Genomic DNA, 101322 nt, shown 5'->3' on the forward strand with positions numbered 1-101322 from the left:
TAATCTTTATAAGTACCAGCAATAGCGGTTGCGTAAACAGTATTGCCTTCTACGAGTTCAACTGTTAAAGCTTCCCCATTGGGATAATTCTTGTCCCAGGCCCAACCACTGACAGTATTACAGTCTGCAGATTCAAATGAACCTAAATAGCGATGCACATCACAGGTAGAAGCTTTGGGAGATCCTGCCAAAATAACTGTACTCCCCTGAACGCGTATGCCTAATTGGTGCGGCTTGCCATCCCTTAAAGAAGCAGGCATACCAAAACTAAAACCGTAATTCCCACTACCAATTCCTCCGATTTTTAAGGACTCCTTGTAAATATTAGCCGTGCTCGTTGCATAGACTGTACTGCCCTCTACAAGCTCTACAACAACTGCAGAATTAGGGTAATTACTATCCCATGCCCAACCAGTGATTACATCGCAGTCAATCGAATTAAAGCTACCGGAATATTGAGAAACCTTACATGTAACTGATTTAGAAGAACCAGATAAATTGTAAATAGTACCTTTCACCCTAGCACTTAATTGATGCATATTCCCGTCTTTTAATGCTTTTGGAAATGGTATATTAAAACCATAATTACCAGTACCGTAACCAGCAGTTTTTACATAATCTTTATAAGTACTAGCAATAGCGGTTGCGTAAACCGTATTGCCTTCTACAAGTTCAACTGTTAAAGCTTCTCCATTGGGATAATTCTTGTCCCAGGCCCAACCACTGACCGTATTACAGTCTGCAGATTCGAGGACACCCCCAAATCCACAACTTAAACTTTTAGGTGAGCCCGTCAAAATAATGGTGCTATTTTTAAGCCGAATGCTGATCTGGCGTGAACTTCCATCCATCAATATTGAGGGTGTTGCGATACTAAAGCCATAACGACCTGTTCCTACTCCACTATCAACCAGATCTTTCCTATATTCACTTGCATTCACAGTAGTTAAAACTGTATTCCCCTCAACCAATTCAATTGTAAGTACTCTTTCAGGATAGTTTTCATCCCACATCCAACCCCTAATTTCCGAGCAAGATGCTACTTCCAGTTTGCCTGACACATTCGGAGTTGGAATCGCAGCAATCAGCCCAGCCAACGAATAAGCTGTGTAATTGTCAGGAAGGATAGGTTGAAGAGTCGTTACCGAACCGGATGCAAGGGAACTAGCGTCTCCGAGTATGCTAATTTCGTCAACAATCGATGGGATTTTTTCCCACCTAGCGTTCGACAGACTCCAGCCAACTATACTTAACTGGCTTAGATTACCTGCTGTAAGTTCTGAGATATTACTTGTAATATTCCACGTTAAAGACAATTTTGTAGCCGCATTACCATTAATGTCCCAAAATTCTCGTGTGCTAACCTTTGCAATAGAACTTTCTTTCGTGTTTACCCTAAAAGGCGCCCCCAACGGCAATGTTGCGAAGTCCGGGTTCTCCATAAAATAAGCGCCATTAACTCCATCTTCATCGGTTGCGAATGGTCTATATGAACCCTTGTTACCAACCGGAAATATCTGTAGCCCTTTACCGGCCCTTTCCACATAACCATCGACATGTTTGGTATCACCCATGCCAGCCAGCTTTGATTCCGCAGAAAAACTAACAATACCAAAAGGTGCGTTCCTGGCGGTTTTTACAATTCCTTTTTGTTGTCCATAGCTGATGATTGATGTGAAGCAGATCAACAGTAATGTAAATTTCCTGGTAAAATTGGATGCCATAGCAGTACCTCTAAACTTGGTAAATGTAAAAATCTGACTTGCTTGAATAACCAGGTGCTGATCAGCCGGTAATGTTCACACTGTAATCTCCCAAAAACTGCAACTTTCCTCCTGCCTCAACCTTAACATCCTTTGCATAAATGTTTTGGCCTACCGAGATGACATGACCTGTATTAATTTTAATTATTGATGAGGAAACAGGCACACGCCCGTTGGACCATACCTCTGGGTTAATCCATGAACCTGAGGCAATACTTTGTATTGTATCTGAAAAGAGTGATGTCGTTTTGAAATTTTTGAAAAGCAACTGATTCGTTTTTCCCGCATCTGCACCAAACCATTCATTAAGAACATCTGCGTATACTCTTCGAAAGTCAATTTGCATTTTTATATCTCGGTTTGTTTCCCAAGATTGAGGTGAAGCGGGAAGTAAACCAGTGATAAGATTCGGACTGGTCCCCACCAATTGCCGCTTTATTCCCTTACCAAAAACAAACATAGGAGCGCCTATACCATGGTCAGTCCCTTTCGAAGCATTAGAATTAGCGCGTCTGCCAAAATCAGAAAACGTCATTCCTAATACATTGTCCTCCTTACCAAGTAGTTTTAAATCGTTCTGAAAAGCGGCAATTCCATCAGATAACTTTTTTAGAAGTTGTGCATGTAGTCCTTCGGTACTATTGGCTCCGACCTGTCCTGCATGCGTATCAAATCCTCCTAATTCAACATAATATATTTTGGAACGTAGCCCGCCATGAATTAATCTGGCAACGATTTTTAGCTGTTCTGCAAGTTCATTTTTTAGAGCTGACTCTGGATAAATTGCCAAATTGGTCCCCGAATCAGCTGCTGCTTTGATTTCCGATGCAAATCCGACCGTTAACACCTGTTGCTGTCTAATGAAAGAGATTAGATTGCCCGCATAACAACATGGGGTGCTGGCATCTACTGATGAATTAGGCTCCCCAATAAGTTGATAAAAACTATTTGGATCTTGAAGAGTTATCCCCATAGACTGTTCGTTGCCCAGTAAGGTTGTTGTACTAATTTGACCAATTTGAACAGCCAATGGATCCTCCATTTCGGAGTTCGGATAATTCTGGGGATAATTTGGAAATTGATCATTCAAATATCGGCCCGCCCAGCCCGACCTTGCATATTGCGTGGCTTCTACACCAGTCATCCAAATGTCCGTCGACCGATAGTGCGACAAATCCGGATTTGGATAGGATACAGAATTAATAATGGCGAGCTTACCCTCATCATAAAGACTTCTCATCCCGGACATCACCGGATGCAAACCCAGTTCTGAAGTTCCTGATAGACGTAATACTTGTGCCTCAGGAATGGCGATGTTCACTCGTAACGCTTGGTATTGGGAATAATGATCAATAGGAATAACAGTGTTCAATCCATCGTTACCTCCCCCCAAGTAAATGATTACTAATATACGGTCACCATTAACCGCTGCTGTTTGTTTCAGTGAACTCACTAATGCAGAACTACCTGCTATTGACTTAACTCCAAAACCATTCAACATAACAGGCAACATAGTTGCGGAGGCGGCTAAAAAATCTCTTCTTTTCATCAGAATGTAAAACTTAAAATATTTGATACTCAGCCATCCTCAACATATGCCTTAACATAGCTCTACATCGCCATAAAACCGTGCTCTGCTTAGTAGTATCTGATGTGGCTAAACGATATGCATCCCATTCCCTTACCCAGGTAGTACGCGGGCTGCTATTCATCATCATAATCTTATCTATTAAAAAGTCTTTTTGAATTTGAGACAGTTCAGTAGCAAACAGATTTTTCGAAAATTCCTGTAAAACCTGTTCACATGATATGCCAGATGTTCCCGACACGTCTGAGAAATTAGGTTGTATCGAAGTCAATCTTGCCAGAATATCTATTCCAAGTTTATAACCGGGTTTTATTTCAACGGAGGGATATATCAGCGTATCCATACGGGAGCCTCTAAGGCCAAGAGTAGTACCGTTGATCCAGTTTTTTGAAAACCCTGTTTGATAGTAGGGAAGAGAACCAAAGACAGAGGGCTGATTAAGAAAGTTTAACTGTAAAACTGCCATACTGTAACTTATATAGCTCATCATGTTCCTAAAAGCTGTATACTCGGTAGTAATATCTGGCACAGGCTGATCAAAAATTCTTATAGTTCCGATCATGAGCTCCGCAGGCGATTTCACAATTCCGCCAATATGTACAGGATCAAAAAAAACATTGCTCGTTAAAAGCTTCTTTAGAACAGGAGTAATCGCATAATTGTTGGCAGTGCTACAAAAAAACGATGCAAGTGGGCTTATTACCTGATCCTCGATTTCCTGAGTAACCTCTGGGTTTACATACCAGCGATATAATTTTCTGCAAATAAATCTAGAAGTCTCCGGATGACCAAGGAGCATACTAACCAGATCGTTCAGTTCGGCATCACCGGCCTCAGGACCAATCCTGCCCTGAATAATGCTATTGCTATATTTTGCAGAAAAACTTTTACTATTAGTATCGTGTCGATCCGGATTAAAAACTGTTCCAAATGACGTTGTGCCATCCTTCCCGTGATTCGTTGCTTGCCAACCAGTAAGCACTTGTGCCGCTGCTTTAACGTCCTGCTCCGTATAATTATAATTTCCAGCAAAGTCCTTCTGTCCTACCGTAAACAACTCCTGCAATTCCCTACCATAATTTTCATTAGGAAGTTCTTTGGTGTTTTCGTTACCATTTTGGAAAATAAGCATGCCCGGATCTTTTGTAATCCCTATTACTAAGTCTCTAAAATTTCCCATTGCGTTGGACCTCAAAAAGCGAAGATATCGATCCATATAACGATAGTCATCCACCGAAGCGTGAACAACTACAAAATGATTTTGCCAAAACGCGGTGAGTTTTTCAAGTATAGCTGGATGTCCATTTTGCTCTGTCATTAAACCAATCCACCAATATTGAATGTAATTATAGTAAGATGAACGCCTACCGCTATCAAATGGCTTGCTCAAAAATGATTGCCCCGCGTCTGTTCGTGATTCATCCATCTCAACTGGCGGGGGTGGTGAAGCGCGGTAAGAAGAATTACTTATCAATAAGTCTACTGCCTGGGTAGCTGTTTTGCCAGCAAAATTAGCAATCTCAAGTTCTGTTGGACCAAATGTTGCTCTGCGTAACAGATGAGCAGCGGTCTGAGCATTCAAAGGAGTGGAGTAACTATCTAAAAGAGCCATGGCACTTATCTAACCGGAGTGACTGTGATAACAATAAACATTCTATTTTAAGATATTAAGGCAGCTGCAAATCCTAATAAACGTTGGGCTTTAACAAGCATTCACAAATATAAAAAAGTATTTAAATAAAAGTATTTCTACAAAATATTAATTTTTTTTACATTTGCCTCCAATTATTTAAGCAAGACATTTCCATATTATTCTACATGCGAATATCAGAGGAAGAAACATTGTTGATTTGTTCAGAACAAGGTCTCAGTGCCTGTTTTATTTGTACCATTTTGTTGAAATATAATTGGGTTTGTAAAATCACAAAACTGGATCAAAAAACCCAATGAGACTTTGTTACCAAGTACAAGGTGTGACATCTCAACAGAGTGTGTGACAAAAGATGTGAATTGTATTGGCACTGTCACAAATGTCACACAACCGCTCTGTGAAATATAGGACCTCTGCGGAATCACTGTGACCAAATGATATCAAAAATTGACCACAATCTATTTATCCTCTCACAGTTAACCGAAATTATAATTGATTTCCCACCTAGCCCTAATCAGCATAACTGTCCAGCGACCACTAATAATGTGCAATTAAATCCTACATTCGTTTTTGAGTATTCCTAGTATAATACAAAGAATCTTTATGATATTCTGAATCGTTTCTACATAATTTGCTTATAATCAGAACCTAATAAAAATACACGATGTTAGAGATTTGTATTATTCAAATTTATGTCGTAAAATTGTTGTAGAACTTAATCATAGCAATAGTTCAATTTAGTGTCTGAACTGTCGAATATTTTTAGATGGCAAACGGGCAGAATGGCAAAATTTGAAGGTCAGGTTTTAAAATGATGTATTACTGAATCGTTGCCTCCTTGGGCGAATACGACGAAATGCATTTACTCAACGTTATCTTATAAATCATGAAGCATCACTATTCAGGGCTCCTACCTAAAATTCACCTATGGGCAGATGTATTTTTCTTTAATCTGTCTTTTATTCTCGCCTATTTTTTACGGTTCCAACAAGATGGAAATTTTAGTGAAAGCCAGTATATTAACCTTATGTTGGTTGCTAATCTTGTTTGGATATTTGTTATACACGTCCTGAAGACCTACTCTTTCACTAGGTTATCCTATCACTTTTATGTTCAGCTAGGCAATTTTTTCAAGGCATTGTTTATTCATGGTGCCATTATGACTACGTTTTTATACCTAAGCAAGCAGGGTGAGGAATTTTCAAGGGTACAATTTCTGATGAGTTACGTCGTATTTATTGTACTTTCTACTGCTGCGCGTGGATTGTCGGTTATGTCACTCAAAGCGTATCGGAAAGCTGGCTACAATTATAACCGATATGCAATTGTAGGAAGAGGTGACCTGGCATCCCTGATCCGGGAATTTTACGGAGAACGCCAGGAACTTGGATACCGGTATTACGGAATGTTTCAGATCGATCAGGAAGAAAGCCAGATCGGCACTTTGGAAAGTATGATTAAAGACAAAAAGCTGGATTATCTTTATTGCTGTCTCTCTGAAATGAATGACGAACAGGTTAAAGAGGTAATAAGAATTGGTGAACGCCAAAAAACACAAATCAGGCTTGTACCGGATTTCAGAGGCTTTATGACCAACATGGCAACAATCGAGTACCACGACATGTATCCGATTATTCAGGTTAATACCAAACCATTTTCAAGTGTAAACGAACAAACGGTGAAACGAGTGTTTGATCTTGCTTTCTCTGCAATGGTCATGATCCTCGGAGCACCGGTATTTTTTCTCGTTTGGGCAGCCATAAAAATTACTTCCCCGGGACCTGTGTTTTTCAAACAAAAACGGTCAGGTCAGTGGGGTGAAATTTTTGAAATTTACAAGTTCCGCAGCATGCGTGTGGATGCAGACAAGATGGGTCTTCAGCATTCTCAGGGTGATAATGATCCGAGAATAACGCCAATTGGACGTATTTTACGAAAGTCACGACTAGATGAACTTCCTCAGTTCCTAAACGTTATGAAAGGAGAAATGTCCGTTGTGGGTCCGCGTCCGTTGTTTAAATATGACGTGGATATGTTAATGGAAGCTGCACCTCATGACTTTCAAAGGTTACTTACCGTTAAGCCTGGCATCACATCTATTGGACAGATTAATGTAGGATATGCTGATACTGTCGCCAAAAATGTCGAGCGTCTGCGTTATGATCTGCAATACCTGAAATCGTATAGCTTGCTGAATGACGTACAACTTATTTTCAGGACTGTTCAGGTAATGGTTCTCGGAAGAGGACAATGAAATAGAACTTCGCAAGACTGATATTCAGTTTTACCTTACCCGATAAGATATTTTTACTCAGCGGGATTACATTGTGGCCTGATAAACTCCTCAATCAAGAGGAGACTTATCAGGTCGTTGATGATGTTTATTGTTTCTCCCTGATCGAATATTTACTTCGATGTGAAGTAAAGGCCTTCCAGAGGCTGATCATTTAAATAGCCAGACCTGGCTATGATTTCTCCATGCAAGAACTTCACACATGGTAATCTTAATATTAGACCCCTATCCTACGTTACGTCTTGGGTTAAAAATCCTCCTAGAGGAGTATTTAGGATATTTTCAGCTTAATGAAAATTCAAGCGTTTTTGAGCATTTCCGAAATAACCCCAAGCCGAAGGCAGATGTAATATTTGTTGGTGTTTTTGGAGAGGTTTTTACCGAGAATAATAATCATGAAATCGATCTACTTAGGATGTCGTATCCGGCAAGCAAAATTATCTTGCTAATGGAAAAAGTTAATGATTCGATAATCCTTGCGGGAACCAGGGCAGGCGCGAATGGTTATGTTTCAAGACAAAGCGACCCGCTTGAAATTATCAAGCATCTTGGAGTATGTTAATGACGTGACAGAACAACATTGTAATCAAGCTATAATACTGTCTTTTAAGTTCAGTTAGGTCTGTGAATACCGTGTAGTATTGCGATTGTTCTTAACCCAAACTGTGTAAATTATTGATTGAAGTTGCGTAAATACTGCATATAACTTCAAAACATTATATAATACCAAATCCCTTTTATTAGGTGACAGTTAAAGCAGGTTTTCATTAACGATTACAGATTTTCCAGGATCATATTGGCTGGTTACTAATTTGTTTGACTCATCGATGTTAACGGTCCTAAAACCTTTGTAAGATAACCCCCAGTTACCACCAAAATGCCCGTCGAAAATATAGTGTTTTCCATTGTTTGATATCAAAGTGTCCATATTGTGATCATGCCCATGAAAAACGGCGCCAATATTGCTATGGCTTTCTATCATTTGCATTGCCTCTGAAACTACCACAGGGCTGGCATTCAGGTCGATTTGGGGGACGTGTAAAAATATGAAGATCTTCTGTTTCTCCTTATATTTAGCAAGCTGCTCTGCGAGCCATTTTATGTCAACGTTTACGATTTCGCCTTTTTCATTTGATGTATCTCCAAGAATAAACCCGTAGGCACTTTTTTCGAAACTGTGATTAGGAAAATATCCCCAGGTTTCTTTCCAGGTATCTGCACTCACCATATCATGGTTACCACGGGTTACAAAATATGGCATCGACAAGTTGTCAAAAATGCCTTTAACCTGTGCTAAAAACTCTGCTTTATCGTGTATGATGTCACCATTGAAAACGACAAAATCCAAAGGCTCCCCAACATGTTTCTGATTTATCCATCGCACTATATTTTGATGGTCGGCTATATAATCGGTACCTGGCTGCCCAAAGTGGCCATCAGAACACACTATAAAACGTAAAGAAAGGTCGTCCTTTGATTCAGCTGGTTTCTCGATATCCTTATCTTTACAGGATAGTAAGAAACCTGATAACCCAATAAATTTCCACAGAAAGCTACGTCTTGTAAACATATATGTTTTAATTATCACTAAAATAGTAAATTATTCGAACGGTTTACGAATAATTTACTATTCGTAATCGAATTATTTTTAATGTTTGACCAAAGCTCAATGTTACAACAAACACGATCTCCTAATAAAGATCATCATCTTATGAGAAGCCGACCTGACCCGTAGCAGCGAGAGTTAAGCCTGAAGGTTCTTAAAATAAAATTCCTCCAAAAACCTATGAAAGACTCGCCGCATAGCGCTCTATAACTCCGCGTTTTGGCCTATATTTGTCAAAAAAACTACCACAACTATGAAGATCGTCGTTCTCGGGGCATCCGGACAATTGGGCAGCTGCCTTAATAAAGTGGCTGAAGAAAGAAACATCTCAGACATATCATTTCCTTCCGAGCAGGATGGTAATATTCTGGACACGAAATTGCTGGATAAACTTTTCGAAGCAGAAAAACCAGAATTCGTTATCAACTGTGCGGCGTATACGGCGGTAGATAAAGCAGAAGATGAGCAAGATATTTGCCGTAAAGTAAACCGGGAAGGCGCAGCCAACATTGCCCAGGCTTGTGTAAAATACAATGCTACGCTGATACATATTTCTACCGATTTTGTCTTCAAAGGTGATGTGCCTATGCTGCTTTCAGAAACTGATCCTGCCGAGCCTGAAAATATATACGGTCTTACCAAACTGGAAGGCGAACAGGATATTACCCGCATCCTGCAAAAACATTTTACAATCCGAACCAGCTGGCTGTATTCGGAATATGGAAACAACTTTGTCAAAACTATGTTGCGCCTGGGAAAAGAACGTGATTCATTGGGAGTGATCGTAGACCAGGTGGGCTCCCCTACCTACGCCATCGACCTGGCCGGCGCGGTCCTTGATGTTATTGAATCCGGCAGCAAGGCTTATGGCATTTATCATTATAGCAACGAAGGTGTTACTTCCTGGTACGACTTTGCGAAAACAATCTTTGACCTCAGCGGAACTAAGGTAATCCTCAATCCGGTAAAAACGTCGGAATACATCACCAAAGCAGTTCGTCCGGCTTACTCGGTCATGGACAAATCCAAAATCAAAACCACATTGGGCATCAAAATTCCCTACTGGAGGGATAGTTTGATTGTTTGTATTAGCCGAATTTAATACAATGGCATATACTTTTATTTTGAGACCACACATTGGTTCGCGTCGCCTAACTTGGTATACTGGTAAAATGGAAAATATTTGATTAAACTTTAAAAAGATATTTTTGCCTTTTGTGTGAATCTTGAATTTCGTTCTTAAATCGACAACTAAGGCTAATTTCTAGCTAAAAGGTTCAAACAAACGAAAAGATCAAACTCCCCGCTGTTAATTAAACAGCCGGGAGTTCTCGTATAAAGGAATGCATTTAAAGTCACTTCGGCATTAGGCGTAGGAATTATCCTATTAAAAGGTTTAAGAAAGTACCATAAACCGAGATGGTTGAAGAAAACGTTTCACTTTGCTGAATTCCATCCACACGCGGTTTGGTTCTTACACATTTATTGTAAAAGGCATGTGTAAGTTCTGCTTGACCCTTTAGTCATACGCCGTTACCGCAATTTACCAGCGCGGTTTGCGCGAAAATCAGCATTTCGAGACTAGGATTTACCAAATATATTCCGGCTAGACAGACAGCAGCAACAAGGCCCACATCTTCTTGATAACTTTTAGATTCTCACTTGGCATTTCGAGCCTAGTTGTGAGCCAAATTCGCAGTGCTTTCAGTCGATCGAAAAAATTCATTCCTGTAAATAAGACTATTCCAAAGCTTTCTATAAACTATTCTACAAATCCACACAAGTATTTTAATCCTTCAATATATTAGCATTGTATTGATTCCAAAAGGATTACGGTAAGTGAAATAGTACTGTAAATGTAGAATCGGAGATTCATTATCAACTTTTTTGTTCTGATTACCCTACTAAAATGACACCTATGGAGGCATTATTTGAAAAAACAAAATCTGAGATATTATTGAAATGGCCGAATCATGAGCTAAAAGAAATATACCATACCGACGATCAAAATGGTCAGACAATGAGTCTTATAATTAATTGCGAACCCCCTAAGGGCGTTCAAATGAGTTACTATAAAAATTCTACTTTTGAACTTCTAATACTTCCTCAGATCATCACCGATAATTACCAAAATATCAGAAAACATTACTCTCTTTCCAGCCGTGGAAGACACTTTCATTTGAAAGGTGGAAAATGCTATGTTTTTTACCAGGGGTATGAATATAATGAAATCTTTGGGAGAAATATTCTTAATAGAAACAGTGCTTACCATAGGTTCAAGTCGATTGATAAAGCAGTCGACCTGCTCATTCATGAGCTGGAAAATGGTTAAAGATTCGTATTGAAACGTAGTAATGTTTTCTTATTATCAAAAGCATAGTCAATTACTTGCTTCATAAAGGGACCATGATATGATTGCTACATTAAAGTTAGTGAAGAAAAAACTAAATGAATGTCTTGTGTTAGCTGATTAATTTGTAAGAAACATTACCTAACGTTATAACTTACTTCCACATGAGATCTATCTTTGACAAAGTTACATCCGAAATTTTCGCTGAATATCCGGACTATGATCTTAAACCTTCCGACGAATCCTACTACATGAATGGAGCTGTTGTAAGTTTTGTCATTAATTCTGAGCCTCCTAAGGGATTACAGATCAGCTACTATTTGGATCTCATATTAGAGATTTACATTCTACCTGAACTTATTTTGGACAGAACAAATCAGTGGGCACAATACAAGCGCTTTGCCAACCGGGGGCGCCATTTTGGACAAACCGGCGGAAATGCTTTTAAGTTCCAGCACAATGCACAAACTGGCACACTGCAGGGACAAGATATCCTGAACATTCACGACAACTCTATTAAAGTATTTACCGAATTCGGTCTTCTACAAACCGTTCTTGATGCGCTTGGTAAGTAGTTGGGGTAAAGCGCATCTTATTGAAGCGTGCTAACTATTTTGAACAAAGTAAAGAAACGGCACAGCTACCGTTATACGCAGTCTCTTTTTACAACGTATCCGGCCTACCAACTACATATTTGTTAGTTGCTGAACTTTGTTAAAGTTTTGCGGATATAGGTCGGTAATGTTTTTATGATTGATTGTGGAGATGTTTAGCAGAGTGTTTTTAGCCAATTGTAGGGATTGACATTATGTTTTTAGCAGATCGCGAAGAAAGAGTAAAGTAAAATCAGGACGACACATTTTTTTGTATTTCTTCTCAGACCGCTAGTAGACATAACACATGAAAACCTGCCAATTGTTGAGCACTAAACAAAGTTTGCCAATAATTTCCAGTGCTCTCCACGTCTATTGTCGTGATTCTAGGCTCTGTGAGCCAATGAATCATTGCTTCATAGTCAGAAGTATAGACTCCAAACTTTTTTACATCACAAGGATTTTGATTAATAGCCACCATGTGAAAACAGGAGCCAACGTCAATACCAGCGGCATGGGTATTAACAATGTCCATTGAAAGTTTTTCGATCTCAGTAAACTTTAAATTGAAAAGTCTTTCAGAGAATGTGCTTTTAGGTCTGTTTATTATTCTGTACGGGATTCTCAATTTGAAGATGAGATCACCACTAAAATCAGCAAATGCCTTGCGTCAACAAGGCATTTGTACATTCCAGCGGCGGCGGCCGACCGCCAGAATTCGTGAAGGGCTTTAAAGCCAATAGCACGATGGGCTTCTGCTAAAAGTTATTCAAAGCTAAAAGTTGTTTTCCTATATCAAAGAGAAGCTTCAATGGAATTCTTGGCATACAACTTCGCGTTCTCTGCGTCGTTTCCTTTTCTGCCCGAGGTGAAAGAAACATTATTTACAATCTGGATTACTTGTAATAGTACATTTCAAAGTAGCTATTCCCATTAATACCCTTGAAAAACATAAGCTTGTTGTCCTCGGAAAACGTCACGGTATAGTTTTGTGCAACAGAGCCCAAACCACTGATTTTAATGCCGGTAGCACTTGTGCTAAAATAATTCTGCCCGCCCGTACGGGAAAATGAAGTGGATGTGTAGGAGCCGTCATCTAAAAATTTGAAATACTCATTTTTATAAGAAAGTGTCCGTGGTGTGCCCCCGGGCCAGGTTTCGTATATTACTATTTTCTCAAGCATCCAGTCTCCCAGCAACCGGCTGCGAATTTCACCCGGATCCAATGTAAATTTAAGCGGTGAACCATCGAGTTGTGAATAGTTTTTCTTTTGTCCATACACCTCTACATCCTGTGTTCCTTCCATACCCAATTTCCACTTCGCTTCTGCAAGTCCGAGTGCATTTGTTTTAATGTCTGCCGTGGTAAGCGAACCACCCGATCCGCCCCTCACGCGCCATTCGATTGCCACGCCTTCCACCGGATCTCCGTTGGCATCGGTAACTTTTACAACTAATGGTTTAGCAAGTTCTTTCCCCGGTGTATTAAGCTGCTGGTCCCCGCTAAGGATCTGAATACGCTGCGGGTCCTTGCCTTCTTCGGGCTTTACCAGAGCGAATGTCAGCTGATTGGACTCAAAACCATTCCTGGCTTTTAGATAAATTGTTATCGGCGCGCTTTTTGAAGTGCTTCCAAAATTCATGCAGCCCTTGTAACTAATTGTGCCGTTTGCGGAGGCAGGAACCGAAAAAGTCACAGGATTCTGGGTTCCTATTTTCTCGACAAGCTGCCATCCTATATTCTTTTCCAGGTCGAAAACATCACTAACATTGAAGGAGACCATCAGGGAATAGGTACGGTTTGGGCTTTGAACAGGGCCGCAGTCACCGTTAAAAGTTACAACGGGAGATTCTATTTTTAGAAAATCTGCTTCTATGAGCCGCTTGCTCACCACATTACCGGTAATACTGTACGTAGAAGGCTTGGAAAACCAGAAATCCGTTTTGATACCACCTGCAACATCCAGTTTATAGTCCAGGGTGACATTCGGAGACTTTTGCTGCATAACAAAATCAAGACCGCTGGGCACTTCAAAAAAACCTTTCATCGCCGACATGCCGTAGGGAGCAATTTCATAGATAGGTTTAAAAATAGTACCGCTGGCATTGATCTTAAAATCCTTGCTAAAATCGGACAGCAGCATATTTACAAGTGAATTGTTGACCTGGTAGGAGCTGATATTTGTCCACTGCTCATTTTCATACTTGCTGCCGACTATGGCCGTCATCAATGGAGAAACCTTCCATTTTGCTTTTCCTGAAACAATAATCGGGAGCACATTTAATTTCACAACCTGCGTTAAAGAAACGACGATGGGTGTTCCCGGTATGGGCACATAAAGAATAGGCAGCGGAATTCTTTTTAAAGTTTTTTCTTTCTCAACAGTTATAGCGACTTCAGATTCATTTGCAATTTGAAACGAACTTCCATCCGAATTCATAACTACCCTGATAAGCATTTTGTCCGGCAGAAAAAATCCTTCATTTTTCTCGTATTCAATATCGAAACGTTTGATATTAATTTTTAGCTGTCCACCGTACTTAAGTCCGCCGGTTTGCCCAATCCCGTCTTCAAAAGACCAGTTTACCAACGAACCTGTTCTCAGATTTCCATCAATAACGGAAGAATCTGTGTAGGACGTATTGAGATAAAGCTGCTCAAAGGCTTCGTTTAAACCAGCAGGTACCGTGTTATAAGTCGTTTGGGACCCGCCGGGAGTTATGCTGACAACCTTTGACATAAAACCATATTTGTTTTCCGACGAAGGATTGGCAATAACGATGTCATCAATCTGTGGTTTGTAACCGGGAGCATTGTTGTTCATTACAAAATGGGCACTGTCTGAGCTCACTATGGAACTGGTTTCCAGCACATGCGTTTTCTTGCCCAATATTGTGCTTTTGTCATCATCCGGCTGCTTGTCTATGGAAATATTTCTTTTACACGCCCCGGAAATAAAGACGATAAATGCCAGCAGGATTAAAAGTTTTTTCATTTTGTTTTGATAGAGGAATTACGAAGGTTGAGTAAAATTTAAAATCGTTTTCGGAGTTTGTTTTGCCGGAAGCTCAGTTACGGTGTGTTTCAGACATTTTTATACAAGCACGATCCTATAAACAAAGATCCTCCAAGCATCAGAGGAAAACAATACTGAATGATCAGTATTCACTTGCTTTGGATTGCGATTACCACTGGTAATTTTGGGGGGAGATCTGTTTCCTTCTCTTTCGGGACGTCATCAGATCCAAATTATTAAATGCCCTGCACAATATTAAAAATAGGAATTACTTAACTATTAGCATTAGTACTGATGCGTTAAGTTTTACTCATCAAATAAGTCCCATTGTTCATTGACATTTTGATTGATTTGACATTCAGTAAGTAACTCTTTTAAAGAGGTCTTGTCAAAAGCAGATATGCCCAGTATTTGCATGATCTCATATATGGAGAGATTGCTTTTCAAAGTATGTTTGAGATAGGCTACTATTAAATAAGTGCTTATAGCAATCCACACATGGATATTAACTGCATTTTCAGAATGTCCCCAGAGCGTTTTGATGGTCAGATTCTGCCGCGTCGGCGGTCCGATTGACCCACTTGAAAAAAATCTCTATTTGCCACCTTTTCTGGTAAAGTTTGGCTATCTCAAGCGCAGAAAGCATGTCGTTGTTTGACAGGAAAGAAAGAAGAATATCTTTTTCTTCATCATAGTATTCCACAAGCCTCAATGGTTCTGGATAAAGTTTTTTAGACTTGTATCCGTTGAATATGATGGTTTTATCACTTCTGAGCCCTGAGGTAGGATCAATGTTGAAGTTGCTTTCGATGACTTTATAATTCATTGTGGTTTTTGCTCTTGAGATAAAAAAGGCTCCGGACTCATTCATATTATATAAGGCGGCGAAATCGATGTAAGCTTTATCCATGATATAGATCGCTCCCGGTGATACCAACAGCTCGTCAAGTATATTGCTATCATGGTATTTACCGTCGGTAACATGGATGAAGGATGGAATATTCCCTCTCAGATCTAAAAGAGTATGTATTTTTATTGCCCCACGTGAATACTTTCCTGGCGCCCAGCTGAATAGTTTCAGGCTTAGGGAAATCGTTGTTGAATCCAGTGCAAACACCTCATTGCGAACATTGACATTAGGAACTGGATTTGTTGCATACAAGGGTCTGACCAAGTCTATAAGATACTGTCCGAAGTCGGCATATATTCTCCAGTCTCTACTCTCATTTGCACGTGAAAGCGTGGACTGGTTAACGTGGCTTCTGATTCCAAGGTGATAAAGTTTGTTTTTATGCGCTTTCAGGCAAGTGCAGATATCACGCAAGGAATTACGAGAGGTTAGTTGACCGAAGAGTAGTTGAATAAACTGGTTCCAACAATTAAATTCTCGTGTCCGGAAATCGCCATTGTACTTTGATACACATTTTTCAAACTCATAACGGTCAATAAAATGCAAAAGCTGAGCAAAAACGTACTTACCTGAATTCATAGCATCGTGTAAAAGCCACAAAGCTAAATGTCAAATCAAATCAAAAAATCAAAGAACGTCCGCAACTAATTTATTTACAACCTGTTATAAGCATTTTTAAAAAGTTAACGCATCACTAGTATATTAGCATCATTAACAACTAGCTCAGCAAGTGGGACGAATTATCCCTATCCACTATTTCAACCCGTGAAAAACGGTATTGAGCCCTAGAGTTTTCATTCCCAAGTTGATGTCAGCATTTTGGTTTTCATAAATCAAAATCAGCAACTCAGATAATGCAAATTAAAACCCATGGATTCGCCTTGATAAGACGGCCGATTCTCTCTTTAAACAAACTATATGAATTTCATCAGGCGATAGACAACGACCCGACCAGCTTTGAAAGACAGCTGATTCAAATTTATCAGCAGCCGCCAATGCTTAAAGCGCTCTACCTTGCATCCAAGCCGGCCTATGCTATGACAAAGCGGCTTCTGGATGGAAATCTAGACAGCGGAAAACAGAAACTGCTTAAAACGCTTTATAAATACTTTGTCCGTATGAGCAGCCGATGCACGCCTTTCGGTCTTTTTGCAGGTTGCTTTATGGTGGATTTAAGTGAGAACACAAATATTGAATTTGATCATTCCATGCCCCTAATAAGAGATCACAGACTGGATATATCGCTGCTCGATCAAATGTTCCATAGCCTCTTAAAGAATGATAAGGTCAAAAAACAATTACTATTCTATACCAACAATTCACTTTACAGAGCCGGAAATAAATACAGATACATCAGGAGGTCTGCGGCTGACAATCAAGTCAACTTTCAACTTACAGAAGTTCTTGCCCAACCAATTCTTAATGATATACTAACCCATGCAAAATCCGGCAAAACACTCAGTCAGCTAGCTGATTTGGTTTGTGAATTTGACATCAGTACCAAACAAGCGAAAAAATATATCGAGCAGCTCTTTCATTCACAGATTATTGTTAGCGAGCTGGAAGCAAACATAACCGGCGATCACTATGCCGTAGTACTTAACAGCAAAATACAACAAATTGGCTACGAGGGTAAGGTGGCTCAATTGCTCGAATTCGCAACAAAAATCCTTTCAGACAATTTCGTTTCAAACAAAGATCTGGATTATATCAAAGACCAATCGGCTCAAATTATAAATCAAAGGCCAGCATCACCGGTTTTACAGACGAACATATTCTTTCCGACAAAAACAGCTCAGATTAGCAAAAGTCTGATAAATACGATTCTGAGCGAATTTGATAAGATACAACCTCTTTGCAATAGACGGACAAATCCTGATTTGGAGCAATTCGCAAAATCATTTTACAGCAGATATCAGCAAAAAAGCATCCCATTACTAACAGCACTCGACTCCGACTTTGGCATCGGTTATGGCAATCTGCATACGACCACGCAGTGTAACGTGCCGTTATTAGCTGACATTGATCTTTATGGTAAAAAGCAAAATTCCCAAAAATTCGATCAGCTTTCATCCCTTCGCCTGATTTTATACCAAAGAGCAACAGAACAAAATCTTACAACCGTGCACCTGACGGGTCAGGATTTGCAAATTCTGAAAGAACGTGCACCGGTGAGAACAGCTGAAGGTTTTTATATTTTTGGTAGCGTCCGCTCAGATTCAGCTTCGGAAGCTGATAGCGGTAATTTTCAGTTTGAAATAAAAACTGCAAGTGGTCCAAGTTGCGCCAGTCTGATTGGCCGGTTTTGCAGGGGAGTCAATGATGATCTAACTCAAAAATTACGGGCAGCAATACGACTTGAAGAAAACCTTAGCCCTGATGCAATCTTTGCCGAAATATGCCATATGCCTGAACCGGGCATAGCCAACATTCTTTTCAGGCCACATCTTCGAAAATATGAGATCCCTTATTTGACAACCAGTATACTTTCCGAGCAGCATCGTTTGGAGCTGGACGATATACTGGTCTCTGTGCCTGATGGCAAAACCATCTTACTGACCAGCAAACAGCTCAAAAAACAGATTATCCCAAGACTCTCCAACGCGCACAATTTCTCAACGGCTCTGCCCGTCTACAAGTTTCTATGTGATCATGCTTTGCAGGATAGCACTTATTTTAGCTGGGATTGGGGTGATCTTTCAGAAGAGTTCTTTTTACCTGCTGTACACTTCGGTCACCTTGTCCTTTCCAAAGCCATCTGGAATCTTGATGATCGTGTTCTGAGAAAACTGAATGAAGCTAGCGGCTCATTGAAAGAAAGATGGGCGCTTATCAACAGTAAGCTCGGTATACCCAGATACGTTCAAATAGGCAGCGATGATCGACTCCTTTTGATCGACACAACTAATGAGGTTTCGCTGTCTTTGTTAACAGACAGCTTACGGAAAAATGGAAAAGTTAAAATGACAGAATTTTTGGAAAAGCCGGGCGCTGGTCTGCTTTCTGATCAAGACGGACATTACTCAAATGAGATTATCATTCCCTTTTTAAGAGAAGGCGAGCCGACTGTAATTGGCCAAATACCTAATCTGATTTTCCAGCAGCAAAGACAGTTTTACACAGGTAGCGAATGGTTATACATCAAGATTTACACACCTAACGTGATGATGGACTATCTACTTACCGAAATTATCAAACCGATTTCTGATCAGCTTTTAAGAAAAAAGATCATTGAAAAATGGTTTTTTATCCGCTACTACGATCCTGAACCACATATCCGGATCCGCTTTTACAATCGGATTCCAGACAACTTTTGGAAAGTTGTTTTAGAAAAATTAACGCAAGCACTTCTGCCACTTACAAAACAGGAGACCATTTTTAATATCCAGATAGATTCCTATGTCAGGGAATTAGAACGTTACGGCATGATCGAATACGATCAACTCGAATCGATCTTTTGCGCTGACAGTATTTCGGTAGCAAGTGCTCTGTCCAATTTTAAAGGACTTGAACACAAGCAAGAGCGGTGGCTTCTGGCACTTTTGGGCGCTGATGAGATCTTGAAGTCGATAGGGATGAATAGCGAAGGAAAATCCAGAGTTATTGAAGGGTTGCATCGTCAATTTCAAAAGGAATTTAGTGCGTCTGATTCGCTAATAGAAATGGACAGACAATACCGTAAACACGCTTCCGATATCAAAAATTACCTGGCACAAGGTCAGCAGCAGCAGTCCCCAATCCGATTTTTTAAAAAGAGATCCATTGCAATTACCCGAATTATCTCATCATGCGGGCAGATCAACCAACCGCAGCTTGAAAGTCTGGCGGGTGATTTGGTGCACTTATTTTTAAACCGCTGGTTTAACTGCGATCAGCGAAGCCAGGAGTTTGTCATTTATCACTATTTGAAAAAATATTATTGTTTCCTTAGGAAAACTACCTCAGAGCCATAGAAATTAATCGAAAAATTTTTTATGTATCCAGGGATATACTTAAATTAATTGTGACAAAACAGTTATCAGCATCACTATGAGCTGTTTTAGCCAAGTGACAATTTTAGGTATGTGCTATGAAAATAGATCCGAAACTTAAATTGACCTGTCTGATTGTTGACGATAACAAAGCAGCGCATGAGCTTCTTTTAATGCACATCAAAGATGTTGAATATCTTAGCTACTGCGGGAGTTGTTACGACGGTGTACAAGCCTTGACTATGATCCAACGTCTGATTCCGGACATCGTCTTTCTGGATGTTCAGATACCTCGCCTGTCAGGAATTGAGCTTATGCAGATTCTCGGCAAAACATCTTCCAGTATTATCATGATCACGGGGTATGCCAAGTATGCAATTGAAGGATACAATTACGATGTAGTCGATTTTATTGAGAAACCCTTTGAGTTCCCAAGATTTCTTAGGGCGATAAACAGGGTATGTGAAAGACGCTCACTTTATGCAGCTATGCAGCCCTTATCGTTGATGGCTGATCAGAGGGAAACTGAGAATGATCCGATGGATGATCTTCAAGCCGCTAAGCAACAATCGTTACAAGGAAAAATTAACTTTCCCGTATATACCGATAAGTGCATATGGATTAAGGCAAACAAAAAGCAGATTCCGCTAGACTACGGTGAGATTTGCTGCATTGAGGCTTCCGGAAATTACTGTATATTTTATGCAACCGAAGACACTCACCGCACAAGAGTAACGATTTCCGAGCTACTAGATAATTTGCCCTCCGATTTATTTGCACAGACGCAAAGGGCGTTTATCGTTAACAGAGATGCCATAAAAGAACTCGAAGGCAACGAGCTGCTGATGATCAATGATGTCAAAGCGCGTGTGTCAGAGGAATTTAGAAGTGAAATTTTCAAAGTCGTAAACAAGCGTTATGGATAGAAATGATGGTTATTTTGGCAACATAAATAAGTTTCTTTTTTACAAGTCCGTGCCGGAGAGGATTAGGAAGCACCTGGTCTTCTGGATGATCTTTCTGCTATTTCACTTCACTTGGTTCATTCCCCTTTATATCAAAGGCAAGCTGACCCAACAAGTCATCCTTTTGTATATTCTAAATTACCTGCGATACATTCCGATGTATTACTTAACGATCTATATTTATCAGCTTCTCAGCTCCTGGCTGCGCGGCGTGATGCTCTTTTTTGCTTCTTTCGCCGGCCTTCTAATCACCATTCATTTTTTCACATACCTGATGTATTTGGCACTTCACCTTAAATTTGGTATATCGTCAGTCGTAGAACCGTATAAATATTATGGTGAGCTTTACTTATTACCTATTCACCATTTCAAACCTGTTGATTTTATTGTATTTCTTTACGATTTCCAGGAAACGCAGCTTTTAATTCTGCCGATTGGAATTAAAATGGTCAAATTCGGTTTGAGACAAAAAGAAAAGGAAAAAGAAGGTTTGCAGCATGAGCTAAAAGCCCTGCGTAGCCAGCTGTCACCACATTTTGTTTTTAACCTGATCAACAGTGCTTACCGGCACGTGCTACCCGTAAGTAAAAAGGCTGCGTCGTATCTTGGTAGAATAGCAGCAGTACTTCGACTTACCCTATATAACAATGACACTGAATTCGTAGGTCTTAGCCATGAGTGGCAATCCCTGAACGAATACGTTGATCTTGAATCAAAACGGGAAGGAGACCGACTGCACCAGCGTATTCATTTAGAAGGGGAAATACAGGATTTTCAACTGGTACCTAACATGCTTTTGCTGACACTAGTAGAAAACGCCTTCAAGCATGGTGTTTATTCTAATGGTTACCCATGCTGGCTGAGTGTTAGAATGACTGTCAAAGAACAAAATCTCAGATTTATCATAAGCAATAGCAAGCCGTCTACTTTTGAAACAGATAAAACCGACATTGTCTCAGGCATTGGTCTAGCCAATGTTAAAAGACGCGTCGAGCTGCATTTTGCCGGTAATTATAGCATGGATATATCTGAAACAATTCACAATTATACTGTGGACCTCACTATCCCGTTTATCACTAATTAAGGTTTAAATCCTGATTCATCCCGCTTTTTCAGACTTTCGTCCCGTAAATTTATCTTTACGATTTTCGGTCAATTGTTTTGTGACTGTTATTTACCCAAAACAATAGTCCGATGAAAAAGCAGCACAAGTTATCCTTCACCACTACTGTGGTCAGAAATTTCAGTGAAAAGATCTGGGCAAACCAGATCATTAAAAATTCCAAAACTGCTACAACAACCAGCGGAACTACCTGCACAATTCCTGGCGCACATTAAATTTATGGGATAGCAAAAGCCTGCTATCCCATAGAATCTTTCGTGACATTTCTCTGGTTCAGAGAAATGCGGCCCGCCCTGACTGTTACCTCCTCTCCTTTTGAGATTTTCATCTTAAAACTTACAATCATCATGGAGAAAAATTGGCTTGAACCGTTGGATCTCATTGTAAACACCACATTGAATCCACAGACTTCCGAGGTATACATGCTTCGGCAAGAACATGTTGAGCAAATTCTGAAAAATGTTAACCAGGAAAAAAACAAACAAATATATTCACTTAAAAACCAAATTTTTAATCTTTCCAACCATCTAGAAACACAAATTTCAATCGGTCAATACCACAGCCACCTGATTAAGATTTTGGATAAATGTCTTGAAAATTCGGCTAAGGTGGAATCTGGCTACGTAGTATTTCATCTCGCTTGCCGAGCCGTGATCGGATGCTTGAAAGACATTCTTTCGTTTTTGGAAATGCATTTTGAGCAGTATTTAATTAGCTATCAACATCTGCCAGCTGCCTATTTCAATGAATTTAAAACTGAATTGCTCCAACGGGTAGAGCAAATCAAATCATATTTGCTTTTACGGAATCCGGATTCAGAACTCAATGATATTCTGTTCGAAACGGTTTATGGTCTGCTATGCGAATCACAGATCGTATCTGTCACCTACCGACAAGCGCTTTACCTTAAAATTCTTGTCACCGAAATTGAGAAACTCAATGAAATTCAAGCCAACAGTAAATTTACCGGCGAGTTGATACCGCTTCTGTTCCATCTAAATTTCAACAGTCCCGAATTTACGGATTATTACAAATGCGAAATTACTGAGCAGCTCAGCACTTACCGCCGCGCAACAGAGCAAATTGAATATCTGCTTAACTGCTACAAAGTCTTTAATCAGATACCGCTTAAACCAGGTGCAGCGCTTAATCCGCATCTGGACGATATTCAAAAAACGGTCAATATCTGGTTTGCGCAGCAGATCGCTTCTTTGGAAAAACAACTTCAATGTCAGATAAACCCTGTTGCTGCATCACAAAATTTGTCAAACAGCGCTAATACAGAGTCATTTAAAGTGATGTGTTTTCTATCCATTGATCAAATTGCATTGGTCATCAGGGCGTTGGATTCTCTTAGAATTATCCAGTCCAGATCATTGAATATGGTCTTCAAAAGTATCACACCCTTTTTGTCAACGCCTAGAAAAGCGGACCTTTCCTGGAAAAGTGTTCGGACCAAGGCATACAACTATGAAGAATCTGACAAAACAACCGTGATTAACATGCTTGAAAAAATTATTGTATGGGTTAAAGAATCTTAAACCGACTGATTATGCCGCCAGATTTGATAAAGTACTTATCGGGTTTTTATTCGCTCAGCGAAGAATTCGTTAGTCATCTAAGAAGTGCGCAACTGCAAAAACTCTACAAAAAAAACCAGATCCTCAGTCAAAATACCAGTGCTCCCCTCTTTTGGTTTATCAACAATGGGCTTGCCAAAGGCTGCTATTACGATGCGGATGGAAAAGAACATATCACCCGTTTTTGGAAAGAGGGAGAAATAATGCTTTTAACGCATAACCCAATTGACGCAAGAGTTCACGCGCAGGTTATTGTTTTATTAGAAAACGCTACGCTTTCATCGCTTTCACCTCGCCGGCTTCTTTATTTAAATAATTACTTCACTGAAACCCACAAACTTTCAGGCAAGCTCTTGCTGGCTGACCGCGACAAGGCCGATCTGAAATCTTACCTGTGCGCCTTACCCTCCCCGCAGGGATATGATGAGTTTAAAAAGAACTTTCCTCATAACCGTATTTTGCTTAAAGACATTGCCTGTTATTTGGAAATTACTGCGAGTTCTCTGAGTGAAATACGAAGAAAATCCCGGCAGATGTGATTTGTCATACAAAAAACAAAGTTTGATTCTCTTTCAAAATCGAAAGTCGGCTACCCTTGTTACCAGTTAGTTTTATTCCATCAGAGAGAAATCGGCAGCTTCAAAGCAGCAAAGGTTTGTTTTTATAAGAAACGATTTAACTAATTGAAAATGAAAAGAGAAAATATGCTTCGAATCATTGTAGCACTTTTGGTTATTCTTTATTTCTACACTGCGCTTTCCAAGCTCATGGAATTTCAAATTTTCAAAAGACAGTTGTCCAACCAAACCATTCCAAAATGGTCGGTGGCTTTGCTTGCCTGGAGCATTCCGGTATCGGAACTTCTTGCCGTAGCGGTTTTGATTACACCCAGGTTCAGAAAGACGGGCTTTTACCTGTCGGTGATTTTGATGTTTGTTTTCACTGCTTACATGGGACTTGTTTTGATCAATTTTTTTGACAGAATACCATGTCATTGTGGGGGTGTGGTGGGTAACATGCAATTCAAACAGCACTTTTTCTTCAATTTGTTTTTCCTGATCATTTCGATCGCTGGCGTTTTTCTGTGCGGTAAACAAACCGATAGATCCAGTCCCACGATATAAGCCGCACAGGGCACGGGCAGGATGTCCGCCCTTTGTTCGCCAGGCGCTTTGCTGAAAACCTGAAAATAGAGTAGGCATTATCTTACCAATCACAATTTAAATTTTTAGAGTTATGAAAAAGTTAAAAATCGATTATTTGCTGCTTGTCGCTCTGTTAATGGCCGGTTCTGCAGCTGTTGCAACCAGACTACCTAATCAACCAAAACCGAATGTGCTTGTTGAGCAATGGTTCAGGACTGCTCCTAGCACCAATCCCGATCAGGAAGGTGGCTGGCAGTCAGGTGTTGCACCAGAAGAATGTCGTCCATCTGAGAAAATTTGCTCGGCAACATTTGAAACGGGCTACAACCCTAATGACCATGTTGACTCTGTGAACGTGCAGAATGCGATCGGCTCTGTTCAGACTGGTTATATTCTCGAATAGAATCATTTCTGACACGGTGTACACTCCGTCCTTTTTTGGATGGAGTGTTTTTGTTTATCTGGGGTTCTGAGTAATACCACTTGCCTGGATTTCATTGTCGGGAATTGGGAACACATATCTTTTATCATTGGCAGGTAGTGTATAGGTTTTACCCTCGTATGTCCTTGTGATTGTGACGGCGAAACGTGGATCCGGATTCAAACGTCTCAGATCACTCCAGCGAAGGCCGCGGCCAAAAAGCTCTCTTCTTCTTTCCGCCAAAATAAGCGGAAGGATACTTTGCTGATCAGCAGTCAAGGGAGTAAACCGGCCGGTTTTAAACCTCTTTTCCAGCAGTGTATTCAGATCTGCCAGCGCAAGATCTGTTTTTCCCTGCCGGGCGTAGCATTCAGCCCGGATTATAAGCATCTCGCTTGTGGTCAAACCTCCAAACATGGTAGCTCCGCCAAAATAACTACCCTTGTATCCGATGTTCCCGGTCGGTCTGAGCACAAAATAACAAGTTTTTCGAAGGTCATCTGGTTGATAAGTTTTGTATAAAAGCGAATCTACACCTGTTAGAGGGGAATCAAGAATAACCATTGGTGCTAACGATTGGTGAAAAATCACTTCCGGATTTTTTCCTGTGAGAACCGCAGGTAATGGTCGTGCAGCGGCGGGATTGAGCGTATTGTAATCCAATAGCAGATCATGGATAGCCAGACTGGAGCTGGCCGCTTCAAGTGCTTTGTCATACTCTCCCATCACCAGATAAACCCTTGCAAGAAGAGCCCTGGCAGCTTGTCTGGATGGGCGGCTGACATACAGCGGCTGATGAGATGCCATTTTATTCTCCGATTCATTCAGGTCTGCGATGATCCGGTCATAGGTCTGCTGCAATGTTCCCCGTTGTGAAATCTCATTGACATCCATATCCAGCCGGATAGGAAGACCCAGCAGAGATGGTGCAGCCGATTTTTCATAAGGTGCTGCGAAAACCTGAGCCAGATTAAACAGAGACATTGCTCTTATAAACAAAGCACTTCCATAGACGTGGTCCCAACTGGATTGGGAAACCGAATCAGGTTTTATTTTGCTTAGTCCGTCCAAGACCACGTTTGCATAAAATATCGATTTGTAAGAGTTGTCCCAGTGATTGCTGGCTTGCCCTTCAAAAATGTTAGCTGCCCATAGGTAGGTGTTACGATCCAGTGCACTTACGTTACCCAGATTTGCATCAGGATGGTAAAATTCGTCGGTAGCAGCAGTATGAAGCCCGGGCCCTGAATTGATGCCACCTGCATAAGCATCTAAAAGTGCCTGCATATGCGAAAGCTCAGTAGGAACTACCAGGGCTTTACTGGGCTTTTTGTCAAGAAAGTCTTCTGTACAGCAGCATAGCGTAGCTACCAGTACAATTAAAATCAAACGGCTTTTCATGTTGTAGAAACGGTTAGATTAAAAGTCAACTTTTACACCCGCAGACAGCGTCTTCGGAGCTGGCGGAGAAAGAATGTAATCCGGGTCAAGGTCCATTTTCGCTTTTTTATAGATCAATCCCAGGTTATTGGCATACAGATAGATCTGTGCTGACTGAAAAGGAAAGTTTTTAAAGCGTGCTTTGGAAAGTGTGTAAGCAACATTGATATCCTGTAATCTGACATGGTCGCCTTTTTGCACCAGTGCCGAAGAATAGGCGTAGATCTCGTTGCGCAAAACATTGATTGTCGTCGGCATGGATGGTACATTTGTCCGAAGTTCATCACCCGGATTTTGCCACCGCTTATTGTAATCAGCATGTCCACCCTGCCCTGAAAGAATTGTGGCATAATTAACAGATGGAAGCCGTACATAGTACCCCAGCCGGTAGCTGATGTTAGCCGAGACCGAAAGCTGCTTGAACGTTATTGTATTTCGCATGGCGCCGAAGATAAGGGGCCGCATGGTACCATGAAAATTCAATTGATCCAGCGTTGTAGCAGACTTGATAGCCGCATAATCCTTGCTTGTTTCATCATTCAGATAGCCGATTGGATCTCCGTTAGCCGGGTCAAGCCCTGCCCAGCGGTAGCTGTAAACAGCATATAGCGGTTTACCTTCGGTTGGCACCAGATTGGATCCGCCTAGATATGAGCCTGCTATGCTGGTTGGTTTAAGCAGGTATTTGGTAACCTGGTCGGCAGCGTAGCTCAGAAAAAAATCGGTTTGCCAGCCCAGACTACCATTCAAGTTCCGACTGTGAAGATTCAGATCGATGCCATGTCCTTTGCTGTTGGCCGTGTTTCCCCGGAAAGATGAAATACCTGTCTGTGGAGCAAAGGCTGCATTACCGATTAGATCAAGACCCTTCTTTAAATAATATTCAAAGCTACCGCTTATGATGTTATTGCGGGTCTTAAAGTCTACTGCAAAATTGATCATCCGGGTTCTCTCCCACCTGAGCTGCGGGTTTGGCGGATTGGCAATCGTCGCATAGGGCAGCCCAGTTGCCGAGCGGATTCCTTCGGTATAGTAGGCTGTTGTGTATGCGGAAAGTGATTTGTCGATATTCCCATTGTATCCGTAAGTCATTCTTAAATTCAGGTAAGCCAGCCAGTCAACATCATAGAATCCCTCCCGGCTGATCATCCAGCTCAGTCCGGTTGAATACAGCGGCACGCCCTTCTGATTGGTTTTGACACCAAAAAGATTAGACTGATCAAGTCTGCTACTGGCCGAAAGGGTGTAGCGGTTTTTAAAAGTGTAAGCTCCGTTGGCATAGTAGGAGATGTAGCGGTCAGTCAAATCCGATAGCGACGCTGTGTATGGAATCCTGTTGCTCTTCGAAGTGGGATTAACAAAGGCGGTATAATTTGCAAGATAATCGACCATCACACTGGTAGCAAGCTCGTCATCGTAACCGTACAAAATAGAGCCGTTTCCCATGGTATTTAACTGCCGCACCTCGGCTCCTGCAAGCATTGACAGACTGGATATGCCTTTCCAATCTTTGCTGAAATTAAGCTGGGCGCGCAAATTGTGACTGGCCGAGGAGACAGAGCTGAGATTGAGAATATCGCCGGCAGGAACAGGCCTGATAACAGCACCATCTGCACCCACCGAACTAAACCGGTTGATCAGATCCCGAACGTACCAGCTGTCTTTATCCTGTCTGTCTTTTCTTTCAGTATTGTTGCTAACGTATTGGTAAAGAACCTGAGCGTTCAAACCTGGCAAAATCTTGTACTGTGTATTCAAGTTTATTCTGTATTCTGCGTTCGATATACTGTTGTCGCCTAGACGAAGTTCCTGCTGTGGACTATATCGCCAATCCAGAAGACCTTTACCCATGGATTCTGCGATAAATTTATCCCTGTATAAATGGGGAAGGCTCACTGCATTACCATTTTCGTCAGCCAGACGGGCGTATGGGAAGATGGGATTACCGGCAGACAGATTCAAATCACTGGTATTGATCGCATTTTGATCCGTTTTCGACGAAGTATAGTAGATCGCTGTGCTGATTTCCAGTTTTTGCTTTAGCAGTGCATAGGTGTTATTTACATTAAGCGTGACTCTGCCGACACCGTTACCAACAGAGGTGGACAAGTTCTTGTCAAAACCTGCTGAGGCGAAATAACGCTGGTTGGCACTCCCCCCTTTGATACTGAGCGAATACTGCTGGCTAAGGCTATTCCGGTATAGGTATTTATTCAGATCAGACCGCACGTCTCTGCCCTTGAAGGCTTCTATTCCATTTTGCAGTTGCTGATCAGTAATTTTCCCATCGCGATTTTCTATCAGAAGTTCAACCACCGGCGTCAGCGCCGTTTTCGCATCGGCATTTTCTATACTACGGTAGTAACCGCGAGAGAATAGCATCTGTTCAATGTCGATATAATCCGAGGAAGAAATCACCGGCAGATAGTATAAATCAGGCCTCTTTCCCGTCGTTATATTGGAATTAAACGACACCTGTACTGGCTGGTTAAAACGTCCAGTCTTGGTCGTAATAACGATTACCCCGTTTCCGGATTGTGCCCCCCAGATTGAAGCTGCCGCAGCATCTTTTAATATGGTAATACTTTCGACATCATTGGGATTAATTAAACCCAAATCACCTGTATAAGGAAAGTTGTCGACGACAATTAATGGGTCTTCCTTAGCAAAAAGCGTACTCTGTCCACGAATGCTGATCGCACTCTGAGCACCGGATTTGCTCGCTCCACTGCGGTTGAATATCAAACCGGGCGCCACATCGGCAAGCCTACTGAGCACGTCGGTGCTTACACGGCGGTTGAGTAGTTCATTATCGACATGTACAAAAGAGCCGGTAGAACGCTCCCGAGGGATCTGCTGGTAACCACTCGAAACAATCACCTCCCCCAACTGGTTCTGATCGGGCTCCAACCTGATTTCAACCTGCTGACCAGCACTCATAATGATTTCCTTTTTTGTATATCCGATAAAGGATACGATTACAATCGGATCTGCTGCCGGCAGGTCCATTGTAAATGCACCGGAAGAGTCTGCCGATACACCTGTATGGCTTGATTTGTGGACGACTGATGCACCCACCAGCGGAATCTGAGTGTCAGCTGAAATAATTTTACCCCGCACGGTTACCGACTGGCCAAAGCCGATTACCGGAAATACCAGCAGCCAGAGTAAATAATAATATGTTTTCATAGGAGCGAATTTTGATTTGTAAAACTGGATTAGTGGTTTGAATCACGATCAGTGATGACCAATACAGGCCTTGTGATCTGATCTTCAACAAGTGTCAGACCGTACCCGCCAAGCTCTCTATTCAGGCTTGTCAGATCGGAAATACCTGCACTTAAATCCAGATCAACATTGTTTTTATAACCGGTCTGATCCACGATTGACAATGGGGGATTCTGTGTCTGATTAACCCGGTCTACAAGCAGTGCCAAGGAAGCATTGGTGATCTTCCACCCAAAACGATCCACCTTCACTTCTGTTTTGCCACCGGCGCTGGCTGGTAGACTGGCAGTACCACCAGTTCGTTTGAGCACTAGACATTTTTTTGTCCGATTTTCAACCGAAGCTGAAAACTCGGGAAAGAAGTTTTTTAGATCCTGCTGCATGATCATATTAGTCTTTTTCTGAAAAGACGCCGGAACGATCAGCTCATAACAGAAGCCGTTGTTATTGATAAGCCAATCAAGATAATCTCTCCCATAAAGTACAGTGGTTAATGCTGATCGGTCCTTGGTTTCGATGATTACGCTGGACTCATCAAAGTAGCTGCCCGGTTTTGCATATGCTATACGGTAAAGCCAAAGTCTGCCACAATTCGTAACCGTGATTCGCCTTCCTGTCAAGGAATCTATTTTCCAGGAGAACCCTCCGGTCAGACCCGGCGTGTATGCAGTCAGAAGCGAGTGATAAAGCAACTTACTACCGTCACCGCCATTCCCGTTTACCAGCAGTGATTTTTCTTTGTCATACGGAATGCGCTTTTCGTCTTTTTTCTCTTTAAGCTCAACCTTATTTTTCGAAATAAAGGCGGCAATATTTCCTGAGGTAATTTCGTCCATTTCCGTTACCGCTTTCACTACACCAGAAGGATCGATCCAAACATAATGCGGAATCGTCTTACGGTAGAATAAGTTGTGTAAAACAGTATCAGAAACAACTTCCGGTGTCTCTATACGTCTACCATAACGTTTCTCGTACTTTAACTTAAAGTCGGAAAACTTCTTTTCCGACTCCGACGTTACTGCCAAAAATTGAACCTGATCTTTAAACTGCTTTTGAAGTGAATCCATGCGCGGTATCATGTAAACGCAGGGACTGCACCATGTAGCCCAAAAGTCCAAAATCAGAACTTCACCCTTAAAATCTGATATTTTAGCGGATGTGGTTTTGTAATTGAGTATCCGTTTAATCGTCACATCAGGGACGGTGTCCCCTATTTGCAAGCTTCTAGCCGACCTAATACCTTGCGCTCGAAGTGTAGACCACTGAGACAATAGCAGATAAGCAATTGATAAATAGAAAATGTAAGGCAATACTTTGCCCGGAAAGCAAAAACGTGAGTTCATTGCAACTATAAGTTTGAGAGTGAAAAATGGTTAGCGCCCTGAGAAAGGCGGCTTATGATAGAATTAGACAGTATTCTCACCGTCTGTTCTAAATGAAGAACATAGCATCTACCCTACCGAAACTGTTGAGTACAGTTACTGAGGCTTACGGATCAGCAGACGAAAAATTTGAAGGGTAATCATAAGTGCAACACTAGTTAAAGCTTTGGTCGAAGCGTGGAACATATGGTAACTGTTACTAACACACCGTGAAACAGATATTGTAGATTATAGCTTGTTACTCCATTGATCCAATACTGATTTCAAATCTTATTTCATCAGGTTTCTTTACAGATTACAATGCATTCTTTGGCCACAAACACTATAATTTCTACCAAGATACCTTATCGACACCCAAATATAATCAATATTCACTTTTGACGTACTATCATACGTCAAAAAATTTCACAAATTCTTTCACTTTCCCGGATGGAAAGTAAAGTAGAAAACCAACTCAAGTTTGCGAGCGCTGTTCTTCAAGCTGCAAAAGAGAAGAATTTAAGTTTAAGAAAACTATCAGCTGCCTCTGGCCTTGAATATTCACAAGTGCAAAGGATTTGCAAAGGTAAAGTCAATTTAGCCCTATCGACAATCGTAGCATTATCTGAAGGACTTGAAATTTCCTTATCTAAATTATTCTCATATTACGAGACATTAAATTAGAAGCATCAACGTTACTTTGCCACATCTAGTCACTGCGGCTCGCTAAACAGCAATTCAAAATGACGTTGAACAAAATAAACTTAGTTTGCTGAACAATTTGCATTGTATATTTAAAATGTAATAGCGTGTAAACACCTTTAAATAAATCAATAGGTACTTCCCATTGAAATGAGCAAATCGTCGTCTATTCTGAAATGACCTAGGATTTCATAAATGGACATTATGTTTTGTTTTAAATCAGCATCACAATTTGATATCTCGATCTCTGCCAATAATTTAAGGATACTCTTTTCATACCTAACCAAATCTTCAATTTTTTGGATTGGAATTATTATCTCTAATCGATCAAGTGATGAATTATACTGCACCATGTCTTTAAGATTTACTGTAAATATATTAAGTAATTCTTAAATATCAAAATTTATTTGTTAAGATTTTAATAAAATTATTTGTGAATTTCTATATTTAAATATAGAAATTCATAAACAAGAAGGTTTCCTTGGGTGTCAATACCGAGAGTAGGTTGGGTGATATTTTAAAAATAACTTTAGAGAGGAATATATTCCAGTTCAGACGAAACTTTATTTAATCGCAACACTCATTAGTTTGTACCAGCAAACTACTAGAATTTAAACAAAGCCATACAAAATATATTATATTAAATTATTAATATAATATAATAATATAACAACAATTATTTGAAAATGAAAACCAAATTAGGAGACTATTTCGACAAAAAATCTATAAATAAGGCAGACGTTGCAAGAAAGTCTAAACTGAGTAGCCCAAGATTAACAGAGTTATCAAATAATTCATCTGCTAAACTACGTGCAGATGAATTATATTTAATCGCGCTGGCAATGGATGTATCACCTTGTGAATTATTGGAATTTGTTTGTGGAGATCTCAAAAACGATAAAGGTTAAGCCAAATTTGATATATTAGGTTCCGCACTTATGAATGCTAGCCTGATAGATTTTGCTACTACTTCGTTGTGCCGATGACTCAACAAAACTTTTGGGAGGCATTTGGGTTTTCAGCAAATATTTTAAAAATCATGATGCAGAATGGTAGGACCAAGAATCAAGGCCTAGGTGGACCTACATGCTTATTTCAAGCAGTATGCTGCAGCATCTAAGTAAGATGGCTATTGCCTACCGGCCAAGGTGCAAAAGAAAATCCGGAAAACATTTGGAAATAGCGAAGAAAATTAACTTCTCTCGGATGCTGGAAAACTTGGTTATTGAAAACGTAAAGGCGCCGTAATAAAACTTATCAAGAGATCCTAAACTGGTACTAGACAATCAAAGCCATTAAAAATTATCGGAATACCATATATTAAACTGCACATATATAAAGGGATTTTTTGTCCGATTTATATATGTGCGAAATACTCAATCTTCTGGTTGCGCTAACGCATCACTCAAATTCCATAGGCACGGATTTACTCTCAAAAGTGAAATAGTCTTTGTGTAACCAAAGGCTAATGCCAGCAACCACACCAAATGCGAGCCAAGGGCTGTAACTTGACGTCGTTGCAGAATCGGCAAACCCGTAAACTAAAAAACCCCAAAGCAGCGAAAACAGAATAGAGAAGATATATCGAAAAATACGTATCCTAAAAAATAAACCGGCTGTCAGTACGACCGTTATGATTAGGACTGCTACACCTGTAACCCTGTCCCACTCATATTTTTTACCGAGCCAGTGTGAGACAAATACAGCTAGGACAAAGATTTCAATACGTACCAAGGCCAAACGATTTTTCCGTCTTACCGTAATTTTTGCTGCCATAATTTCCTGTGTTTGATGAGGGCAGAAAAGTATCACGCAGCTTCTAACTAAAAAAGTACAAAAATATATTTTGAATTCCTGAGTCTGGCAAGTACCCTGAAATCATCTAACAGCTCTGACATGAAGAAAGCTAATGAATCTTGTCGATCACCCGCTTGTCTGCTAAGGATTGGTTTAGCATTGTTTTGTTTAAATGTTAGTGCTTTGCGATTTTTCGTAAGCTCCTGTGAAACAGGTATTTTTTGGCAATAATGCGGTTTTTACATTTGATTGAAAAATCAACAAGAATGGATCAGTCAGAAAAATTGTTCAATTTGGTATGGGAATGGCGCGAAAGTGGCCTAACTCAAAAGGAATTTAGTAAGCCACATGCCATTACGGTAGCCAAGTTCGGCTACGGGACTGGGAAAGAAAAATCAGACAGTCGGAAGATCAAAGAGACCCGTGGCACAATTGTATTTTTTTAAGGCAGATTTAAAAGGAGAAAATCCTACCAGATGACCGGCTTCGTGTTTTTCCAGACCCTTCTTTCTGCATATGAAATACAAAATAAGTAGCTTTTTTGTAAGTATAGATGGTTTCTCTTTTTGCCTTTAATCCTGGCTAGTGTGCCATAGCAGAAAATCAGTTCTATTTTACTTTGTCCTGTATTGCCGGAAAATATCACCACCTTTCGTGGTATCCATATTATTAAGGATGCGGATATGAAAAGAAGGACATCGCACGCCCAGCTGTAAGCCTTTTTACGGCGATAGAGTTTTCTGGATTGCAACTGCGTTTTTAAAAGATTCTTTGTTTGTGTGGTCTTCATTGAAATAATTCTTATTTTACATCAGACAATAGCAGATTACCTTTAATGAAAAGAATACAAGTGTGGTAAAGAGTGATGCAGATTTGTGGGAAGAATTTAAAAACGGAGAATGGCAGGCATTCGAACAATTGCTTGAATCATATTACCGTCCACTTTACCAATATGGAAGAAAATTCACCACAGACGATCAGGTCAAAGATTTAATACACGATCTGTTTCTACATTTATGGGACTACAGGTCAAATCTCCCCGAAGTTAATAATCTCAAGGCCTACCTCTTTACCAGTCTTCGTAACCGAATATTTAAAAATCAAAAAGTCGAATTTCTGGTTTTTCCCGGAGATCACTTTGAGCAAAGTGATCCTTCTGATCAACAGAATATTGAAAGGAATATTATTGCGACCGAAACTTCATCGGAATCACAGCAAAGGGTAAATCGAATCATCGGTTCTCTCACCCGCCGCCAGCAGGAAATTATTCATTTAAAATTCTTTCAGAACCTGTCCAATAATGAAATTGCATCCGTGATGGAAATTTCGCCTCCGGCCGTCTCCAATCTTCTTTATCACACTTTAAGATTATTCAAAGAAAAATGGGCTTTAATACTGCTCATTTCTCTTATTTCAATTGACTGGATCACAAGTACTTAAATAAAATCTTCAACCACGCCTATATTTTTTGCATAAAATTTGATGAGATCCGACGCTTATTTGGGTCATACCCATACAGCAGACCATTCCAAAACCCTTATGCAGGATTTTAATCATTACAAGCTTGAAGATTTTTTAGCTGACAGCGATTTTTGTCATTGGGTTCTTTCCCCTGAACGCCAAAGGTCATATTCCAAATGGTCGATTCTAAAAGAACAAAACCCGGCCGCCGGGCTTGTGATGGATCAGGCGGCTCAGTTGATCCGTTATGCGCAAACCTCCGCAGCTGAACTTCCTCAATATCAGGTCAGTCAGCAGATAAACAGGATCCTGAAAGATGCGCGGGCCCTTGAACCTGTTATGGCTTTGCCAATCGTAAAACCACTTATCCCCTGGAAAAAATTACTTATTGCCGCTTCGGTTCTCGTATCGGCTGCTTTGGGCTGGATGTTATATCTCCAAAATCGGGCTTTCACGAACCAATCCGTTTATCATGCTTATGTAGATGATAAAAAACAGACGCTTCTGGAAGTCGTCAACTTGGCCGAGGATTTAAAAACTTTTGAACTTCCCGACAAAAGCAAAATAACACTGTATCCAAGTAGCAGGCTGAGCTATGAAAAAGCTTTTGGTGAAAATGGCAACCGGGAAGTGTATCTGGAAGGGAAAGCATTTTTCCTGGTCAAGAAAGATCAAACCCATCCCTTTTTAGTATTCGCCAACGGACTGCTGACCCGGGTAGTGGGTACCAGTTTTCATGTTGAAACCACCGCAGAAGGAGCCAGTGTAAAAGTAAAAACCGGAAAAGTGGAAGTGATACCGGTTGAGGATAAAAATAAGAAGGAGCTTTTGCTGCTCACTCCAAATCAGCAGGCTTATTTTTCAAGCAAGGAAAATACTTTACAAAAAAGCATTGTTGAGCAGCCGCTTGCGATAGAAAACAAAGTGTCAAAAACAGATTTCGAATTTATCAATCAGCCTATGTCAGAGGTATTTGAGAAACTGCGTCGGATTTACGGCATTGACATTATGTATGATGAAGCGGTATTAAAAGATTGCTACGTAGATGTCACACTGAGCAATGAAACTTTTTTTACCAAGCTGGATATCCTTTGCAAAACCATTGGTGCCACTTATCAAAATGCAGACGGCCGTATTACAGTTACCTCCCAGGGGTGCCACTAATTGATTCCTAAACCTTAACCACCGAAAACCTATGCTCAAGCCGTAAAAAGTTTATTAAAAAAGTAACCGGTAATGGTACGAACATTACCGGTTGAGAACTCCCCTATTCAGCTTCTGAAACTACCTTCTTTCGAAGGCAAGGGAGAATTGTGTCTTTAGCTTTCAACCAAAAACTTTTCAAATTAATGAAAAAAACGTTTAGCCCATTCAATTATCTGGTGACGGTGATGAAAATTACAATTACACCATTTTTGGTTTCACTGCTTTTCACAAGCCTATCGCTGGCCGGCGGTAGCTATGGACAGGACATGCTAAGCAAACCTGTTCACATTAAAGCTGAAAAACAGGAGCTCAGAGAGGTATTACATACCATCGAGCGCTCCTCCCAAGTAAAATTTTCTTTTGTCCGTACATTGGTGAACGGTTATAAGGTTACAATCAATGTGGCCAATCAGCCATTGGAATCTGTTTTGCAGCAAATCCTGACCCCGTTAGACATTACTTATTCCGTTTCCGGACAATACATTATTCTCAATAAAAAACAGCAACCGCAAGCACAGCCACAAACTTCTGCCCATCAGGAGCTTTTGCAGGCGGAAATTAATATTAAAGGAAGAGTAACGGCCTCAGAAAATAAAGAAGGGCTGCCAGGTGTAAGCGTTCTGATCAAATCCACAACGCAGGGAACAGTAACAGATGTGAATGGAAATTTCGAAATCAATGTTCCCGATCAGCAATCCGTTCTGGTTTTCAGTTTTGTCGGTTATCTGCCTCATGAAGTTACAGTAGGCAGCAGTTCACAACTTGACATTACGTTACAGGCTGACGTAAAAGCACTGAGCGAAGTGGTGGTTGTAGGTTACGGAACACAGAAGAAAGTGAACATGACAGGATCTGTCGCTTCCATCGATTTCTCCAACGTAGCTCAAACGCGCCCGATTTCCTCGCTTTCGTCGGGTCTTGCAGGTCTGAGCGCTGGAATTTCGGTGAAACAAAACTCCGGACAACCCGGAAGCGATGGTGCCACTTTACGGATCAGGGGTCAGGGAACGCTGAATAATTCGGATCCGCTTGTAATCATTGACGGCGTGCAGGGAAATATGAATGATGTCAACCCGCAGGATGTAGCCAATATTTCTATTCTGAAAGATGCCGCTTCTGCCGCTATTTATGGGTCGCGCGCGGCGAACGGTGTTATTTTAATCACGACGAAAAGAGGCTCAAAAGATAAAACAACACTGAGCTATAACGTACGGCTCTCTCAGCAGAAGCCATCCAATCTGATCAATATGGTGACCGATTATCCCCGTCACATGGAGCTCATCAATGAAGGTTTTAATAACAGTTCGCCCCAAACAGGTCCCTTTTCACAAGCAACCATCGAGGATTGGAGGACTAATTCTGCTATTGATCCGGTGAAATACCCGAACACGAACTGGTTTGACTGGATATTACAAAAAAAATGGGCGCAGGAACATAATGTATCCGCCTCAGGAGGCAGTGAAAAAAGTACTTACCTGATTTCATTCAACTATCTGAACAGTCCGGGGCTGGTTGAAAACGGCGGCTTTAAACGTTACAATGCAAGAATAAACATTGAGTCGCAGGTTAACAAGTGGCTGACGGTAGGAACCAATACATTTGGACTGTGGTCGAATAGCGGACTTGCCAATATAGAGGATCTTTTTTCATTTACCGGCGCAACTGTTCCCGGCATCACACCAAGAGATCCGCAGGGGCGCTACGGAAGTGCGATGGCGCTGGGAGAAAATCAGCAAGCCAACAATTACCTCTGGACGCTCAACTCAACACGGGGAGATATCGAACGCCAGAAGTTATTCTCAAGGTTTTATTCCAATATCCGTTTTACCAAAAGCCTGACACTGGAATCAGGTTTTTCAATCGATTACGACAATCAGACCCGCCGCTCTATTGGGGTGTATATCCCAAGATATAATTTCCAGACCGAGCAGATATGGAATCCTAATCCGAGTACATACTCGGTCGGCAATACCAATGCAAGAGCTTATCAGACCGTTTTGAATCATGTAATTAAATACAACGAGACCTTTGGCAAACATCAGATAAGCGCCCTTTTAGGTTATCAGGAAGAATCCTATCAAAGAAACAATTTTTCAGCTTCCAAATCCGATCCTATAGATGATGCGACACCCGTACTGGACGCAACGTCGACAAATCCTGTTGTAGGCGGCAATGCAACAGACTGGGCATTGCGCTCTTTTTTTGGAAGAGTTAATTATAATTTTTCAGAAAAATACCTTTTGGAAGCAAATCTTCGCTACGACGGATCATCGCGTTTTGCCAGCAGCAAACGATGGGGCTTATTCCCTTCGGTATCAGCTGGATGGAGGCTTTCGGAGGAAGAATTCCTAAAAGATGTTGCTTTTATCAATGAACTTAAATTAAGAGGATCATGGGGCAGTCTGGGAAACAACAGCATAGGAAACTATGACTATCAATCTGTATACGGCACTTCGAATTACTCCTTCAATGGAATTATCGTTCAGGGTGGCGCACCCGCTGCGATTGCCAACAGCGCGCTTACCTGGGAAAAAACCAATATCAGCAACATTGGAGTCGACTTTGCAACCTTTAAAAACCGTCTGGGTTTTGAAGCAGAATGGTTTAACAAAAACACATCCAATATTTTAATTGATCTGCCGATACCTCTGGTGAATGGTAACCTCGCCGCGCCAAAACAGAATGCAGCCATGGTGCTCAACCGTGGAGTTGAACTTACACTGAACTGGCGTGATAAAGCAGGAGATGTAAATTACGGTATCAGCGGAAATTTCTCCTACATCAAAAATAAAGTGACCCGCTTCAAAGGATCTGAATCTTCACTCAGCAACCAAAACATCATGCTGGAGGGCCATCCGATATGGTCGTTTTATGTAAGGGAAGTGGACCGGATCGTTAAAGATTCCGACATGGAAATGATCAACCAGATGATCACTGATGGTTATACATTCAATCCGGGTATTCCCAAGCCGGGTGATTTTCTTTATAAGGATCTGAACGGAGATAAAAAGATAAACGATGATGACCGGAAAATAGTGGATGCCAATCTGAACCCGAAAGTGGTTTTTGGCCTGAATTTAAATGCCGACTGGAAAGGATTTTCTTTCTCCACTTTGATTCAGGGATCAGCAGGCAACAAAGCTTATTGGCGCGATCTGTACCTGTCTACGGGAATGCGAAATGGTTATCAGATCAATCAGGCCGTAGCCGATGATCATTGGACGCCCGACAACCAGGATGCACGCTATCCGCGACTTACCAATTATACCTACGCGCAGAACACGACGCCGAATTCGGATTTCTGGCTGCAGGATGCTTCGTATGTACGTTTAAAAAATGTTCAGCTTGGTTACACCGTGCCGGTTTCATTGACACGCCGTTTTTTTGTACAACGCTTGTTTGTTTATGTGAACGCAGAAAATTTGGTGACGCTTACACCTTACGAGGGTATCGACCCGGAAATAACCGCACTTGGAACAACTCAGACGATGTACCCCACTATGAAACAGCTCAGTTTTGGTGTAAATGTTTCATTCTAAACCAACTACAATCATGATTCACCGCATATATATACTTCTGCTTTCTGCAATTTTATTCGTGGGCTGTCAAAGTGATCTTCTCGATACGCAGCCTTACGACAACCTTGGCGAATCCCAGTTCTGGATTACCGAAAAACACGCTTTGATGGGCGTCAATGCCATTTACAATAACCTCACACAAGATATGGTCTATGGTCAGTACTTCATGCTTGACTGCCTTTCGCCTTATGCCTATGGTTACGACTTTTTTGAAGCTGAAATGACCAGTTCTACCACACCCTATTCGGCAACATATTCGGGTAAATGGTCCCAGCTGTACCTGGGTGTTCAAAGAGCCAATGACGCACTGGATAGAATTCCAGCCATGAGCTCCTTATCTGATGCGATGAAAAATCGTTTGATCGGTGAGGCTAAATTTCTTCGTGCGCTCCATTATTTTAACCTGATGGATTTCTTCGGTGCTGTTCCAATTTATGAGACGCCGGTTGTTTATTCCGAAGCGATGAAGCCGCGCAATACCGTTGAAGAAGTGAGCGCTTTTATCAAAAAAGATCTTACCGAAGCCATCGAACTGCTGCCTGTATCGTATGCTTCCGCTGATTTTGGCCGGGCAACCAAAGGTGCAGCGATTGCATTGCGTGGTAAAACTGCGCTTTACATCCAGGACTTTGAAAATGCAGAAAATGATTTTAAGACCGTCATGACCATGACTTATGACCTGCATCCAAATTATGCCGAGCTTTTTAAGGCTAAGACAGAGAACAACAAAGAAATTATTTTTTCTATCCAGAACATCGCAACTGCTGGTTTTGGAGAAAGCATGAGTTTTAGATTAGGTACGCGTGCAACCCGGGGATCCTGCTGGACCAACGGAATTCCCTCACCTACTCTGGTGGATATGTATGAAAATATTGACGGATCGCCTTTTAACTGGGACAAAGTAATTCCGGGCTTCTCATCCATGACTGCTGACCAAAAGAGTGTTTTATTCTCGGAAAAATCAAATGTTGAAAAGGCTTATCAAAACCGTGATCCAAGGCTTCAGACATCCGTTATCGTTCCCTGGGCCGAATATGTCGGCGCTAGTAATGTTACTTACAAACTTGCCTGGCCATTTAAAAGCGCAGCCAGCCCAACTTTTCACATTCAGCACAACTGGAATGCAAATGCGATTTATGTGTGGAGGAAATTTGTAGCGGTTGGTGACGAAAGTCTGCTGCGTGAAGCGGGGCCGATCGATTTCCCGGTCATACGCTTTGCTGATGTACTGCTCATGTTTGCAGAAGCAAGAAACCGGCGTATCGCTGCTCCGGATGCCGAAGTATTCTCGGCGATCAATAAGGTCAGAACCAGAGCTGGTCTTCCTGCTTTGCAAAATACCTCAGCTGCTGCGCCGACCTACTCAGCTACCAAAGCAGATATGACAAAAAGAATTATTCAGGAGCGTGCTGTGGAGCTTGCCGCCGAGGGGGTTTCTTACAGTGATGTCCGCCGGTGGAAAATTGCCGAACAGGTTAACAACGGCCCTATTTTAGAATTTACAGGAAAAACACTCAAAACCCGCGTTTTCCAGCCGAGGGATTATTTGTGGCCGATTCCCCAATCAGAAATAGATCAAAACAAAGCCATTGTTCAAAACGTGGGCTGGCAATAATTAAGATAATGTTTTTATTAAAGGAACAGGTGGCTGATACAGCTGTCTGTTCCTTTTTTTTCTAATAGGATTTTCAAATCCAAAAATTATAACTTTTTTTAGGACGATACACAGCGTCGTAGCTCCGACGATTTTTTGCAGATTTTGGGTCTTTCATTTTGGATCATGTTGTGCTAAATGTGTGCCGATTTTCGAAGCCACCCCAAATAGCATTACCGATCTGCATAAGAACATTGATTTTTAGCTGGTAGGTCTAATGAGCGTGAAATAACAAGTGGCTAACGTTTGTATAGGTGTAGAATTACTTACAAACCCTGATATACATGATTTGTTAGTAGAGTCGTCCAAGCCAACAACGGACGGCTTTCTCAAATTATAGTCTTTTTCTGAAAACAGTTTATTCTACTCAGTAGCCTTCGTGGTAGAGTGAAAGTCTGTTTTTTATTCAGGATTTGGAAATTTAACTATTCCAGCTGCATAAAGTATTTGAATGATCACACTGATTGTTAGCGCATTTTTGCAGATCTTAAAAGCAAAATGGCAATCTGGCTGTCTATCGTAATGCATCATAAACAAATACAAAACAATGTTACTAATCACGCAAAACAGGGATATTAGGGCCGGTTTTAAGCTTTTCCAATGCATGTAGGCAAATTTATAAAACTTTTTTACGCTACCAGAATTCATTAACCATTGTTTTACCACTTTGTAGAAATAGTTCTAAAAGTTGCCCGTATTCTACTAAAAATTATCGTCAAACGGAACATAACACCTTGTGTTACAGACCGAGATCCAACTTGCCGGGTCTCCCCGTTAAGAAATTCAATGTAGGGCCGGTTCGCCGGAGTGTTTTTTTGTAAATCAATAGTAAGGAGAGCTGTGGGAAATTTCTTGGTGGGTCAAGGAAAGTTTTACAACTCCCTTCTCAATTCCTAAACGCAGTCGGATGAATTGGTTTTTTGTAAGTAAATTTCTAATCTATTTATTTAACAAAAGCCAGTTCTAATTTTTGCAGATTCAATATCCTTTTTCAGATAATGTTCTCCTATGTTTTTTTACGCTGTGAGCACAAAGGTCCCTATTGAGCTAGGCCTTGATTAACCGCGGTCCAGTATAGAAATTGTTTTAAATGTGATAAAGAGGCATCATCCTTTTTTTTGCGATCCGACATCCTGAACATTGCTTGGCATGGCTGTATTTGAACGCATTTGGGAGCACCGGTAATTTATTTGATCTGTCTGTACCGTATAAAATGGTATAGTTGATTTTTTTTATTTATTATTCAGATGCGATCACATTTTCAGACTTCAAAATGATGGCTAGCTATTCAAAAGGCCATTATCTTTTTGAAACAGGCATTTTATTGGAAATCTACGCAAGCATCTAAATTACGCTACCCTTTACATGAAAAAGCATTTGCAGTATATAGACGAGAAGTCTGATAAGTTTTGGGAAATAGAAACCTCAGATGACTCTTTTACGGTCACCTATGGAAGAAACGGTACAAATGGACAAAGTCAGACTAAAACTTTTATTGATGCTGAAACATGTACCCTGGAAGCTAAAAAACTGATCGCTAAAAAAATAAGAAAAGGATATTCACAAGACGGAATTGTAGCGCTGGCTACCCCCAACAGCCAAGCTTCTAAACAGTCAAATCTCAATGCTGTCTTGGAAGAGTATACGGACCTGGTTAAAACCGGGAATTTTGCGGGTCTTCTTTCGTTCCTAGAAAACAAATCCAGAGGCAACGAGCCAGAGCTGAAAAAACAAATAAGAAAAGCCAAGAGCTATTGGCTAAATTATGTAGACCTCTCTGAGGATAATATCTTTAAGAAAGTGCTAAATGGAGGTAGTAGCTGGGGTAGACGGGCCACTTTAGAACAGCAAGACGTTATTGTCCTGAGTGCAATCGGTCTATTCAACCTTAAGGAAATTATTTCTTGGGATGAGCCGGTAGCTTATTTTGACAGGGTAGAAGAAAAGCATGTTCTTGAAATTCTCAAATGGGCCAAACCCAGCTGGATTAGCAGCTTCATTCTTGACAAAACGCGCAAAACCGAATGGCTGTCCGTTAGTTATCGCAGTATACGACGTCTGGAAGATAGAGGGCTTATAGAATATGATCCTGAACTTTTCATCAGAGCAGTAACCAGATTTGACCCATGGAAAAACTCCGGTAAGTGCAAACATACTGATTATATTGCATACATCACCAATGACGTAACGGCATATAGTAGAGATGTGCCAGGTATATTCAGCTATGAAACCGCGCTACACAATCAATATTTCGCAAATTCACCGGAAGAGAGTAATAAGAGTGTGCTGGTTTGGGAAAGGATATTAAACCACTTGCTTTTCGAGAAAAAAATCGACCGACTTTGGTTTATTGAAAACTGCATATTGGTGCAGACCAAAGACTGGAATGCCAACCTTCGTTCATTTTTCAGAAAGCGACTTGCAGATGCCAAGCCAACCACAGAAGATTTACTTAAATATCAAAATTCATTGTTTCATTGTCTTCACTCGCCATTAAATGCAGTCGTGAGCTTTGCAATCGATTATCTCAAAACGCTCATCTTGCAGGATGGATTCGATTTACAGGAATTCCTTACATGGGTCGAGCCGGTGATGATGCGCGTAGATTGTAAGGGCGCTATAAAAACCTCATTGGGTATTTTTGATAAAATAATAAAAGCCAAACCAGAATTTAAAACGACAATCAGCTACCTGGTCAGTGACATATTTGTGATTGCTGATTTGACCTTGCAGGAAAGATCCTTTAAAACACTCGAAAAGTTACTTGAGGCTGATGATATTATTTTAAGGGAGAAAATGGAAATGTATCTCCCTTTAATGCAGGGAAATATTGCCGTCTTGATTTCGGCATTCTTAGAGAAGGATAGCACCGAAATTGCTAAGAGTGAGCAGGATTATCAGCTCGTTTCAAGGAAGTACAACTTTCTGATAGACCAGAAAAGAGTTTTACCTTTTGAAAGTTTCAATGATATACTTTTTCAATTTGGCAAGTTTATCAGTTCATTCGAGGTTATTGAAGGCGAAAAATTAATCAACGCGTTTATTACACAGCAAGATCTTTTTCCAAACGACGCTCTCGAGCAACTTCGGGTTTATAGCAATCAGCTTCAAAAGACCTATTTTTTAGGAAGCGATAAAAATTATATCTCCGGAATGCTGGTTCACATCATTGAACAGCGGGAAGGTATCTATAATCCATCGCCTGTGACTTACCGTCAGTCGAAGATAATTAACCTTCCCAAAGAAATCCTGCTGGAAGTTCAGAAAAAAATTAAAGCAAAATTTTCGGTACCGTTATTATCTTTTCCAACCCATGCTCCTCACTGGGTTGATCCTGTGGTTTTGGTCCAGCGGCTATTGGAGTACAAAAAAAACGGATGGGTGATAGATGCTCTGGATTTTACAATTGCTCTCAGCAGGATGCCCAGGGAAAATACCCAGGCAGCCTTGCTACTCTGTGACCGGCTTGAAAGCAACCAGGCAGACCTGATTAAGTTTGCCTTGGGTGCAAGCAGTGAAATTAAACTGCAATATGATTCTTTTTTGAAGAAGATGTTTTCAGGAGCAAAATCTGAAAACGTACTCAACCATGCGACCTGGGCTGTTGTGGCGCGCACATTTTATGCTGACGACAACTTTACTGAATTTGAAAATACTTCTCTGAAAAACCTCCCGAATGTTTCTCACCCTTTAATACCTGTTGCTAAGATTATTAACAGGCAAAACGAGTACAAAAATTATTCGACCCAACAACCAGAGTACTATCATTTCAGGGAGCTGTCGGTAGATCTACCGCAATCAAAATGGGATATCCCCCTTAATCTTCTATATAGTCTTGATGTATATGAACGTAAGGCGGATCAATATGTTTATAATTTTCTTTCGCATGGCGATGTCTTGTACTGGCACAGTCTGATGCCGCAGAATGACCAGGCTTTAGCGACAATGATTTTAAAGTACGCTTGTAAAAATAACGAAGCTGGCTCTGATGATCTGAGTGCATTTCTATACTTATCAGCACAGGACGGCTTTGTTTTTTCACAAACTTCTCTATTAGTTATCGGTTGCAGCATGTTCTGTAAGGCTGTCAAAACCAGATCTTACGCTAGTGAGATATTAATTTATCTTATAACAGAACGAAAGATTGATGTAAAGGCGCTGGGAGAAAAAACAGCATATCTCATTTCTGAAAATTATGGTCCGGTGCAGCGTTTTATAGAATGCCTTACAATGCTTAGAGATATTTCATCCTTGCACAATTCGGCTTTAATCATACTATTGGATTCTCTGATTTCAAATTTTACTGCAAAAGATAAGCTGCCAGTGAATTTTAAAAAGTTATTGGAGCTCTATTTGGATCTGTTGATCAGAACGGGCTCAAAACCCAGAGAAGGTGCAATGAATATCATCTCGCTTTGGAAGGACTACAATTCGGTAAAGTCTGTTTTGAGACAAATTCAAAGTATTTAAACTGCCAATCATAATGCTCGCAGACTTAGAATATCACTACAAAAGCGCTTCTGCCTTTGACAAGGGGCAGGGTATCAACAAACTGGTCTTGGCGCATGAGACTGAAATTGAAGAAGTAAATAATATCCCGTGCTTTTTTTGGGGAAGTCTCACCGAACCTTACCTGACAGCGAAGTGCTGGTCGACAATTGCCAAAGTCGTCCGTTCCAGTTTTGGACCTGTGCCCGCCCATTTGAAAGATCCGATTGTTTCTGCGGGTGCCGGCCGGCTTCGATTTGAAGGATTTTCATCCTGCAATGGCGTATATGTCAGACTGGATATGATGCCCGACTCGGTTGATGGTGAATTTATTGCAAGTGGGACGACCAACGTTGATTTTAACGAACCAATACTGAATGCACTTAATTCGATTCAGAAAAATGAAAAGGTTGTTTTGTCGGTCGGACAAAGCGATGTGCGAATAGCCACAGAGAAGACCAGAATAACCGAAAAGAAGGTGGCCTTACCTGCAAGATGGATCAAAGGTTTAACCAGCGTACAGTTGTATCTGGCTGATATGACAAAGGTCTTTGAACTAACCAGACTCCAAGCAATTCAACTTTTTCAGAGCATTCCCAAGACAAATGCAAAAGGGGATTTTTACGTAGTAAACCGGACAGGCAAGTTTGTGTTCTCAATACTGCCGATTGTCGGGACGGTAAGAGTAGGTGGGATACACAGACTGAGATTACTGGAAGGGGTACTACCATTGATCAATACTTTGGAAATATACCAGTCGGGCGATAAGCAAACTTGTGCGCTGGTTGCGAATTTTGGAAAAATGAGGTTGACAATGGCTTTCTCACCCGATTCCTACCGTGGCTTTTCAGGTGAGGGTAAAGCACTTGACAGCATGATCGTAGATCTTCCTACGGAATATATTCATGGTATTAACAGCTTGTTGAAAGCCAATGAAACTTTCGACCCGACTTTAATTTCCATTGAAAATGATATTGATTTCATTACTATGGACAGTTTAACGGCAAATTTATCTTCCATGGGACTATTAGGTTTTGATCTACCTGATAATCAGCATTTTTACAGACGCTTACCATTTAAGACTCAGCGCATAGCGAGTTTGAACCCCAGGCTAAAAAATGCAAAAACGCTGATTGAAAATGGTGATATTGAGATCATTGAGCAAAGACTTGACTATATTGAAGCCAAGGTAAAAGGTTCAGGTGTTTTGCACAAAGTCATCATTGCCGATGACAACGCTAAATGTACTTGTGAGTGGTTCACAACATATCAGGCAACAAGAGGTGTCTGTAAGCACATTTTAGCCGTCAGGATAAACAGAGTGTGAAAACTTTGTTTTTTTCATTAATAATCAAACCGAAATAACTAAGGGTACACAAGGTGACAGTAACAAATTGCTTCTGTCACTAGCTACTACAGATTTCAAATTCGTAAAGTCTGTCCTTGAACAATACATTTGATGTCCGTATTCTTCTATTAGAAGAGTATTAGAAAGATGCCATGTTATTCTTCTGATCGCCGTCTAAGAAGTAACCATAGGGATCTATTGCCACAACCTTTGGCTGTCTGTCAATCACAATTTCAATCACCGTTTGCGGTTTTATGAAATGGTGCCTTCGAAAGTAAATGGGCTCGGTACTCTCCTTCCAGAATCGTTCCTCCGCCCCGAAGATTCCAATATCCATCAAATCGTCAGTTTGCATTTTTTTTGGTTTAAAGTCAGCTTCATCAATTTTATGGACAGTAACCAGCAGTTTTAACCTGAATCGCCCATCGCCAATAGTCTTCAATGAAAGCACTTTAATGCTATTGTCATATACGATTACCTTCCTCAAACGGTTTTCGACCGCAGTTTTTTCAAATGGCGTAGCCTGTTGGCTCAAAGCATTGACCAAGTCGTTAGATGATGGTTTGATGTTAGGAAAACTGTGACTAAATATCAGATTTTTAAGTGCAGCGTTCACACGATCTTCACCCAGCAACTCTCTGATCGCATACATTTCTAACCCACCTTTTTGATAATGAACAAATGGCTGCTCCCAGGTTTGGCTTAACGGAAGTTCTTTCTGAGCAGACCTATTTCTCAAAGTAAAATAAAGCTCGTTATCGGTCCGAAGGTATTGTCGCAGCCTCATTTTTCCCATACGCTTTTCAGCTACCATTGCCTCGGTGTATTTGGCAAGAGATTCGGTCAACAGCGCATTCCCGAAACCATTCTGCGGACGAATTTTGTAAGCCCACCATTGATGCGCGGTTTCATGGGCGGTGGTTGTATAAATAAAATTCAGACGGGAAGTGTCGCTCGCGTCGACCAAAAAATTATACTTTTCACTACTAAAAATGACCCCGGGATATGCCGTAGCCGCCCCTGGATAAGCCGGGATTTCTGCCAGTGTGATCTGTTTGAGCGGATATGGGCTGAACTGCGCATTTCCATAGCTGATGGCATCCTTCATTGCCTGCATCATGGCGGGCAAATTATGTGTCTGTCCTGGCTGATAAAAGATCTGAAAGGTAATACCATTCTCGGATTTTTTATGGACATCATACCGCATACTGCTTATAGCCAACATAAATGCAATGGGCTTTACAGTTTTGTATAAAAAGTAGCTACGCCCGCCTATTTTCCAAGATTTTTCCAAGTTTCCAACTGATACTACCTGTTGGCCGGCAAGGGTGGAAATGGTGTTTTCGAAATCGACTAGATGATAACGCTGGTGGGTCTGTGTAGGTTTAGTCTGTATTTCCATTCCATTTTTTTGCCTTATCCGGGGGTCATCCAGCTCAAATCTGTTATTGTATCCTAAAAACGGCAGAAACTTTTCAAGCTCAATGTAGCTGCCATTGCTTACAACCGAATTTTCGCTTTCGAAGGGCTTAAAACTGGATCGGTCCACTCGTATTGAAAAGTTCAGCAACATTACTGCACCGGGCAGTAACGGTTTTTTAAGGTCGTAAAAATATTGCTTTAAATCTTGGTCTGACCGTTTCAGAGCCGCCCCCGCCATCGTCAAAACAACCAAAGTCACCGACGGATCTACACCAATCCAAAGTTTGGAGATAGCATATGTAGATTTGTTCATTAAGTGATATGTACCTGAAACTTCATACCGCTGTTCATCAGGATAAATGTCCGTTTTTATTTTGATTTTAGTGATGACAGGCTGTGTGAGGGCCGCAATGGGCATATAAGTTTTTTCGTATCGTTTTTGCCATTGAATATCCTTTTTGCTTCCCCTACCAAGAGCAACTCCATCACTTTTTTCAATTATATAAAAGCCGGTACAAATCATCAGCATCAACGTTGATACTATCATTATTTTCGATGCGGCATCCCAATTGCGCATGCCAGCCTTCATCCGTTTCCACCAAGTATCGACCCTTCCGTTTTGCCACCAGCGACTAGCGAGCATACCCAAGGTAATGGCGAAAAATGTCCAGAACAGCATGTATCCGTTAAATGATTCCGCATGGTGCCCAAAGCCATTGATTGCCGAATAAATGACCTGTGGTGCTGAGCCGAACCGTAGTAAGTATTGCTCAATTCCAAGCATTTTTCCAAAAACATATATTCCCAAAACAAGAAGGCTCAACAGCATGCCCAGGTATTTATTTGGAATGATGGTTTGAATAAAAATGATCAGAACCGTAAAAAGCAATAGCTGGAACCCACTGTAATAAAATAGTGAAAAGTATGGTAAAAGCGAAATATTTGTTTGCCCTGTCAAAAACTGGAATCCAATTCCGGTTATGATATTACAACTGATCAATATGCTGATCAACACTGCAAGAGATCCGAATTTTGCCAAAAACAAAACAGCATCCGAAACAGGTGTTGAAAAAACAAGTGACTGAATTCTGCTAACCTGCTCTTTATGAATCAGCTCGGATGCGTAAAAAACCAGTAGCAACAATGCCATTCGCGCGGACAATATCTGTTCTATTACCAATGCGGTAGTGCCATAAAAGCGAATGTCGTATGGACCATGGAGAACATTTTCATCTAATTCCACGCCGTAAACAAATATCCAAAGTGCAAGCAGAACCACAAAAAGCTGCTGTCTGAAAAGCGAGGTAAGTTCCACAAGTAGCTGTGAGCGAAGCGCAGAAATGTAGTAAACGAAGCCCAACTTTTGCAGAGCAACAGGCCTGTATACTACTTTAATTATTTTCCCTCTGAAAGCTTTGGATTTATCAACCGGTCTTGCAGAAGCCGAACTAAACCTGAAATGCTTATAGCTCAATGTAACTGCAAGAACAGCCATACAAGTCCAGAGCAACCGGTTTGAAAGAAATGTACCGGTTACGGCATAAATATGATGATTCCGGCGCCATACGGACCAGCTTTTCAATTCACTAAAGAAGGTAGTCAATCCAAATGGGTCAGCCAATACAGACCACAAACCAGGACCTCCTGTCTTCAAGGCCGATGTGGCCATTAATGGAGAGTTCCCAAAAATGGAAGCGGTAAAATAAAGTATGAAAAGCAGCACGCCCGATGCATAGACAGCTCTCGCGTTTTGGGACCACATGGCCGCTGCAAAGACGAAACTTGCGCAAAACAGCGCATTGGGCAACCCAAATAATAGTAGTGGTTGTAAATAATATAGTAATTGAAAACTTCCCTTTTGGCTCGCCGGCAGCCATACCGTCCCGACCAAGATGCCTGCTGCGGCAATGCAGATGATCAGCGAAACCGACAACAGCAATCCGAAGAGCTTAATGCCAAAGTAAACACGCTTGCTGATTGCCGTCGAAAAAATCAATACATCGGTCTGGTAGGACTTATCTCTGAGCACGACATTCGCACAGAACAATGCGCTGACGAATATCATGAAAATAGACAGCAGGCAAATAATGAAATTGATTACATAGGGTCCGTTCTTTAAAATTTCCGGTCCACCAAAACTTCCGTGCGGCATTAAAGCGCCAAGAAAAAAAAACAGCGCGGCCGTAACCTGAAAAACGATTTGTTTGAAATGATACCTCATTTCAAAACCCATTAGAGAAGCCATCATATTGCCTGCCGATTTCCCGGCCGCTGATTGCCGAATATCGTGGAGAAATAAACGTCTTCCAGGCCAGGTTCGACGAGCCGAAATCCACTATCGGGCTGCACGTCTGAAAGGATATGTACCTGCGTGCTACCACCAATGAACCGCGTTGAGATCACATGGTTGTTACTTTTCAAAACAGCCAATGCGTCTTTGCTGACTGTTTTCTGCCATACCCGGCCGCGTAGTTTTTCGGTTAAGGCGCTGGGTTTGCCTTTCAGGACAAGCTGTCCTCCGATGAGCACCGCCATTTCAGGACATAGATCATGCACGTCCTCGACAATGTGGGTGGACAATAAAACCACCACCTGCTCCCCTATTTCGCTTAGCAAATCGTGAAACCGGTTGCGTTCCAGCGGATCAAGTCCAGCTGTGGGTTCATCAGCAATGATCAGTTGCGGGTTGCCCAGCAATGCCTGCGCAATGCCAAACCGCTGCCGCATTCCGCCGGAGAAAGTGCTGACTGCCTGTTTTCGGTTTTCATACAGATTCGTTTGCTGCAAAAGTGCAGCGACCTGTTGCTTGCGGTCGGCTCTATTTGTGATACCCTTCAAAACAGCCAGATGTTCCAACAATTCTGCCGCCGAAATTCTGGGATAAACGCCGAAATCCTGCGGCAGATACCCAAGCCGGCTTCTTAGAAAATGCGGATTGGTCCCAATATCAGTTTCATCAAAAAACACATTTCCGCTATCCGGCTGAAGTAACGTGGCCAGTATTTTCATCAGGGAAGATTTGCCCGCGCCATTTGGCCCGAGTAAGCCGAACATCCCATTGCCGATTTGCAGGGAAACGTTGTCCAGCGCCTTGACACCATTGGGATAAGTTTTGAGAAGGTGGTCGATTTTAAGTCGTTGCATTCGATTACAATTTGGATAAGAGCCCAAAACTGTGCAATACCTGGCTGGCAAAGAAAAATAGATGATATGGGCCGGGCTTTTAAGGATAAACCTTTTGTGTACCTTGATGAAAGCTTATTTTAAACCAATGTCACGAAAAAAGGTGCTTTCATCATTCTTTTTTGGCAAGCAGCAGAATCTACGGTTTCTTTGATGTCTATGAGTAAGTGGATTCAAAAAGACAGGTTTTATCCGGGCAGGCTGGACTTTTGGCTTTATCTCGGCCTATTATTCTGGATCGCCATTATTGAGGCACTTAATGCCGCCGGCAGCTGGGAAACATACTTTTCTGCTGCAAGCGCGCTTTGCATTTCGCAGTTCCCTGTCCTTGCGTTTGCATGGAAAAAAGAGAGTTGGAAGAAATCGCTTGCTCCACGTAAGTACCGAAGCTACCACATTGCATGCTATGGAATTTACCTTCCGTTGCTAGCACTGGGCAGCAGCCTTATACTCGATCAGAAGACCAACACATGGGAGATTGTGCTGCAGGGTGCTATTTGCTCTCTGGGTCTGGAGGTTATCCTGATAGCCAATACGTATTGGAATAAGCAGGTTGTTAATGCGAAATGGGTGCAGCGGATGAGCCTGGAAAAGGCAATTCTTATCTCACTGATATTCTTAGCGATTACCCTGTCGTCCATGGCAGTGTCAAGTCTGAATAATCCGCTTTATGATACAAAGGATCAATTGTTGATCGGGTTTGAATTCAACCTTTCGAAGATATTTTCCAGATTTGATACTTTTCTGATTTACGCGCTTCAATTGCTTTTAATGTATCTATGTGGCTATTTTTTCTTTCTGATCAACAGCAGAATTCTGGTTTCCAAAGTGCTGAAAGAAAAAGGTACCGTCTTTTACGTTCTTAGTGCCTTAGCCGTGGTAGGGGCCTTCTATCCGGTCATGGGGCAACTGCTATCTCTTTTACCCTTCAGCAAACAATTGGGCGGCACTTTCTCGCAAAATCCGTTTGTCTGGGAAAATGCATTCGGCGCAATCATTATTTTACTGGTTAGTTTACCTGTCCTTCTGGCCGTGCAATGGTCAAAACAGAATACACGCATTGTTTTATTAGAAAAAGAAAAATCACAGGCCGAATTGAACTTGTTAAAACAGCAACTGAATCCCCATTTTTTCTTTAATACCCTTAACAACTTGTATGCATTAAGTCTACAAAAATCTAGCGAAACGCCAGAAGTAATACTTCAATTAGCGGACCTGATGCGTTATGTAATCTATAAAGCATCAGAGCCCTCAGTTCGGATCATGGAAGAAGTGAAGTATTTGCGAGATTATCTGCAACTACAATCGATCCGGCTGAAAGAAAAATTTGACCTGCGTTTTGATGTGGATCTGCCAGATGAAAACTTCAAAATCGCCCCGCTGCTTCTTGTCGTATTGATTGAAAACGCATTTAAGCATGGCATTGAACCTGCTAGTGGCGATGCATTTTTGCATATCACCTTGAAAACGGACCAAAGAAAACTATACTTCACCTGTCAGAACTCTTTTGAACTGGTATCGGAAAATCCCTTAGGGATTGGTTTAAATAATCTGAGAAAACGGATACATTTATTATACCCTGGCAATCACAATCTTAAAATTGAAAAGGATAACACTAAATTTAAGGTGGAACTGGAATTAGAAAATTATGAATATGCGGTGCCTGATCATTGATGATGAACCACTTGCGCATGAAGTGATCCTTGCTTACATGGCAGATATTCCGTTTCTCGAAAACGCCGGGCAATGTTACCGGGCCACCGAAGCATTGGTTTTTTTAAGTAATCAGACAGTGGATTTGATTTTCCTCGATATACGCATGCCTAAACTTACCGGACTTGACTTTATCCGGACATTACAGCAACGTCCGCTAATTATTGTGACTTCCGCCCATGAGGAGCACGCACTGGAAAGCTTCGAGCTGGAAGTATGTGATTACCTGCTAAAACCGTTTCGTTTTGACCGCTTCCTGAAAGCCGTAAACAGGGCCAGCACACAGTTTAATCTTCGCATGCAGATCACGAGCTCCAGACCAAAAGATTATTTGAAAGCACCTACCCAGCCCAATTTCATCTCCGTTAAGACTGAGAAAAGACTGGTGAAAGTACTGCTTGATGAAATCTACTATTTCGAAGGTTTAGGTAATTACGTGAAGGTCTGGGGTGAGCAAAACTTTCTACTCACAGCACGTACTATGATCAGCTTTGAAGAAAATTTGCATTCTGAATCTTTCGTTCGAATACACAAATCGTTTATTCTAAATAAAAAGTTCATCCATTATATTGAAGGAAATGTTGTGTTCCTAAAAAATGGAAGCAAGTTACCGATAGGCAAAAATTACAGACAACTGCTCTCTAACGGCTCATTATTAAATCCGTGAACTGACCCTACCCGGTTACATGTAAATGATTACAACTTAACACACTTTTATCCAGGTCTGTTGTGAGATGGCTCCCAAAAAACGGCACACTTTTTTACACAACCTAATGCAAAATGGATAACCGAAAAAAAGGAAAGACTTGGAGAAGCTATGAGTCTGATTTCAAGCAGGAACTGGTTAGTATGTTGATTTCTGGAAAGAGTGCCAGCGAACTTTCTGAAACATTTGGAATTGCCCAGAAACGGTACGCCGTCGCGGCTTCTTTACCGTTGGAAAAGAATGGCAACTATTCATCATGAACGCCCAACAGAAATTCAATGTCGTACAATGTCTTCGAGTATTGCCTTCTTCTTTGGCCTTAATATAGGCTCTTCTTTTCATCAGCGTACGTCCCCAAGTATCTGGCATTAATCTAGAAATACACCGAAATTTTCTTTCTGATTTGGATGTTGAGCACCGCTAAACCAGGCAATGTCCGGGTCCAAAAGTAGTTGCTCATTGGATTTGATCCAATCAGGGTCGTATGTAAAACTAAAAGATTTTCTTCCTTTCACCTGCTGGGCAGCCAGTATACCGATACATTTTGGACCAGACATTCCTATCCAGTCGGCATAAACCCAAATGTCTGTATTATCTGCCATATTATTATGATTTGCCGATCAATTCCAAATCTTGCAATTTTCTTCCAAAAGTATCGTCAGCGGCCAGTTTCAAAAAATCATCCTGTAATCCAAGAACCCTCAGCACATTGAAATACGCGCCCAATGATACACTTGGGTTGCCCTTTTCGATATGATATAATGTAGTCCTGTCAATACCAGCTCTTTCAGCTACCTGTATCGTCGTAAGTTTGCGTCTCTTCCGTGCCAGCTTAATATTCTCCCCCAACTGTCCAAAGATTTTTGCAAATCTGGGAAGTAGGATCTGTTTTCTATTGTTCATGATGTTGTTTATAATCAACAATAATAATTAAAATGTTGATTATAAACAACATTTTAATTATTATTTAACAATCACTAGCCTCCCAAAACGTCAATACATTAAAAAAAATTGAAGCAATTACAGTAGATTAAATGTCTTTTCAACCAAGGAAAAAAATCATTTTTATCATTTAAAAGATACCAGCTACAATCATAACTGGTATCAATTGTTTATGCTATCAGCTTAACTATTTTTTCTAAATCTTATAAAAAATGGTTCGACAATTGTTCTGGAAGGGGTACTAAGCCGAACTTTTGTGAGAAATCACTTAACGTTCGGCTTTATTATCGTATTAAGTCTTTGATTATCTAAAAGATAAGAGCATCCACCTCATTGATTTTTGTGGTTCGATATCGCAACCGATAAATTCGCGTACTTGATTAGTATTGGGCCAGTTTTTGCTATTAAATATGATAAGCTCCTCGGAAGTGTGGGTATTGATTTTGGAATATTTCAAGTTGCGTACAAAATAGAATTTTCGGACGATTAGTCATTTTATTCCGTTAAACTGTATCGTCCTGAAAAACGCTTACAGTTTGATGGAAAAAGATTTAACTGTCACTTCTGTCATGCCCATTTCAGCAGGGAGAAAAGAGGATTGATGTTAGACCAGCTTTATGCCCCAATCTGCTTTTTTGCACCAGGCTGGTAACTTTTCTTTTTCTGTGCCGAATAAATCGACTTTGGACTGAGCCAATTCCAGATAATGGGCTTTACCAAGCAAGGATAAAGCTGCTCGGCCGCCTGGATGGATGGAGAGAGCGAGTTGGTGTTGTAAAGTATAAATAGCCCCCTCATAGCCTACTGAATCGCCGACACGCCTCAGAGCTCCCGTCTCAAAGGATTCCAGCCACTTGCTCTTTTTATAACGGCTGAGCAACTGATTAGAATATCCCTTTTGATTAAGCCACGATGTGGCGGCGACAGTACCCAATGGCCAGTCCTGCGTTAAAAGGTTTACCTTAGTCTCGTTTTATAAACTCATAGTTTATTTATACGTAAGCAGTCGGCCATCCCCCTATTTTTCCAAGAGGTGTAATACAGAGATTATTGATTCAGTTTCCAGCGGTTTGGAAGAAGGTCTGAGAATTTACCATCATAATCAGGGTCATTCACTTTACGAAGAATATCCAGCAGCCAGTCGTACGGATTTACTCCATGCTTTTTACATGTGGCGAAAAGAGAATAGATCATGGCAGCATTTTGAGCAGTGTCATGCGTGCCTGCGAAGAGGTAATTACGCCGACCCAATGCGATTGGTCTGATAGCATTCTCGATCAGATTATTATCGATTTGTAAATCTCCATGGAGCGCATATAGTCTCATGCTTTCCATTAATGGAAGAGCATATCCAATCGCCTTTCCAATAGGACTCTGTGGTAGTACTTTGGGATACTCCTGCTGCATCCATTCGTGTAGTTGGGTGAGTATCGGCAGGGCTTTCGTCATCCTTTTTTCGACAATCTGACCTTCACTGAGTGGTGGCATATGCTCACGGATTTCCTTTTCAATCCCGTAAAGCTGACCGATAGTTCCTACTGCCCAAGCAGCTCTCTGGTTGTCATTTTTAACCGCTTCATCAAACTTCCTGCGGATATGGGACATACAAAAGTAATGGTAGATGGATTGATTCTTCTCAAAAAGGCTCTGATATACATTGTATCCATCAGTCTGGATAACGCCTGAGAAGTCTTTTAATATTCTTTCCGGTCCTGTTTTATCTCGCCCTGGACAATAATCGAAGAAAACCAGTCCATCTGCAGGGGCATGATAAGCCCACAAGTAGCCCTTGTGAGAGCTTCCTTTCTTTCCGCTGTTTTCCAGGACCTGTATGCTGTCGAGTAGGTAAGGGGAATTTCACCCCAAACCTCTCACAGCACCGTGCGTGACAGTCTCCCGTCACACGGCGCTTCCAGATCAGCGAAACGGGTCAATAAGGCCGCACATAAGGCCAGTGCTCAAAAAGGCGTGGGTTGGTTTTGTAAACATTAACAAGCCACCGATGTGCCCTGCCCTTCCCCATGCGTCTGGTATTCATGATCCATCTTACCATCTTGGTGTTCAGCCAGTACCATACATCCCGGGTCGTCCAATGGGAGTAGTGGCAGTAATAGCGGTACCACCCCCGGATTTTAGGATTTAGAACCTTTGCAAGATCCTGTATTGTCCCTTTGTAACTACGACCAACTACTTTCCGCAGCTTTTGTCTGACATCATTCTTTGAGGTTTTACTCATGCAAGGGAAATATGTCAACAACCAACCATTTTTGGTCGGTCTGCGTAGCGGCCTGAATGTGTAACTGAGAAAATCGAAGCTTACACTCGTATGGGACTCGGTATGGGTCATATTCTTGCAATATACCACATGGGTTTTCTCCTGGTTCAACTCCAGACGGCGTTCTTTCATCCTTTTAGCCACAACATCTCTAATAAAGAGAGCTTGCTTTTCAGTGGTACAGTGAATAATCGCATCATCGCAATAGCGTTCAAAAGGCATATTGGGGTGATTGTTCTCCATCCATTTGTCAAAGGCAAAGTGTAAAAATATGTTGCTCAGTAGCGGCGAGATAACACCTCCCTGAGGAGTTCCTCTTTCACGATTTACAACAACTCCACCTTTTGAAACACCGGCTTTTAGCCAGCGATCAATATACATGAGAATCCACTTCTCCTTTGTGTACCTCTTGACTGCAAGCATTAACAGATCGTGATCCAGATTGTCGAAGAATCCTTTAATATCCAGATCTACCACCCAGCTGTAGTAACCACAGTTTGTAACCGCTTTGGCCAATGCCTGATGGGCACTCTTGCCGGAGCGATAACCGTAACTATCAGAATGAAAGCTGCTGTCTACCTTTGGTTCCAGATAACTCTTCACAACCTGTTGGGCGATACGATCCGAGACAGTAGGTATGCCCAGGTTTCGAACGCCACCAGATTTCTTGGGTATCTCCACTTGTTTTACCACGGGTGGATGATAACTACCAGAGCTCATCCGGTTCCAGATCCGGTAAAGATGACTTGGTGCATTTTGATCAAAATCTGTCAGACTTTGCTCATCGATACCCGCACTACCTTTGTTAGACTTTACTTTCCTGTAAGCCTCCAGTACCATTTTCTTGGTAATAGGATGCTGCTTTGTTTCATAATAATCAATCATCCCTTTTTACAGTTGTTGTTTGTTATAAAACCAATCCGGTCAGGCCCTTCCCTCTGCCACCATTACAGTGACTTCCTCAGTACTACGACATGATCCGCCTCTGTACAGATCATCGGTTTTCCGCCTCCCGGGTGATCCGGTTGTACGTTTCCCTTATCATTCCTGCACAAATTCCCTTGTTCCAACAAATCGCCTGTTACAGTGTCTTGCTGTCTATGTACCGCCTGCCGCTTAGTCAACACCAGGTTGCTGCCACTAAACTTTGTCCGGCCACGAGACTATTGTCCGGTTATGACAGAATATGTTGATATCGATACTTTACCATGACAGTTCACTTTCGTTCAACTCACTGTAACTCACCTGACAGATCATGTCTGCCTTTTCCTTGTCGCTCAGCACCTCCTATTTTCATAGCAAAGCACCACAAGGTGGTTTGCAGGATATGCCTGTCACCTCCTGCGATGGGCCTGCCATCATCAATCTGTCAGCATATGGCTAACTCGCCATTTCAAGGCACACGGTCTCGTCAATCTGCAAGTACAGATTGGCCAATACTTCACGCTTCAAAGCATTGTAGATCGGTTCCAGGGATTTACATGCTGCATTGGTGCGGGCCGCCGCCGCGGTTATCCGTTAGTGTCGAAGGCGGGATTTTCATCGCGCGGCGAACCGTTCCTATCCGCTCGAAGATCTGCTTTTGCCGGTACAGTGGGAGATGATCCACGAATTTACCGGTAAGAAGATGTGCAAGGACGGATTCATCAAAGAGACCTCGTTTGATTGTCCGGGAGGGTATTGGTGCAATAAGTACACCCTTTGCATCTGAGTTAACAGAATCTCTCAATGCCCACTTGCGGCGAACGATTCTGCGCACCTTGAAGCAGGCAGGGACCATTACCAGTATTTCAGTGACTTCCTGACCAATCACTTTATATTCAGTCAGATCACCTTCAGGATCAATTATGACTTCTTCCCTTTCCAGCTCGTCTGGCAATACCATTCTTGTGCGAGCTGCTTTCTGACGCTTTTCACCTTGTTTGTCCTGCTCCTGGTTAAGACTCTTAGCTTCCCTAAATGCAAGTTCTTCCGAGTTTTGTATATCCTCAGATGTGGCACCCAAAGGGAAAATATCAAGTTGCCCTTCCAGATGTTTTTTAACTCTGTTATCAGATCTTATTCCGAAAAGTTTTCTGCGTAATTCATTAGCATCCAACAGCGCCAGCCTAAGTTTTTGCTCGGTCTGCTCCAGCTTCTGCTGGGCCTGTTCGTATAACAATTTATAGTCTGGTTCTGCTGCAGTCATACTATAAAAATACAAAAAAAAGTGGCTTATCAACGTGTGAAGGCCACTTTCTAAAAAATATTATGCGCCTTTTAATAGGTGGACAGTTGTTTATAACGCTTGCGCAGCTGAACAGATTTCAACTTAACACCTTGTAAAATTAGCGTCAGTTCCCTCGTAGAGATCAGTAATTTTTTATCTGACGGGCGCTCAAAGGTACCTGCCTCTAATCGTTTTGCATAGAGTGCGTAGCCGTCGCCATCCCATTGTAGCAGACGCACCTGATTAGCTCGTTTTCCAATAAACACAAAGACATCACCTGATAGCGGGTTCAGCTTTAAACCGTTTTGTACCAGGCCTGCGAGCGAATAGACTCCGCAGCGCATATCCACAGGCTGGCTGAACAAGAAGTAACGTGTAGAAGAAGATAAAGACAGCATCGGTTAAGCCAGCAGTGCTTTTACCCATGCGGGCTCCGGCAACTCATAGAAAACAAGAGCACTTTTGTCGGTCACTCGAAGTTCCGCGACTGGTTGAGAAGACTTTACTTCGATCTTATTAACCTTCATTTCGATGAACTCAGCCTCCGGAAGAGTATTGGTTTTAAACCTTTTGGCCCAATACCAGAATGTTGAATACTTAACGGATTCCTGCTCGCAGAATACACGAGCACCTTTTCCGCTACTTTTCCATCGAAGATAGAGCTGGTGATACCGTTGCTGGGATTTGTGTTGTTCTTTTTTCATACCCCAAAGCTCATTATTACTCATCAGCCTTGAAAGATGGATACAGGCGATTGCTTACATTTATACAGTATAAAACAAACTTTGTAAAGGATAAAGTTTATAATTATCTCAATTTATAAACTAATAGTTTATAAATATGATGAATAGTAAACCTTGTTTTGCAACTTAATTCACAGAATAGCAATACTGTTTAGATATGATCCATAGTAAAGCAATCTGAATCACCTTACTTACTGACCTCAAAGTCCTCGGAACAAGAAAAAAATGATAAGAGAATTACTAATTTTTTGGACAAACCCAAAGATGGTAACCCAAGAAGCTTGCTATATTTTAATATAAACTCAACTAAAATCCTTTCTAGGCCGGCATAAGCTAATAAGACTGCCACAAGACCCGTATAAAAGGACAAAAGGAGGCTCCATATTTAATTGACAGCCTCCCAATCTTAAAACCTGCTTATGCTCCAAGCTTTAAGCACTGAATCTGCCTGAGATAGACTTATGGGCTTGCTTTTAAGGTGTCTGTGTTCAATAAAACCTTGGTTAGACGTAGCGGATTCTGTAATAGGAGCAAACAGAAAGGCCTGCCGGCGTCCCTGGACGAAAACATTATTATCTTTTTCATTGATAAGCCTTCGGTGGAAAGTAGATATAGTATCATTTACATAGTCGTAATCGATCTCCAATCGTTCCCAACCATAATAATCCGGATCATTCTCGCTGAATCTTCTACCAGAATAATAAAGATCAGTCTCCCGAATTGGCTTTATGTTTGACTTTAAAAAATAAACTTCCTTCTTTGCATGACGAGAAGAAGAATCTTCCCGTGGATCCGCAGTGGTTTTTTTCGTAAAATCACACTCGCCTACGTCGCCACTAAATACTACACGTGATGGCAACCAATCGTTATCCGGCAATATTGGGATTTTCAGCTTAACACGCTGCTTATTATAATCACTACCGAATAGCGCAAAAATTTCTTCTTTGCGGCTCTCCTCTCGCACGAATTCGCACCCCAGCAGATTTATCAAAAATCCATAAAGCAAAAGCCACTTGCATATTTTTGGTGATACCATCTATATGATCAGATTTAAAGTTAAAAATCTACAGTCTCTGTCCATACCCAGCCCTCGTTTAGTCATCTCGATTGTTTAATTCAATCGGAATGCTAACTTCGTACGCACTTTTCACAGCATTGGTCATTGTATGCTTTTAAAAGATGTCGAATTAAACCCGTGAAGCAAGAAAGTTATTTCCATCTATTTACGTAATTGCTTGTCATGAAATCATTTATCCTTTTAGCTATTCTTTTCTGCCTGTCCACACTGTGTTTTGGCCAAATTCTCGTTGGAGACGTAGATATTAACCAGGTAGACAGTATTAAAATTGCTGAAGTGTATGTGAATCGACGCGCTGTGAAAAATGTCGTTCACGTCTATGTTGATTTCGGTCAGAGAGATAATTTGAATGCAAAAAGTGTTGGAAATCGAATTGATGATCTTCTGATATTAGACCCTGAAACCAAAAGGAAAATGGTTTTCAAATCCACTGGTTCGGTGCTGAACTTTTTTGAGCGAAAAGGCTGGGAGTACATAAATGGTTTTGCTGAAAACACACCAGATGGTTCAGGCTATTATTATTTCAGAAAAAGACTATCAAAATAATGCTAGAAAAAAGCTTATTTCCCCTATTCCCAACAAACCTGCTATCCCAAAACGATCGGAATGGCTGCTGGCAACATGTGGGGAAGTTGGAGTAACGGAGAAATCCGTTTTCTTAATATCCCCTCCGGATACTACATTAGCATCAAATTCTAGGTCACGGCTCCGATGCAATGTATATTGATAACCCTAAAAATACAAACCAGCGGTAGAAAGTAATCACACCTTTTCTAACGCTAGTTCGCGGAAAATATTAATATGATTGCTTGTGTATTGATTAAAGAATGTCAATATCACTCAAGCACAACTCTGAACTTCTCAGAATATTTTTTCTGCCCGCCAGTCTCAAAACTTCTTTTATCAATTACTTTTTGGTCGAAAACCGATTTGGTCATGCTCAGGGTAGCTTTGGCTTCTTTGCCAGTGCCCGCATTGGCGCGGTCGTTGATCATTTTCAGGCGGTCCACGGCAGGCTGGGTCGGAGCGCCAGCTTGCATATTTGCTACTTCTGCATAAATGAGCAATATGTCTGCAAAACGCAGAAGTTTCATATCTGTTCCCGCATCAGCGCAACTAACTTGCTGATCATAAAGATTTTGAATATTGTACTTGCCAATTTAAGGCACGCCACGGCAGATTTGGACCAATTGATTACCGGCGCATTTGGATCATAAATGTCTGAAGTAAAATCGAGCAACAGATAATTGTGCTTACGAGGCTGCTCAGGATAAACATTCGAAGCCCAATAAATTTTTACCGGTCCGCCGCTATGCATATTCTACATGCCCTTTCTCGCATAACCCAGAAAATTTGTATCCGTCCGATAATCACCATATTTGAACGGATCCGGATATTAGGTACTCTTGCCTCATGAAAAATGAGACAGAAAAAATGCGTGGCTTGTATTATCAATGGCAGTCGCAGTGGATAAGCAAACAGGCGTTTTGTGTCAAGATATATACGCCTATGTTTTCGACTAGTATTAAGTTAATTAATCTCAAAATCTGTTCAACAGTACCTCCCTCACAGCGTGCGTCAATCAAAGTAAATTTACCCAAAACTGTATTTATAGATAGTCTGATAGGAAATTTGTCATTTAAACAATCATTGACCGTTATCAAACTGAATGGAACCAGTGTTTACAGCTGATGTTTGCTTAATCAAGCATGTCTGGCCTGATACTCCCAGTATCTTTCAACTCCACTACGTGACAATCTGAAATCAAACTGTTATTTACCTATATTATTTTTGGCTGTATAAGAAATGCTGACAAATAATGGATACTATAATTTGCAGTGAATAATAATTAGTAACATTACTAATATAATGTAATATTTACGAACTATCGTCCAACTTACATAGAATTCGTTTTATATTGACGGAGTTACATGCCTTTCATCGGTAATATGAAAAAAATACTCGTGATTTTGCTGATTGTCTTGACTGATTGTTTTTTATTTCCGTCTTCAATATCAGGTCAAACACCAAGATTTAAGCGACTTACCACCAACGACGGCCTATCTCAAAGTCATGTGACTTGCATTTTAATGGACAGCCTCGGATTTATGTGGTTTGGCACAGAAGACGGACTCAACAAGTATGATGGCTACAAATTTACTTATTATAAACATGATGCCTTCGACAAGAGCAGCATCAGTGACAGCTATATCCAGGATATCTTAGAGGATCGATCAGCAAATTTGTGGATAGCCACATCTGACGGATTGAACAGGCTAGACCGAGACAAGGATATATTTACGCACTTTTTTTCAGCTCAGACCAAACTTAACATCAATGACCTGTTTGAGGACAGTGCGGGTAAAATTTGGCTTGGAACTACCTCCGGTCTTTATTTATTTGATCCGGCTACTAAAAAGCTAAGTCTTTATTGGCTGAATATTAAATTTAACAAATCAGCTAGGCATCAGTTTGTTTCCTGTATTTCTCAAAATCGAGATGGCAAGTTATGGGTCGGAACCGAGAACGGGCTTTTTCTTATAGATCCGAAAACCAAAAGGTACGCCTCGTATGTTCATCAACCCGGTAAGGAATCCACCCTTAGCTCAAACTGGATAAAGGCTTTGTGCAAAGACCGACATGGAAACATGTGGATTGGTACCCATGGCGGAGGTATGTCACTTTTCTTGCCAAATGAAGATGCTTTCCGCAATTTTACTTTCGACTCCAAAGCCGGCAATTCTATAGCCCATAACGATATTCTTTACATCACCGAAGCATATGACCGGAAATTATGGATAGGAACCGAAAACGGGGGGCTTAGTATCTATGATGTTGTATCAGACAAATTTACGACCTACATCCATAATCCTGAGGATTATTACTCTTTAAGCAATAATTCAGTATATACGATTTATAAAGATAAAGCAGAGAATATATGGGTAGGAACATTTGCGGGAGGATTGAATTATCTTCCCAAATTTGGAAAAAAATTCATTACATACAGACAAATAGCCAACACCACTAATCAGCTCTCTAACAATGTTGTCCTTTCAATTTGCAATGGAGAAAATGAGGACCAGATTTGGATTGGCACCGATGGAGGAGGTTTAAATCTGTTTGACCGCAAACGGAAATCGTTTAAGGCTTATCGTCATAGCGATAATGATATCAACTCGATCAGTAATGACTACGTCATTTCAGTGATCCGTGTTTCAAAAGAAGTGCTTGGCCTGGGATTTCACAACGGCGGATTTGATCTGTTCAATACAAAAACCGGACAAGTCACACATCACCTTGCTGAATCCGGCAACCCCAACAGTTTGTCCATATCAGATGTCAACAATTTATTTATGGACCGCCAAGAAAATATATGGCTTGGAACGTGGAAGGGCGGCTTGAATTTGTACAATCCCAAAACCAAACTCTTCAAACAATTCAGGACCAGCCTAAGAGACCGCACCAGTATAAGCTCCGATATTGTTACGACGGTTTTTCAGGACAAGGCAGGTAATATTTGGGTCGGCACTTATGATGGCTTAAATCTCTTTGACCAAAAAACAGGGATCTTCAAACGATTTTACAATGACCCTGCCGACCCAAATAGTATTTCCAGTAATAAAATACAGTCGATCAGAGATGCTGAAAACGGAAATTTGTGGATCGGCACGCTGGGTGGGGGGCTGAATTATTTCGACCGTAAGACGCAAATATTCACCACCTATACCGAAAAGGAAGGATTGGCAAGTAATGTTGTCTATGCCATGCTGGGAGATGATAATAAAAATCTGTGGTTGAGCACAAACAAGGGTATCTCTCAATTTAACACTGGTAATCGGACTTTTAGAAACTATGGCATTTCTGATGGTCTGCAAGGAAATGAGTTCAGAAGCAACTCGTGCATTAGGAGCGAAGACGGTGAAATGTTTTTTGGAGGTGTAAGAGGGTTTAACACATTTTACCCTGATAGTCTCAATGACAACACCTTTATCCCCCCGATCTACATTACTGATTTTCTGATATTTAATAAAACGATACCAATTGGCCAGGGAGATACATTAATACCCCAACATATAAACCAAACACATTCCATTGCCCTTTCTTACAAGCAGACGGTTATTACCTTCGAATTTGCTGCTTTGAATTATACCGTACCGGAAAAAAACCAGTACGCTTACATGCTGGAAGGTTTTGATAAGGAATGGATAAACAGTGGCATTACAAGAAAGGCCACATACACCAACCTGGATCCGGGTGACTATGTATTTCACGTAATCGGCTCCAACAACGACGGCATATGGAATAAGACCGGTACGCGGATCAATATTCACATCGAGCCGCCCTACTGGAAGACGACCTGGTTTCGGATGCTGCTATTACTATCTATGGCGGGTTTGATCTACATTTTATATAGATACCGGGTTCGGGATATAAGAAGACAACAAAAATATCTTGTCCAGCAAGTCCGGCAGAGAACAAGCCAGGTAATGCAGCAAGAACAAGTTTTGCGTTCCCAGGCTGCGGATCTTAAGCTAATGAATGAAAAACTCGAGAAAAAACATGCTCTCGAGCTCGCAGCAAGGACCGAAGCCGAAAAAGCAAACATGGCCAAGAGCGTATTTTTAGCCACCATGAGTCATGAAATCCGAACACCAATGAATGGTGTGATTGGTATGGCTACGCTGCTGAAACAAACAGAGTTGACAGACGAGCAACGGGATTATACAGAAACCATTATCAGCAGCGGTGATGGTTTATTGACAGTGATTAATGATATTCTGGACTTTTCGAAAATTGAATCAGGTAACATGCAGTTGGAAAGCCTTAGCTTCGATCTGAGGAATTGTATTGAAGAAGTACTGGATATTTTCTCTGCCAAGGCTGCTGCAACCGGATTGGATTTAGTCTACCAGATCGGCAGCCAGGTTCCCTATCATGTTGTTGGCGATAAGCAGCGGCTTAAACAGATATTGATAAATTTGATAGGAAATGCTTTGAAGTTTACCAAGCAGGGCGAGATTCTCGTACAAGTCGAGCTGTTGAAATATGTTGAGAATGAAGTCAAACTATGTTTTGATATCAGAGATACAGGAATCGGCATTCCAGCAGATAAGTTGGACCGTTTGTTTGTGGCATTCTCCCAGGTCGACGTCTCACATTCACGCAGATATGGAGGGACAGGTCTTGGCCTGATCATTAGTAAACGATTGGTGAACCTGATGGGTGGAGTTATTGGTGTTGAAAGTGTTGTTGGCCAGGGCACCTGCTTTCAGTTTACGATCACTGTGCAAGTGGGTAGAGAAAATAGTGAAGTTTGGCAACTTAAAAGCCTGAATAACGAAAGTAAACTTGTTTTAATTGTCGATGACAATGAGACATATTTGCACAGCCTAGACTTTCAACTCCAACAATGGGGAGTTCAAACTATACAGGCTGGATCAGCTCGACAGGCATTGGAGATCATCGATAGCGGCAAAAAATTCGACCTGATTATCACTGACCAGCAAATGCCGGAAACGGATGGATTAATATTGGCGAGTCGGGTAAAAGAAAAATATCCGTTTATACCGATTGTGTTGTTAAGTTTGCCCGGAGATCAAACGCATAAGGAATATGGCGATCTCTTTTCTGCAATCTTGACAAAGCCTGTAAAGCACCAGCATCTATCGCAATTACTCCAGACCCAATTTGACACGCAAGGAAAATTCATTACACCCGCAGTTCCTGCCATGGTTACTTCACTTTCCGAGGAATTTGCAACCATATTCCCTTTGCGAATTCTTATGGCAGAGGATAATATGGTCAATGAAAAGCTTTTTGTTTGGATACTTACCAAATTAGGTTATACACCACAAATAACCCGTAATGGCAAAGAAGTCTTGGAAAAGGCCCTAGAGCATCACTACGACGTAGTTTTCATGGATGTGCAAATGCCTGAAATGGATGGTTTGGAAGCCACCAGGCAAATTCGTTTGCAATTAGTTAATCAACCCTATATCATTGCTATGACAGCCAATGCAATGCGGGAAGACCGAACAGAATGTCTGCAGGCAGGGATGGACGATTATATCTCAAAGCCACTGACGCAAGATGATGTGAAGCGATCTTTACAAGGTGCCTATGAAAGTCTAACAAGCAGGAAGTCATCTAGGAATGGCTAGGACCCGGCAATATTTATACTCCTGAATTTCTTCGCAAGTAGACGGTTAGTCGTCAAATTTCAACCGATCCTATTCATACGAAAAACCCTTTTTCTTTAATGAAAATAATATTTTGCAGGGGCGCCAACAATTCATGTTTAGGCTATTTTTCGTATCCCTAAGAAACATGGGTTTAAGCTTTAACAGCGTCGAATTCCATAAACGCCCCCAGCCAGCTGCAACGCATCGCCCACAAACATAACGCCAATTATTTAGGCGCATGATGCGAAAGCAAACGGAGTCTGACTTTGGCACTCCCGATATCCACTAGGGCAGCTCATAATCGACGAATCCAAGTAAGGGTGAGCGAACTGTTTTAGCAGCAGTCCCCGTTTACGTCAAGGAAACATCTTAAAATAACGTTTTTTGTTTTTGAACCGAAATTTTTAACATATTATAGCCAGGCGTCTCCCGCTGAGCAGGCTGAGCGTAGCGCTGCCAGCGATTATTTTTACGATTGGGCATTTTGGATAATTTTGAAATTTCAACAAGCTTCTGACTTTTATCCATCCATGAGCCAGTCACCTAACTTCATTAATGTTTCTGATCGTTACATCAGCCATTGTTTTAAATATATCCTGCATATACCTGCGATGATTGGCACCTGCGAAAACGAGCACCCTTTTCAAACCCAATGCCCGAGACCGATTTACAACATTGTCGCACATAACTTTATTTCTCAATAGCCACCAATGAATTTGCGAAAGCATTTCCTGTTTTGGAAATTGTGGGATATCATACATTTGAGGAAAATAAAAGTCTCCTGAGGCAAAAATCGCAGCGGCTTCGTCCGTATTTAACCATTCCGTTACGTTTTTTGAGCTTTTTTCGATACCTGCGTTTTTCAGAAAGCCTTTATCTCTTTTAGTGAGTAGCGTTTTTAATTCATCGGCATAAGATGCAGCTGTATCGTCTTTAAATTCTTGAAACTTTTGATGAAACGCTGCCGAAGATGCTTGCCAGTTCAAATCATAATCCTGGCAATCCATGGGAAGTAATTCCTTGATTTTCATTTCCAGCATCATTGGAAATGCAATGAGTGCGTATTCCGAGGTTTTTAGCCTTTTCATACTTCTCCCAGTGGTATCAAGCCCGGGACTAAGCAACTTATTTACGTAGTTTTCCAGCGACTTATCCGGTGTTTGCCTAAGTTTGCTGACAACCTGCCAGAACTGATAATGTGCATTTGAAACGTCCTGGTTTAGGTAATAGGCATGTGCAAGATCCGCTTTTATTTGATAATCATCTGGCCTTTGCTGTGACAATTGTTTTAAACTGTCAATGGTCTTGGGAAGTAAATCGACTGCTATTTCCCGGTTTCTTCTAAGCATATTGACTCGCCGAATGTTGTCCTGTTTACACCAATAATCCATGACAAGTCTTTCATCTTCCTTACTCAAAAACTCTCCAAAAAAAGCGGTTGGAGCGAATTTTCTGATTTTACCGTAAATAGCTGAAAGCTCCTGCCGGGGGTAGTTGCTGTAATTATGTGAAACGCCTATCAGAACAATGTCCACTTGCTGTGCAGATACATTAACCGATATGAAGAGAATAATTAAAAAAGAAAATTTCATTTTTGGTATCATATCCAATACGGTTCTTGAATCAATTTCAACTAAAAATATTAAATTTTTGTAAGGCGACTGGATAAAAAAATTTAACAGCAGTCGAATTTGAACCTTCAATATACTTATTGGTCCGCTGAAAGCCAATTTAGCACAGATTCTCATTCATAGAAGGTGGGAACGTCCATAAGGATATTAACCGCTCAACACTGGATTAACTATAGCGCTAGAATTAATTTGACATTAAACATCAAGACCAGTCATGATCGGTAGAATGGCTGTGATTTTGGCTTTTAGTAGATCAGCCAGGCAGAATGTCTCTCTTAACATTTCATGTTCAAATCTTTACACCATGAATCGCAAAATTTTGCTCGTCACCGGAGATGGTGGCGAGAGTTATGAAACCCTCTATGCCGTTCACCGCTTTCAGGAAGAAGGCGATACTGCCGTGATTGCCGCCCCCAGCAAACGCCGGCTTCACTTGGTGATGCACGATTTTGAAGCCGGTTGGGATACTTATGTGGAGCGCCCGGGTTATTGTCTGGATTCAGACCTGACAATCGAACAGGTCGTAGTTGACGACTATGACGCGATTTTGCTTCTAGGGGGGCGCGCGCCCGAATACCTGCGTAACAACGCTGCGCTGCTGGAAGTAATCCGGGAGTTCGACCGCCAGGGCAAATGGGTTTTTGCCATCTGCCACGGTATTCAAATTTTGGTTACTGCCGGATTAGCCAAAGACCGAAAGTTAACCGCTTACGAACATGTGCGTACTGAAATTGAGATGGGTGGCGGTATGTACTCTACTGAACAAGCCATACGCGACGGAAATATAGTAACCGGACAGACCTGGCAATCACACCCCGAGTTTTACCGCGAGGTCTTTTCCTGTCTCAACAAAGCGAAGCTTATTGAGCAGTAAATAAAAAATCAGCAGCTTGTTATTTCTGTCTTCTTAGGTTTCATAGCCGACGAAAACGGCAATGACAGTTTTTTCATTTATCAATATCTGATCGGAAACGCAGGTAATAGCTTCAAATTACTATCCGGTAAACTCCTATGAATGCGAACAGATTTACAAAAATTAAATCCGTTCGCAACGTCAAACCAGATCATCGATAAGGCATCCAAGACGCCTGTCATACAAAGGCGAATATGATGAATCGAAGCATGCACAGAGCATAAAACGATCCTTAATATGATGATGTTTTGCATTCATATAATACGTCGATAGGCCGTTGGAAGCTAATTACGATAATTATTTTTGTAAAAAGACTCCAACAATGATATCACAACACTATCGGTGTCCGATCCAGGTAAAATTGGATTTTTAATGAACGGCATCATGTCATGTAAATGACCAAATTCCTTGGCTGTAAGTGTGCTATATCCCATAAGCCAGTCGGGAAAGGTTCTTTGGTCTATCAGCCCGGTGTAAAGCCTGATTAAATTATGATGTCGTTGATCGGTACTGATTACTTGGTACAAAGATTCAACCCGCTGCTTTTCTCCTTCCAAAACCTGAATGATGCTCCCGTTGCAGTATAGAAGTATCCCGGTAATACCCAGAGTCCTGTTCTTGTTGTGACTATGCGTCAATAACGCCGATATTTTATCCTGGTCAAATAATTCGCGTGCAGTGCTCAGGTAGATTAAGCAGTATTCCATAAAGGTTTTTAGACGAAGATATAAATTTTTCGGTAACCGGTAGTATACTTGCAGCAAACAAATTCAACTTTGTTTGCTGCATGAACTGTATTCTCCCTGGTAGCTGTATCATAATAACTAAACGAGATAACAAACAAAGGCGGCCATTAACTCCGTATATGATTGGTAATTATATTTCGCCGGCAGTAAGTCTTTAAAGATCGATTAATGGAAATAAGGGCTGATCGACCTGACCGTACTATACAATCCATCCAAACAACCGCTACTCTGAAAAAGCGGCAATTGCTTCAAAATTATTTACAACTCTAACAAGTCAAAAGTTCGATATGCGATATTTGCAGCGGTAGTAAACTGCAAGGCTAGAACTTCTGACTTACTCCCTTAGCGTTTTCGTCGCCTGTGCTAAATTGAAACAAGGCTGAGCGGTACACGATGACCTGAAAGCAATTTGGCGATTCACTGCCCAAGGTAATACGCACACTGATAATCTGATCTTAATAAATCAGATGCTTTAAATCACAAGCATATAAATTCAGGTCAGTAATGCAATTTTAAATTTACCCTCTATCTACTAATTAAAGTGTTTTATAAAGAGTAATCGGATCAGCACATAATCAATTTGCATCAGGTTTGTAGCCAGGCAAAATAACCAGTCGCTATCTGCTCCTTTCAACTTTGCTATAATTAAAATACCGATATTGACCCAGTATTGACATGTCCAATGAGAGTTTATAGCTTCCCCACGGATATTTGACTTCTGTTACAACCGTTTCCTTTCTTGATTTTCCAACTTCCTTTTTCGTCTTTTTGAGAAATTCAGTCATTATCCTGCCGTCCATCTGAGTTGGAACAGGCAAAGAGTAAAGTCCCAGAACAGTCGGGGTAATATCAATATTAGATGTAGGCAATACATCTTTGTAACCGCTTTTAAAATCAGGTCCCCAAACCATCAGGGCAATATTGATCTCGTAAGGACTGGATCCGCCATGGCCGGCAACACCAGTGGTAAAATCAGTGCCCGCATATCCTTTGTCGTTGGCATCATCGTTCCAATTGGATGCGACAAGAATGTCGCCCGACCGTTTGGGATGATTATAATGAACCGCATCAAATGAAAGCGTTCCATCGATCCAACCCTTCATACTGGCTTTTGTCTTTGGTTTGGTAAAGACAGCGCCAACCCAGTTTTCCTGATGCAGTGCTGCTACAATTTTTCTAATATTTTCTTCATTATGGTCTTTTACATAAAACGCTCCTTCGGCGATGACAACATCGTCTGATTCTTTACCGCTTTTCAAACCTTTACCAATCAAAAAATCGGTTAGATTTTGTTTGCCTTTCTGGGTAACAAATCCGTGATCGGTAGAGATGATGATATTGAATTTGCTGCTCAGGTCTCTGGCCTGCAAAGAATCAAGTACCCGGCCAAATTGCTGATCTACAAATGACAAAGCGGAAACAGCTTGGTCTGACCCGATGCCATATTTGTGCGCAGAACCATCGGGATCCGAAAGCCATGCTGCACTTACCAGAGGACCGTTATGCTTTAAACCATATTTTATCAGCGCATCAATCACCCATTTGTGTTTGGCAAAATAATTATCTCCCTTTTGCGGGACTTGACCTATTTCTGCCAAAACCTGAGATTTGAGCGATTCAGGAAGTATCAGCTCGGGATTGATAATAGCCCCGTTTCCTACTTTGTGATTTTGCAAAAATGCCTGGCCAGTCGTTCCCGAGCTGAAAACCATCATCTTTTCGCCTGCCGATTGCAAAACCTCTCCTAATGAAACAGCGGTCAGTAACTGGTTGGATTCGGTTTGCTGAACCTTGATCAATTCCTCATAAGTCGTTCCGATCGCTTTGGATTTATTTACAGCCGGAAAATATATGCTGTTGCCCAATATTCCATGTGTTGAAGGGTATGAGCCCGTAGCATACGATGCTGAATTTACCCTTGTTACGGTGGGAAAGACGCTATGATGATGCGTTCCAACAGAAGCTTTTTGTTTGAAAGCATACAAGTTTGGCATCAGCCCGGCGGTGATATAGTCCGGTCTGAGACCATCGAAAAAGAATATCAGCGTTTTATTTTTGACCGATTTACTTGACTGTCCATAAGCATTAGATGATAATGATGCCGCTACAAGCGTCAAGCAAAAAGCGATCAGTGATTCAACAAAGTGTTTTTTCATTCTATTATTTTTATTCAAAACTTCAGATTCTATAATTGCTTCTTGTAAATTGGTTTCCAGGTTTTAATACCAAGTTTTTCCGTTTCAGCCAGAAGTTCTCCCACATTGTTTACCAGCACAAAATCAACACCCATACCAAACAGATCAGTAAGCTGCTGAGCTGTTTCAGCGTAGAAATAATTAATTTTGACCTTATTTTCTTTCAATGAGACTATTAAAGGTGTGCGGTCCTGACCAGCTTCCGGCTTTAAAAGCTGGATAAATTCCGCTTTCATTTTGATTGTCTCCGCTACATACTTAGCAGTATTCCGGCGGTAGCTATTTTCTCCGTTACAAATTAAAATTCCCGGAACCTGTTTCCTTGCTGCTGCGGATGCTTTTTCTGAGCAGGTCAGAAAAGCCTGATGCAGCCGTCCGGATTTTTCAAGCATTGACGCCGCCGCCTTTCCAACAGCTTCGTCGCCTTTTAAATGACAGTTCAGCCAAACATTATCAGGCATCACAGCCAAAACTTCCTGAAAGGTTGGAATCACAGTACCCTTGAACTTCTCAGACTTCTTAATGCCTGCATCCAGCGAACGCAGGTACTTATACGTAAGATCTGACACATTTCCCCTTCCATTGGTCGTGCGCTCTACGCTGTCATCGTGCATAATGACCATCACACTGTCTTTGGTGAGCTGAATGTCAAACTCGATCATTTGCGCTCCCAACTTCGCCGCTTGCAGCAAAGCGGGCAAAGTATTTTCGGGATGCGTATCCATAGCCCCACGGTGCGCGCACAAACCACGCTGAGGTAATATGATTTTCGACTTCTGAGCAAATGCAGTATTAGGCATCAATGCAGACAGAAATACAAGCCCGGCAAACAAATGGGCAACTATATTATTCTTCATTTTTGATTCTTCAATTTTGATTTCCCTCCAGACATTTACTTCTCCCACCAAACCTTAACATCACTGTTATCGCCTCCCATGGAAGCAACGGCAGTTTTTAGCGCCTCAGGATTGAGCGATTGCAAATAAGTAGGATATGGAACGCGTGCCGGAAACAGGTTTTCTGCCGGAATTCCTGCGCCTCTTGGCAAAACCGGGAACCCTGTTCTTCTCTTTTCAAACCAGGACTGGTAATCGACAAAAAAGTAGGCGTAATACTTTTGAAGCATGATTTGTTCCAACTGTTTATCAGTGGTTGCATTGGCATCAAACAATACACCCGGCTGCTTAACAAAACCAGCTGGCAAACTTGCTCCCCACTGGGTCATTGATGCTGCAATGCCTGATTCATAATGTTGAGTGGTTGTTGAACCGGTATTATATCCTTTTAAAGCCAGCTCAGCCTTGATAAACTCAACCTCTGCCAAACTCATCATTACACCGAGCTGTGGCAAAGTTTTCAATCCGTCCGCATAACTTGAATTGGCGCCTACTGCATATTCCTGTGTAGTGGGATAGCCGCTATCAATACCTCTGTATACATTTTCAGTGCCTACCTTAACCTGCGTGCTCCATACTGCTCTTCTGGGATCATTGACCTGGTTCATTTTATCCATGAAGAATTTGGTAAAATAATTACCGTCACGCCAATCAACCTGTCTGGCGTTGTAAAATGGGTTGAAAAACGGGAATGTACCCGGGTATCTGAAAATGGCTTCATCACTGTTAACTGCAAAAACCGGGTTGTTTGTTGGATCGGCCAGAATAGAAGTAATCTGCTGCTTTACATCTAGCTCACCCTCTCTTTTAGACAAACGGAGCAGCAAACGTAAACGCAAGGAGTTACAAAACTTTTTCCACTTCAAAATACCCGGATTTTTAGTACCCGAAAGTGCGTTGGCGTTATAGAGCATGTCTCCGCCGTAAGTCAATGCCTTGGTATCATCCAGCAAACCATTGGCTGTTTGAAGATCTTTCAGAATCTGAGTATAAATATCCTTTTGCTTGTCAAAAGTAGGTTTGAAATTTCCTTCCAGTGCTTTGGTTGCCTGAGAATAAGGTACATCGCCATAAAGATCCGTTAGGATGGAATAAGACCAGCTTTTGTAGATCAATGAAATTGCCTTATAGTTATTTTCATTCAGTTTGTCTGCAATAACGTAAATGTCCTGAATGTCACTTAAATAAGTATAAAAATTAGTCCACACACCCGTGCCTGGATTGACAAGATAACGATGCAGCCCGCCTCCGCCGGCACTAGCGCGGGGAGCGTCCACCTGCATGAGCTCGTGCGTAAAATTACGGCTTGCATTGACTGTGCTGTTAATTATTTTGTATTGCAGCTGCCCAAGCATAACGCCTGGCGTAATTTCCTTTGGTCGGTTTGGATCGGTATTGAGCTGTTCAAAACCGTCGTTACATGAAATTAGCAGGCCCGCTAAAAGCAAAAGAGGAAAATATATTTTTCTTAACATTTTTCTATTCGTTAAAATTTAAGAGTAAGATTCATACCCATGGTTCTGGTTGATGGAAACTGGGCAAGCTCAACGCCAGGCGTCAATGTTCCGTTGTTCAGGTTTCCGCCCTCGGGATCAAAGCCTGGAAACTTGGTAAAATTGAAAAGGTCCCTTCCGAAAAGAGCCAGACTGGTCTGACGTACGCCAATTCTGCTGAGCAATGCTGCCGGCAGATTAAACTCAACACGTGCTTCTCTGATTTTCAGAAATGACGCATCGAATATGTTGGTTTCCGCATTGGCAATCTGGTAGTAGTTATCGTAGTAGGAGCTGGCCGCAACTTTGACCGTATTCGGCGTAAAGCTTCCGTCAGCCTGCTTGACAACACCCTGTCCGATAATCCCACCGTCGCGTCCTGGCAAGGTGACCTTTGTTTTTCCCAGCGTATTATTTTTATGGTTGGTTTGCGAGAACATACTTCCTCCTTTTTGTCCATCCAAAAGAAAACTTACACGCACATTTTTGATTGTGAATTCATTGGATATACTCGCTTTCCAGTCTGCAAAAGCATTTCCCCACTTCTTTGTAGTCGGGTCTATTGCAGCCGGCAATCCTACGGAAGAATAAATGATCTGTCCATCCGGAGCACGCTGAAATCCGCGGCCGTACATGTCTCCCATCAGTCCGCCAACTCTGGCCTCCACCGAGACGTTGGCATCATGCGCATAAATGACCTGATTGGTTATTCCTGAGGCAAGTTCGCGAACGTAACTTCTGTTTCTGGACCAAAGCAAGGTAGTATTCCAGCTGAAATTCTTTTTGGTTACCGGCCTGCCAGTAAGTTTGACTTCCACACCGCGGCTATTGATCAGACCCGCATTGATGAGCGCATTGGCATATCCCGATACCGGATCCAACGGAATAGCCAGAATTTGGTTTCGGCTATTGTTGTTATAATAGGCCACATCCAAGCCAAGCAGGTTTTTCAAAAGACGCACATCAAGACCGAATTCATAACTGGCCGTTATTTCAGGTTTCAGGTCTGCGTTGAAAAGCGTTGATGAATTCGTAAAACTGTTACCGTAAACTCTGTCGTAATATCTGGCAGTTTGGTAAGGGCGGGTGTCATTTCCGACCTGCGCCCATGAGGCCCTTAGTTTTGCAAACGAAATCGCGCTGGGGAGCTTAAAGATTTCATTCAATAAAAAACTTGAACTTACCGATGGGTAAAAGAAGGAATTATTTCCATAAGGCAGCGTGCTCGACCAGTCATTGCGGCCGGTTACGTCCAGAAATATCTTTTCATCATAGGAAAACTGAGTCGCTGCATAGATACTGTTGATCGCTTTTTTTGTTTTCAAAGGATCTGCTACGGCTTGGTCCAAACTATTGGAAATTTGGTAAATACCTGGCTGGGCGAGCTGATCAGCATAAAGTCCTGCAAAATCATACGACTGGCGCATGGCATTGGCACCAACCGAAGCGGTTACGTCAATTACATTTGCGATCTTGTCTTTATAGTTGATCAAAAAATCGGTATTCGATTCGTAATTGAATACATTTTGTTCGCGGTACATACCCCTCGGATAACGCGTCATGCTGAAAGGCCGCTGCTGCGAGCGAAATTCGTAAGCCATATCCAGACCCGTACGTACCAGAAAATCCAGTTTGTCCGAAATTTGATAGGCAGCAGAAATATTACCGATCACACCATGTTTGTTCATCTTGTTGAGCATTTCATACATGCCCAGATACGGATTATCAGGTGTTGGATTGAAAGGATTTCTTTGCTGAATATTCTCTTTCCCAGCCACCCAATAAGGTTTAAACCATTCTGGTTTCAGGTTCGGCGCAGTCCCCAAAATCAAAAAGTACATCAGCGACTGATTGTTGTAACCGGCCATAGGGAGGTTATCACTTTTCTTATTGGTATAATTAACCTTTCCGTTAATTTTCAGACGGTCGGAAACCTTCTGGCTAACAGAAAGCGCCACATTAAGCCTTTCAAAACCGGTGTTGGGAATGATCCATTTGTTTTTCATATGAGTCAAAGACAACCTCGCTGATCCTTTGTCATTGCCACCTTCCAGGGAAATACTGTTGGAGAAAGTGGTTCCTGTCTGGAAAAAACCTGAGATATAATCTTTATTGGCAACCCAAGGTGTTCTTACTGTCGGCCTACCATCAGCTGCATCAGGATTATACTGAAAATAGGATTGTCCGTCAAATTTAGGCCCCCAGGCCCTTCCGGCACCAACTGTGGTTGCAGTGTTAGGTCCATCTGCATTTTCCAAATAAGAATAATAAGCGCTTGTACGGCCCTCGCCGTATTCAAATTGATAATCGGGGTAACGGTTTATCTGTTCCACGCTGAAATTGGAATTTACCGTCACACCGAGTCCTTTGTCTTTACGAGCTCCGGATTTGGTTGTGATAATAATCGCCCCGCCTGCAGCGCGGCTTCCATAAAGTGCTGTCGCGCCGGGACCTTTCAAAACGGTGACTTTCTCAATATCATCAGGATTGATATCTGATAGACTCGAGCCGTAGTCAACGGGGCTGTCGGCGGAAAGGTGCGAATTAAACCCTGTTCCTGTAATTCTGCTGCTGACCGGTACGCCATCCACAACGATTAAAGCCTGGTTATTGTCCAGATTTAGTGAAGATTCTCCGCGCAAAGTGATACGTGCAGATCCCATCGGTCCCGCGCCGGCTCCCTGTATGTTTAGCCCTGCTACTTTTCCGGAAAGTGTATTGACCCAGTTATTGGATTTTGCATCCTTCACTGCGTTTTCATTAATTGTTTGCGCTGCAAAACCCAATGATTTTTCTTCCCTTTTAATGCCCAAAGCAGTAACGACCACTTCGTTGAGAATCTTTGTGTCTTCAATCAGTACAATATCAATCGTGCTTTGTTTTCCGATTGTTTTCTGCTGAGAAATAAATCCGATCGCAGAGAATATTAATACTGACCCGGAGGCAGAAGTATTTAGAATATACTCACCCTGAGCATTCGTAGTCGTCCCGGAGCTGGTTTCTTTTAACAAAACATTGACACCCGGTAGTGGCTCACCGCTTTGAGCTGTTACCTTACCAGTAATGTTTAAAATTTGTGCGTTGGATACTAAAGGCACGCAGACACCCAGCAGCAAGGCAAAAAATGCCGGCAGTAATCGTTTTTTCATATTTATGTTAGTGGTTATTTACATTTCCAGCAAGGCCTGTGCTGTTAGAGATTATATTTGTAATAAGGCACCAAAGGTAGTGTACCAATAAAAAGGCTTTGTTAACCTCCTGTTAAGGAATCATTATGTAATTCAAGCAAGCGATTGACTGGTTCTGGCAGGGCTTACAATTGTTGTGGATTGCCTAAAATAGAAATTACATTTTTGGAAAATCCATAATATCATACATTACAGATCAACATTTGAGAAGATGACCATAATGTATATGTTACTCTTTGACGTGGCTCCGTTTTGATTTATGTTTCTGTGGGTTAATTAAATAAAGAATCAATTTTACCAGTTTGCTGGTATTACGCTGCCACAAATGCGACAGGATAATTTAATGAGAAGGCCCTCAGCCTGATGTGACATAATGAAGATGCCATTAGACCTACTGGTCTGTACTTCATGCAGGATCGAATTAAAGACAGCCGCAGCGGTCGAAAGTTTAAGAGAAAACGGTAAATTTCCTGCCCAACAATATCTCAGATAAGACCTAAATTAGAGTATCAGATGCCCATTACGGGTTCTGTATCGATGTATAACTGCCTTTTAAAGAAAAATATTCCTATAAGATAAACTTATTATGAGATCGTAATAGTAAGTTAGAACGTGCCAACCCTGATAATTAAAGCTTAGTTTAAGTACAGATAGTTACAAAGGGATATTTCTTTGTTGCGGTTGTTAAACAACCTATTCACCGCAAAAAACAAGATGAATATTTTCAAAATACGGTGACTACGACGTACATTTGACTCAAAATTCGCGGTAAATATTCGTCGGTTAGCATGATATCAACTGTGATCTCTTGAATTTTGTATCGACATATCACTCCTGATTCAATATCATTTACAAACTTTTTGGATCTCAACTTTCTTTTAAATTGGCATAAGCCTGTTTATCTGTTAGCTCAATCAGAACGTTAACATCGTCGGTGGGGCGGATTTCTTCTGCGACACGCTGTACATATAACGAAACCGTAGCTCCTCCAACAAAAATCACTGAATCGCGCAGTTCTTCTAGCGCATCATAGACTGCATTTATTTCTGTCTAAGACTCCTTAAGAATTATCATTTTTAGATGCTCCTGGGCCATTTTTTCCTCTCCTTAGCGTCCGACTATCAGAATATCTATGCTTGATAGTAACTTATAAAGTAACTCGTCCTCCAGAACGGCCTTAGGAACTCCCTTATGTAAGGCTTCTATTAAAAGACCGCTCATTGATCCCTCTTCGCTGTTCCAAACGTAATCTACTGTGCCTGAAAATTGTAGTTTATAAAACGGATGTGAATAAGCGGTAGGTATACCTGTAACAATTTGAACTGGTACTACGGGGAATACGTATGATAGGCCGAATTCTATGAATTTCATTAGTCCATTTAGGGGTATGTTCTTCTTGCTGTCATCAATAAGTCATGCTATGTGACTTCGGCTGAGTGATTCAGAAACCTCAGAAACACTCATACATAGTTTAGCTGAAAGATCCCTATACTGCCAGGCAGTATCCCACAAAGTAAAGATTTTTTTTAAGCAAGATTGCTACATTTATTGGACGCATTCCGTTGTGTACTCTCATAATACAAATACATTTATTGTTTGCTGTTCGCGATTTGCAAACAGCAAACAATAAATGTATATAAAATAGGATTGGTGGGCAATTTCTGACGAAACATTAATGTTCGATAATCTTGTTTTGACTATTCGAGAAGTTCATTTTTATCGTACTCTGCTTTTTGAAGGCGCTTATAGTGGAGAATTCCGAGCCGTTGAACACCGTAGTACAGAAAATTAGGGTCCTATCACTTCCGCCCGAAATTGCCAACTTAATGAATTGACTGATAAGAAGATAATTTAACAAAGCCAACACTTGGTTAATGGTCAATCTGCCAGGGAAGCACGTGTCAGACACTGCGAATTCTCCAATCTTGCATCACAATGTGCAAAAAATGTCTACAGCCTTTTGGCGCCGCATCAACGATCAAAATGCGCTTATTCAAAAAGCGATACATCATCGTCGCACTACACTAAAGGACTCCACAGTTTTGATTCCAAACAGTTTAGAGCTATTTGTGCCTAAGCGAATGCGCAAACATCATTAGTTATTTTCTCTAAAATCATCTATAACGTATAGGGATTTATCAAGGATTACGGAATTCACTTTTCATTCAAATGGTCAATGGCTAACTGATTGCAAAGATTTGTAATTTCAATCAGATGATCTTCAAGTTTTATATTTACCAAATATGGTGTGAAGAAATAAGTGTTGATAACTTCATTTCCTAAATATTCCATATGATTTAAATACTGAGTGCGGTATTGCTTGAAGTGTTTGGCTGAAAAAAGTATTACCTCTTTTTTGGGAAGATCCCACTCAAGTACTCGCCCGGAAACAACTGTTAGAAGTTCTCTCAACCGTAGACAACAATCTCTCAATGCCATTGTTTGATTTAAAATTTCAATGCTCCGATGTGGTGAGTCAAGTAAATTAACCTTCCCGGTAATTTCTGTGGCAGTGAGTAAATTGTCAACATTCAAAGAAGCTGCATTAAGAGCTATGAGCATCAAGTCATAATTTTCCTTCATGGCCATCGAGTTAGATGTTGGCACCAATCAGATAATAATTATGCCAAAAATTGAACGGTTAGAGTATATGAAAAACAAACATTTTTTATGTATCAGTATGGCGACCGTAAATTGTTGCAGCAACATGCAAAAATGTGCCGCCTTCTGGAGGGTGGCCCGTGCCATAATACGCCGTTCTGCCGCCGGCTGGTAATGTAACTTCGAAAACTTTGCATAAATAATTGATCTTTTGCCTCTGTGCGTGAGAATAAATGATCTCGTAGACATCAGCGAGTCGGATGCGGACAGGAGTTCTAACGAGGCCGCCATTTTTTTAATTTCGAGCTTGTTTTAACCGCGCATTTTCAGCACGTAATTTAGCCACTTCCACAGCCGGCTTTACCAACTTGCCGTTACCATTTTCTCTGCCAACACTTATTAAATTAAGTTATTCCGTAAAATCATTTTTCTCATCAATGCCTGCCGCAGCGTGTTTTGTTGATTTCAATCAAGAAAACAAATCAACCTGGCTTGTTATTTTTGCTTTTCAAACAATTATAACATGAAACACAAATACTTTTCGCTCGGGCCTTTTATCGGAGCAAAAAATTTTGAAATTTCAAGACGTTTCTACAAGGTGCTGTTTTTTGTCGAAAATCCGCTGTCATCATCTCTTTGTCTATTTAAAATTAATCAGTTGGCGTTTTATCTCCAAAATGCATATTTTAAGGACTGAATCGACATTACCAAGATCTTTTTTGAAGGACAGCGTGCAGACCCATATTACCACAGATTATCAGCACTGAATCTAATTGAAAAGTATGAGCACGTAAAACCAAGCCCGGTCAGCGTGGCCCTGTGGGGCAGAGAATTCTTTTTGCATGACCGTTCCGGTATCCTTTGGCACACTAGCGAATTATCAAACTGAGTAATCTGATAATATCGGTCTGTATTTTAAAATAAATAGTATATACTTACAGCATAACCGGTAAGTTCATAAAAGTAAATGTTAAAAACTGACCTTGACAAAATTGGCAGATTTTCCGATCAGGATTTTGAATCGGTATCGAAATTATTGATAGCAAAACAGTTGAGCAAAAATGAACTGTTGCTTCAACAGGGACAAATCTGCCAGTCTGCTTTTTTTATCTCATCAGGATCTGCCTATCAGTTCCGGTATGATGATATTGATGAAAAAGTATCTGACCTTCATATGACAGGTGAATGGTGTCTGAACTATGTAAGTTTCATTTCCCAGATCCCCACAAAATATAGCATTAAAGCAAATTCACAGACCCGTATTTTCGAGTTGAGTATGCATGCGATACACCATCTGATTGCAATATCACCCGCTTTTCTTCAACTTGGAAAAATCCTTGACGGTGCACTGACCAGAACCCAGTACCTGGACAATGCCATGACACCTTCTGAAAAATACAACCACCTGATTAATTCCCGCCCGCAGGTACTGCAGATATTTCCGTTAAAAATCATTGCCTCGTATCTAAATATGACGCCGGAAACACTCAGCCGCGTCAGAAGTTCTTTTTGAACGCAGAGAGATTTCTTGATTTCAATCAAGAAGCATATTTCACAGGGTGCATCATTTTTGTTTTCTAATTAACGGAAAATAAAATGGAAAACTCTTTTACAAAAACTTCAGCCACCAGCCTTAGCCTGGGATCATTGCTTTCACTTGTGACCATGTTACTTCACCCCTCCGGCGGAAGTATTGAACACATTATACGTATGAGGCATATTCTTATTTTTTCTCACGTATTGGCCATCGCATGTCTGCCCCTTTTGGGTTTTGGCGCGTGGGGACTATCGATTCTTTTGCAGACCAGGAGCAGAATTTCAACACTTATTTTCTTTGTATTTTGCTTTGGGCTGATTGCTGCCATGATAGCAGCTGCGGTTAACGGATTAATCTTACCGCAATTTTTGTCTGCTTCAAGTAAAGCAGCATCCCAGCAACTCATGCTGAGAACGGTTGTGAACTATGGCCACCACATGAATATCTCGCTGGCAAACATCTTCATCTTTGCCAGCAGTTTGTCGATAATGGCCTGGTGTATTCTGATTATTCGCTCAGGACTTCTTCCCAGATGGACCGGTCACTTTGGCCTGTTACTGTTTGGTTTCGGGATCGGTTGTTTCTTGCTGAAAGTAAATTTTACCGCCCTGTACGGTTTTAGGATTTTTGTAGCCGGTTTGGCCATCTGGATGATAATTGCAGGTTTGCAGATGATCCTGACCGTAAAAAGCAATATCAAAAAATAATCGCGCACCAACTATTCCATCTTTAAGTCAGACTTCTTGGTGCGACAAACCTGGCACACACGGCGGCTCTTAGCTTGGCATAACCTATAAAATATCCGGTTGCTGACCGGCATTATATAGTGGATCAAACCGTTTCGATATTTTGGACATATCAAAAATCTCGAAACGGTATCACTTAAATACCAAACATCGATCTGAGCCAGCAGGTACAGGCTTGGTTGGTTCAAAATTTCTGTCAAACGAGTCTTACAGCCATGAGGTTGACTTTTTTTTCTGGACACCCACCCTGCCGGATATATTCAACCAGCTACTCAGGGACGAAACAAAAAAGCCGGTTTCGGTCGTAAAAAGATATTTTTACAATATGACAGTAAACAGTTTGCTTCGTGAGTTCCAAAAATCCGGCCCTGTCTATGATGCATAGCGGCTCTGAATGTTGTGATAGATTCATGATTCAAACCAGTGTTTTCCATCATACGGGACAGCATCTGCTGGGTAATTCTTAGAGTTCGAATCAGTATTTAAAATGGGTTTATGTATTTGAGCTCATCGATGACTTTCAGTGATTTGTGTTGCCCGGATCTCTTCTTTCCAGTTCGTTGTAATGATTTACCGGTGAAAATAAACCTCGCTCGGCTTCTTACGGGTGAAGCCTCGCTCGTAACGGATATAAACGTGGTCTGTGAGCTCAACGGCAAACTTAAATTTATATTTCGCGGCAGACATTTTAGCCAGCCCAAGCGTGTGATGTATTGAGAAATAGTTAGCTGTCGACTAGAAATTATGTACTTATATGTTTCATAAGAAAATAACAATAGCGAGCCATTTGAAAATAAGGAATCGACTACCGGCCAGACCGGGCATATTTTCATCGAGCTTGAGGCTGATGAAATAAATCCTGATAGCTAAGTGTACATGACCCACTTTAATATTGTTCCACTCTGAGCAGCTTTGGAGAACTTCTACTGTCTAAAAAATAAATATTAACATAGAAATAATATTGCAAAAATTGAAATAGACAACTTTATTTTTAAATTTACCATGTAAGCTATATTACCTTTCACTTCTTTATTTTCTTCTCCTTTTGATCCGCAATGGCGCTATTAGAAAACCACACAGATGAAGAACTGATAGATTTGCTAAGGCAAGATGATCAACAGGCCTTTGAAACTTTGTATAATAGGTACTGGAAACGGATGCTGATAAAAGCCTACGCATTGTTGGGCTCAGAAATTGACGCGGAAGAGGTGGTACAAAATACTTTTATCAATATTTGGCAGCGCAGGGACAGACTTCAATTAAAATTCTCCTTCCATACCTACCTGGCTTCGGCTGTTAAATATGAAGTGATGGCGCTGTTAGCAAAAAAGGACAGATATAAACTGGTAGACATTCAAGAGGCATATGGCATAAATACACAAGATAATTCAACCCAGGAATATCTTGAATTTGTTGACCTTAGCTTACATATCGAGACGACTATACAGGCACTGCCCGAAAAATGCCGCTTGGTCTACCGCATGAGCAGAGAAGAAAGCCTTAGCGAGAAGCAGATAGCCGAAATACTTGTTATCTCACCTAAAACCGTGCAGGCGCACATGACCAAAGCACTAAAAACTTTGCGTATCTCCCTGGGAAGTATTTATATCTCTCTTCTTTTGTAACCTGCCACATGACAATATTTTTTGAAGCATAAAAAAATTTCCTTTGCCACTAAGGGTAAGCCGGTGTTTTGCACGCTATGTAGATAGTAACGCGAAATTCAGATGCTAAATCCACCCGAAAATATACAAACCCTAGCTAATAAATGGCTCAGTGGTACCATTACCCAGCAGGAGCAAAAGATTTTGGATGAATGGTACGAACAGCAATTACCAGAAAAACTGAATTGGACTTCGGTAGACGACACGGACGAAACAATAAGGGCAAGGATGTTTATTGCTTTAAAAGGACAGCTCCAATTCAATGCGCGCAAAGTAATAAGCATAAGGCAAACGCGCATCTGGACAATAGCAGCGGCATGTGTTGTTCTATTGATAATAAGCAGTATTTATCTCTCACAGCACAAACCCTCACAACAACGGCTCATGTCCGCAAAGCCGGTCGAGAAGGCAGACAAGACAGCAGCTGGCAACAAAGCGGTTTTGACATTGGCTGACGGTTCTGCAATAATACTTGATAATTCGCCTAATGGAACGGTCAGCAAACAAGGCAGCACCGTGGTAGATAAAACAAGCAAAGGACAGCTGATTTACCGACCTGGGACAACTTCGGTAGCGCAAGCCGAAAATATTAACACATTAACTACGCCCAAAGGCGGTCAGTACCAATTGCAATTACCTGATGGAAGCAAGGTATGGCTTAACGCGGCATCATCCCTTAAATTTCCCGCTGCATTTGGCAGTAGCGAACGGCGGGTGGAATTATCCGGCGAAGCATATTTCGAGATAGCAAAAAACGCGCAGAAACCATTCAAGGTTATGATTGCGCAAGGCGCTGTGATAGAGGTATTGGGAACACATTTTAACGTTATGGCCTATCAAAACGAAAAAAATGTTAGTACTACCCTACTTGAAGGCTCTGTAAAAATAACCAAAAGCAACCTTGCACTGACCATTAAACCTGGCCAACAGGCTGTACTCAATAACACATTACAGGCTTTTCAAGTAGATACCGAGCAGGAAATTGCCTGGCAGAAAGGCGACTTCCAGTTCAGCAATACGGACTTTGCAGGCATTTTGAGAGAACTCGAACGCTGGTATGATGTAGATTTTGTTTATGAAGATCTGCCATCGAAAAAACTCAACGGAATAGTATCCCGAACATATAATCTATCGCAGGTACTCAGAATGCTGGAAATAACCGGCGGTGTTCAATTCAAAAAGGAAGGAAGACAAATTAGGGTAATAAATTAAAGCGTATATACGTAACAGTTCAAATTAGTATCCCAAGTTAAGTACCAATCCATAAACATTACTTGAATCAAAACATGCAGAAATAAATACTTCCAACCCCACCTAAAACTGAAAATCCGGAAGCTGTGCTAAGCCTCCGGAAGTAAGCAAGGCTTAAAAATCAGTTAACCACCGTCTAAGTTAGTTAGAATAATTTTTCACCTTAATTCGTAAATGTATGAATTACAATGTCGTTTTCCAAACAACGCATATTGGTACCGCTTTGTCAAAAACAAAGACTTTTTCTTCCCTTAAAACTCTATTTTTGCTGTTGCTCACATTGTTATATTTAAATGCGGGTGCTGCCGCAATTAACCAATTGGTAACGCTATCAGAAAAAAATACCTCCATAGAAAAGGTACTTATTAAAATAAAAAAGCAAACCGGCTATTCTTTTTTGTATGATAAGGAACTGTTGAAAAACGCAAGACTGGTTACTATAAATGTCAGTAAGGTTCCCTTGGATGAAGTGATGAAAAAATGCTTTGCAGATCAGAATTTCACTTACGAGATACTGGATAAGGCCATATTGATTAAACCGACTGCTCAGCCTAAAAAAAGTGCATCAGTACAACAAAGTTCATCCCAGGCTGTGACTATTACAGGTAAGGTAACCGACTCTCGGGGTGGCACTCTGGTTGGTGTTAGCGTGCTTTTGAAAGGTTCTACTCAAGGGACCGCCACCGATGCCAACGGCAGGTATACCCTAACGATTCCAGCGGATGGGATTTTGTCATTTAGTTACATTGGCTTTGCCACTCAGGAGCTTGCCACAAACGGGCGAAGTACACTCGATGTCACCTTGCTTGAAGAAACAAAATCGCTTAATACAGTTGTAGTTGTCGGGTATGGTTCACAACAAAAGCGGGATATTACGGGTTCTGTTGGCCAGGTTAAGGCTGCTGATATCAAAGATCAGGCGGTAACCGGTTTTGATCAGGCATTGGTTGGTAAAATATCGGGGGTTCAGGTATTGCAGCCCAATGGCGCACCAGGCAGCGCGATGGCCATCAGGGTTAGGGGTTTAAGTTCGATATCAGCTGGTAATGATCCGCTTTATGTTATAGATGGTGTACCATTATCAAACAATAGTGATTTCAGTACGGCGATTGTATCCAATCCATTAAACACGATAAACCCAACAGATATTGAATCTATTGAAGTTTTAAAGGATGCTTCGGCAGCCGCCATATACGGTTCACGCGGATCAAATGGTGTGGTGCTGATCACCACGAAACGCGGCAGCGGCGGTAAAGCAAAATTTACTTACGATGGTTATGCCGGGGTGCAGCAGGTTGTAAAAAAGCTCGATCTGCTAAATGCTTATCAATTTGCCGAGTTAACGGTTGAAGGTATAAATAATGCTTATGCTGATGCGGTTCCTGGTGCAAACCTCGATCTTTCTTTAAACAGCAGCCGCCCGGTATCTTATCGTGTACCAGCCCGCTATTTTCCATACCTTGCCGGAGAGAAGGGCCTTACCGATACCGATTGGCAGGACGCTATATTCCGCACAGCTTCCATGCAAAATCATACCATTTCTGTTAATGGCGGGACAGAAAACATAAAATATTACATTTCCGGAAATTATCTTGATCAGAACGGAATAATCATTGGCTCGGGTTTTAAGCGTTACAGCGGCCGTGTTAACTTGGATGGACAGTCGGGCAAGTTTCGTTTCGGCGTCAATTTCACTCCGTCATACACGATCAATAATCTCGTAAAAACAGAAACACGTTACACTGAAGGCAGTATTGTTTCAGCTGCACTGAGCATTGGCCCTGTATTTAAAGTATACAATGACGATGGTTCCTACAACTTTGACGCCACTCCGGGCGAGGGAACAAAAACCTGGAATATAAACCCGGTTGCCATGGCACTGTTGACAAAAGACAAACTAACCCAATCCAGAATCCTTACCAATGGCTATGTTGAATACAGCTTTCTGAAAAACTTAACCTACAAATTTAGCTTAGGTGTAGACCAGAACAACTACCGTGAAGATTTTTACCGGCCATCGAATCTTCCTCAAATGAGCGGTTTCGGCGCCGGTGGTGTGGGCTCTCCGTCGGTTCCGGTGGGTACCTCAGAGAGTCGTGCGATTATTAACTGGGTGGCTGAGAACACCTTGAATTATATAGGGAGCTTTGGTAATCATAACGTATCGGGTTTGTTGGGTTACACCACTCAAAAAGAGCGTATCGATGGCAATTTTTTACGGGCTGAAAATTACCCGACAGATATTATTCAAACCTTAAATGGCGGCCAGATCACACAGGGTTATTCCAGTTTAAGTAAGTGGAGCCTGATATCTTACCTGGCAAGACTGCAATACAACTATCAGCACAAATATCTGCTATCAGCAACCATCAGGTCTGACGGGTCGTCACGCTTTGGAAAAAACAACAAGTATGGATACTTTCCATCCGTATCAGCAGGCTGGATCGTGTCCGACGAAAACTTTTTGAAAGACAGCCGGACCTTATCGCTTCTTAAATTAAAGGCGAGCTATGGTTTAACCGGAAACTTTCAGATCCCTAACTATGCTTCGTATGGCTTGTTGGGCAATGCCAATTACGTAAGCGGCGGTACGATAACCAACGGATTAAGCCCTACAACGGTAGACAATCCAAGCTTGCGCTGGGAAAAAACAGCCATGTTTGATATGGGTATCGAAGCAGGTTTCTTCGGAGATAAATTGCAGCTCCAGGCTGATTACTACAATAGCAATACTTACGATATGCTGCTGAATGTTTCTGTTCCGTTAAGCTCTGGTTTTGCCACGCAATTAAAAAACATTGGTAAGGTAAACAACCGCGGTTTCGAGTTCAGTGCAAATTACAGGCACAATATCGGCAAATGGCAATTCAGTGTTAACGGCAATATTGCCACCAATAAAAACAAAGTGGTAGAATTAGGTCCGGCCGGAGAACCTATATATACAAATGGCGCATCGGGCAGTATAGAGTACGTCACCATGATAGGCAAACCCATTGGTTCTTATTACGGCCGCGTAAAGGATGGTATTATTATGAGCCAGGCAGAATTAAGCACCATCCCGGTAACGAACAGTTCAAAACCAGGTGATTTCAAATTCAGAGATATTAATGGCGATAACAAGATAGACGACAAGGACCGCACAATCATAGGTGATTACTTTCCGGATTATACTTACGGTCTAACACTAAATGCCAGGTATAGCAGCTTTGACATGTCCCTGACCATTCAGGGCTCACAAGGATTTGAGATTGTAAACCTGCAACGCAGATATATTTACAATTTTCAGGGTAACTTTAATAGCTACACTGGCGCTATGGACCGCTGGCGCTCAGAAGAAAATCCGGGTAATGGCCAGGTCAGCGAAGTAAACCGTGTTCCCACCGGTGATGGTGGGATCTTCTCATCGCACCATGTTGAAGATGGCTCCTACACGCGATTTAAAAACATCACCTTAGGTTACACTTTGCCTAAAAATGTTTTAAATGTCCTAAAAATAAACAACGCACGGCTATATTTTTCCGCTCAGAACCCATTTACCATCACAAAATATATGGGTTACAACCCGGAAGTAAACAACAGGCCGGGTAGCAACCTGTCTCCAGGAGAGGACTATGGATCATACCCGCTTGCAAAAACATATGTGTTAGGTATTAATTTCTCATTTTAATGCAGATCATGAAAACCAAAAATATTCTTAGAGTTGCTCTTCTCGCTGCCGCGATGGGTGTAAGCTCATGCCAGAAAGATTTTATCAACCTTACTCCGGAAGCGGATCTGAGCATTCCTAATTTCTATAAAACACCATCAGATATGGTTGTGGCAGTTAACGCTGCATACGATGCACTGCAAAGCACTAATCAGTACGGCAGTCTTTTCTACCGGCTGATGGAGATCCGCTCAGACAACGCGCTGGATCTTAACCCCGGTGGCAGCGCGGGTGTAAACTACCGGATTGACATCTTTGCAGAGGAGGTAACCAACACCAACCTTACCGATGGGTACCTGGCCCTTTATGCTGGTGTATACCGCTGCAATATTGTGTTGGATAAAATAGAAGCTGTAAGCATGGACGAAATGCTAAAAAACCGCATCAAAGCAGAAGCAAGGTTCATCAGGGCGCTCTCGTATTTTAATTTAGTAAGGCTATTCGGTAAGGTGCCCCTTATTTTAACAGCCATGGAACCCTCCCAGGTAAGTCAGCTAAAACGCAACGAGCTTACCGAGGTTTATGCTGCTATTGAAGATGATTTAAAGTTTGGCGCTCAAAACCTGTCATTAACCTATACGGGTGCAGATGATGGCCGCGCTACTTTAAATGCGGCAAAGTCACTACTTGGTAAGGTATATTTAACCCAGCAGAAGTGGCTGGATGCCAAAAATATCTTAACGCAGGTTGTAGAGTCAAAAAAATATAGTCTTCTCGCAGATCCGTTGACGATTTTCCAGGAAACCAATAAAACCAATGCCGAAGTCATATTTGCGGTGAAGTATGGTGTAGCTGGCCGGGAAGGGCATGCTGCCTGGTTAACATCTGATGTAGGGCAAGGCAACCGCACGGTAGTTGATAATAGTTTATCAGCCGCGTACACGGCGAGTGATAAAAGGTTGGCTTTAATAGCAACTGTTGCCACTGCCAACAATAGCCAGTTCACGCCACGGAAAGTGTATGCCGCTCTAAGCAGCAACCAGGCAATTAATGATTTTATTGTCCTGCGCTACGCGGATGTATTACTGATGCTGGCCGAAGCCGAGGCAGAAGTTAGCGGCGCTCCAAACAGTGTAGCGGTTAGCACCTTGAATCAGGTTCGCAAACGTGCCGGCATAGACGAATTCACATCAGCAAGCTTTGTAAACCTGGAAGCATTTCGCGCTGTAATATACCGCGAGAGGCGCCTGGAACTTGCACTTGAATGCGACCGCTGGTTTGATATGGTGCGCATAAGTAAAATTGCCGGTAATGCCAACTATGCACAAGCCGCTATCAACGCATCCGAATCGAGAACTACCGCTGGTGGGCGTATATCTATCCTGCCAAGAGACTTTATCTATCCTGTACCTGATTCGGAGGTTAATATATACAACGACCCATCCAGATTTGCTCAAAACCCGAGTTACCCGCGTTAACTCACTGCGACCCTTCTTATTTAGTAAAGTTATTAAATAAGAAGGGTTTGTTTAAAAAAAGGACACATCATTTATAATGACCCATGAAAAAAATGTATTTGTTTGTTGCACTACTCTGTATCTGCGGCAACTTGAAAGCTCAGGTTTTCCAAACCTCCGATGAGGGCTACAAACAACCGCTGGACAGTGTTTTGAATCAGTTAGCTACAAAATTCAAAGTTAAAATTCTCTATAATCCCGAAATTACTAAAAATGCCTGGGTGCCTTATGCTGATTGGCGATTGAGAAATAGCGCCGAGAAAAGTTTGATAAACATTCTGGCCCCGGTAAACCTTAGTTACAGAAAAACCGATAGTACCACCTACCAGGTACGGCCATTTGAGTATTACCGCCGATCTGTTGTAGAAGGTAAAGAGCAACTGGCTGATTTTGCCAAACTTTATCAGGATAAAGGCAGCTGGGAGCAGCGAAAAACATCCATTGTAGCATGTATTAAGGAAACGCTGGCTTTAACGATTCTGCCTTTAAAGCCTGCTTCGAAACCGATTTTTACGGCCAAACGTATCATGAATGGCTATACCGTTGAAAACATAGCTATAGAAACTTTGCCGGGGTTATATGTTTGCGGATCGTTATACCGGCCCATAAAAGTGAAAGGAAAGGTGCCAGTTATTTTATGTCCGGGCGGGCACTTTGATCAGGGGCGCTACCGGAGCGATCAACAATACAGCTGCGCCATGTTGGCAAGAATGGGCGCTATTGCTTTAAGCTATGACCTGATCGCCTATGGCGAATCGCAGTTGCAGTTCAATTTTTCTGACCATCGTCGCAGTATCGTCATGGCCGTTCAGACATTGAATAACATACGCATGCTTGATTTTCTATGTGCCCTTCAAGATGCAGATTTGACCAGAGTAGCTGTTACCGGCGCATCCGGCGGCGGAAGCCAAACTATGATTTTAACAGCCTTGGATCCTCGCATTACTGTAAGTGCGCCAATTGTTATGGTTTCGGCCTGGTACACAGGCGGCTGCCCTTGTGAAACAGGAGTACCCGCTCACTTTTGCGCCGGCGGAACTAATAACGTTGAGATTGCGGCAATGGCAGCGCCCCGCCCGCAATTAATCGTTTCTGACGGAGGTGACTGGACAGCCACAGTTCCTGATATTGAGTTTCCCTATATTAAAAAGATTTACGCTTATTACGCTGCGCAGGATCTGACAACCAATGTTCACCTTCCTGATGAAAAGCATGATTATGGCCTTTCAAAAAGACTTGCAACATATGATTTTTTTGCAAAGCACCTACGTTTAAATCTGGTAAAAGATTCCTCCGGTAAAATAGATGAATCAGCTTGTATTATTGAAGAGGAGCCTATGCTGTATACATTCGGAAAACATGGTGAGAATCTTCCAAAAAATGCAATTAAGGGATTGCATGCGCTCACCGACGTCTTTGAAAAAGCAATATCACAGGTGAATAGATAAGATTTGCCCGCCGTAACGCAGCTAAATATAGCATTCGGTGAAAGCTGTACAATACTCAATAAACATACATCAGCCACAAAACTGCGGCTAGTGGAAGAATTCAGACGGTTTTGAAAAGAAAATCAACTTACCAGATACCCTCATCATTTTTAGGTACTCTGCTTAGCAGGATGATATCAATCCTTGTCATATTCGCCAGGCCAATGTTTACATAATTAGCCTCAACAGGTAAGCAATTGAACCGCTTATTTCAAAGGCTCAACGAGTTTCTCTGGGATACACATACCGAATATGGGTATAGCAGAGAAATCGGCATCACTGACCATCTGAACTCGAAACTGAAATCACATCGTTTCGAGAAAATACAACCTTTATAAGCCGGTACTTTCTTTTACCAATCGATCCTTAGGGTTAGGATACGTTTGGATCGCTTCGTTGCTTACCAGGAAGTTAAACTATACCACTCCTCTTATACAGAGTTAAATGCCGTTGGCAATAATTTCTCAAACTTTATATTTTGCGGTAACAAGCCGGATATCTTCCAAGACAGAATACTTGGTTAAAACTTGGCTTGCAACACCCTGCAGACACCGTTCTTTTTCTTTTCACCCTTACCCGCCCACAGCCAGGATGAAGACCCATTGGGCTTCTGGTATTTTTTAGATGATCCGCCTGGATTCATCCCCATTCATTTCAAGTATTTGAATATCCATAAATTTCAGAAAGCGCCTTTTGCATGCTTCAACTGCCAATTATCCATTGACCGATTCGGTAATCAGTACATCATCCAACGCTTTTTTAGCCCAGCCGATCAGCTAAGCTGACATCATAGATCCGTGACAAATAAAAGAGGCTGATAAAAAATAATGTGCAAAATAAATGTTGAAAAATTCAAATGATACTGGCAGAAACATTGACGCCAGTGAGTTTTAATATGCTTAGTATGTTGAAAGCGGTTTGTTAAACAAAAGTATTTTACCAATTTTCCACCAACTGATCTAACTATTGCAACGACAGCCTCGATGTAAAATTTGTTCCACTGGTAGGACAATCGAGCAGATTGGAAGTAATCAATTTTGGAATTAAATTCCACTCATAACAACTAAAAATTTTCTGATTCCCTATTGTAACCAAAACTGACTATTGGTAACTTTACCATCAATTTTTCACAGCGAAAAGCACTGAACTTTTGACACTTAAAGCGGATAAATATTGCCAGTTGATTGGCAGACGGTTGATGTAAATAATAAACTAACGGTTTGTATGAAGCAAGTGACGCTTACCTCCTTTAAAACAAATGAAATTTTAATTAGTGAACTGATTAACAATCTTGGCAGCATTTCCCGCAGTGATCCAGAGACGTACAATGAAAACTTTATGCCTTTCACAAGCTTTCTGCTTGAAAGCCTTGAATTAAGCCAATCAGAAACAGAAATTTCTTCGATCTGTGAAACGATTATTAACGTAGGACTTCTCCTTGATGATGGGAAATACGCATATATCAAAGGTACTGCCATGAATATCAACCGAAAATGCACATCAGCGTTGATCAAAGATCTTGGCAGGTTAATACAGGAAGGATTAAAAGCTGCATTCAATAAAGATGATAATTCAATATATCAGACAGAGCAAGAGGACGAATTACTCGGTAAGATTTTCTGCGTTTTGCCAGACCATGATGATTATCTCGATGTGGCAAAACTATCAAACCTTGGCCTGATTGATTTAAGCATGTTAAGCGGTTTGACAAATTCCAATGAAATAAATTCGCGTTTTCTGCCAAGGGGGGAATTTGTGGATCACTTGCGAGAACGTCTGTTGTGTCCGCAAGATCAGGTTTCAATGCTTTCTGAAGAATTATTTGTGAGCATAAAAAATAATATCCGCTGTGCCAGTTTGAAAATTAACTACACAAATACAATAGGCCGTACTATCACCAGAAAGCATTCCAACTCCTCAAATAGCGGCTGCACTGCTCTGGTTCAGAAATCTGGTGTTGCACCGGACACCATAATTGAACGGACCGCCAGCACGGAATAGAGTTTGATATGACGATTAAAGACCATATATTTTGATCTTTAAACGTCTGCAGGATCCGGCCAGACCGAGGGTAAACCACCAAGCCGCAAATGGTTCTGGAAGTGGCTAGGATTTTTTTATTCTCCATGAAAAACAAAAAAATCGCAGGAAGATTGCAATACGATACACCAATGGTTTATCAAACTGTAAGTAATCAACCGAATTTGATCATTGCATAATCGCATTTGCGAGTGCACTGCATTAATAGGAAATCACTAACTATACCGAATGTTGCTGCCATCAGTGGAGTTTAAATTAGGCTAAAATCATTTGAGAATTTTAACCCATACAAGTAACTGATAGTCAACATATTCGACAAAAGAAAGAAAAATAATACTGGACCATTGCTCATTAATATTCCCATATAAACTATTTCTATAACTTTTTAAATTTACCTGTTTGGTATTGCTCATACAGTACTATATTGCTGGAATTATGACCTTGTCAGGGTCATGATAAGTGAAATAGTGTTGTAGAATGGTAGATCGGTTTTCCGATTTACTATTTTTATTAAGCTACAATCCAGTACCTATGGAGAATTTGTTTGAAAGACTAAAATCGCAGATAACCGACAGGCCTGAAAATGAATTAAAATATATCGAAAAATCAGGTAATGAGCTCTCCAAAACGCTGACTTCGATAGTTGGCACACGTTACTTTACGGGTGTATATATCGGTTTTCATTTTAACCAGTACCTGGAGATTTTTATACTCCCAAACTTGAATCTCATTGAAAATTTCGAAATCGATGCCCCTGCTATGTTACTTAGCCAATCTGATCATTGCGGATTGGAAACTGCCAGGTTTTTTATATTTACCGGACATCCGGAAACACGCCAATTGGTTGGTAGAGATATTCTAAATGAAGACAGTACACTGAATCACTTTTACACAGAACAACAACTTATCGATATAGTCACAAATGAGCTTGGAACGAAATAGCATTGAGCGTGAATTTTAAATCGCCATAAGCCATGTTCAATCAGTTTCTTTACCCTCTATCACTAATTGATCAAACCGGACATTTTTTAACCATTTACCGGAAAGTTAAGCAAGAAATGGAAATAGGAGATATTCGTATGCGTCAGATGAACACCATATTTGAACGGATCTGGATATTAGGTAATCTTGCCTTATGAAAAATGAGTGATCTGTACGATCAGTGGCAGAGGCAAGGTATAAGCAAACAGGCTTTTTGCAATCGGTATGGGATACCATAAATTCAATTACTGGGTTAAAAATTTACGACGCACAAATTCCGCTCCCGTTGTAACGGCCGGTTGGTTCAGTTAAATACCGGTTCAACAACGGGATTTAATTAAGCATAACCAACAGGCGCTGACGGCAATTACTATTCCATCTGGAGCGCGTATAGTTGATATTAGCGTGAAACTTCTACGAAACATCCATTTCAAGTATATAACTAAAGAAAGAAATCAGGAAAACCGGAAATATTTGTTTAAGTCCTGTTTGTATGATCGAAAATTATCTTTGGTAATACGCATTTATGGATATCAAGAATGGTTATAAGCTGATGCATATATAATAGAGTCAACCGCTCATTGCTTAATAACTTTTCCTTCTACTATTGCACCATTCTTCGTTTCATACTTCCAAATGTATACGCCAAGGTGCAAGTCACTGATGTCAAACTCATGATAATTTTGTCCGGAAGAAACATTGAATTCTTTTACTTTTCTACCGGAAGAAGTATACAGACTCAAAAGGCCTGCCTCGTTAGTTAGTATAAAATTTGGATTTTTGCTAAAAACAAGCTTCCCTTGGGTTGGATTTGGATAAAGTAATACTGCTGGGACATTGGTCCGGATAGGTTCTACGGCCAACACCGGCTCAATTTTGAAGAATTCATTCAACCTGAACTCCGCGTATACACCATCTTCCTCTTTTCTGGTTATAGTATTCGGCAAAGTATATGGTTGTTTGGATAAGAGGTCGGTTAGATCAATCTCAATCCTTTCTACCTTTACGCCATTGGACTGGATAACCAGGGCCAAAGCAAAGTCTTTTTCCAATCCGGTTGTTATTATGTAATCCTTATTATTGAGCACTTTCCCATTTTTATCAAGCAATTTTAAATTGCTTGCAGAAATCTGGAAATTAGCCGGAAGCTCGCCAATTGTAGAATTATTGAAAAATCCGGCTTGCATGCTTTTAATATTGAGCGAAATGAATCCTGTGCCTTCATATTTGCAAACCGGGCGTATTATCAATTTGTCAAATTGTGAGATGGTGACATTATTTACGACTAGAGATGAATCTACAACTCTGTTTGCAGCATTTCCTAGAAAGGTTGCAGCGGTACGTCCCAGTTGAAATTCCTCATCATTTTTATTTTTGGCCAAAATGTCAAAAGAAATATAATCTGCAAAAGTTAATGTTCCAGTTTTGACTAACAGGTTTTTAAATGAGAGGGTTTTAATTGATTGGGTTTGTCCTACTCCCCTTGCTTTAATATTGACCGACTTCATTAAGATTGAGCGCAGTCCGCTTGAATTTCTGGCATACGCAATAACCCTGTACTCTCCCACGGCCGGATAATCATGGCTCAGGCTTTTAGTACTTGTCCCATTTAGTTCTGTTTCGGTTGTGGTACCATCTCCCCATAACACTAAGATCGGTAAAGGCTTGCCTGGCTTATGCGTACCAGTGTTGCTTACGCTAAATGTAAAATTACTTTCACTATTTTCAATCGCCAGGACTGGAGGATCTCCCAATACGTCACCGTTATAAAATTTGCTTTGCACAATTTCACCAGCCAATGGAACCGCAAGTAACCGATAATCTTGAATCCCATAATTTTGACGTAAAAAGTTCAGTGCTATGGGGTGTATCGTTTTAAGGAAAGTGGAATCGTTGTAATTTATTGTTTTTAGGTACGCGTCTTTATCTTCCTCAGTCCAGATCTTCGACTCAACGAAGGCCAGTCGATTATACAGATTGGGAATTGTTGACAGATACCGAGCCAAAAAAAACATTCGGTTCGTATTCCACATGCTGGCTTGTGGCAAAAACTCTTTCGTAACGCTGTCAGCCATCCTGAATCCTTCGGCATCTCCTCTATATTTGGCCACAGCATCTACCAAATCATCCCATCCGTCATGTCCCCTGCCGTAAAGAAAATCGTTCAGATCATCATCAGTGAGTTTTTTTAACTCCGCGTTAGAAGTGATACCAGACATTATTCTGTTTGATGTAATGCTCTCAGCGAATTGTTGGTAGTGAGATTCCAAAGCGTAATAGGCATATGTATACGCTCTTTGTTCAATCGCTCTTTTGCTCTTCATGGGATGGAGCGGGTTGTTGTTTGCATCTGTAATCTGCTTCGGGTTAAGATTCAAGTTACATTTAGCATGATGTGAACAAACCTGACCCGTAAATAAACAGATTTTTCCTGGATAGATATCTTCGTCAACAATTAGTGTCAATCCTGCCGGAGTTGTTTCTGCACCGTACCGACTGTTGCAATTTAGTACTGGAAATCCAATAAATGACGAGTGACAGCCTTGGTTAGTCCAACAGCATTGAAAGCAGGTCCCATTGCCGCAATACGGCTGAAATACATCGTAAAGTTTAAAAGCCTTATAAAAACCCCCAGCATAACCCATAATGTTCTGGGAGGTCACTTCTTTGTATAACTTACAAATTGGCACCACCTGAGTACAATACCCCACGGATTTACTGTAGGCGACACAATCGTAGTAGTCTTTTGAACTGAGCGTTTTTGCAAGTTTATCTAGCTGTTTAAATCCTCGATATGTTTGCATCAAATCTCCGTAAGTCTTAATCGGCATTTTAATGCCTTGTGCTTGGGAAGGAAATGAAATAAAGAGGAATAGAAATATAACGATGAAGTAGATTTTTTTGACCATGGAGTGGCTTATTAAGGGTTGTGAAAGAGGCTAATTTTCGGATTTACTTGTACCCAGTTTTCAAACGAATTAGGATTTGCTTAACGTAAACAAAAATAAGTAAAGGATGCAGGAAATGAAACAGTTTTTTTGTCGCACCGATTATTAGGGTTTCCATACATAGTCGGGAAGATAATTGGGTAAATCTGTCGACCTTTTTTGAGTTTACTGCTGAAATAAGAAAGGTTACACCACAAATGCGATTGATGGAATGTACCGGCAAATCCGGAAAGTAACCAAGACTAAAGGCGCATTTACATCAGATCAGGCGTTGTTGAAACACGTTTATCTATTTGTTAGGGATCTTTCCAAAAAGTGGACGATGTCTATCCATGATTGGGGCTTGACGATGTCGCAATTGTATATTAAATTTGGTGAAAGATTACAGGCTGATCGTGAATTTTTCCTTGGCGGCTGAATCTTGCAGAATCAAATCCTGACACAGTTCAGCGTACACTCCCGGCGTTTGGTAAAATTGGCTATCGTTTTTTAATTTGCACTTTTAGCCGTAACCATAAAATAAATGTCTCCTTCCTTTACTCAGTCAGCTTCGGTCTCTGAGCACTCTAAAAGTAAGATCTTTTTTATTGATTATTTGAAAGTATTGCTGACTGCATTGGTAATTATACATCATGCCCTGGTAACTTACAACGCGCATGATTTGCCCAGCCGAGGATGCAACGACCGCAATTTTTTTCCCAACCTCGATTTGAGGATGTTTCGTTACCACCTTCATCTTGATTTTAGCAATGGCACAGATACTGTAGCAAACGCGGACTGAGGAGCAAGCCACTAGTACCGCCTATGGAGAAATTAGAACTCCGCATAAACACCACATTCATCACCTGTCCAGATATAAAATTTGTTTTAATGTTCAACACTTCAGCACTTACCAAAGTTACATGCAGCTCGTTGCTGCGGTCCGCAGTCACATTATTGTCAACACTCTCGCAGGAAGACATTTAGCATCTGACCTTTCTGTTCATTAAAATGATGATTGTCACAATATATAGTATAACAATCGCAAATGGTATCGTAACAAATCGATGTAGTGGCCATAAATACCAAAGGATAAGCACAATAAAGGTTCTTGTAATAGCATGGAAAGCACCTACCCAATGGTCAATGATCCACGTCAGGGGCAGCCACATTAATCCTGTTAAGATCCCAACTGTAAGCGGCAGGGAAGAATAATCAACTAAAAAAAATGGGATAGCAATCGCGTAAACCAAGATAGCCTGGCCCGCCGTAAAAAGGAACAGAATGTCAAAGGTGTTTTTAGGTTTTGTCTTATCAAGGAACTTCTCCCCCGTGAATTTGGATACAAACATGCCCAGGTACACAATACTCCCCGTTGCAACAAATAACAACCAGACTTTGCCTGTGCTGGACAAAAAAATGCCACCCACGCCAACTATAAACCAAGCGATTAATCCGGCTATTGGTGTAGCTATTAACTTCGCTTTTTTAAATTCCTCCTTTTGCTGCTCCAGAGTTCTTATCAGTTGTGTCATCTGCAATTACGTTCTAGAATATTTACGATCTTGATCGTTTATGATTTGAAGTCGAAATCCTTGCGAATCCCATTCTATTGTTGGTATCCCCGCCAGTTTTTCAAAAATAGGATTTTATTGTATAACAATTTTGGTATTTGTAATTGATCGGAAAGGTTAATTTTGTGATCATTTCAACTCCCGTACAAAATTCGTTTATTAGCACCAGTAACATAAAGTGTTAAGTAGTCCGCATTCTGTTGCATTATATAAAAAGAAACCCGCTGTGCTTTCAACGAATTCTTATAACCTGAACTGCGATGATGAAATACTAAGTTAAGCAACTAGCGAGGCTATTTGAGGTGGTTTGAAAAAGCGGCACACTTTTTTGCATAAAATTTGCAAAAAATGGATAATGAAAAAAAGTCAAAAGCGCGTCGTAACTACGAACCAGATTTCAAAGCAGAAATTCTAAAAATGTTGATTTCTGGTAAAAAAGTAAGCGAGATTTCTGAGACATTTGGAATTGCTGAAAATCTGCTGTATCGTTGGAAAACTTTATCTACAATGAAGACAAAAACCAAAACTAATGAGTCTGAAGGTAGCTCTAAATTGGTTGCTGAGAATGCCAAATTGCGAGCGGAGAATGAACGGCTT

General features: G+C 41.2%; 71 protein-coding genes and 2 pseudogenes. 40 read left to right on the forward strand and 33 right to left on the reverse strand.

Annotated elements, in window-relative coordinates:
- The 3 genes and pseudogenes from E0F88_RS30105 to E0F88_RS30115 all read right to left on the reverse strand — a co-directional run.
- Nucleotides 1-1724 (reverse strand): annotated as a pseudogene (locus tag E0F88_RS30105) (T9SS type A sorting domain-containing protein); the annotation flags it as partial.
- A 61-nt stretch (nucleotides 1725-1785) separates the two neighbouring features.
- A complete protein-coding gene (locus E0F88_RS30110) occupies nucleotides 1786-3312 on the reverse strand; it encodes a DUF1501 domain-containing protein (protein WP_131962052.1) in 1527 nt (508 codons plus the stop codon).
- 13 nt (nucleotides 3313-3325) lie between these two features.
- Nucleotides 3326-4963, reverse strand: coding sequence for a DUF1800 domain-containing protein (locus E0F88_RS30115; RefSeq protein ID WP_131962053.1), 1638 nt, complete (start codon nucleotides 4961-4963; stop codon nucleotides 3326-3328).
- A gap of 925 nt (nucleotides 4964-5888) precedes the next feature.
- Between E0F88_RS30115 and E0F88_RS30120 the strand changes: the two genes are divergently transcribed.
- Nucleotides 5889-7256 (forward strand): sugar transferase, encoded by a 1368-nt coding sequence (locus tag E0F88_RS30120; protein ID WP_131962054.1) that lies wholly within the window; start codon nucleotides 5889-5891, stop codon nucleotides 7254-7256.
- 241 nt (nucleotides 7257-7497) lie between these two features.
- Nucleotides 7498-7857 carry a response regulator gene (locus E0F88_RS30125; RefSeq protein WP_131962055.1) on the forward strand — a complete coding sequence of 120 codons (360 nt, stop codon included), beginning with the start codon at nucleotides 7498-7500 and terminating at the stop codon, nucleotides 7855-7857.
- 189 nt (nucleotides 7858-8046) lie between these two features.
- Here the strand turns inward: E0F88_RS30125 and E0F88_RS30130 are convergent, their stop codons facing one another.
- Nucleotides 8047-8865: a metallophosphoesterase family protein gene (locus E0F88_RS30130; protein ID WP_131962056.1), complete on the reverse strand. Its 819-nt coding sequence runs from the start codon at nucleotides 8863-8865 to the stop codon at nucleotides 8047-8049.
- A gap of 289 nt (nucleotides 8866-9154) precedes the next feature.
- On the opposite strand from E0F88_RS30130, the gene rfbD reads away from it, so the two are divergent.
- From rfbD to E0F88_RS30145, 3 genes are all read left to right on the forward strand, one after another.
- Nucleotides 9155-10003 (forward strand): dTDP-4-dehydrorhamnose reductase, encoded by an 849-nt coding sequence (gene rfbD, locus E0F88_RS30135; protein WP_131962057.1) that lies wholly within the window; start codon nucleotides 9155-9157, stop codon nucleotides 10001-10003.
- 816 nt (nucleotides 10004-10819) lie between these two features.
- Nucleotides 10820-11233, forward strand: coding sequence for a hypothetical protein (locus E0F88_RS30140; protein WP_131962058.1), 414 nt, complete (start codon nucleotides 10820-10822; stop codon nucleotides 11231-11233).
- 182 nt (nucleotides 11234-11415) lie between these two features.
- Nucleotides 11416-11826: a hypothetical protein gene (locus E0F88_RS30145; RefSeq protein WP_131962059.1), complete on the forward strand. Its 411-nt coding sequence runs from the start codon at nucleotides 11416-11418 to the stop codon at nucleotides 11824-11826.
- Between the two features lie 914 nt (nucleotides 11827-12740).
- On the opposite strand, the gene E0F88_RS30155 is transcribed toward E0F88_RS30145, so the two are convergent.
- Nucleotides 12741-14840 carry an Ig-like domain-containing protein gene (locus E0F88_RS30155; protein WP_131962060.1) on the reverse strand — a complete coding sequence of 700 codons (2100 nt, stop codon included), beginning with the start codon at nucleotides 14838-14840 and terminating at the stop codon, nucleotides 12741-12743.
- Between the two features lie 538 nt (nucleotides 14841-15378).
- Nucleotides 15379-16350 (reverse strand): IS4 family transposase, encoded by a 972-nt coding sequence (locus tag E0F88_RS30160; RefSeq protein ID WP_220466402.1) that lies wholly within the window; start codon nucleotides 16348-16350, stop codon nucleotides 15379-15381.
- Nucleotides 16351-16625: 275 nt separating this feature from the next.
- On the opposite strand from E0F88_RS30160, the gene E0F88_RS30165 reads away from it, so the two are divergent.
- From E0F88_RS30165 to E0F88_RS30185, 6 genes are all read left to right on the forward strand, one after another.
- Nucleotides 16626-19724, forward strand: a complete 3099-nt coding sequence (locus E0F88_RS30165) for a lantibiotic dehydratase (protein WP_131962061.1) — start codon at nucleotides 16626-16628, stop codon at nucleotides 19722-19724.
- Between the two features lie 116 nt (nucleotides 19725-19840).
- On the forward strand, nucleotides 19841-20668 hold the full coding sequence (locus E0F88_RS30170) for a LytR/AlgR family response regulator transcription factor (protein ID WP_131962062.1): 828 nt from the start codon (nucleotides 19841-19843) through the stop codon (nucleotides 20666-20668).
- Nucleotides 20661-21791 (forward strand): sensor histidine kinase, encoded by a 1131-nt coding sequence (locus E0F88_RS30175; protein ID WP_131962063.1) that lies wholly within the window; start codon nucleotides 20661-20663, stop codon nucleotides 21789-21791. The genes E0F88_RS30170 and E0F88_RS30175 overlap by 8 nt, the downstream gene beginning before the upstream one ends.
- Before the next feature lie 110 nt (nucleotides 21792-21901).
- Nucleotides 21902-22045: a hypothetical protein gene (locus tag E0F88_RS33845; RefSeq protein WP_165940186.1), complete on the forward strand. Its 144-nt coding sequence runs from the start codon at nucleotides 21902-21904 to the stop codon at nucleotides 22043-22045.
- Nucleotides 22046-22177: 132 nt separating this feature from the next.
- Complete coding sequence (locus E0F88_RS30180; protein ID WP_131962064.1) at nucleotides 22178-23371, forward strand: hypothetical protein; 1194 nt, start codon at nucleotides 22178-22180, stop codon at nucleotides 23369-23371.
- 11 nt (nucleotides 23372-23382) lie between these two features.
- On the forward strand, nucleotides 23383-23949 hold the full coding sequence (locus tag E0F88_RS30185; protein ID WP_131962065.1) for a Crp/Fnr family transcriptional regulator: 567 nt from the start codon (nucleotides 23383-23385) through the stop codon (nucleotides 23947-23949).
- Between the two features lie 72 nt (nucleotides 23950-24021).
- On the opposite strand, the gene E0F88_RS35000 is transcribed toward E0F88_RS30185, so the two are convergent.
- Nucleotides 24022-24627 (reverse strand): hypothetical protein, encoded by a 606-nt coding sequence (locus tag E0F88_RS35000; protein WP_229213958.1) that lies wholly within the window; start codon nucleotides 24625-24627, stop codon nucleotides 24022-24024.
- A 19-nt stretch (nucleotides 24628-24646) separates the two neighbouring features.
- On the opposite strand from E0F88_RS35000, the gene E0F88_RS30195 reads away from it, so the two are divergent.
- On the forward strand, nucleotides 24647-24958 hold the full coding sequence (locus E0F88_RS30195; protein WP_131962067.1) for a hypothetical protein: 312 nt from the start codon (nucleotides 24647-24649) through the stop codon (nucleotides 24956-24958).
- A 54-nt stretch (nucleotides 24959-25012) separates the two neighbouring features.
- On the opposite strand, the gene E0F88_RS30200 is transcribed toward E0F88_RS30195, so the two are convergent.
- Genes E0F88_RS30200 through E0F88_RS30210 form a run of 3 tightly spaced genes read right to left on the reverse strand, consistent with a single transcriptional unit; the run spans nucleotide 25013 to nucleotide 30987 of the window.
- A complete protein-coding gene (locus tag E0F88_RS30200) occupies nucleotides 25013-26377 on the reverse strand; it encodes a RagB/SusD family nutrient uptake outer membrane protein (protein WP_131962068.1) in 1365 nt (454 codons plus the stop codon).
- A gap of 18 nt (nucleotides 26378-26395) precedes the next feature.
- Entirely contained in the window at nucleotides 26396-29605 is a 3210-nt protein-coding gene (locus tag E0F88_RS30205) for a SusC/RagA family TonB-linked outer membrane protein (protein ID WP_131962069.1), read from the reverse strand.
- Between the two features lie 29 nt (nucleotides 29606-29634).
- On the reverse strand, nucleotides 29635-30987 hold the full coding sequence (locus tag E0F88_RS30210; RefSeq protein WP_131962070.1) for a redoxin domain-containing protein: 1353 nt from the start codon (nucleotides 30985-30987) through the stop codon (nucleotides 29635-29637).
- A gap of 468 nt (nucleotides 30988-31455) precedes the next feature.
- Here E0F88_RS30210 and E0F88_RS30215 point away from each other — a divergent pair, with 468 nt between their 5' ends.
- Nucleotides 31456-31689, forward strand: a complete 234-nt coding sequence (locus tag E0F88_RS30215) for a helix-turn-helix domain-containing protein (RefSeq protein ID WP_131962071.1) — start codon at nucleotides 31456-31458, stop codon at nucleotides 31687-31689.
- A gap of 704 nt (nucleotides 31690-32393) precedes the next feature.
- A complete protein-coding gene (locus tag E0F88_RS30220) occupies nucleotides 32394-32615 on the forward strand; it encodes a helix-turn-helix domain-containing protein (RefSeq protein ID WP_131962072.1) in 222 nt (73 codons plus the stop codon).
- Between the two features lie 493 nt (nucleotides 32616-33108).
- Here the strand turns inward: E0F88_RS30220 and E0F88_RS30225 are convergent, their stop codons facing one another.
- Nucleotides 33109-33483, reverse strand: a complete 375-nt coding sequence (locus E0F88_RS30225; protein ID WP_131962073.1) for a hypothetical protein — start codon at nucleotides 33481-33483, stop codon at nucleotides 33109-33111.
- A gap of 287 nt (nucleotides 33484-33770) precedes the next feature.
- Here E0F88_RS30225 and tnpA (E0F88_RS35005) point away from each other — a divergent pair, with 287 nt between their 5' ends.
- From tnpA (E0F88_RS35005) to E0F88_RS30255, 7 genes are all read left to right on the forward strand, one after another.
- The gene (gene tnpA / locus E0F88_RS35005) at nucleotides 33771-33950 is read left to right on the forward strand and encodes an IS66 family insertion sequence element accessory protein TnpA (RefSeq protein ID WP_445447120.1); all 180 of its coding nucleotides are present in this window, start codon (nucleotides 33771-33773) and stop codon (nucleotides 33948-33950) included.
- 406 nt (nucleotides 33951-34356) lie between these two features.
- Nucleotides 34357-34944 (forward strand): RNA polymerase sigma factor, encoded by a 588-nt coding sequence (locus E0F88_RS30230; protein WP_165940187.1) that lies wholly within the window; start codon nucleotides 34357-34359, stop codon nucleotides 34942-34944.
- A 42-nt stretch (nucleotides 34945-34986) separates the two neighbouring features.
- Nucleotides 34987-36129, forward strand: a complete 1143-nt coding sequence (locus E0F88_RS30235) for a FecR family protein (protein WP_131962075.1) — start codon at nucleotides 34987-34989, stop codon at nucleotides 36127-36129.
- 185 nt (nucleotides 36130-36314) lie between these two features.
- Nucleotides 36315-39710, forward strand: a complete 3396-nt coding sequence (locus E0F88_RS30240; RefSeq protein WP_131962076.1) for a TonB-dependent receptor — start codon at nucleotides 36315-36317, stop codon at nucleotides 39708-39710.
- Nucleotides 39711-39723: 13 nt separating this feature from the next.
- The gene (locus tag E0F88_RS30245; protein ID WP_165940188.1) at nucleotides 39724-41364 is read left to right on the forward strand and encodes a RagB/SusD family nutrient uptake outer membrane protein; all 1641 of its coding nucleotides are present in this window, start codon (nucleotides 39724-39726) and stop codon (nucleotides 41362-41364) included.
- Between the two features lie 1404 nt (nucleotides 41365-42768).
- Nucleotides 42769-45873, forward strand: coding sequence for a DUF6493 family protein (locus E0F88_RS30250; RefSeq protein ID WP_131962078.1), 3105 nt, complete (start codon nucleotides 42769-42771; stop codon nucleotides 45871-45873).
- 13 nt (nucleotides 45874-45886) lie between these two features.
- Complete coding sequence (locus E0F88_RS30255; protein ID WP_131962079.1) at nucleotides 45887-47218, forward strand: SWIM zinc finger family protein; 1332 nt, start codon at nucleotides 45887-45889, stop codon at nucleotides 47216-47218.
- A gap of 160 nt (nucleotides 47219-47378) precedes the next feature.
- On the opposite strand, the gene E0F88_RS30260 is transcribed toward E0F88_RS30255, so the two are convergent.
- Entirely contained in the window at nucleotides 47379-50909 is a 3531-nt protein-coding gene (locus E0F88_RS30260) for an ABC transporter permease/M1 family aminopeptidase (RefSeq protein ID WP_131962080.1), read from the reverse strand.
- Nucleotides 50906-51805, reverse strand: coding sequence for an ABC transporter ATP-binding protein (locus tag E0F88_RS30265; protein WP_131962081.1), 900 nt, complete (start codon nucleotides 51803-51805; stop codon nucleotides 50906-50908). The genes E0F88_RS30260 and E0F88_RS30265 overlap by 4 nt, the downstream gene beginning before the upstream one ends.
- 198 nt (nucleotides 51806-52003) lie before the next feature.
- Here E0F88_RS30265 and E0F88_RS30270 point away from each other — a divergent pair, with 198 nt between their 5' ends.
- From E0F88_RS30270 to E0F88_RS30280, 3 genes are all read left to right on the forward strand, one after another.
- Nucleotides 52004-53518, forward strand: coding sequence for a sensor histidine kinase (locus E0F88_RS30270; protein ID WP_165940189.1), 1515 nt, complete (start codon nucleotides 52004-52006; stop codon nucleotides 53516-53518).
- Entirely contained in the window at nucleotides 53499-54224 is a 726-nt protein-coding gene (locus tag E0F88_RS30275) for a LytR/AlgR family response regulator transcription factor (protein ID WP_229213959.1), read from the forward strand. The genes E0F88_RS30270 and E0F88_RS30275 overlap by 20 nt, the downstream gene beginning before the upstream one ends.
- A gap of 113 nt (nucleotides 54225-54337) precedes the next feature.
- Entirely contained in the window at nucleotides 54338-54523 is a 186-nt protein-coding gene (locus E0F88_RS30280) for a hypothetical protein (protein ID WP_131962084.1), read from the forward strand.
- A 108-nt stretch (nucleotides 54524-54631) separates the two neighbouring features.
- Here the strand turns inward: E0F88_RS30280 and E0F88_RS30285 are convergent, their stop codons facing one another.
- The 5 genes and pseudogenes from E0F88_RS30285 to ltrA form a co-directional block, all read right to left on the reverse strand.
- Complete coding sequence (locus tag E0F88_RS30285) at nucleotides 54632-54865, reverse strand: hypothetical protein (protein ID WP_131962085.1); 234 nt, start codon at nucleotides 54863-54865, stop codon at nucleotides 54632-54634.
- Between the two features lie 4 nt (nucleotides 54866-54869).
- The gene (locus tag E0F88_RS30290) at nucleotides 54870-55166 is read right to left on the reverse strand and encodes a helix-turn-helix domain-containing protein (protein ID WP_131962086.1); all 297 of its coding nucleotides are present in this window, start codon (nucleotides 55164-55166) and stop codon (nucleotides 54870-54872) included.
- A 643-nt stretch (nucleotides 55167-55809) separates the two neighbouring features.
- A pseudogene (locus E0F88_RS30295) lies at nucleotides 55810-56166 on the reverse strand (AbiEi antitoxin N-terminal domain-containing protein); the annotation flags it as partial.
- Between the two features lie 86 nt (nucleotides 56167-56252).
- Entirely contained in the window at nucleotides 56253-57038 is a 786-nt protein-coding gene (gene tnpC / locus E0F88_RS30300; RefSeq protein ID WP_131962088.1) for an IS66 family transposase, read from the reverse strand.
- A 97-nt stretch (nucleotides 57039-57135) separates the two neighbouring features.
- Nucleotides 57136-58365, reverse strand: coding sequence for a group II intron reverse transcriptase/maturase (ltrA, locus tag E0F88_RS30305; protein WP_131962089.1), 1230 nt, complete (start codon nucleotides 58363-58365; stop codon nucleotides 57136-57138).
- 370 nt (nucleotides 58366-58735) lie between these two features.
- Here ltrA and E0F88_RS34590 point away from each other — a divergent pair, with 370 nt between their 5' ends.
- Nucleotides 58736-58864, forward strand: coding sequence for a hypothetical protein (locus E0F88_RS34590; protein WP_262709908.1), 129 nt, complete (start codon nucleotides 58736-58738; stop codon nucleotides 58862-58864).
- Between the two features lie 93 nt (nucleotides 58865-58957).
- On the opposite strand, the gene E0F88_RS30310 is transcribed toward E0F88_RS34590, so the two are convergent.
- The 4 genes from E0F88_RS30310 to E0F88_RS30325 all read right to left on the reverse strand — a co-directional run bounded on the left by E0F88_RS30310 (nucleotide 58958) and on the right by E0F88_RS30325 (nucleotide 61468).
- The gene (locus tag E0F88_RS30310; RefSeq protein ID WP_131962090.1) at nucleotides 58958-59668 is read right to left on the reverse strand and encodes an IS66 family transposase; all 711 of its coding nucleotides are present in this window, start codon (nucleotides 59666-59668) and stop codon (nucleotides 58958-58960) included.
- A 71-nt stretch (nucleotides 59669-59739) separates the two neighbouring features.
- On the reverse strand, nucleotides 59740-60087 hold the full coding sequence (gene tnpB, locus E0F88_RS30315; RefSeq protein ID WP_131962091.1) for an IS66 family insertion sequence element accessory protein TnpB: 348 nt from the start codon (nucleotides 60085-60087) through the stop codon (nucleotides 59740-59742).
- Nucleotides 60088-60090: 3 nt separating this feature from the next.
- Nucleotides 60091-60417 carry an IS66 family insertion sequence element accessory protein TnpA gene (gene tnpA, locus E0F88_RS30320; protein WP_131962092.1) on the reverse strand — a complete coding sequence of 109 codons (327 nt, stop codon included), beginning with the start codon at nucleotides 60415-60417 and terminating at the stop codon, nucleotides 60091-60093.
- Between the two features lie 421 nt (nucleotides 60418-60838).
- Entirely contained in the window at nucleotides 60839-61468 is a 630-nt protein-coding gene (locus E0F88_RS30325) for a hypothetical protein (protein WP_131962093.1), read from the reverse strand.
- Between the two features lie 204 nt (nucleotides 61469-61672).
- Here E0F88_RS30325 and E0F88_RS30330 point away from each other — a divergent pair, with 204 nt between their 5' ends.
- Complete coding sequence (locus E0F88_RS30330) at nucleotides 61673-62056, forward strand: hypothetical protein (RefSeq protein WP_131962094.1); 384 nt, start codon at nucleotides 61673-61675, stop codon at nucleotides 62054-62056.
- Between the two features lie 290 nt (nucleotides 62057-62346).
- On the opposite strand, the gene E0F88_RS30335 is transcribed toward E0F88_RS30330, so the two are convergent.
- Nucleotides 62347-62670, reverse strand: coding sequence for a RagB/SusD family nutrient uptake outer membrane protein (locus tag E0F88_RS30335; protein WP_310589737.1), 324 nt, complete (start codon nucleotides 62668-62670; stop codon nucleotides 62347-62349).
- A 789-nt stretch (nucleotides 62671-63459) separates the two neighbouring features.
- Between E0F88_RS30335 and E0F88_RS30340 the strand changes: the two genes are divergently transcribed.
- On the forward strand, nucleotides 63460-67671 hold the full coding sequence (locus E0F88_RS30340) for a hybrid sensor histidine kinase/response regulator (protein ID WP_165940190.1): 4212 nt from the start codon (nucleotides 63460-63462) through the stop codon (nucleotides 67669-67671).
- Nucleotides 67672-68231: 560 nt separating this feature from the next.
- On the opposite strand, the gene E0F88_RS30345 is transcribed toward E0F88_RS30340, so the two are convergent.
- Nucleotides 68232-69284 carry a DUF5694 domain-containing protein gene (locus E0F88_RS30345; RefSeq protein ID WP_131962097.1) on the reverse strand — a complete coding sequence of 351 codons (1053 nt, stop codon included), beginning with the start codon at nucleotides 69282-69284 and terminating at the stop codon, nucleotides 68232-68234.
- A gap of 253 nt (nucleotides 69285-69537) precedes the next feature.
- On the opposite strand from E0F88_RS30345, the gene E0F88_RS30350 reads away from it, so the two are divergent.
- The gene (locus tag E0F88_RS30350) at nucleotides 69538-70197 is read left to right on the forward strand and encodes a DJ-1/PfpI family protein (protein ID WP_229213961.1); all 660 of its coding nucleotides are present in this window, start codon (nucleotides 69538-69540) and stop codon (nucleotides 70195-70197) included.
- Nucleotides 70198-70520: 323 nt separating this feature from the next.
- On the opposite strand, the gene E0F88_RS30355 is transcribed toward E0F88_RS30350, so the two are convergent.
- The 7 genes from E0F88_RS30355 to E0F88_RS30380 form a co-directional block, all read right to left on the reverse strand.
- Nucleotides 70521-70943, reverse strand: a complete 423-nt coding sequence (locus E0F88_RS30355) for a BLUF domain-containing protein (RefSeq protein WP_131962098.1) — start codon at nucleotides 70941-70943, stop codon at nucleotides 70521-70523.
- Nucleotides 70944-71599: 656 nt separating this feature from the next.
- Complete coding sequence (locus E0F88_RS30360; RefSeq protein WP_131962099.1) at nucleotides 71600-73138, reverse strand: alkaline phosphatase family protein; 1539 nt, start codon at nucleotides 73136-73138, stop codon at nucleotides 71600-71602.
- A gap of 29 nt (nucleotides 73139-73167) precedes the next feature.
- Nucleotides 73168-74034 carry a glycerophosphodiester phosphodiesterase gene (locus E0F88_RS30365; protein WP_131962100.1) on the reverse strand — a complete coding sequence of 289 codons (867 nt, stop codon included), beginning with the start codon at nucleotides 74032-74034 and terminating at the stop codon, nucleotides 73168-73170.
- Between the two features lie 35 nt (nucleotides 74035-74069).
- A complete protein-coding gene (locus E0F88_RS30370) occupies nucleotides 74070-75548 on the reverse strand; it encodes a SusD/RagB family nutrient-binding outer membrane lipoprotein (protein ID WP_131962101.1) in 1479 nt (492 codons plus the stop codon).
- 11 nt (nucleotides 75549-75559) lie between these two features.
- A complete protein-coding gene (locus tag E0F88_RS30375) occupies nucleotides 75560-78715 on the reverse strand; it encodes a SusC/RagA family TonB-linked outer membrane protein (protein ID WP_131962102.1) in 3156 nt (1051 codons plus the stop codon).
- A gap of 906 nt (nucleotides 78716-79621) precedes the next feature.
- The gene (locus E0F88_RS34595; protein WP_262709909.1) at nucleotides 79622-79756 is read right to left on the reverse strand and encodes a hypothetical protein; all 135 of its coding nucleotides are present in this window, start codon (nucleotides 79754-79756) and stop codon (nucleotides 79622-79624) included.
- A gap of 1152 nt (nucleotides 79757-80908) precedes the next feature.
- A complete protein-coding gene (locus E0F88_RS30380) occupies nucleotides 80909-81337 on the reverse strand; it encodes a hypothetical protein (protein ID WP_131962103.1) in 429 nt (142 codons plus the stop codon).
- Nucleotides 81338-82322: 985 nt separating this feature from the next.
- Between E0F88_RS30380 and E0F88_RS30390 the strand changes: the two genes are divergently transcribed.
- The 10 genes from E0F88_RS30390 (at nucleotide 82323) to E0F88_RS30435 (ending at nucleotide 96185) form a co-directional block, all read left to right on the forward strand.
- Nucleotides 82323-82868, forward strand: a complete 546-nt coding sequence (locus E0F88_RS30390; RefSeq protein WP_131962104.1) for a Crp/Fnr family transcriptional regulator — start codon at nucleotides 82323-82325, stop codon at nucleotides 82866-82868.
- 83 nt (nucleotides 82869-82951) lie between these two features.
- Nucleotides 82952-83599 carry a hypothetical protein gene (locus E0F88_RS30395; protein ID WP_131962105.1) on the forward strand — a complete coding sequence of 216 codons (648 nt, stop codon included), beginning with the start codon at nucleotides 82952-82954 and terminating at the stop codon, nucleotides 83597-83599.
- Between the two features lie 142 nt (nucleotides 83600-83741).
- Nucleotides 83742-84023 (forward strand): hypothetical protein, encoded by a 282-nt coding sequence (locus tag E0F88_RS30400; RefSeq protein ID WP_131962106.1) that lies wholly within the window; start codon nucleotides 83742-83744, stop codon nucleotides 84021-84023.
- A gap of 670 nt (nucleotides 84024-84693) precedes the next feature.
- Nucleotides 84694-85263: an RNA polymerase sigma-70 factor gene (locus tag E0F88_RS30405; protein ID WP_131962107.1), complete on the forward strand. Its 570-nt coding sequence runs from the start codon at nucleotides 84694-84696 to the stop codon at nucleotides 85261-85263.
- Nucleotides 85264-85365: 102 nt separating this feature from the next.
- On the forward strand, nucleotides 85366-86514 hold the full coding sequence (locus E0F88_RS30410) for a FecR family protein (RefSeq protein WP_131962108.1): 1149 nt from the start codon (nucleotides 85366-85368) through the stop codon (nucleotides 86512-86514).
- Nucleotides 86515-86731: 217 nt separating this feature from the next.
- Complete coding sequence (locus E0F88_RS30415) at nucleotides 86732-90220, forward strand: TonB-dependent receptor (RefSeq protein ID WP_131962109.1); 3489 nt, start codon at nucleotides 86732-86734, stop codon at nucleotides 90218-90220.
- 8 nt (nucleotides 90221-90228) lie between these two features.
- Nucleotides 90229-91677, forward strand: coding sequence for a RagB/SusD family nutrient uptake outer membrane protein (locus tag E0F88_RS30420; protein WP_131962110.1), 1449 nt, complete (start codon nucleotides 90229-90231; stop codon nucleotides 91675-91677).
- 83 nt (nucleotides 91678-91760) lie between these two features.
- The gene (locus E0F88_RS30425; RefSeq protein WP_131962111.1) at nucleotides 91761-93164 is read left to right on the forward strand and encodes an alpha/beta hydrolase family protein; all 1404 of its coding nucleotides are present in this window, start codon (nucleotides 91761-91763) and stop codon (nucleotides 93162-93164) included.
- A 1263-nt stretch (nucleotides 93165-94427) separates the two neighbouring features.
- Nucleotides 94428-95204 (forward strand): hypothetical protein, encoded by a 777-nt coding sequence (locus E0F88_RS30430; RefSeq protein WP_131962112.1) that lies wholly within the window; start codon nucleotides 94428-94430, stop codon nucleotides 95202-95204.
- Nucleotides 95205-95774: 570 nt separating this feature from the next.
- Nucleotides 95775-96185 carry a hypothetical protein gene (locus E0F88_RS30435; RefSeq protein ID WP_131962113.1) on the forward strand — a complete coding sequence of 137 codons (411 nt, stop codon included), beginning with the start codon at nucleotides 95775-95777 and terminating at the stop codon, nucleotides 96183-96185.
- A 617-nt stretch (nucleotides 96186-96802) separates the two neighbouring features.
- Here the strand turns inward: E0F88_RS30435 and E0F88_RS30440 are convergent.
- The gene (locus E0F88_RS30440) at nucleotides 96803-99133 is read right to left on the reverse strand and encodes a T9SS type A sorting domain-containing protein (protein ID WP_131962114.1); all 2331 of its coding nucleotides are present in this window, start codon (nucleotides 99131-99133) and stop codon (nucleotides 96803-96805) included.
- A 250-nt stretch (nucleotides 99134-99383) separates the two neighbouring features.
- Here E0F88_RS30440 and E0F88_RS34915 point away from each other — a divergent pair, with 250 nt between their 5' ends.
- Nucleotides 99384-99590 carry a transposase gene (locus E0F88_RS34915; RefSeq protein WP_131962115.1) on the forward strand — a complete coding sequence of 69 codons (207 nt, stop codon included), beginning with the start codon at nucleotides 99384-99386 and terminating at the stop codon, nucleotides 99588-99590.
- Between the two features lie 544 nt (nucleotides 99591-100134).
- On the opposite strand, the gene E0F88_RS30450 is transcribed toward E0F88_RS34915, so the two are convergent.
- Nucleotides 100135-100686, reverse strand: coding sequence for a DUF7010 family protein (locus E0F88_RS30450; RefSeq protein WP_131962116.1), 552 nt, complete (start codon nucleotides 100684-100686; stop codon nucleotides 100135-100137).
- Between the two features lie 387 nt (nucleotides 100687-101073).
- Between E0F88_RS30450 and E0F88_RS30455 the strand changes: the two genes are divergently transcribed.
- The coding region (locus E0F88_RS30455; RefSeq protein WP_165940191.1) for a transposase at nucleotides 101074-101322 on the forward strand (249 nt) is incomplete at its 3' end.

It is taken from the genome of Dyadobacter psychrotolerans (assembly GCF_004349265.1).
Lineage (GTDB): Bacteria > Bacteroidota > Bacteroidia > Cytophagales > Spirosomataceae > Dyadobacter > Dyadobacter psychrotolerans.

Coding starts and splice junctions, on each gene's coding strand:
- E0F88_RS30110 (WP_131962052.1), bottom strand. CDS start 3,312: ATGAAAAGAAGAGATTTTTTAGCCGCCTCCGCAACTATGTTGCCTGTT.
- E0F88_RS30115 (WP_131962053.1), bottom strand. CDS start 4,963: ATGGCTCTTTTAGATAGTTACTCCACTCCTTTGAATGCTCAGACCGCT.
- E0F88_RS30120 (WP_131962054.1), top strand. CDS start 5,889: ATGAAGCATCACTATTCAGGGCTCCTACCTAAAATTCACCTATGGGCA.
- E0F88_RS30125 (WP_131962055.1), top strand. CDS start 7,498: ATGGTAATCTTAATATTAGACCCCTATCCTACGTTACGTCTTGGGTTA.
- E0F88_RS30130 (WP_131962056.1), bottom strand. CDS start 8,865: ATGTTTACAAGACGTAGCTTTCTGTGGAAATTTATTGGGTTATCAGGT.
- rfbD (WP_131962057.1), top strand. CDS start 9,155: ATGAAGATCGTCGTTCTCGGGGCATCCGGACAATTGGGCAGCTGCCTT.
- E0F88_RS30140 (WP_131962058.1), top strand. CDS start 10,820: ATGGAGGCATTATTTGAAAAAACAAAATCTGAGATATTATTGAAATGG.
- E0F88_RS30145 (WP_131962059.1), top strand. CDS start 11,416: ATGAGATCTATCTTTGACAAAGTTACATCCGAAATTTTCGCTGAATAT.
- E0F88_RS30155 (WP_131962060.1), bottom strand. CDS start 14,840: ATGAAAAAACTTTTAATCCTGCTGGCATTTATCGTCTTTATTTCCGGG.
- E0F88_RS30160 (WP_220466402.1), bottom strand. CDS start 16,350: ATGAATTCAGGTAAGTACGTTTTTGCTCAGCTTTTGCATTTTATTGAC.
- E0F88_RS30165 (WP_131962061.1), top strand. CDS start 16,626: ATGCAAATTAAAACCCATGGATTCGCCTTGATAAGACGGCCGATTCTC.
- E0F88_RS30170 (WP_131962062.1), top strand. CDS start 19,841: ATGAAAATAGATCCGAAACTTAAATTGACCTGTCTGATTGTTGACGAT.
- E0F88_RS30175 (WP_131962063.1), top strand. CDS start 20,661: ATGGATAGAAATGATGGTTATTTTGGCAACATAAATAAGTTTCTTTTT.
- E0F88_RS33845 (WP_165940186.1), top strand. CDS start 21,902: ATGAAAAAGCAGCACAAGTTATCCTTCACCACTACTGTGGTCAGAAAT.
- E0F88_RS30180 (WP_131962064.1), top strand. CDS start 22,178: ATGGAGAAAAATTGGCTTGAACCGTTGGATCTCATTGTAAACACCACA.
- E0F88_RS30185 (WP_131962065.1), top strand. CDS start 23,383: ATGCCGCCAGATTTGATAAAGTACTTATCGGGTTTTTATTCGCTCAGC.
- E0F88_RS30195 (WP_131962067.1), top strand. CDS start 24,647: ATGAAAAAGTTAAAAATCGATTATTTGCTGCTTGTCGCTCTGTTAATG.
- E0F88_RS30200 (WP_131962068.1), bottom strand. CDS start 26,377: ATGAAAAGCCGTTTGATTTTAATTGTACTGGTAGCTACGCTATGCTGC.
- E0F88_RS30205 (WP_131962069.1), bottom strand. CDS start 29,605: ATGAAAACATATTATTATTTACTCTGGCTGCTGGTATTTCCGGTAATC.
- E0F88_RS30210 (WP_131962070.1), bottom strand. CDS start 30,987: ATGAACTCACGTTTTTGCTTTCCGGGCAAAGTATTGCCTTACATTTTC.
- E0F88_RS30215 (WP_131962071.1), top strand. CDS start 31,456: ATGGAAAGTAAAGTAGAAAACCAACTCAAGTTTGCGAGCGCTGTTCTT.
- E0F88_RS30220 (WP_131962072.1), top strand. CDS start 32,394: ATGAAAACCAAATTAGGAGACTATTTCGACAAAAAATCTATAAATAAG.
- E0F88_RS30225 (WP_131962073.1), bottom strand. CDS start 33,483: ATGGCAGCAAAAATTACGGTAAGACGGAAAAATCGTTTGGCCTTGGTA.
- tnpA (WP_445447120.1), top strand. CDS start 33,771: ATGGATCAGTCAGAAAAATTGTTCAATTTGGTATGGGAATGGCGCGAA.
- E0F88_RS30235 (WP_131962075.1), top strand. CDS start 34,987: ATGAGATCCGACGCTTATTTGGGTCATACCCATACAGCAGACCATTCC.
- E0F88_RS30240 (WP_131962076.1), top strand. CDS start 36,315: ATGAAAAAAACGTTTAGCCCATTCAATTATCTGGTGACGGTGATGAAA.
- E0F88_RS30245 (WP_165940188.1), top strand. CDS start 39,724: ATGATTCACCGCATATATATACTTCTGCTTTCTGCAATTTTATTCGTG.
- E0F88_RS30250 (WP_131962078.1), top strand. CDS start 42,769: ATGAAAAAGCATTTGCAGTATATAGACGAGAAGTCTGATAAGTTTTGG.
- E0F88_RS30255 (WP_131962079.1), top strand. CDS start 45,887: ATGCTCGCAGACTTAGAATATCACTACAAAAGCGCTTCTGCCTTTGAC.
- E0F88_RS30260 (WP_131962080.1), bottom strand. CDS start 50,909: ATGATGGCTTCTCTAATGGGTTTTGAAATGAGGTATCATTTCAAACAA.
- E0F88_RS30265 (WP_131962081.1), bottom strand. CDS start 51,805: ATGCAACGACTTAAAATCGACCACCTTCTCAAAACTTATCCCAATGGT.
- E0F88_RS30270 (WP_165940189.1), top strand. CDS start 52,004: ATGAGTAAGTGGATTCAAAAAGACAGGTTTTATCCGGGCAGGCTGGAC.
- E0F88_RS30275 (WP_229213959.1), top strand. CDS start 53,499: ATGCGGTGCCTGATCATTGATGATGAACCACTTGCGCATGAAGTGATC.
- E0F88_RS30280 (WP_131962084.1), top strand. CDS start 54,338: ATGGATAACCGAAAAAAAGGAAAGACTTGGAGAAGCTATGAGTCTGAT.
- E0F88_RS30285 (WP_131962085.1), bottom strand. CDS start 54,865: ATGGCAGATAATACAGACATTTGGGTTTATGCCGACTGGATAGGAATG.
- E0F88_RS30290 (WP_131962086.1), bottom strand. CDS start 55,166: ATGAACAATAGAAAACAGATCCTACTTCCCAGATTTGCAAAAATCTTT.
- ltrA (WP_131962089.1), bottom strand. CDS start 58,365: ATGATTGATTATTATGAAACAAAGCAGCATCCTATTACCAAGAAAATG.
- E0F88_RS34590 (WP_262709908.1), top strand. CDS start 58,736: ATGTCTGCCTTTTCCTTGTCGCTCAGCACCTCCTATTTTCATAGCAAA.
- E0F88_RS30310 (WP_131962090.1), bottom strand. CDS start 59,668: ATGACTGCAGCAGAACCAGACTATAAATTGTTATACGAACAGGCCCAG.
- tnpB (WP_131962091.1), bottom strand. CDS start 60,087: ATGCTGTCTTTATCTTCTTCTACACGTTACTTCTTGTTCAGCCAGCCT.
- tnpA (WP_131962092.1), bottom strand. CDS start 60,417: ATGAGTAATAATGAGCTTTGGGGTATGAAAAAAGAACAACACAAATCC.
- E0F88_RS30325 (WP_131962093.1), bottom strand. CDS start 61,468: ATGGTATCACCAAAAATATGCAAGTGGCTTTTGCTTTATGGATTTTTG.
- E0F88_RS30330 (WP_131962094.1), top strand. CDS start 61,673: ATGAAATCATTTATCCTTTTAGCTATTCTTTTCTGCCTGTCCACACTG.
- E0F88_RS30340 (WP_165940190.1), top strand. CDS start 63,460: ATGAAAAAAATACTCGTGATTTTGCTGATTGTCTTGACTGATTGTTTT.
- E0F88_RS30345 (WP_131962097.1), bottom strand. CDS start 69,284: ATGAAATTTTCTTTTTTAATTATTCTCTTCATATCGGTTAATGTATCT.
- E0F88_RS30350 (WP_229213961.1), top strand. CDS start 69,538: ATGATCGGTAGAATGGCTGTGATTTTGGCTTTTAGTAGATCAGCCAGG.
- E0F88_RS30355 (WP_131962098.1), bottom strand. CDS start 70,943: ATGGAATACTGCTTAATCTACCTGAGCACTGCACGCGAATTATTTGAC.
- E0F88_RS30360 (WP_131962099.1), bottom strand. CDS start 73,138: ATGAAAAAACACTTTGTTGAATCACTGATCGCTTTTTGCTTGACGCTT.
- E0F88_RS30365 (WP_131962100.1), bottom strand. CDS start 74,034: ATGAAGAATAATATAGTTGCCCATTTGTTTGCCGGGCTTGTATTTCTG.
- E0F88_RS30370 (WP_131962101.1), bottom strand. CDS start 75,548: ATGTTAAGAAAAATATATTTTCCTCTTTTGCTTTTAGCGGGCCTGCTA.
- E0F88_RS30375 (WP_131962102.1), bottom strand. CDS start 78,715: ATGAAAAAACGATTACTGCCGGCATTTTTTGCCTTGCTGCTGGGTGTC.
- E0F88_RS30380 (WP_131962103.1), bottom strand. CDS start 81,337: ATGAAGGAAAATTATGACTTGATGCTCATAGCTCTTAATGCAGCTTCT.
- E0F88_RS30390 (WP_131962104.1), top strand. CDS start 82,323: ATGTTAAAAACTGACCTTGACAAAATTGGCAGATTTTCCGATCAGGAT.
- E0F88_RS30395 (WP_131962105.1), top strand. CDS start 82,952: ATGGAAAACTCTTTTACAAAAACTTCAGCCACCAGCCTTAGCCTGGGA.
- E0F88_RS30405 (WP_131962107.1), top strand. CDS start 84,694: ATGGCGCTATTAGAAAACCACACAGATGAAGAACTGATAGATTTGCTA.
- E0F88_RS30410 (WP_131962108.1), top strand. CDS start 85,366: ATGCTAAATCCACCCGAAAATATACAAACCCTAGCTAATAAATGGCTC.
- E0F88_RS30415 (WP_131962109.1), top strand. CDS start 86,732: ATGAATTACAATGTCGTTTTCCAAACAACGCATATTGGTACCGCTTTG.
- E0F88_RS30420 (WP_131962110.1), top strand. CDS start 90,229: ATGAAAACCAAAAATATTCTTAGAGTTGCTCTTCTCGCTGCCGCGATG.
- E0F88_RS30425 (WP_131962111.1), top strand. CDS start 91,761: ATGAAAAAAATGTATTTGTTTGTTGCACTACTCTGTATCTGCGGCAAC.
- E0F88_RS30430 (WP_131962112.1), top strand. CDS start 94,428: ATGAAGCAAGTGACGCTTACCTCCTTTAAAACAAATGAAATTTTAATT.
- E0F88_RS30435 (WP_131962113.1), top strand. CDS start 95,775: ATGGAGAATTTGTTTGAAAGACTAAAATCGCAGATAACCGACAGGCCT.
- E0F88_RS30440 (WP_131962114.1), bottom strand. CDS start 99,133: ATGGTCAAAAAAATCTACTTCATCGTTATATTTCTATTCCTCTTTATT.
- E0F88_RS34915 (WP_131962115.1), top strand. CDS start 99,384: ATGTACCGGCAAATCCGGAAAGTAACCAAGACTAAAGGCGCATTTACA.
- E0F88_RS30450 (WP_131962116.1), bottom strand. CDS start 100,686: ATGACACAACTGATAAGAACTCTGGAGCAGCAAAAGGAGGAATTTAAA.